The sequence below is a fragment of the Candidatus Hydrogenedentota bacterium genome, from assembly GCA_013359265.1.
In the GTDB taxonomy this organism is placed as follows: Bacteria; Hydrogenedentota; Hydrogenedentia; order Hydrogenedentales; family SLHB01; genus JABWCD01.
Genome location: JABWCD010000001.1, coordinates 1 through 115,343 on the forward strand (window position 1 = coordinate 1; position 115,343 = coordinate 115,343).

86 protein-coding genes and 1 pseudogene (1 of these 87 running past the window's edge) are annotated in these 115,343 nt (G+C 60.3%); 42 read left to right on the plus strand and 45 right to left on the minus strand.

What is annotated here, in order from left to right; all coding sequences use genetic code 11:
• Window positions 1–146 precede the first annotated feature (146 nt).
• From galK to HUU46_00025, 5 genes are all read left to right on the plus strand, one after another.
• A complete protein-coding gene (gene galK, locus HUU46_00005) occupies window positions 147–1,487 on the plus strand; it encodes a galactokinase (protein ID NUM52001.1) in 1,341 nt (446 codons plus the stop codon).
• Window positions 1,488–1,746: 259 nt separating this feature from the next.
• Window positions 1,747–2,757, plus strand: a complete 1,011-nt coding sequence (locus HUU46_00010) for a tetratricopeptide repeat protein (GenBank protein NUM52002.1) — start codon at window positions 1,747–1,749, stop codon at window positions 2,755–2,757.
• A gap of 49 nt (window positions 2,758–2,806) precedes the next feature.
• On the plus strand, window positions 2,807–3,535 hold the full coding sequence (locus tag HUU46_00015; GenBank protein NUM52003.1) for a metallophosphoesterase family protein: 729 nt from the start codon (window positions 2,807–2,809) through the stop codon (window positions 3,533–3,535).
• On the plus strand, window positions 3,535–4,596 hold the full coding sequence (locus HUU46_00020) for a deoxyguanosinetriphosphate triphosphohydrolase (protein NUM52004.1): 1,062 nt from the start codon (window positions 3,535–3,537) through the stop codon (window positions 4,594–4,596). Before HUU46_00015 ends, HUU46_00020 begins: the two co-directional genes overlap by 1 nt.
• Window positions 4,584–5,273 carry a purine-nucleoside phosphorylase gene (locus HUU46_00025; GenBank protein NUM52005.1) on the plus strand — a complete coding sequence of 230 codons (690 nt, stop codon included), beginning with the start codon at window positions 4,584–4,586 and terminating at the stop codon, window positions 5,271–5,273. Before HUU46_00020 ends, HUU46_00025 begins: the two co-directional genes overlap by 13 nt.
• Window positions 5,274–5,500: 227 nt before the next feature.
• On the opposite strand, the gene amrA is transcribed toward HUU46_00025, so the two are convergent.
• Together amrA and amrB are read right to left on the minus strand one after the other, a co-directional pair.
• Window positions 5,501–6,124 (minus strand): AmmeMemoRadiSam system protein A, encoded by a 624-nt coding sequence (amrA, locus tag HUU46_00030; protein NUM52006.1) that lies wholly within the window; start codon window positions 6,122–6,124, stop codon window positions 5,501–5,503.
• Window positions 6,099–7,229 (minus strand): AmmeMemoRadiSam system protein B, encoded by a 1,131-nt coding sequence (amrB, locus tag HUU46_00035; GenBank protein NUM52007.1) that lies wholly within the window; start codon window positions 7,227–7,229, stop codon window positions 6,099–6,101. The genes amrA and amrB overlap by 26 nt, the downstream gene beginning before the upstream one ends.
• A gap of 1,152 nt (window positions 7,230–8,381) precedes the next feature.
• On the opposite strand from amrB, the gene HUU46_00040 reads away from it, so the two are divergent.
• Window positions 8,382–8,852: a hypothetical protein gene (locus tag HUU46_00040; protein NUM52008.1), complete on the plus strand. Its 471-nt coding sequence runs from the start codon at window positions 8,382–8,384 to the stop codon at window positions 8,850–8,852.
• Window positions 8,853–9,145: 293 nt separating this feature from the next.
• Here HUU46_00040 and HUU46_00045 read toward each other — a convergent pair whose 3' ends face one another.
• The 9 genes from HUU46_00045 to HUU46_00085 all read right to left on the minus strand — a co-directional run bounded on the left by HUU46_00045 (window position 9,146) and on the right by HUU46_00085 (window position 15,668).
• Window positions 9,146–9,526, minus strand: a complete 381-nt coding sequence (locus tag HUU46_00045; protein NUM52009.1) for a putative zinc-binding protein — start codon at window positions 9,524–9,526, stop codon at window positions 9,146–9,148.
• Between the two features lie 64 nt (window positions 9,527–9,590).
• On the minus strand, window positions 9,591–10,670 hold the full coding sequence (gene arsB / locus HUU46_00050) for an ACR3 family arsenite efflux transporter (GenBank protein ID NUM52010.1): 1,080 nt from the start codon (window positions 10,668–10,670) through the stop codon (window positions 9,591–9,593).
• Window position 10,671: 1 nt separating this feature from the next.
• On the minus strand, window positions 10,672–11,133 hold the full coding sequence (locus HUU46_00055; protein NUM52011.1) for an arsenate reductase ArsC: 462 nt from the start codon (window positions 11,131–11,133) through the stop codon (window positions 10,672–10,674).
• A complete protein-coding gene (locus tag HUU46_00060; protein NUM52012.1) occupies window positions 11,126–11,500 on the minus strand; it encodes a helix-turn-helix transcriptional regulator in 375 nt (124 codons plus the stop codon). The genes HUU46_00055 and HUU46_00060 overlap by 8 nt, the downstream gene beginning before the upstream one ends.
• Before the next feature lie 506 nt (window positions 11,501–12,006).
• Window positions 12,007–12,864, minus strand: a complete 858-nt coding sequence (locus tag HUU46_00065; protein NUM52013.1) for a ThuA domain-containing protein — start codon at window positions 12,862–12,864, stop codon at window positions 12,007–12,009.
• Window positions 12,865–13,094: 230 nt separating this feature from the next.
• Complete coding sequence (rpsT, locus tag HUU46_00070) at window positions 13,095–13,358, minus strand: 30S ribosomal protein S20 (GenBank protein ID NUM52014.1); 264 nt, start codon at window positions 13,356–13,358, stop codon at window positions 13,095–13,097.
• 87 nt (window positions 13,359–13,445) lie between these two features.
• The gene (gene nrdR, locus HUU46_00075) at window positions 13,446–13,895 is read right to left on the minus strand and encodes a transcriptional repressor NrdR (GenBank protein ID NUM52015.1); all 450 of its coding nucleotides are present in this window, start codon (window positions 13,893–13,895) and stop codon (window positions 13,446–13,448) included.
• Between the two features lie 110 nt (window positions 13,896–14,005).
• On the minus strand, window positions 14,006–14,551 hold the full coding sequence (rsmD, locus tag HUU46_00080) for a 16S rRNA (guanine(966)-N(2))-methyltransferase RsmD (protein NUM52016.1): 546 nt from the start codon (window positions 14,549–14,551) through the stop codon (window positions 14,006–14,008).
• Between the two features lie 40 nt (window positions 14,552–14,591).
• On the minus strand, window positions 14,592–15,668 hold the full coding sequence (locus HUU46_00085; protein NUM52017.1) for a dihydrodipicolinate synthase family protein: 1,077 nt from the start codon (window positions 15,666–15,668) through the stop codon (window positions 14,592–14,594).
• A 96-nt stretch (window positions 15,669–15,764) separates the two neighbouring features.
• Between HUU46_00085 and HUU46_00090 the strand changes: the two genes are divergently transcribed.
• From HUU46_00090 to HUU46_00115, 6 genes are all read left to right on the plus strand, one after another.
• Complete coding sequence (locus HUU46_00090) at window positions 15,765–16,661, plus strand: alpha/beta hydrolase (protein NUM52018.1); 897 nt, start codon at window positions 15,765–15,767, stop codon at window positions 16,659–16,661.
• 282 nt (window positions 16,662–16,943) lie between these two features.
• Entirely contained in the window at window positions 16,944–19,691 is a 2,748-nt protein-coding gene (locus HUU46_00095) for a bifunctional YncE family protein/alkaline phosphatase family protein (protein ID NUM52019.1), read from the plus strand.
• 248 nt (window positions 19,692–19,939) lie between these two features.
• Window positions 19,940–23,884: an efflux RND transporter permease subunit gene (locus tag HUU46_00100; GenBank protein NUM52020.1), complete on the plus strand. Its 3,945-nt coding sequence runs from the start codon at window positions 19,940–19,942 to the stop codon at window positions 23,882–23,884.
• Window positions 23,881–25,875 carry an efflux RND transporter periplasmic adaptor subunit gene (locus HUU46_00105; GenBank protein NUM52021.1) on the plus strand — a complete coding sequence of 665 codons (1,995 nt, stop codon included), beginning with the start codon at window positions 23,881–23,883 and terminating at the stop codon, window positions 25,873–25,875. The genes HUU46_00100 and HUU46_00105 overlap by 4 nt, the downstream gene beginning before the upstream one ends.
• Before the next feature lie 56 nt (window positions 25,876–25,931).
• Window positions 25,932–26,429, plus strand: a complete 498-nt coding sequence (locus HUU46_00110) for a hypothetical protein (GenBank protein NUM52022.1) — start codon at window positions 25,932–25,934, stop codon at window positions 26,427–26,429.
• The gene (locus HUU46_00115) at window positions 26,417–26,614 is read left to right on the plus strand and encodes a hypothetical protein (protein NUM52023.1); all 198 of its coding nucleotides are present in this window, start codon (window positions 26,417–26,419) and stop codon (window positions 26,612–26,614) included. The genes HUU46_00110 and HUU46_00115 overlap by 13 nt, the downstream gene beginning before the upstream one ends.
• A 98-nt stretch (window positions 26,615–26,712) precedes the next feature.
• Here HUU46_00115 and HUU46_00120 read toward each other — a convergent pair whose 3' ends face one another.
• Genes HUU46_00120 through HUU46_00130 form a run of 3 tightly spaced genes read right to left on the minus strand, consistent with a single transcriptional unit; the run spans window position 26,713 to window position 29,493 of the window.
• Complete coding sequence (locus HUU46_00120; protein ID NUM52024.1) at window positions 26,713–27,921, minus strand: VCBS repeat-containing protein; 1,209 nt, start codon at window positions 27,919–27,921, stop codon at window positions 26,713–26,715.
• 10 nt (window positions 27,922–27,931) lie between these two features.
• Window positions 27,932–28,603 (minus strand): endonuclease III domain-containing protein, encoded by a 672-nt coding sequence (locus HUU46_00125; GenBank protein NUM52025.1) that lies wholly within the window; start codon window positions 28,601–28,603, stop codon window positions 27,932–27,934.
• A complete protein-coding gene (locus HUU46_00130; protein ID NUM52026.1) occupies window positions 28,603–29,493 on the minus strand; it encodes an SAM-dependent chlorinase/fluorinase in 891 nt (296 codons plus the stop codon). The genes HUU46_00125 and HUU46_00130 overlap by 1 nt, the downstream gene beginning before the upstream one ends.
• A 920-nt stretch (window positions 29,494–30,413) precedes the next feature.
• Between HUU46_00130 and HUU46_00135 the strand changes: the two genes are divergently transcribed.
• Window positions 30,414–31,994 carry an NAD(P)/FAD-dependent oxidoreductase gene (locus HUU46_00135; protein NUM52027.1) on the plus strand — a complete coding sequence of 527 codons (1,581 nt, stop codon included), beginning with the start codon at window positions 30,414–30,416 and terminating at the stop codon, window positions 31,992–31,994.
• Between the two features lie 236 nt (window positions 31,995–32,230).
• Here the strand turns inward: HUU46_00135 and acs are convergent, their stop codons facing one another.
• The 3 genes from acs to HUU46_00150 form a co-directional block, all read right to left on the minus strand.
• The gene (acs, locus tag HUU46_00140; GenBank protein ID NUM52028.1) at window positions 32,231–34,192 is read right to left on the minus strand and encodes an acetate--CoA ligase; all 1,962 of its coding nucleotides are present in this window, start codon (window positions 34,190–34,192) and stop codon (window positions 32,231–32,233) included.
• A 272-nt stretch (window positions 34,193–34,464) separates the two neighbouring features.
• Entirely contained in the window at window positions 34,465–35,880 is a 1,416-nt protein-coding gene (locus tag HUU46_00145) for a HAMP domain-containing histidine kinase (protein NUM52029.1), read from the minus strand.
• The gene (locus tag HUU46_00150; GenBank protein NUM52030.1) at window positions 35,858–36,532 is read right to left on the minus strand and encodes a response regulator transcription factor; all 675 of its coding nucleotides are present in this window, start codon (window positions 36,530–36,532) and stop codon (window positions 35,858–35,860) included. The genes HUU46_00145 and HUU46_00150 overlap by 23 nt, the downstream gene beginning before the upstream one ends.
• Before the next feature lie 312 nt (window positions 36,533–36,844).
• Here HUU46_00150 and HUU46_00155 point away from each other — a divergent pair, with 312 nt between their 5' ends.
• Window positions 36,845–39,184: a carboxypeptidase regulatory-like domain-containing protein gene (locus tag HUU46_00155; GenBank protein ID NUM52031.1), complete on the plus strand. Its 2,340-nt coding sequence runs from the start codon at window positions 36,845–36,847 to the stop codon at window positions 39,182–39,184.
• A 410-nt stretch (window positions 39,185–39,594) separates the two neighbouring features.
• Complete coding sequence (locus HUU46_00160) at window positions 39,595–42,558, plus strand: hypothetical protein (GenBank protein NUM52032.1); 2,964 nt, start codon at window positions 39,595–39,597, stop codon at window positions 42,556–42,558.
• A gap of 6 nt (window positions 42,559–42,564) precedes the next feature.
• On the opposite strand, the gene phoU is transcribed toward HUU46_00160, so the two are convergent.
• From phoU to HUU46_00190, 6 genes are read right to left on the minus strand one after another with little or no spacing between them, the layout of a single operon-like run.
• Window positions 42,565–43,251, minus strand: coding sequence for a phosphate signaling complex protein PhoU (phoU, locus tag HUU46_00165; GenBank protein NUM52033.1), 687 nt, complete (start codon window positions 43,249–43,251; stop codon window positions 42,565–42,567).
• 34 nt (window positions 43,252–43,285) lie between these two features.
• Window positions 43,286–44,053, minus strand: coding sequence for a phosphate ABC transporter ATP-binding protein (gene pstB, locus HUU46_00170; GenBank protein NUM52034.1), 768 nt, complete (start codon window positions 44,051–44,053; stop codon window positions 43,286–43,288).
• Entirely contained in the window at window positions 44,050–44,823 is a 774-nt protein-coding gene (locus HUU46_00175) for a phosphate ABC transporter ATP-binding protein (GenBank protein NUM52035.1), read from the minus strand. Before HUU46_00175 ends, pstB begins: the two co-directional genes overlap by 4 nt.
• Window positions 44,820–45,659 carry a phosphate ABC transporter permease PstA gene (gene pstA, locus HUU46_00180; GenBank protein ID NUM52036.1) on the minus strand — a complete coding sequence of 280 codons (840 nt, stop codon included), beginning with the start codon at window positions 45,657–45,659 and terminating at the stop codon, window positions 44,820–44,822. Before pstA ends, HUU46_00175 begins: the two co-directional genes overlap by 4 nt.
• The gene (pstC, locus tag HUU46_00185; GenBank protein NUM52037.1) at window positions 45,656–46,513 is read right to left on the minus strand and encodes a phosphate ABC transporter permease subunit PstC; all 858 of its coding nucleotides are present in this window, start codon (window positions 46,511–46,513) and stop codon (window positions 45,656–45,658) included. Before pstC ends, pstA begins: the two co-directional genes overlap by 4 nt.
• Window positions 46,510–47,322 (minus strand): phosphate ABC transporter substrate-binding protein, encoded by an 813-nt coding sequence (locus HUU46_00190; GenBank protein NUM52038.1) that lies wholly within the window; start codon window positions 47,320–47,322, stop codon window positions 46,510–46,512. The genes pstC and HUU46_00190 overlap by 4 nt, the downstream gene beginning before the upstream one ends.
• Before the next feature lie 471 nt (window positions 47,323–47,793).
• On the opposite strand from HUU46_00190, the gene HUU46_00195 reads away from it, so the two are divergent.
• From HUU46_00195 to HUU46_00215, 5 genes are all read left to right on the plus strand, one after another.
• Complete coding sequence (locus HUU46_00195) at window positions 47,794–48,942, plus strand: NAD(P)/FAD-dependent oxidoreductase (protein NUM52039.1); 1,149 nt, start codon at window positions 47,794–47,796, stop codon at window positions 48,940–48,942.
• Window positions 48,935–49,954, plus strand: coding sequence for an aromatic ring-hydroxylating dioxygenase subunit alpha (locus HUU46_00200; protein ID NUM52040.1), 1,020 nt, complete (start codon window positions 48,935–48,937; stop codon window positions 49,952–49,954). The genes HUU46_00195 and HUU46_00200 overlap by 8 nt, the downstream gene beginning before the upstream one ends.
• Before the next feature lie 63 nt (window positions 49,955–50,017).
• A complete protein-coding gene (locus HUU46_00205) occupies window positions 50,018–50,500 on the plus strand; it encodes a type 1 glutamine amidotransferase (protein ID NUM52041.1) in 483 nt (160 codons plus the stop codon).
• Window positions 50,497–51,117: a TenA family protein gene (locus HUU46_00210; protein NUM52042.1), complete on the plus strand. Its 621-nt coding sequence runs from the start codon at window positions 50,497–50,499 to the stop codon at window positions 51,115–51,117. The genes HUU46_00205 and HUU46_00210 overlap by 4 nt, the downstream gene beginning before the upstream one ends.
• A gap of 151 nt (window positions 51,118–51,268) precedes the next feature.
• Complete coding sequence (locus HUU46_00215) at window positions 51,269–54,484, plus strand: PQQ-binding-like beta-propeller repeat protein (GenBank protein ID NUM52043.1); 3,216 nt, start codon at window positions 51,269–51,271, stop codon at window positions 54,482–54,484.
• A gap of 96 nt (window positions 54,485–54,580) precedes the next feature.
• On the opposite strand, the gene HUU46_00220 is transcribed toward HUU46_00215, so the two are convergent.
• The 4 genes from HUU46_00220 to HUU46_00235 all read right to left on the minus strand — a co-directional run bounded on the left by HUU46_00220 (window position 54,581) and on the right by HUU46_00235 (window position 60,185).
• Entirely contained in the window at window positions 54,581–55,573 is a 993-nt protein-coding gene (locus HUU46_00220; protein ID NUM52044.1) for an ROK family protein, read from the minus strand.
• Between the two features lie 13 nt (window positions 55,574–55,586).
• Window positions 55,587–57,023 (minus strand): DUF1501 domain-containing protein, encoded by a 1,437-nt coding sequence (locus HUU46_00225; protein ID NUM52045.1) that lies wholly within the window; start codon window positions 57,021–57,023, stop codon window positions 55,587–55,589.
• A 375-nt stretch (window positions 57,024–57,398) separates the two neighbouring features.
• On the minus strand, window positions 57,399–57,731 hold the full coding sequence (locus tag HUU46_00230; protein ID NUM52046.1) for a hypothetical protein: 333 nt from the start codon (window positions 57,729–57,731) through the stop codon (window positions 57,399–57,401).
• Between the two features lie 21 nt (window positions 57,732–57,752).
• A complete protein-coding gene (locus tag HUU46_00235; GenBank protein ID NUM52047.1) occupies window positions 57,753–60,185 on the minus strand; it encodes a DUF1553 domain-containing protein in 2,433 nt (810 codons plus the stop codon).
• A gap of 117 nt (window positions 60,186–60,302) precedes the next feature.
• Here HUU46_00235 and HUU46_00240 point away from each other — a divergent pair, with 117 nt between their 5' ends.
• From HUU46_00240 to HUU46_00255, 4 genes are all read left to right on the plus strand, one after another.
• Window positions 60,303–60,554 carry a hypothetical protein gene (locus HUU46_00240; GenBank protein ID NUM52048.1) on the plus strand — a complete coding sequence of 84 codons (252 nt, stop codon included), beginning with the start codon at window positions 60,303–60,305 and terminating at the stop codon, window positions 60,552–60,554.
• Window positions 60,555–60,801: 247 nt separating this feature from the next.
• A complete protein-coding gene (locus tag HUU46_00245; protein ID NUM52049.1) occupies window positions 60,802–62,103 on the plus strand; it encodes a pyridoxal phosphate-dependent aminotransferase in 1,302 nt (433 codons plus the stop codon).
• A gap of 250 nt (window positions 62,104–62,353) precedes the next feature.
• A complete protein-coding gene (locus HUU46_00250; GenBank protein NUM52050.1) occupies window positions 62,354–63,025 on the plus strand; it encodes a hypothetical protein in 672 nt (223 codons plus the stop codon).
• On the plus strand, window positions 63,025–64,677 hold the full coding sequence (locus HUU46_00255; protein NUM52051.1) for a flotillin family protein: 1,653 nt from the start codon (window positions 63,025–63,027) through the stop codon (window positions 64,675–64,677). Before HUU46_00250 ends, HUU46_00255 begins: the two co-directional genes overlap by 1 nt.
• A 137-nt stretch (window positions 64,678–64,814) precedes the next feature.
• Here HUU46_00255 and HUU46_00260 read toward each other — a convergent pair whose 3' ends face one another.
• Window positions 64,815–65,312, minus strand: a complete 498-nt coding sequence (locus HUU46_00260) for a nucleoside deaminase (protein NUM52052.1) — start codon at window positions 65,310–65,312, stop codon at window positions 64,815–64,817.
• Window positions 65,313–65,428: 116 nt separating this feature from the next.
• On the opposite strand from HUU46_00260, the gene HUU46_00265 reads away from it, so the two are divergent.
• Window positions 65,429–66,166, plus strand: a complete 738-nt coding sequence (locus tag HUU46_00265; GenBank protein ID NUM52053.1) for a DUF1080 domain-containing protein — start codon at window positions 65,429–65,431, stop codon at window positions 66,164–66,166.
• A 112-nt stretch (window positions 66,167–66,278) separates the two neighbouring features.
• Here HUU46_00265 and HUU46_00270 read toward each other — a convergent pair whose 3' ends face one another.
• Complete coding sequence (locus tag HUU46_00270; GenBank protein ID NUM52054.1) at window positions 66,279–66,806, minus strand: DUF1559 domain-containing protein; 528 nt, start codon at window positions 66,804–66,806, stop codon at window positions 66,279–66,281.
• Window positions 66,807–67,021: 215 nt separating this feature from the next.
• The gene (locus HUU46_00275; GenBank protein ID NUM52055.1) at window positions 67,022–67,936 is read right to left on the minus strand and encodes an alpha/beta hydrolase; all 915 of its coding nucleotides are present in this window, start codon (window positions 67,934–67,936) and stop codon (window positions 67,022–67,024) included.
• Between the two features lie 224 nt (window positions 67,937–68,160).
• On the opposite strand from HUU46_00275, the gene HUU46_00280 reads away from it, so the two are divergent.
• The 4 genes from HUU46_00280 to HUU46_00295 all read left to right on the plus strand — a co-directional run bounded on the left by HUU46_00280 (window position 68,161) and on the right by HUU46_00295 (window position 71,408).
• Window positions 68,161–68,991: an RNA polymerase sigma factor RpoD/SigA gene (locus HUU46_00280; protein ID NUM52056.1), complete on the plus strand. Its 831-nt coding sequence runs from the start codon at window positions 68,161–68,163 to the stop codon at window positions 68,989–68,991.
• 126 nt (window positions 68,992–69,117) lie between these two features.
• Window positions 69,118–69,639 carry an adenine phosphoribosyltransferase gene (locus tag HUU46_00285; protein NUM52057.1) on the plus strand — a complete coding sequence of 174 codons (522 nt, stop codon included), beginning with the start codon at window positions 69,118–69,120 and terminating at the stop codon, window positions 69,637–69,639.
• A 12-nt stretch (window positions 69,640–69,651) separates the two neighbouring features.
• Window positions 69,652–70,479 (plus strand): HAD hydrolase-like protein, encoded by an 828-nt coding sequence (locus HUU46_00290; GenBank protein NUM52058.1) that lies wholly within the window; start codon window positions 69,652–69,654, stop codon window positions 70,477–70,479.
• 509 nt (window positions 70,480–70,988) lie between these two features.
• Window positions 70,989–71,408 carry a VOC family protein gene (locus tag HUU46_00295; protein NUM52059.1) on the plus strand — a complete coding sequence of 140 codons (420 nt, stop codon included), beginning with the start codon at window positions 70,989–70,991 and terminating at the stop codon, window positions 71,406–71,408.
• 73 nt (window positions 71,409–71,481) lie between these two features.
• Here HUU46_00295 and HUU46_00300 read toward each other — a convergent pair whose 3' ends face one another.
• From HUU46_00300 to HUU46_00315, 4 genes are all read right to left on the minus strand, one after another.
• A complete protein-coding gene (locus HUU46_00300) occupies window positions 71,482–72,219 on the minus strand; it encodes a 4'-phosphopantetheinyl transferase superfamily protein (protein NUM52060.1) in 738 nt (245 codons plus the stop codon).
• Window positions 72,220–72,379: 160 nt separating this feature from the next.
• Window positions 72,380–73,276, minus strand: coding sequence for an alpha/beta fold hydrolase (locus HUU46_00305; protein NUM52061.1), 897 nt, complete (start codon window positions 73,274–73,276; stop codon window positions 72,380–72,382).
• A 12-nt stretch (window positions 73,277–73,288) separates the two neighbouring features.
• Window positions 73,289–80,050 (minus strand): SDR family NAD(P)-dependent oxidoreductase, encoded by a 6,762-nt coding sequence (locus tag HUU46_00310; protein NUM52062.1) that lies wholly within the window; start codon window positions 80,048–80,050, stop codon window positions 73,289–73,291.
• 21 nt (window positions 80,051–80,071) lie between these two features.
• A complete protein-coding gene (locus tag HUU46_00315; protein ID NUM52063.1) occupies window positions 80,072–81,874 on the minus strand; it encodes a fatty acyl-AMP ligase in 1,803 nt (600 codons plus the stop codon).
• Between the two features lie 279 nt (window positions 81,875–82,153).
• Here HUU46_00315 and HUU46_00320 point away from each other — a divergent pair, with 279 nt between their 5' ends.
• Entirely contained in the window at window positions 82,154–82,936 is a 783-nt protein-coding gene (locus HUU46_00320) for a PhzF family phenazine biosynthesis protein (protein NUM52064.1), read from the plus strand.
• Window positions 82,937–82,963: 27 nt separating this feature from the next.
• Here HUU46_00320 and HUU46_00325 read toward each other — a convergent pair whose 3' ends face one another.
• The 3 genes from HUU46_00325 to HUU46_00335 all read right to left on the minus strand — a co-directional run bounded on the left by HUU46_00325 (window position 82,964) and on the right by HUU46_00335 (window position 85,088).
• Window positions 82,964–83,623, minus strand: coding sequence for an NAD(P)H-hydrate epimerase (locus HUU46_00325; GenBank protein ID NUM52065.1), 660 nt, complete (start codon window positions 83,621–83,623; stop codon window positions 82,964–82,966).
• Between the two features lie 2 nt (window positions 83,624–83,625).
• On the minus strand, window positions 83,626–84,777 hold the full coding sequence (locus tag HUU46_00330; protein NUM52066.1) for a YncE family protein: 1,152 nt from the start codon (window positions 84,775–84,777) through the stop codon (window positions 83,626–83,628).
• 128 nt (window positions 84,778–84,905) lie between these two features.
• A complete protein-coding gene (locus HUU46_00335) occupies window positions 84,906–85,088 on the minus strand; it encodes a hypothetical protein (GenBank protein NUM52067.1) in 183 nt (60 codons plus the stop codon).
• A 192-nt stretch (window positions 85,089–85,280) separates the two neighbouring features.
• Here HUU46_00335 and HUU46_00340 point away from each other — a divergent pair, with 192 nt between their 5' ends.
• Window positions 85,281–86,312, plus strand: a complete 1,032-nt coding sequence (locus HUU46_00340; protein ID NUM52068.1) for a fatty acid desaturase — start codon at window positions 85,281–85,283, stop codon at window positions 86,310–86,312.
• A gap of 22 nt (window positions 86,313–86,334) precedes the next feature.
• Here HUU46_00340 and HUU46_00345 read toward each other — a convergent pair whose 3' ends face one another.
• On the minus strand, window positions 86,335–86,532 hold the full coding sequence (locus HUU46_00345) for a hypothetical protein (GenBank protein ID NUM52069.1): 198 nt from the start codon (window positions 86,530–86,532) through the stop codon (window positions 86,335–86,337).
• Window positions 86,533–86,722: 190 nt separating this feature from the next.
• On the opposite strand from HUU46_00345, the gene HUU46_00350 reads away from it, so the two are divergent.
• Both HUU46_00350 and HUU46_00355 read left to right on the plus strand, forming a co-directional pair.
• On the plus strand, window positions 86,723–90,208 hold the full coding sequence (locus tag HUU46_00350; GenBank protein NUM52070.1) for an alpha-amylase: 3,486 nt from the start codon (window positions 86,723–86,725) through the stop codon (window positions 90,206–90,208).
• Window positions 90,209–90,211: 3 nt separating this feature from the next.
• On the plus strand, window positions 90,212–91,171 hold the full coding sequence (locus HUU46_00355; protein NUM52071.1) for an amidohydrolase family protein: 960 nt from the start codon (window positions 90,212–90,214) through the stop codon (window positions 91,169–91,171).
• A 37-nt stretch (window positions 91,172–91,208) separates the two neighbouring features.
• Here the strand turns inward: HUU46_00355 and HUU46_00360 are convergent, their stop codons facing one another.
• The 4 genes from HUU46_00360 to HUU46_00375 all read right to left on the minus strand — a co-directional run bounded on the left by HUU46_00360 (window position 91,209) and on the right by HUU46_00375 (window position 95,585).
• Window positions 91,209–91,913 carry an HAD-IA family hydrolase gene (locus tag HUU46_00360; protein NUM52072.1) on the minus strand — a complete coding sequence of 235 codons (705 nt, stop codon included), beginning with the start codon at window positions 91,911–91,913 and terminating at the stop codon, window positions 91,209–91,211.
• Window positions 91,914–92,160: 247 nt separating this feature from the next.
• Window positions 92,161–93,525 carry a phosphomannomutase/phosphoglucomutase gene (locus HUU46_00365; GenBank protein NUM52073.1) on the minus strand — a complete coding sequence of 455 codons (1,365 nt, stop codon included), beginning with the start codon at window positions 93,523–93,525 and terminating at the stop codon, window positions 92,161–92,163.
• Window positions 93,526–93,700: 175 nt separating this feature from the next.
• A complete protein-coding gene (locus tag HUU46_00370) occupies window positions 93,701–95,047 on the minus strand; it encodes an ammonium transporter (protein ID NUM52074.1) in 1,347 nt (448 codons plus the stop codon).
• 196 nt (window positions 95,048–95,243) lie between these two features.
• Entirely contained in the window at window positions 95,244–95,585 is a 342-nt protein-coding gene (locus HUU46_00375) for a P-II family nitrogen regulator (protein ID NUM52075.1), read from the minus strand.
• Window positions 95,586–96,042: 457 nt separating this feature from the next.
• Here HUU46_00375 and HUU46_00380 point away from each other — a divergent pair, with 457 nt between their 5' ends.
• The 6 genes and pseudogenes from HUU46_00380 (at window position 96,043) to HUU46_00405 (ending at window position 105,412) form a co-directional block, all read left to right on the plus strand.
• On the plus strand, window positions 96,043–96,663 hold the full coding sequence (locus HUU46_00380; GenBank protein ID NUM52076.1) for a hypothetical protein: 621 nt from the start codon (window positions 96,043–96,045) through the stop codon (window positions 96,661–96,663).
• 1 nt (window position 96,664) lies between these two features.
• On the plus strand, window positions 96,665–98,098 hold the full coding sequence (locus tag HUU46_00385; GenBank protein ID NUM52077.1) for a hypothetical protein: 1,434 nt from the start codon (window positions 96,665–96,667) through the stop codon (window positions 98,096–98,098).
• Between the two features lie 372 nt (window positions 98,099–98,470).
• Entirely contained in the window at window positions 98,471–100,237 is a 1,767-nt protein-coding gene (locus tag HUU46_00390) for a polysaccharide deacetylase family protein (GenBank protein NUM52078.1), read from the plus strand.
• 685 nt (window positions 100,238–100,922) lie between these two features.
• Window positions 100,923–101,246: pseudogene (locus HUU46_00395) on the plus strand (DUF1559 domain-containing protein).
• Window positions 101,247–102,155: 909 nt separating this feature from the next.
• Complete coding sequence (locus HUU46_00400) at window positions 102,156–102,602, plus strand: ankyrin repeat domain-containing protein (GenBank protein ID NUM52079.1); 447 nt, start codon at window positions 102,156–102,158, stop codon at window positions 102,600–102,602.
• Between the two features lie 395 nt (window positions 102,603–102,997).
• Window positions 102,998–105,412 carry a hypothetical protein gene (locus tag HUU46_00405; GenBank protein NUM52080.1) on the plus strand — a complete coding sequence of 805 codons (2,415 nt, stop codon included), beginning with the start codon at window positions 102,998–103,000 and terminating at the stop codon, window positions 105,410–105,412.
• Between the two features lie 214 nt (window positions 105,413–105,626).
• On the opposite strand, the gene HUU46_00410 is transcribed toward HUU46_00405, so the two are convergent.
• Both HUU46_00410 and HUU46_00415 read right to left on the minus strand, forming a co-directional pair.
• Window positions 105,627–106,127 carry a four helix bundle protein gene (locus HUU46_00410; GenBank protein ID NUM52081.1) on the minus strand — a complete coding sequence of 167 codons (501 nt, stop codon included), beginning with the start codon at window positions 106,125–106,127 and terminating at the stop codon, window positions 105,627–105,629.
• Between the two features lie 449 nt (window positions 106,128–106,576).
• Complete coding sequence (locus HUU46_00415; protein NUM52082.1) at window positions 106,577–108,028, minus strand: DUF1501 domain-containing protein; 1,452 nt, start codon at window positions 108,026–108,028, stop codon at window positions 106,577–106,579.
• Window positions 108,029–108,213: 185 nt separating this feature from the next.
• On the opposite strand from HUU46_00415, the gene HUU46_00420 reads away from it, so the two are divergent.
• On the plus strand, window positions 108,214–108,906 hold the full coding sequence (locus HUU46_00420; protein ID NUM52083.1) for a PEP-CTERM sorting domain-containing protein: 693 nt from the start codon (window positions 108,214–108,216) through the stop codon (window positions 108,904–108,906).
• 261 nt (window positions 108,907–109,167) lie between these two features.
• Here HUU46_00420 and HUU46_00425 read toward each other — a convergent pair whose 3' ends face one another.
• Window positions 109,168–112,680 carry a DUF1553 domain-containing protein gene (locus tag HUU46_00425; GenBank protein NUM52084.1) on the minus strand — a complete coding sequence of 1,171 codons (3,513 nt, stop codon included), beginning with the start codon at window positions 112,678–112,680 and terminating at the stop codon, window positions 109,168–109,170.
• 358 nt (window positions 112,681–113,038) lie between these two features.
• Here HUU46_00425 and HUU46_00430 point away from each other — a divergent pair, with 358 nt between their 5' ends.
• Together HUU46_00430 and HUU46_00435 are read left to right on the plus strand one after the other, a co-directional pair.
• Window positions 113,039–114,364, plus strand: coding sequence for a hypothetical protein (locus HUU46_00430; protein NUM52085.1), 1,326 nt, complete (start codon window positions 113,039–113,041; stop codon window positions 114,362–114,364).
• Window positions 114,361–115,343 carry the beginning of an efflux RND transporter permease subunit gene (locus HUU46_00435; protein ID NUM52086.1) on the plus strand. It continues 2,221 nt past the right edge of the window, so 983 of the gene's 3,204 nt are visible here — the first part of the coding sequence; the start codon lies at window positions 114,361–114,363; its stop codon lies beyond the right edge, outside the window. The genes HUU46_00430 and HUU46_00435 overlap by 4 nt, the downstream gene beginning before the upstream one ends.

Sequence of the window (115,343 nt, forward strand, 5' to 3'; positions counted from 1 at the left end):
CGCGGGTAAGGAAAATTATATCCAGACAATGACACTCGAGCTACCCAGGGACGCAAATCTCCACTTTGCTCTTGACTTTTCTCATCATGGATGTCCCTAAATTAATGGAGGGTATTTCAATCGAATCGCCTGGAAATTCGGGCCTTTTGCGCGCGTTCGCTCGCGAATTTGAATCCCGCTCGGCCGGGGTCATTTGTAGAGCGCCGGGGCGAGTCAATCTGCTCGGGGAACATGTTGACTACAATGGGCTCCCCGTGTTGCCGATGACCATAGACCGCGCCATCGCTGTTGTTGCGGGAGTGCGTCAAGACAGTCGTGTGCGGATACGAAATACTGACGCATCGTTTGCCCCGGACGAATTCGTGAACGGACCCGATTTGACGCCGTCGCCGCAGGGTTCGTGGATCAACTACTGCAAGGCCGCCATTGATGGCGTCAATCGCCATTACAGGCCGGATACGTTTCCGGGGCTGGACCTTCTCTATTCGGGGACGATTCCCGCGGCCTCCGGGTTGTCGTCGTCGTCGGCGCTCGTCGTTGCAACTGCCCTGGCGTATCTGCACGCCCTCGGTATTCCGATCGATACCGAGGCGAAGCGCATCGAACTGGCCGCAATGCTCGCGCACGCGGAACGGTATGTGGGCGTGCATGGAGGCGGCATGGATCAGGCGATTATTCTGCTCGGCGCCGCGGAGTGTGCGTGCAAGATTGACTTCTTTCCCTTGCGCGTCGAGCGCGTGCCCGTGTTCGACGATCACACGTTCGTCATCTGCAATTCGCTGGTGACGGCTGACAAGTCCGGCTCGGCAATTCACCGGTACAACGAAGGCCCGCTTTCGTGCCGTCTCATTCGCGCGCTTGTCGAGAAGCACGCGAAGCTAACGTACGATGACGAGATCGAGATTGAACACCTCGGCGACCTGTGGTTCGGCCCGCTGTGCCTGACGAACGTGGAAGTCGAGGCCTTGTTTCGCGACGCATTCCCACGGCCCCGAACGACGCTGGCGCAGGCCGCAACCGTACTCGACCTTGGGGAGCCGGAAATCAGGCGGCGCTGGCTCGGCGACCTGCCTGAACCCGATGGCGGTTTCCCGTTACAGGCTCGCGCGCGGCACCAATTGACGGAGATGGCCCGAGTGGAACAGGGCCGCGACTGCCTCCTCGCGTCGGATGCGGTGTTGTTCGGTTCGCTTATGGACGACTCGCACCAAAGCTGCGCGGACGACTTTGGAGTCAGTTCGCCCCAGTTGGACAAACTGGTGGAGATCGCGCGCGCGGCGGGAAGCATTGGATCGCGCCTGACGGGCGCCGGTTTCGGCGGTTGTACGGTGAACCTGGTCGAGACCGGCCAACTCGATCATTTTGTCCAATATGTTTCGCGCGCCTATTACGAGGACTACCTCGGCCGCGGACGGCGTGACGCGTTCGCGAACGACGCAATCATCGTTGCGCATCCGGTGCCGGCCGCGGGTTACGAGGACTTGTAAAGGAATGGATTATGACCTAGAATGCAAGTGGTTACGGCGCATACATTTCCCGTGAGAAATGTCGGATGGGGTTTGCCGTGAGCGCCGTAAAAGTAGTGATTTTTCAACGGGTTAAGCAGATTTCACGTTTTGACAGGATTCGCTATGCGTGGTACCGTTGATTTGCGGACAGCTCGGACGGGTACGTCTCATCGCTGTCCTTTTTCGTTGACGGGTACTGCAGCGCCTGAGCGGTCTTGTCCACGGGAAGGAGCGGGCCGTGCCTAAGTTCGCGTACAAAGCGATTGACAGTGCGGGCGTAGAACAATCCGGAATTCTCGAAGCGGCGACTGAGGCGGACGCCGTCAACGAGGTGGGACGCAGGGGACTTTTCCCTACCGATGTGCGCCCGGCAAATGTAACCGACGATCTCCGCGTTCGATGGCAGGAGCAACAACAACGACACAAAGAGTTGGAAACGAGGCGCGCGGAACAGCAGCGCAAACGGCAAACGCGCCAGCGGCTTGTTGTGCGATATAAGGACGGCCGGACGGAGTACGGCGTCTGTTTCGCGCTGAATCCGAAGGATTCCGGCTTTCACCTGGACAAGGTCGACAAGAACGGAATCACAAGCGGCAACACAATCCAAATCCGGTATTCGGAATTGAAGGCGGTCTTTTACGTTAAGAGTTTCGACGGGAAATACGACAAGAACCAGCGATATCGCGAGTGGGCCCCGGAAGGCAGCGAACTGGTAATCGAGTTTGCCGACGGCGAGATACTGCGCGGCCATTGCATGCAGCATTACGACCCCGACGACACGCGGTTCTACATTGTCCCGAAGGACCCGGCGACGAACAATATCTGCGCGCTCATAGAACGTTCGGCGACCACGCGCATTATGACGCCGGAAGAATACGAGGCGTCGCGGACGGAACGGCACGAAGCGCGAAAGGCGGCGGAGAAGACCGAGCTAACGCAGGAAGAGACGATGGGCGATTTCTACTTCGAGACGCGGAACTATGCCGCCGCACTCGAACAGTACGGGGTAGCCCAGAAGAAACATCCGGATTCGCGCCGGTTGCGCCGCAAGATCATGGCGTCGCAATTCAATATCGGCGTCAGTTTTATCAAGAGGCGCGATTACGCGCACGCGTTGGAATGCATGCAGAAAGTGCTGCAGATGGACCCGACGAACGAACACGCGAAAAAGAAAGTGCAACAGCTCCGTAAGATCGTCGAGCGCCCCGACAAAGCGCCCGTGCCGAAGACGGTCGAGCAGGATTTCTAGCTGCAAAAGGAATTGGCCCGGCACGGCCGCGCCATGGGTTATGTGACGAATGCAGATTGCCATCATTGCCGATCTTCACGCGAACCTCGAGGCGACCCTCGCGGTGTTCAAGGAGATCGACAAGCGTAAACCGGACAAGATTGTCTGTCTCGGGGACCTGACGGGGTACAACGCGAACCCGAACGAAGTCGTCGACATCATTCGCGAGCGCGAGATTCCGTGCATCATGGGCAACCACGACGCGGCCGTCTGCGGCATCGAGGATCCGTGGTTCTTCCGCGCGGCCGCCAAGCAGGTCATCGAGTGGCAGGTCGACGAGATTCGCGACGACAACCGCCGGTGGCTTGCGATGTGCCCCGAACAGGTCGTGTTTCGATCGACGTGCCTGGGCGTGCACGGCTCGCCGAGCAGCCGGGACGATTACATCATCGACTGGCTCGATGCGATGCGCCAACTCGAATATCTCAATGGCCGTGACGTCACCATTTGCTTCTTCGGTCACAGCCATCGTCCCTCGTTCTTCAGCGAGAAGGGCAATACGACGGTGTCGAATTCCAACATTCGGCAGTTCCAGCCCGCAAACCGATACTTCGTGAATCCCGGGGCCGTGGGCCAGCCGCGCGACCGCGATCCGCGCGCGGCATTTGGCATATTCGACACCGAAAAGATGACATTCGAGTTTTGTCGCACCGAGTACGATATCGACACATGCCAGCGCAAGATCATGGCGGCGGGGCTGCCGCTGGAGCTTGCACGCCGGCTCGCCGTAGGGAAGTAATGGCCCACCTCCCCCAGCCCATCGCGCCGCCCGGCGCGAAAACCGTGCGCGAACTGCTCGAGGACCGCGAACGCGCCGTGCTGAGTCCGCACGCGACGCTCGCGTGCGCTTCGCGTGGCCGGGTCCACGAGGAAACCGAGCACGATTATCGGACCGCATTCCAACGCGATCGCGACCGTATCCTGCATACAAAGGCGTTTCGCCGGCTGAAACAGAAAACCCAAGTGTTCATTGCGCCCAAGGGCGACCACTATCGCACGCGGCTTACGCACACGCTCGAGGTGGCGCAGATCGCGCGTACGGTGGCGCGGGCGCTGTTCCTCAACGAAGACCTTACTGAGGCGATTGCGCTTGGCCATGACTTGGGCCACACGCCATTTGGTCACGCGGGCGAGGCGGTGTTGGGCGAGGTGTACGCGGACGGGTTCCGCCACTACGAACAGAGCCTGCGGGTTGTTGACAAACTCGAGACGCGACGCTCCGGGCACGGCTTGAACCTCACGCACGAAGTGCGTGAGGGGATTCTGAACCATTCCATCGGTAAGAGCATCCTGCTCGGCAGGCCCAGCGCGGCAGCCACTACGCCGGAGGCGACGGTCGTCAGCGTGTCGGACGCGATTGCGTATATAAACCACGACATCGACGACGCGCTGCGCTGCGGGCTGATTGCTTTGGGCGATCTTCCAAAGGACGCCATCGGCCTGCTCGGATCCTCATCGTCGCAACGGATCGACCGAATGGTCGTGGCGCTCATCGAGGGCAGCGGCGAGGGGCGCGTTCGCATGCGGGAGGACGTGCGTCAGGCAACCGTCGAGTTGCGATCGTATCTGTATTCGAACCTGTATCCATGCGAGGCCATCAATCGCGAAATCCGCAAGGCGAAGAAGCTCCTGAAGGAACTGTATTTCCGATTGTTGGAGCAGCCGACAAAGGAAAGCGCCGCGGGCGATCCGAACGACAGCGTCGAGCGGCGCACGGTGGATTTTATCGCCGGGATGACCGATCCGTACGCGCTCGAACTATACAGCAAACTTTTCTTTCCAGAGTCATGGCCGGCGTAATCGGTATCGTTTCGGGTTCGGGACTTGATCTTCGGGGACTCCTCAGCCGCACGACTGGGGAGTTCTCGTTTCAGGAGGAACTTGGATTCGATATCGACGCGCTGGAAGGACACGACCGCAAGTTCATACGGGGAACAAGCGGCGCGCACGAAATAATCCTGCAGTGCGGACGGCTGCACTTCTACGAGGGATATACGTTCGAAGAAGTCGTGAGCACAGTCGACATCTTAAACGCGTTCGGCGCGCAAACGATTCTCTTTACGAATGTCGGCGGCGGATTGCGGCCCACCACGAAGCCGGGGGACATCGTTGCCATCAACGAGGTGCGAACCTGGCCGTTCACGCGGTGGGAAAACCAGCCGGAGGTGCTGACGCCGGACTTCGTCGTGCCCGGGTGCGACCGCACGGGGGTTTATTACTGGATGCACGGCCCCTCGTACGAAACGCCGGCGGAAATCCGCGCGCTGCAAATCATGGGAGGCGACGTGGTCGGAATGAGCACGGCGCCGGAGATCGCGCGGTGCAAGCAACTCAGCGTGCGGTGCGCGGCGGTTTCGGTGATCACCAACAATTGCTGCACGCCGCAGGTGCTTACGCACGACGACGTGGTCCGCGTGGCGGAATCGGCGTCGGGACGTTTGGTCGACATGCTGCTAAATGCCATTCACGCGATTTAGCGCAATGCGAGGAATTGTGTATCCGCGGGCGCGGACATTAGTCGGTCTGGTGACCAAATGCTCGATTGCGATTGCGAGTCATCCTGAAGCTTGGCGTTCGCCAAGCGAACAGAAATTCATGGGCGGAATGGACTGGATAGACGAGATGGACGGCAGTTAGGACGAACGCCGACAATCAATTACGATTACGAGCACGAAGATCCAGCAAGCTAATATCGCGAGTTGCTTCAGTCCGTCGCACCGTCCGCGTCGTTTTCCGAAAAGACCTGCGCCGAAAATCGGTAGAGTGTTGCTTCCGGGTTTTCCCAGGAGCGGTCGGGATACCCCGCTTTCATGCAGACCGCTTTCAAGAACTGCTCCACGTTCCATCCGCGTTCCGTGGCAACCTGCGGCAAGAGCAGTCCGCCGCGGAAAGGCGGCATCGCGATATAGAGTCCATCACGGCCGATCACAATCTCGCGCAGATCGTGCACCCGTCTGAACGGCGTGTCCGGCGAATCGCCCGGGGTAAGCGCGGATACCTCGACGGTAATCGAGCTCAATTCGCCGGGTTGGACGGGTTCGAAGCGCGGGTCATTGGAGGATGCGTTGACGGCGTTTTCGGATACGGCGCGCGCGAGCGGCTCTTTGTTCTGCGTATAGCCGATGCACCCGCGCAGGTCGCCGTGCGCGTGCAGGGTAACGAAAGCGCCGTGTTTTTCGCGGAGGGCGGGGGTCAGGCCGTACTCTTCGATATCGATGCGCCGGCGGTGGCGGACCCACGCGTCAAGCGAATCGCGCGCGACGCGCAACAGCGTTAGCTCTTCGCCACGCGTGAGAAAATGCTCACTCCGATCCAGGTTGTGCGTCATTGGGAGGTGTAGCCTCCGCGGGTGTCGGTCCAGATGCTTGATCCTGCGGCGCGGGCCCAACGGGCGCTGCTTCCGCCGCGCGCGCGGCGTCGCGGACGCCGTCGGTGATGCGAATCGGCTCGGGCCGCGTCGAGCGTTCGCGCATACCGTCGATAAAAACGATGGATGCGTAGCTGACGGAGGCGCGCGGATTGCCGGTCATGCGCGCGGTCAGATCGTAATCGACCATAACGCCGGCAGACGTCGACGGCATAAGGCGCATCAGTACGCAGAGGGCTTCCGGTCCGGAAATCGTATTTTGCGTGTCCTTTAGATATGCCTGAAATCCGCGCACACGACGCTCTTCGATCAGGCGGATGGCGGCTTGATCGAGCGCGGAGATGCCCTCGACGATGCCGGTCGTGAACTGTGGAGTGAAATTATTGGAGGCGCCGTATCGCGTGAAATCGGAACATGCGACGACCAGCGTGTGCTCGTCGACAATTTCGCGCAACGTATTCACGATGGAGTTCAACGCGGGTTCATCGAACTCGCCAGTAACTTTCTTCAATGTGCCCACGACGATTGGCACGAGTTGGAACTCGCCAAGTTGCACCTGGAGGAATGGCAAGATAACTTCGATTGCGGGTTCCTTTTCGTGGAGCGCCGTCCTGCCCACCCGCGGGTCCGAATAGGCTTGCTCGCGGTAGACCAAGCCGCGAATTGCGATCAGTCCGTTCACGCAAATGCGGCGCACTGCGGGTCCGTCGAGTTCGACGTCGCCCAGCGGCGTGCGGTAATAGCGCAGCGAAGGAACGGAGCAGCCGCGAAATTCCGAATGCAGGGCCGGGGCCAGCACGATCACGCGCTTGTACTGTCCGGGCTGGATGTACTTGAACGCGCTCGCCATGATGCTGCCCGCGGCGCGGTAGGAAGAGTGCGGGACGACGCATCCCACCACGGGGCCGGGCACGGGGATGGTTTCGGCCTCGGTAATGTACTGCGAAACCGCGGCCCGCAATTGATCCGCGCCCGCGGGATAATACAGACCCGCCGCAATAGGTTGCCGGACGCGCGCCATCTCCCCCGCTCCCGCGATCAGAATCGGGAAGGAAGCACAAAGCATTGCGATAAACCCCATGCGGTTCATGGCGTCATGATAAACGCGGCACAGGCACAACGCGACATTTGTTTTCGTTCCGACGGAGCCGCTCGCCCGACACGGGCAGGCGGACGTGCCGCGCAAGCGTCCGCCCCTACACTACTGCCCAACGTGTTGCACTCCGGAGAGCAGGCGTGACGGCGCCGCATAGCCGCAGTCAAAGGGATTCAGAAGGGATTAGGGGATAGGGTTCAGGGTTCAGTTGAGCCGGGAATCGGGAATCAGTTTTCGGGTCTGGCGTACAGGCTCCTCGTCCTTGCGCGCTGCATCGGCGTTTGTCGGTTGCGGGTAATTCTGTTGACGATCGGGGTCTGCACGACCCATTTCTCTTTCCTCTTCGCGAATCACGAGGGGGTGCACACCTTCTCTTGACGATTCAAGGGGTGGGTGGAGCCGGGCCGCGTTCGATGCGGATGCCGGTTCCATGAGTGCCTCCGATTCCATAGCGCCATCGGGGAGTTGCGGCGCGGTGGCTCGTGGGTTTAGGCCGGGCTGGGTGAGCAATACCCCCCGGCTCGATGATCTCCGTGCTCGCCGCTTCGCCGGGCCACGGAGCTGTGGTCAACACGGTCCCTCCATCTTTCGGCCTACGCTGTTGCACCTGTCGTATGAACGCGCTTGCGAAACGACCTCTGTTTAGTTGACAAACTGAAACGCGCAGTGCGAAAAGCCGGGAGGTCGCGTTTGGAATCTGCTTTGGGAAACGAGGGGTTTTGATGGAAAGTCGCAGATTCGTTGTCGATCAAGCTTATAGAGAATGTTCAGCCACAGACTCCTCGTATTGGGTAGATGAGGACGATGCGACGATCAAGGACGCGGAGTGGAGCGCGACAGGAGAGCTTTCTGTTTTTCGTGGTCATCGTCCGGCCGGGCGTCGCCTGGAATGCCGCGCTCGCGGGACGCCGGGAGCCCAGTCCATTGTGGTGGAACTCCCAATTTTGTCGCTGGGGACGGTGAGTGGCCAAGCTGACCGTGTTCGGTGTACGCGTGCTTGAGTGGTCTAATTCGTGGTCCCTAAAATTAGGGCGTTGACAATATACCTATCAGTAGGTATATTCGATATGCAAGGTTGACTCGAGCGGAACTATACGGGTATCCGGCAACGGGAGGACTGCGATGCGCATCGAATTCTCGGAGACGTTTAGTGTGCCGGTGGAGGAGGCGTTTTCGTATTTCCCGACGCCGCCGGACTGGGTGCGTTTGTTTGGGTTTGCGGCCGAGGTGGAGCACCGCGGGGATGGATGGTACTCGGTGCCGCTGAAGCGGTTTCCCATTCCGTTGACGGCGCGTGTTGACGAGACTATTCCGAATCGGAGGGTGCATTGGGTGTTTCGCGGGTTCTGGCGGGGGGAAGGGGAAGTGAACTTTTCTCCGACCGCGGATGGAGTGACGATTTCCGGATTTGAGGAAATTCGCGTGCCGTGGATGCTCGGGATTGGGCCGTGGGTGGAGCGCAACTATTTGCAGCGACCGTTCGAACGGTTGTGGGAATCGGGGTGGAGGCGGTTGCGGAGGCGCGGAGATGCGAACGCGGAGCACGCTTCGACCGATGCATCATTGAAACTGGCGGGCGACCAAAGGACCTAAACGACCAAAAGGACACAGGGCGGCATAGCCGCAAGCAAAGGGCTTCCTCCATCAATCTCAAATTTGAAATCTCAGACAACAACACGCTGAAGCCAAGGAGCTTGCACGATAGGTGCAGAACCTTTTAGAGCCTCGAACATTAATGCCGAAACCCCTTCGGGGTACATTCTCTAACGGGGGTGGTTGGTACCCAGGGTACCGAAGCGGTGATAGTCCCCCGTGCAGTCCCCGTGCAGTCTCCCGTGGGACGATTGCGAATACACATCCACAGTCACACAATCGCGGTGATTGCCTTAGCGCGCGGCGAGTATTTCGGCTGCGCAGGCGGCAACACGGTCCACCGCTTCGTTTGTTACGGGTGACTTTCCCTTTTCGAATCCGAGATCGGAGAGGCGCACGTGATCGGCATCTGGGAACCCCGCGAGTTCGAGGCATTTTTTGACGCAGTCCAGTTCGCACCCGTCGATTGCGAGAACCCTTTCAGCGGACTGTGTGCGCTCGATGATGGGCGGGACCCTTCCCCCCACTCCGGCAAGGCAGAACATTTTTCCGTGGCCGTCGCGGGTGAGTTTTCGCGCGGCCTGATCGGCGATGGCGCCTACGTCGGCGGCGCCGGAACAGGCGAAGATGAGTTTCGCCGCGGCGTTGTTTGCGCATGCGTTTGTGTTGTTCATGACATTGCTCCTTCTTGTTCGATTTGGGGAGAGCCACCTGGCCGGTGACATCCCCTCGGTCCTCTTATGCTGCTTCGGAGACCGGTGCATCCCCCTTTCCTTGGGCAAAGTAGCGGCGTTGAAACCAGAACGCCACGTTGACGAGCGCGATTAGGGCCGGAACTTCGACGAGCGGTCCGATGACGGCTGCGAATGCGGCCCCGGAGTCAATGCCGAATACGGCAACGGCCACGGCGATGGCCAGTTCAAAGTTGTTCGATGCGGCGGTGAAGGACAGTGTGGCGGACTTCTCGTAGTCCGCGCCGATCTTGCGCCCCATCGAGAAGCTCACGAGGAACATGAGCACGAAGTAGATGAGGAGTGGGACGGCAATGCGGAGCACATCGAGCGGGATACGGACAATCAGATTTCCTTTGAGGCTAAACATAACGACGATGGTGAACAGCAACGCGATGAGCGTCATCGGACTGATTGCGGGAATGAATACACGGTGGTACCACTCCTTTCCGCGCACGGCGACGAGCACGGCACGCGTCGCGATACCCGCTAGAAACGGTATGCCGAGGTAGATGAAAACGCTCTTTGCGATTTGGGCCATCGTAACTTCGACGGTCATGCCTTGGAGGCCGATCAGGGGCGGAAGCACGGTGATGAAGAACCACGCGTACACGCTGTAAAAGAGCACCTGAAACACGCTGTTGAATGCGACGAGTCCTGCACAGTATTCGGTATCGCCCTTGGCGAGCTCGTTCCAGACGATGACCATCGCGATGCAACGGGCGAGTCCGATCATGATCAAGCCGACCATGTACTCCGGGTAGCCGCGCAGGAAGACGACGGCCAATACGAACATGAGGATGGGGCCAATCACCCAATTTTGGATCAGCGAAAGGCCGAGGACGCGGACGTTTCGGAACACGTCGCCGAGTTCTTCGTAGCGGACCTTGGCGAGTGGCGGGTACATCATGAGAATGAGGCCGATTGCGATCGGCACGTTGGTTGTGCCCGCCTGGAACCGGTTGATCACACCTTCCACGCCTGGGACAAGGTATCCCAGCGCGACACCGGCCGCCATCGCCGCGAATATCCACACGGTGAGATAGCGATCGAGAAACGAGAGTTGTCTTGAGGTGTGCGCGGACATTTTACTCCCCCGAGTTTGACGCAGCGGCGAACGACTCCGGCAAGGATTCGACGAACCGGCGGATTTCGTCGCGCACACGGCGGTAATGCCCGAGCGCCTCTAGTTCGGACTGCGCTGTGGCGGCGAGCCGCGGTGGATCATCGAATGGAACGTGGTAGCGGCGGGTCTGGCCGGGAAAGACCGGACACGCTTCGTTCGCGTTATCGCAGACGGTCACGACCCAGTCGAAAGCTATTCCGTTCAGATCGTCGAGTGTCTTCGAATACTGGCGCGAGATGTCAACGCCCGCCTCTTTCATCACGGCGACCGCCAGCGGATTCAGGCCGTGCTTTTTCGTTCCGGCCGAATATGCGTCGATTTCGTCTGGCCTGAGATGGCGCGCCCAGCCTTCGGCCATTTGGCTGCGGCACGAGTTGCCCGTGCAGAGAAAAAGGACCTTGAGTTTGTGGCGGGTGCTACTCATTGGCGGCCTTCTTGCGCCGAGGCCGTTTCGGCGGGGTGGCGCCGCACGCCGCGTTGGCGACAAGGCGGCCGCACAACTCGGGTTTGCCGCGGCAGCAGTCTTCGGTCAGGAATTGCAGGAGTGCGCGCATGCCCTCGACGTGGACAGAATAGATGAGCGACCGTCCGTCGCGCCGGCAACGGACCATTCCGGCGCGTGCGAGGTGTGCGAGGTGGAACGAGAGGGTTGGCGCGGGAACGCCGAGGGCGTCGGCGATTTCCCCCGCTGTCAGGCCGTCGGGCCCGGTGCGGACGAGGGTCCGGTAGATGCGCAGGCGGGTTTCCTGCGCGAGGCTCGAGAGGGCATCCAGTGCATTTTTTATTTTCATGTTTCTAAAAATATCAAATTATTTGTATTGTGTCAAGATCGACGGGGGGGCGTTGGGGATGGAGCAGTCGTCATGCGCCTGGTGGAGCGCCGGGGGACCATGAAGAGTCAAAGCGGAGCTTTTCAAACGGCGTTCGAAGACGAGCCGCCGTTGGAGCGCGTTACGAAGTGGAAACTTCGTAACGAGTAAGATTATTGGCATAGTGTCAAGATCGACGGGGGCGTTGGGGGTGGAGCAGTCGTCATGCCCCGTGGTGGCGCGTCGGGGAACCATGAAGAGTCAAAGCGGAGCTTTTCAAGAGCGCGTTACGAAGTGGAAACTTCGTAACGAGTAAATTGGCCTGGTGTCAACATAGTGGGGCGTTGGGGATGGAGTAGTCGTTATGCGCCTGGTGGAGCGCCGGGGGACCATGGCGAGTCAAAGCGGAGCTTTTCAAGAGCGCGTTACGAAGTGGAAACTTCGTAACGAGTAACGCTTCGTAACGAGAAGAAACGGGTGTGGTTGCGCTATCGCGCGGGTGGACCGTAGCCGCCGGCGGGCTTGCCGGCGTTGTCGAGTTTGCCGCAGGCCCAGAGCACGCCACGGGTGACGAGGTCGAGGTAGCGTTCGTCGGCGACGGTCTCATTGTTGTGGGCGAGCGTGGTGGAGAACACGCGGGCTTTTTTGTCGCCGTATTCGCTGGTCCAGACGATTGCGGCTTCGGTGTAGTTAGGTTTGTCGTTGGGCTCTTGCGAACCGCGGGCCAAAACGTGTGTGCCGTCGCGGACGACGACGTTGTTGTAGAGTTCTTCCTTGATGGTGGTCCAATCCGTGAGGCCCATTGTGACGGGGTGCGACTTGTCGGAGTAGACGACGGCAATGGGTTTCTGCGGGCCGTGGCCGGAGGATTGGACGCCGAGGTAGTCGAACCAGAGCGATTCGCCGGTGCCGGGATCGACGGGGACTTTCACGTCGGGCGCGGTGCGGTAGCTGTGCATGGCGCAGTGGAGGTTTACTGCGGGAATTCCCGCGCGGTGCGGTGCAAGCACGCATTCGACGACGGCCGTGTCTTTAATGTCGGCGGCGCATTCGTCGTGAATGACGACGTCGAACCCGTCGGCGTATTTCGCGTTGCCGTAGATTTCGAGGGGCGGCGCGGTTGATTTGTCCGGCGAGTACACGACTTCGACCTGAATGTTGGCGCGGTCTTCGATTCCGGTCTTGAGCAAGTCCTTCTGCGTCGCGTAGTCGTGACAACATCCGCCGAGGATTAGGAGCGCGCGAATCGGGGCCTTTTCTTCGGCGCGCGCGGGATGCAGCGTCCCGATAATGAAAATCGCGGCGAACACGGCCACGGCGATGTGAATGCGGGTGCGATACGGCATGAGGCACGCTCCTTCCGATAACTTGGCGCGGAAATCGTTGGCGGGATTATGCAGCATCGGGCGCGCGGAGCGCGAACCGAATGCCCGTGCAAGAACTCCGGGTGAAGGAGTTGAGGCGAAGAAATGCGGCGATACCTCGCCTTACTCCAAGTTGCTTCGCGCGAATACGCTAAAGTAAGGCCGGTCCACCGTATGGCGGACCGGCCCATTGTTTCTAGAGCGAAACGAACTTAGGCGAGCGCGGCGGCGCGGCGCTGAAGCGTGGACTTCTTGCGCGCGGCGGCGTTCTTGTGGAGGACGCCCTTGGCGGCGGCGCGGTCGATCTCGGACAACGCCTTCACCAGCGTCTTCTTGACGCCTTCCTTGTCCTTCGCGTCAAGCGCGGTGGCGGCGTCCTTGACGTGGGTTTTCATTTTCGACCGGATCGCGACGTTGCGCTTGCGGTTGCGCTCGTTGGTAATGTCGCGCGCTTTGGCCGTCTTGGTATTCGGCATGACAGAAAAACTCCCTGAAAGCTATCTAGGAAAGACAGTACTGTAACAAAGGGACCAGCGAGAATGCAATTTGCGCGGGTACCCCGGCTAGGTCAGCAGGGTCTTGAGTTCGTTCATGAACTCGTTGAGGTCTTTGAACTGGCGGTAGACGCTGGCGAAGCGGACGTAGGCGACTTCGTCGAGCGATTTGAGGCGTTCCATGACGGCGAGGCCGATGTTGTCGGTGGAGACTTCGTGTTCGCTGGAATTGAACAAAGCGCGTTCCACGTCATCAATTAACGACTCGACCTGTTCGAGGCTGACGGGGCGCTTTTCGACGGCCTTGAGGATACCACTCTTGATCTTCCAGCGGTCGAAGGGTTCGCGGCGGCCGTCCTTCTTGATCACCATCTGTGCCACTTCTTCGATGCGCTCATACGTGGTGTAGCGTCGTGTGCACTTCAGGCACTCGCGGCGGCGCCGGATCGAGTCGCCCTCTTTCGAGGAGCGCGAATCGACTACTTTACTTTCGAGGAACGCACAAAAAGGGCAACGCATGTGACCTCGTTTCTACCCTTGGTGCGACCGACCACAAGAGGAATTCGGCAGCATCCAATCGACACCCATATATTGTGTCGGCGAAATGCTATCAGATACCAAATACAGCGTCAAGCGAAAAAGGTTATGCCGACCCGGCCGTATTGGGATATTCGCTGGCGGGTGAGAGTCCCTATGGATGGTGGTAGTTGCAGGTGGGATTCGTGCTCGATCAGCAGGAGGCCATCTGGCATAAGCAATTGGTTTTCAACTATTTGCAAGATAAGCTGTGCGTAGCCGGTTCCGGCGAATGGAGGGTCGCAGTATACGATGCCGAAGGGGGATTCGGTTGACGCGATAGCCCCAAGTGACTGCGGCAGTGTCAACTGATAACTTCGCGCCTTGTGTGTGAGTTTCGTGTGGAACAGATTTTTTCCGATGATGTCTATTGCTTGGGCGTCGCTATCGACGAAAGCACAGTAGGCGGCGCCCCTACTCAGGGCTTCGATTCCGTTTGCGCCGGAGCCGGCGAAGAGATCGAGGAATCGGACGCCGTCCAGTTTCGTGTGAAGGATACTGAACACGGCTTCGCGAACGCGGTCGAGCGTTGGGCGCGCTGCGCTTCGGGGCGTGGCGAGTTTGTGCCCACGCGCGGTCCCGGCGATTACGCGGAGCATGGCGTTGCGCTTTCGGGGAGGTGGGCGCGGGAGCAATGCGTTACGCCGACAACCATTCGTCGAGATGCTTTGCCACGAACGCGTCGTCGTTGAGGTGAGGGTAGTCTCGGTACACGCGATCGATTTCCGCTTTCTGTCCGGGCGACAGCGTTTCGTTTGGGTCGAGGCAGCGGCGGCTTCGCAGGAGCCCCTGCCGCACGAGTACGTCGTGGATGCCGGCGATGCATCCGGCGTAGTTGTTGGCGGCGTCAAAGAATGCGGCGTTCGAGTCGGTGACTTCGACGCCGCGCGTGAGGAGTTCGGCGGGCACGTCTCCCCCACGCTTGACGACGCGATGGCACTCTTGGAGGAGGTGTACGGCCTGGCGCGTCCAGCACGCCCAGTGTCCAAGAAGACCGCCGACGATTCGGAGCCGGACGAATTCGCCGTTTACGCGCACCCGATACGACGTGAGCAGGTCCGGGACGATGTTGTCATCATTTCCGGTGTATAGCGCGATATCGCCGGCGCGGCCGGACTCCGCGACGCCGCGCAGCACGTCGAAGGTCTGGTACCGATTAAAGGGCGCGATTTTGATCGCGACGACGTTTTCGATCGCGGCGAAGCGCCGCCAGAAATCGACGGGGAGGATTCTTCCGCCGACGGCGGGTTGCAGGTAGAACCCCATGATCGGAACTTCTTTGGCGACGGCCTTGCAGTGAAGGATGAGCTTGGCCACGGGCTCGCGTGCGAGCGCGGACAGGCTGAGCAATCCGACGTCGTATCCGGTATCGCGGAGAAACGCGGCCTCCCGTACGGCCTGCGGCGTACGCCCGCATATCCCGCCGACTTTCACGATGGGCCGGTCGTCGGCGTCCGAGCATGCATCGACGACGCGGCCGGCGAGTTGGAGGACCGGCTTGAACAGACCATATTTGGGCTGGCGAATGGCGAACTGGGTGGTGTGCACGCCGACGGCCACACCACCGGCGCCAGCGCTGCAATAGTAGCGCGTGAGCGCGGCCTGGCGGCGTTCGTCGAATTTTCCGGTGGAGGTAAGCGCGAGCGGGTGCGCGGGAATAACGACCCCTGCGCGCAGGGCGTCGCGAATCTCTTTCGGTGGCTGAGGATACGACATGGGCGGATTGTAGCGAACGCAATGCCAATTTGAAACCGCGGAACAAGCTTGGGACACTGCGTGTTGCATGAGAAAGCTAAAGGCGAGGCAATTTGTATGAACGTTAGGTCGAACACTATCTATTTCGCAGTGATGCTGTCAGGTTTGCTGGCTTTGGTGGCGACGGCACAAGAGCGCGCGAACGGGCCGACCGTGACGCGAGACATTCAGTATGCGACGCGCGCGGATTCGCCGCCACGTTTGACGCAACTGGACGTATACTCACCCGGCGGCGACGGGCCGCACCCGGTGCTTGTATTCATTCATGGCGGGTCATGGGTGTTTGGCGACAAGCGCCAGATCGGCGGCAAGGCGGATGCGTTTGTCGCTGCGGGTTACGTGTTTGTCAGCATCAACTACCGGTTGTCGCCCGCGGTACAGCACCCGGCGCACGCGCAGGATTGCGGCGCGGCGGTGGCGTGGGTGCACGAGAACATCGCGAACTACGGCGGCGATCCGAAGCGAATTTACGTGATGGGCCATTCGGCGGGCGCGCACCTTGCGGCGCTTGTATCAACGGACGAGTCGTACTTGAAGGCAGGGGGGTGTTCGCTCGGCGCGATTCGCGGAACGATCGTGCTGGATGGGGGCGGATACGACATTCCTTCGATGGTGAACGGCGGTGAACCGCTCGCCCGTGGCCGTTATCAGCGCGCGTTCGGGAAGGACGAGGCGGTTTGGAGGAATGCATCGCCCATTTCGCACGTCGCGAAGGACAAGCAGATCCCGCCGTTCCTGCTCGTGCACGCGGGTGAGCGCGTGGCTTCGCTGCGGCAGGCGGACGGCCTGGGCGCCAAGCTGCGGGAAGCGGGCGTGAAGGCGGAGTTGTTCCACGCCGAGAACAAAAACCACATGACATTGAACAAGGACATCGGCGCGACGGAGGACGCGACGACACGCGCCATCCTCGCATTCCTCGAAGCGAATGGGGCGAAGACGCCGGGGGCGAAGTGATACGGCAGTGGTTCAGAGTCTTTATTGCTCTGTTGAAATCTCCGCGGCAGTTCGCATCGCGGAGGTAGTGACGGGATTGAAAGGACCAATAGGACGAATAGGACCAATAGGACACACGCGAAGTGGAGAACGCGCGGTGGTTGACGACTTCTGAGACACGGATTTCAACAGCGCGTTAGAGACCCATAATCAGGATGGTCCCGACGCGGAGTGCGCTTTGAACCGGCGCTGATTGCCGGTTATGGTTAGGTGAATCGACTAACCTGACGAGGCAGTATTCCGATGTTGCGACTCATCTTTTTCACACTTGCCTGGTTCCTTCCATTGACTGCCGGCGCGGACGAACGGGAGCTCATGCGCGCGCCTTCGGGCGAGCGGTATGTCGAGCTCGACGTGAATGGCACGACCATTCTTCCCAATGGCCGATTCATCACGCCGAAGGGCCCGATGATTCGCGTACAGCCGCACCCCTATGGGTTGACGATGAGCGGCGACGGGCGATGGGTCGTGGCGGCGTGCAGCGACGGGCCGCAGCTTTCGTTTCTGGATATGTCCGCGCCGGACGGGCCGAAGCACTATCAGGCGCTGGAAACGCCCGATGACAAACGCGATGTGCTGGCGGCGTGTTTCATGGGGCTCGCTGTGGACCCGTCGAACAAATCGGTCTACGTCGCGGGCGGCAGCGATTGGAGCGTGATGGCGTTTGAGCTGGCGACGCAACGGCGCCTGTTCCGCATCGACTGCGCGCACGAAGAGAAGGACGGCAATTTCGAGCACGGGTATCTCGGAGATCTGCGTCTGACTTCGGACGGTGCGACGATTTACGCAGTAGACCAGTCGAACTTTCGCATGCTGGTCATCGACGTGAATTCACAGAAGGTGGTGCGTTCGATCACGGTGGGGCGCTATCCGTTTGGCATCACGTTGTCGCCCGACGAGCGGCGCGCATACATTGCGAACGTTGGCATCTACGAGTATTCGCACATCGTGGACAAGGACGGAAAGCGCGCCAAAATGCATTTCCCGCCGTATGGCGTGCCGTCGAAGGAAGCCGAGGAAGGCGTCGAGGTGGACGGCCTTGTGGCGCCGGCGCTGGGCGATCCGAACGATATCCGCGGCATGAGTGTGTGGACGGTCGACATCCGCCGCCGGGGCAAAGAGAAAGTCATCGGTAAGGTGAAGACGGGCCATCTCGTCGGGGAGGAGTTGGAAGAGTTTCCGGCGGTTGGCGGGAGCAGTCCGAATTCGATCGCGGCGACGGACAAATTCGTATATGTGTCGAACGGCAGCAATGACAGCATCAGCGTGATACGTACCGACGGGAAGAAGCGCGAGCACGACATTGACCTGAGACTCGATCCGCGCGTGGATCACTTGCGCGGAATGATTCCGTTCGGCGTGGCGCTGTCGCCGGACAAGCAGACGTTGTACGTTGCGGACGCGGGTATCAATGCGATCGGGGTGATTCGATTGAGCGATCACAAGGTGATCGGGCACATACCGACGGCCTGGTTCCCGAGCAAGCTGGCGGTGACGCCCGACGGGGGCCGGCTCGTCGTTGCGTGCGCGAAGGGGATCGGTTCGGGGCCGAACGCAGGACCGGGACACAATCCGAACGATCCGACGGGTATCGGCGCGCTGATGCGCGGGTACGTGAACGTGATCGATCTGCCGACGTCGCAAGAGCAACTTGACGCGATGACACAGCAGGTCGTCGCGAACAACGTGACATTCTATGCGAGAAGCAAAGATACACGGCAGAACGGGTTTCCTGTCCCGCCCTACAACGGCGCGTGGCCCAGCCCGATTAAGTACGTTATCTATGTGACGAAAGAAAACCGCACGTATGACGAGGTATTCGGGGTGTTGCCGGGCGGACGCGGCGACGCGGAGTGGTGCCGCCTGGGCAAGCCGATCGACGTGTCGAACAAGGACAATTCCCGCACGGTCAAGAATGTGGTGCTGATGCCGAACCACATTGCACTTGCGCAGCGGTTCGCAATCAACGACAACTTCTACTGTGATTCAGATCATTCGGTGGACGGGCACCGTTGGCTGGTGGGGACGTATCCGAACGAGTTCATGGAAGCGCGCATCGGCGAAGACGCGCGCGGCGAAGGACCGGGGAATCTATCGTTTATCGGATCTTCGGGCGCGATTTACCCGGAGGACTACAACGAGGCGGGATCGATCTGGGAGCACTTCGAGCGCGGCAACGTTCGGTTCCGCAACTTTGGGTTGGGGTTTGAATTCTGGCCGGGCGACGAGGAGCAGGAGTACCACGACACGGGCATTCGGCTGCCGATTAACTATCCGATGCCGAAGGCGCTATTTGAGAATACATCGCGGGAATTTGCGACGTACAACACGAACATACCGGATCAATTCAGGCTCGACCGGTTCGAAGCGGAGTTCAAGGAGAAGTGGTTGTCGGGCAAGGAGCCGTTCCCGCAGGTGATCACGATGATGCTGCCGAACGATCACGGCGCAGGCGAACGGCCCGCGGACGGTTATCCGTTCTGGGGATCGTACATGAGCGACAACGACCTTGCGCTGGGGCGACTGGTCGAGTTGATTAGCCACAGTCCGTTCTGGAAGGAGTGCGCGATTTTTGTGACCGAGGACGACGCGCAAGGCTATCGCGATACCGTCGACGCGCACCGGTCCGTGTGCATGGTTATCAGCCCGTACGCGAAGAAGGGCCACATTTCGCACACGCACTCGAGCATGTCGAGCATACTGAAGACGCAGTTCGCGATTCTCGGCCTGCCATCGTTGAACCAGTACGATGGTTTCGCGAGCGATCTTTCGGACATGTTTACGATGACCGCCGACAACGCCGAGCCGTACAAGGCGTTGCCGGTCAATCAGGAGATATTCGACCCGCAGAAAGCGCTCGATCCGTTCGACGCGAATTTCAACTGGAAAGCGGCTGCGGAATTTGTGCCCGTAGACCATCAGAAGTATCTCGACACGGATCCCTACGGTCACTCGGGCGCGCCGGGGCACGCGCCGCGCGAGTCCGAATAGCACGGTGCGGGCGGCATGCGCCCGTGTCAGGCAGAGCGCGGGGGGTGTGCGCCGCGGGGTGGCGGTGCGATCAGATACTGATTTGGGGTGTACCAGAAGCTGTTCGGGCAGCGCAGTATTGATGCGATATTTGCAGCGGTATATCCTTGACCCACAACGGTCTAGCGCATTGATTCCTTCTGGCATAGCACTTGCGGATACGCTAATCCGTTGACCGAAGCTACAGCCCTGGGCCGGAGCGTGAGCGCGTGATAGAAAGCATCATCGAGTTTTCGTGCCGAAACAAGGCGATCGTCATTATCGGCTGGCTGGCGGTAGCGGGCTACGGCATTTACATTACGGTCAACACGCCGGTTGACGCCATCCCCGATCTCTCCGAGAACCAGGTCATTGTTTTCACCGATTGGATGGGCCGCAGCCCGAAAGAGATTGAAGACCAGATCACGTATCCGCTTTCCGTGAACCTGCAGGGGCTGGCCGGGGTCAAGGCGGTGCGGTCTTCGTCCGAATTCAATTTCTCGATGATCAATATCATCTTCGACGACTCGGTGGACTTTTACTTCGCGCGCACGCGGGTGTTGGAACGGTTGGCGCTCGCAAACACATTTCTACCGCAGGGGGTCATCCCTTACCTTGCGCCGGACGCCACCGCGCTCGGGCAGATATTCTGGTACACGGTGGAGGGGGACAATCAGGATCTCGGCACGCTGCGCGCGATCCAGGACTGGTACGTGCGTTACCAGCTAAACGCCGTGCCGGGCGTTGCGCAGGTCAGCAGCGTCGGCGGAATGCCACAGGAATATCAGGTGGACATTACGCCGGAGCGTTTGCGCGCGTACAACGTGACGCTCGGCCAGATTTACTCCGCCATCGAGAAGAGCAACAGTGCGGTGGGCGGACGCGTCGTACAGAAGGGCAATGCGGAGTATCTCATTCGAGGGGTCGGCTGGATCGAGTCGATTGAAGACATACGCAACACCGTCGTAACCGTCCGCAATAGTGTTCCCGTCCTCGTCAGCGACGTGGCGACCGTCCAAATGGGACCCGAATTCAGGCGCAGCGTCCTCGAAAAAGACGGGCATGAGGTCGTGGGCGGCGTCGTCATGATGCGGTACGGCGAGAATCCCCTCGAAGTCACCAGGGCCATCAAGGACAAGATCCGGCAACTGCAAACCGGCATGCCTGCCGGTGTTTCGATTGTCCCCTTCTACGACCGCACGCAGCTAATCGAAGGGGCCATTCATACCGTGACGCGCATATTGGAGCACGAAATAGTCATCGCCGCGGTGGCGATCCTTCTGATCCTCGTGCACGTCCGCAGCGTGTTCGTCGTCATTATCACGTTGCCGTTGTCCATTCTGGTTGCATTCATACTCATGAGCTGGTTCGGCATTTCGTCGAACATCATGTCCCTCTCGGGCATCGCGATCTCGATCGGTATCCTCGTGGACCAGGCCATCGTGATGCTCGAGAACGCCACGCACCGGCTTACGGAACAGTTTGGCGACAAGCCCATTCGCGGAGACACCACGGAAATCGTCGTCGGCGCGATGCGTCAGGTCGGCCGGCCAATCTTTTTCTCCGTTGTCATCATGGTGATCTCGTTTTTGCCCGTGTTCGCGCTTTCCGGCCAGGAAGGCAAGCTGTTCCACCCCCTCGCATTCACGAAGACTTTCGCGCTGATCGGCACGGCCATTATCTCTGTCACGCTCGTTCCCGCGTTAATCCCCATGCTTATACGGGGACGACTCTCGCGCGAGGACGACAATTGGCTCATCCGCAGCGTTATCGAGATGTACCGGCCGGTGCTCGGATTCCTGATGGAAAAACCCAAGACGGTCGTCTGGCTCTTTGTTCTGCTTCTGGCGTTTGGCTTCTACACTGCGCGCCATCTCGGCCGTGAGTTCATGCCACCGCTCGACGAAGGAAGCATTCTGGACATGCCGATCACCGTGCCGCGCGCATCTGTAACGGAAGTTGGCGACGATCTCAAAGCGCGGGACGCGCTGCTCCGCGCCGTCCCCGAAGTGTCCCTTGTCGTCGGAAAAGCGGGCCGCGCGGATACGCCGACCGATCCGTCGCCGCTCGATATGGTGGAAACCGTTGTCAACCTCCACCCCCGCGATCATTGGATCAAGCGGAAGATACGGCTGGACGACGCGTTCGACGAAAGCGACCGGTTGCTCGCTTCGCTCGAGTCCGCCCAGACGATCGAGCGCTTCGCCAACGAGGAGGAACGCAAGACATTTCTTAACAGTACAGCCGTCGGCGCTCTCGATCGGTTCGACACCGAGATGCGAACGGCGCTGATGGGCCGGTTGCTCGAATACCAAAACGAGCTTGGCGACGAGTCGATCCGGTTCGTGCTGGACGACGTCTTCGGCCAGATCGATCGCCACAAGGCGTGGGGCAACGGGGCGGGGAACGAAGCGCGGGAGCATCTGCTCCACGAAATGCGCGAACGATTCCGTCCCCAGTTCGCGCGACAAGCCGAGTTGCTCGACGTCGAACAGCTCATTAATGCGTCCCTGCAATCGCTGGAACGATCCAAATCAATCACTCAAACGCCGACCCAAATACTCGCGCCAAAAGATACGGCCCTCGCGTCCGTCGCCGAGGGTCTTCGGGAATCGTTCGGGATCATGCGCGACGATTTCTACAAGTCCACCTATGCCGCGCTCATCGAGCACCGCTACGAACACACAACGGAATGGGCGAAACTGACAAACCGGACGATCTTCGATCCCGCCATGCTGACGTTCGCGAAATCACTTCTCGCGGAACTCGAATACCAGGCGGGCATGCAAAACCGCTGGCACGCCGCCGACCATCCGCACGGAGTTGATCCCAACTCGCTCGCGGGTGAAATCGGGGACCGTATCTTCCTGTGGGTCAAATCGAAGACCGATTTGATCCAGGAACTGGACAAACACGTGCGACAAATTGGATGGGCCAATATCTGGACGCAGCCCATCATCAATCGTGTCGACATGCTGGCCACCGGCGTACGCACGCAGCTTGCCGTCAAGGTTTTCGGGCACACCCAACAGGAAATCCAGGAAGTGTCCAACAAGGTCGCTGACGTGTTGCGCAGCATCGAGGGCGCCGTCGACGTGGTCGCCGACCAGACCGTCGGCAAGGGCTACATCGAAATTCACATCGACCGCGTCAAGGCCGCCCGTTACGGGCTCAACGTCGGCGACATTCAAGACACCGTCGAGGTGGCCCTCGGCGGAAAGCCAATCACCACTACTGTCGAAGGCCGCGAACGCTTCCCCGTCCGTCTGCGCTACGCGCGGGACTACAGGGATGACGAAGAAGCCGTTCAAAACATCCTGATCTCGCGCGGGGGAATGGAAGGTCCCGGCGAAGCAAGAGAAGAGGTCATGCAACTGCCGTCCGTGCGCCTGATAGACGTTGCCGACGTCAGCGTAGTCGAAGGGCCCGTGATGATTAAGAGCGAGAACGGACTGCTGCGCGCGTACGTGCAACTCAACGTGCGCGACCGGGACATCGTCGGGTTCGTCGAAGAGGCGCAACGGGAAGTCTCGAGCCGGGTATCGTTGCCCGAAGGCATGTACCTCGAATGGACCGGCCAATTCGAGCACCAGGTGCGCGCAAAACGAACGCTGCGTATCGTCTTCCCCGCGGTGCTCCTGCTGATCTTCGTTATTCTCTATATGACCTACCGCGACTTCGTCCACGCCTCCCTCATGATGATGGCGGTGCCGGGCGCGCTCGCCGGTGGCGTAATCTTTCAGACGCTGTTCGGCTACAATTTCAGCGTCGCGGTATGGGTCGGCTACATTGCCTGCTTCGGCATGGCGACCGAGACCGGCATCATCATGCTCGTCTACCTGCGCGCCGCGATCGAGGAACGCGGCGGGCTCGTTGCCCTGAAATCCGTCGAAGAATTGAAGAACGCGGTCATGACCGGTGCGGTGCACCGCTTGCGCCCGAAGTTCCTCACCGAGGCGACTGCCATCGTCGGGTTGGCGCCTATGCTCTGGGCGAGCGGCGTCGGCGCCGAAGTCATCGCGCCTATGGCTGCGCCCGTCCTCGGCGGCCTGCTGGTCGCCGACGAAGTCATTGACATTTTCCTCCCGGTCTTGTTCTACCACGTAGAGAAGCGCCGCTGGCTGAAGCTACAGCGCAACCAACCACCGGCAGTGGCGCAAGGAGTCGAGTCATGAGCGAGCAAGCCATCAAAAAGCCAAGCCTCGTCAAGCGCGTATTCTTCTTCATCCGGTTTCTCGAGATACGCCTGCGTTTCATCGCAATCCTTGTAGTAACGGCATTGCTCGTCGGGTATTGGGACCACATCGAGAACTACTACGAACGGTGGCAGCGTCACCGCGTTTCCGGAGGCGCAGCGGATCAGGGTACGAAAACCCAAAGCGAATTCGAATACTACTGCGGCATGCATCCCTTCGTCGTTCGCGATACGCCCGGCAAATGCCCGATCTGCGGAATGGACCTCGTCCAGCGCAAACGCGGCGCGCCGTCCACGTTGCCCGAAGGCGTCTTCGCCCGCGTACAGGTGTCGCCGGATCGAATCATGCAGGCGGGCGTGAGCGTCGAACCGGTACTCTATCGCATGCTAACACGCACGGTCCGGTCTTATGGTGTTGTCGAACCCGCTGAGACGCGCGTCGCCGAAGTCATTGCGCGATTTCCGGGGCGTGTGGACGAACTCATGGTCAACGCCACCGGCCTTCCCATTAAGAAGGGCGAACCCCTCGCGCGCATCTACAGCCCGCGGTTCTTGGACGGTGTTCAGGAATATGCCCGGGCGCTTGCCGACCAACGGCGCATCGACGACAACCCGAACGCCAACCCGATTGAAAAACAACGCGCCGGCAACCTCGTCGATGCCGCGCGTAAGCGCCTGAGTTTGGCGGGCTTTACCGACAGCCAGCTCGAGGAGATTGCGAAGTCAAGCGCGGGGACGACCTCGGTGACGCTGTATTCGCCGGTCACCGGGACCATCATGAAAAAGAACACCGTCGTAGGCCAGACGGTCGAGGAAGGCACGTCGCTCTATAGCATCGCGGACCTGTCGACGCTGTGGGTACAGGTGCAGGTCATCGAGTCCGAGATTGGCGCGGTCCATGCCGGGATGCCCGTCGAGGTAACGAGCGTAGCGTGGCCGGGCGAGGTTTTTTACGGCACGGTGGATTTTTTCTATCCCGAGGTGGATCCCGGAAGCCGGTCATTGAAGGTGCGCGTTGCGATCGCGAACCGTGACGGCAAACTGAAGCCGGGAATGTACGTGAATGCCGTGATACGGTCCCCGATGGGCCGGTACGGCTCCCTCGAGGAAATGAAGATCGAAGAAGCGGCAAAATCCGCCACGGCCGCAAAAGTAACCCTCCCGACGCAAGAAGCTGCGCAAGCCGCACAGTTTCTGGCCGGCCTGCCGGATGGCGCGACGTATTACACGTGTCCCATGGACCCGCAGGTCACGTCCGACAAGGAAGGCGACTGCCCGATCTGCAACATGAAGCTGGTCGAACGCCACAAAGGACACTCCGAACTTCCATCGAAAGAGAGCGACGCCGAGGTAGCGCTGCCCACGCAAACACCCGAGGACGCGGCAAAGTATCTCGCGACACTTCCCGAGAACGCCGAATACTTCACCTGCCCGATGGACCCGGAAATCGTTTCGGACAAAGCGGGAACCTGTCCCAAGTGCAACATGGACCTCGAAAAACGAACGAAGACCGGCGCTGCTGCGGCTGGCGGTGAAACGGACCCACTCGCAGGGTCCTTCGATCAGTGGGCCGAAGGGTTCACCTGCCCCATGCACCTCGATTCGTTAAGCGAAGAGGGCGGCATCTGCACGGACTGCGGGTGCGGCATGCCGAAAAGCCAATGGCGCATCGAACGCGTGCTGTCCGTGCCCGAAAGCGCCGTTATCGACACGGGCAACCGCCGCATGGTGTACGTTGAAACGTCTCCGGGACTCTACGACGCCCGCGGCGTTGTCCTTGGCCCGCGAACGGGCGCGCATTATCCCGTGCTCGACGGACTCGTGCTCGGCGAACGAATCGTCGCGCGCGGCGCGTTCCTCGTCGACGCCGAAGCGCGGCTGAATCCCGCTGCATCCGGGATGTCGCAATCGACAAAGACCGAATCAGCCCCCGCAGCCACCAGCCAGGAACATGCGGGCCATGCGCACTAGAGTTCGAGCGGTTCGATTGTTCCGCCACTCGGATCGGTGTTAGCCTATCGCCATATATGGACAAAACGCTTGTGGTGCTGAACGAATTGGTCACCGAAGGGGTCATGGACCGCTACGCCATTGGCGGCGCGATGGCCGCGACCTTCTATGCCGAGCCCGTATCCACCTTTGACCTCGATATTTTCGTCTCGCTTCCGTCAACGTCCGGCGGCTTGATTACGTTGGCCCCGCTCTACGACGCGCTGCGCGCCCGGGGATATCTCGAGTCCGGGGAATTCGTGGCGATAGAAGGCGTGCCCGTCCAGTTCATTCCTCCCTACAACGACCTCGTCCATGAAGCCCTGCAATGCGCACATGACACCTCATACAACTCGGTTCCCACACGCGTATTGGGTGCGGAATTCCTGATCGCGATCGCCCTACAAACGGGACGAGAGAAAGACCGGCAACGTGTCGCATTGCTGAAGTCGCAAGCGCATTTGAACATGGCGTCACTACACGAAATCGTTTTGAGACATGCTCTCTCCGAGAGATGGAACGAATGGACCCGCTAGATCCCGAAATCGAAAAACTATTCGCCGCAAAAGAGCGGCGCCGCAAACAACTTGCCGCCCTGCCCTACCCGGAAAAAGTCCGCATCGTCGTGCAAATGCAGAAAATGATCGCCCCGATCCTCAAAGCGCGCGGCATTGACGTCCACGTGTGGGATATCGGCGACTCGAAACCACCGCAGTCCTGAAAAGAATTTGCTTTCCTTTTGGTCCTTTTCGTGTTTCAGGTCCCTTACAATCGACGGTCTCCTTCGACCTATTGCTTCGCCAGCCTCCCCGCCCGCCGTCACCACTGCAACATATTCTCGTACCAAGCCACATTGTGCGTCGCCGTCCCAATCGCAACGATGTCCTGCCTACCATCCTGGTTAATATCGGCAATGACCAATCCCGCCGCGCCCATGCCCCCCTTATCGAGCACGCATATCTCCCATTCGGCGCTTTCCGCAGCAAACTGATAGATGCGCAGCGCCATTTCGCCGCCGCGCCCACCCGCAACAATTTCGTCGTTCCCATCGCCGTCAACGTCAAGGCATCCCAGCGCGTGACCGTCCTTCAACGCGCTGTCGATAACCACGCGCTCCTCCCCCATCGTCGCCGGCGTGCCGATTTCGTAAACTACGACTTCGTTGCCGTGCCAGGGCTCGATCGTCGCGACAAAGCGCATCTCTTGGGACGAAACGACGCCAAGGGCGACTTCGCTCGAACCCTTGCCTGGCGCAGTACCCTCGTGCCCTTTGGCGACGCGAACCGGTTTTGGCGGGAGATTGATATTGGAGCCAAAATCGAATAGATGAACTCCCGCCGCGCTCGCGGTGAGCACTTCGTGCACAAAATCGCTGTCCCACTGCACAACACACATGCCGTGCGCCAACTCGAGAGTTCGATCGTTAATCACGATCGACCTCCAGGGACTTACGGCGGCCGGACTGCCTTCGACGACAAACGCGGAGAACGATACGGGGCCGACGAAGTCGGGCGGCGTCGCGCCGACACCGACGATCGGAAGGTCCAAGAGCGCGTATTTGTCTTGCTCCAGTCTTAGCCAGCGAACACGGTGCGAGGTTGGTATTTGTCGAATGGCGTGTATCTTCCACTCAGCAATTTGTGCCGGACTATCAGGGCATTCCAACCACGCCACCTTTCCGCCACTTTGCGAGTCCTCAAGATTGAACTCGTAGGCGAGCGCAAGGTCCGGGTCGCCGTCTCCGTCGATGTCGTGCGGAGCGACATCGATATTCCGCTCGGTCTTCGTGGTAATGGTATGGCGTTCCCACGTTGGGTTCTTGTACCAGACCAACTGCGAAGGCGTGGTTGAGAGCGCGATGATGTCGGGCTTGCCGTCGGAATCGATGTCCGCGACGCTGACCTGGTAACCGCCCATGAACTCGTTGTCGACGACGTGCTTCGCGAACGCGCCGGGTTGGACGGCTCTTGCGGTAAGCGACACTATCGCCAGCGCCAGCAGACCGATTGAATTTAAGTAACGAGGCATGGGAAATCCCCTATAGAAGCGGTTGACCACGCTTGAGCATCGGGGCGAGCGGACACGACTCGCACTTGGGCGTGCGCCGGCAGAAATCCTTCCCTGCGTAGACAATCACGCCGTGATATTCCTTGAACATGTGGAGATCGGAATCCAGATTGCGTTCGAACCGGGCGCGCAGGTCCTCATAGCCGATACTACTTGAAACGAGTCCGTGGCGGCTGAGTATCCGGCACGTGTATGCATCCACGACGAACACGGGTTTGTCACAGGCATAGAGCAGAATATCGTCGGCGGTTTCCGGGCCGATGCCCGCAATACCGAGGAGTTCGCGGCGCAATTCTTCCAATGGCCGCCGCGCCATCCGAGACATGCTTCCGCCGTAGTGCATGACGAGGTGCCGGCAGAAGCTGCGAAGCCGCGACGACTTCACACGAAAGTAGCCGGACGGGCGCAACAGATCGTGCAAGAGGGCGTCGTCGCAATCGAGTATCGCCTTTGGCGACAGCTTGCGCGCGCGCTTGAGGTTGGCGATCGCTTTTTCGACGTTGGTCCACGCGGTGTTCTGCGTGAGGATGGCGCCGACGGCAATCTCGAAAGGCGTGTCCCCCGGCCACCAATGCGTCGGCCCGAAGTGGGCCGTGAGCCGTTCGTACATTTCTTCCAGCGCACGCCGAACACCGCGGGGCATTACTTGGCCTTGCTGACGGTGACCTTGGCGCCGAAGCCTTCTTTGATTGCGTCGGCCAGGCTACCCTTGTTGATTGCGAACTCGACGAAACCGGAACTCTGCACGACGACCAATCGTTCGCCTTCGGGCACCTCGGCGTAGGTGCGCTTGAATGGCGCCGTCCACTGAGACGCGCCAAGCGAAACGTTGACCGAATCGCCGAGCGCAATACCGAGCGACTGAAGGTCAGCCGACGTGATATTCGAGACGATGTTGCCGTAGGGGTCGGTGCGCATCACGGTCCCGCTGGCGGCCCCGTTTGCCACTGCACTTCGTTTGAGGTCCAGTTTTGTGATGGTCTGCAACGCGGGACCCGCTTCTTCGACTGGAACCCCGCTCGCCAAGGAAGCGCCAACCGGCCCGTATATGTCGCGCCCGTGAAATACCGTTGACGTGGTTTCCGCGCGCCACAACTGCTTGTTTGTAAGTTCTCGGACCTGCTTGATGCCAAACTTTTCCGCAGCGAGCGTCATCAGCCCATTGTCAGGTCCGACAAAACAGTAGCCGTTTTTCGATTCTACGACGATTGACTTGCGCTCCGTTCCCACGCCGGGATCGACGATGGTGACGAATACCGTGCCCTTCGGATACTCGCCCGCGGCCTCGACCAGGAGGTAGGCGCCGGCAACGATGTCGAACGGTGGCACATCGTTGGTGATGCTGTCGATCCTGGCCCCCATGAACTTCGAATAGATCGCGCCCTTGATGATACCCATGTAAATTGAATCGGTGCCATAGTCCGTCATGAGGACAACAAGCCCGTTTGGACGGAACTGTTCCTCTCCTTGGACTACAACGGCGGGCTGGGTGAGGACCAACGCGATGAGCGCCGCGCCAACAAGCGTTCGCATAGTGGATTCTCCGACGAGGGATTTTCAGGCGCACGAGGATAGTATGGCCGCGCATAAATGGCAACTGCATGTCGCGCGACAGGGCGTTTGGGCTGGCAGGGCGGCATCATCGAAAAAGTTTAGCGGCCGGGGCGGACGGCATAACCTAAGCCTGGTATGCAGAAGGTTTATCGCACTGCCATCCACCCACCGGCCGCTAAAGTCGACACCGCCCGCACGAGCGGCGAAATCAACGGTCGCGGGGGTCTGTAAGTCGCCCGGTATAGCCACAGGCGGCTACGAGATTCTTCCTCCCCCTTCCCATTATACCCCGGATACTGGAATCCGTGTCTGAAGCTGCGGCAACCGCTTCGGATTGTATTCGACCGCGCCTCCCCCGATTGCGTGGCGATTCCGCGGCGCACGCATTGACGCACGTGTAATGAATGCCTAAATCCGGCGTTTGGTTGCCTATCGACGATTCTTGGGAATTGCGAATGGACAGGATTCCCAAACGGGGACATAGATTTCGGACGGGGCGCAAACAATCCAGGGCGAGGCTTTTCACCCTCGAACCCGCCACGTCGCGCGGATGCAAGAAGCTCGTTGGCCGCGCGGTCAGTCCCTTTGCAGGGTCTGCCGTGGCATTGGTTGTCGCGGTGATGGTGTTGGCAATGGGTCTGGACGAAAGCATGAAACGTGCTCACTGTACAGGACCTACGCTTTGGGGACGTCTGCCCGGTGGCGTGTTGTGGTAGTTTTTGCGTTTTATTGCTTGAGTCAAGTAATTTCCACTGCCCGCATTGGAGCAGGAGCACGAAATAGAAGGTGTGCTCAAACTTGAGTTGCAGTAAAGTGCGTCGACGCGGTCGAATTGTCATGCGTGCTCGTGTCGGCGCATAGTAGAGTTTTCGCCTGGAGAGGCGTGAACGAGGTGCATCATGTCGTTGACAAAGCCCGGCTGGCTCTTGTGGCGGCCGAAGAAGCAACCGCTCGACCGGCATTGGGACGTCATTACAATTGGTTCCGGGCTTGGCGCGCTAATGGCGGCGGCCAAGCTGGCCAAGGAAGGGCTGCGCTGCCTGGTCATCGAGCAGCACTACGTTGCGGGCGGTTACGCGCACCATTTCCCGCGTAAGAAGCAGGGCGCCCTCTACCTGTTCGATGTTGCACTCCATCAGACTGGGCGATTGAAAGCCGGACAAGAGATGTACGAGTGGTTCAGGGACGTCGGCATCATTGACCGGATCGAAGTGGTCGACAACGAGATTGTCTACCGCGCGGTGTATCCGGAGCATGGCTTGGACATTTGCATTCCCGCGGACGCGGATGCGTATCGCGCGCTGTTGAAGCGCCATTTTCCGGCGGAATCGGACGGCATCGACAGGTTCTTCGAGATCATGTTCGCAATTCCGACGGAATTGCCGCTGCTGCGGAAAGCGGGCAAGGACCCTTCGATTAATCCGTTCGACGCCGCGCCGCATGCGATGCGGTATATGTCGGGTACGCTTAAAGACGTGTTTGACGACATGGTACGAGACCCGTTGTTGCGCGCGCTGCTGGCGCAGCTTTGGAGTTACCTTGGGCTGCCTCCCGGGGAGGTGTCCGCAATCTACTTTGCGCTGATGTGGCGCAGCATGCACACCGGCGTACACTATATTCGCGGCGGCGGGCAAGCGTTGAGCAATGCGCTGTGCGAAGTCATCGAAGAGCGCGGGGGTGCGGTGAAGTTGCGTACGATGGTCGACAAGATCATTGTGCGCGACGGACGCGCCGCGGGCGTCCGCACGGCGAGTGGCGAAGAATACTTTGCCGACACGGTCATTTCGAATGCATCGACCATCGCTACGTTTGGCCATCTGCTCGATCCGCAGCACGTGCCAAACAGCGTGCGCACGCAGATTGGCGCGCTGCCCGTGAGCACGTCGATCATCCAGGCGTATGTCGCGATCAGCGGCGACGCGGCAGAGATGGGCTTGCGGGAACATGAGATATTCCTCAACCGTACCGTCGATCAGGACGCGGAATGGAAGCGCGTGCAGGCGGGCGAGTTTCGCGGACTGAGCTGTCTCCTTGCGAACCACGGCGCGGTCAACCGCGACGCGTGCCCGCCGGGCAAGTCTGTATTGGAGGCGGCGATTCTCGCGAACGGGGAATTCTGGATCGGCTTGCCGAAGGACGAATACGACGCCAAGAAGGCTGCGGTCACCGAATACCTGATCGATCAAATTGCATCGTACATCCCCGATGTGCGTGACCGCATCGAGGTGATTGAGGTTGGGACGCCGAAGACGATGTACGAGTATTCGCTGAATCCGAACGGGGCGGTGTACGGCCATTCGTGCGATGCGCAGAACCACACGGTGTTCCGCCCGGAACAGCGCACGTGCGTGCCGGGGCTGTACCTGGCGGGCGCGTGGACGTTTCCCGGCGCGGGGTTCGGCGGCGCGCTGACGTCGGGTTACGTGTGCGCGGGGCTGGTGATCAAGGACAGAGCAGCGTCAATAGCCGCACTCGCTTGAGCGCCGGTAGGGCAGCGCCGCCGTCAGGTTGCCAGTGGTTTGCGTCGTTTGAATTTGGCGGTCCCAGTCACGTGGAATACCTCCCGGCGCGGAGACCGGGCTGCCTATTTGCCCGAAGGATCAGGCACCGTGTTTAGCTCCGCAAGGCCTGCGCAAAAGGCGGTGCCAATCCCGCGTAACGCCCGGCGCGGAGACCGGGCGCGACAAACGTCAACAAAATCGATTGACGGGAGCCACTAGCCTTCCTGATCCTCCCGCAGTTTTGCGAGTACCGTAAAGTCTTCGAGCGTCGTGGTGTCGCCGGTGGTGTCGCGGCCGGCGGCGATGTCACGCAGGAGGCGGCGCATGATTTTTCCGGAGCGCGTCTTGGGGAGCGCGTCGGTGAATCGGATGATGTCCGGTTTGGCGATCGCGCCGATTTCCTTGGCGACGTGTTCGCGGAGCGTGTCTTTGTCTTTCTCTTGCGGGGCCGTGCCGACGGGTACGGATACGAAGGCGCAGATGCCCTGTCCTTTCACTTCGTGGGGGTAACCGACCACAGCGGCTTCCGCGACCATGGAATGCGACACAAGCGCGGACTCGATTTCCATGGTGCCCAATCGGTGGCCGGAGACGTTGATCACGTCATCAATGCGCCCGATGATCATGTAGTAGCCGTTTTTGTCCTGATACGCGCCATCGCCGGTGAAGTACCAGTTTTGCTTCTTGTACTTCGACCAATAGACTTCCTGGTAGCGCTCGTCATCGCCGTAGAGCGTGCGGAGCATAGCGGGCCACGGCTTCTGCACGACGAGGAGTCCGCTGTGCGAATGGTCCACTTCTTTTCCGTCTTCGTCGACAATCGCGGGTTTGACGCCGAAAACAGGCAGGCCCGCGGACCCGGGCTTGGTGGACATTGCGCCCGGCATGGTTGTAATCATGATCATGCCTGTTTCGGTTTGCCACCACGTATCGACGATTGGGCATCTGCCGCGTCCGATATGCGTGTGGTACCACATCCACGCTTCCGGATTGATCGGTTCGCCGACCGTGCCGAGCAGGCGCAAGCTGCCGAGATCGTTGCGCGCGGGCCAACCGTCACCCCATCGCGAGAATGCGCGGATCGCCGTTGGCGCGGTGTAAAACACATTGACGTGGTACCGCTCGATGATCTGCCAGAACCGGTCGGGCGTCGGAAAATTCGGGGCGCCTTCGTACATGACGCTCGTCGCGCCGTTCGCAAGGATGCCGTAGATGATGTAGCTGTGTCCTGTCACCCAGCCGATATCGGCGGTGCACCAGTACGTGTCTTCTTCACGGAGATCGAACACATACTTGGAGGTCAGGTACGTTCCGACCAAGTACCCACCGGTCGTGTGCAGGATTCCTTTTGGTTTGCCAGTCGATCCGGACGTGTAGAGGATGTAGAGGGGGTGTTCGGCATCGAGCGGTTCGGCGGGGCACACGTCGCTCGCGTTTTCCATCGCTTCGTGCCACCAGATGTCGCGGCCATGAACCATTTGCACGGGTGTGTGCGTGCGCTGCGCTACGACCACGCGCCGAACCGAGGGGCATTTCGCAAGCGCCTCGTCCACGGCCTTCTTCAGTTCGACCACTGCGCCGCGGCGATAGCCTCCGTCCGCGGTGATGACCATGGTCGCGCCTGCGTCGTTGATTCGATCGACCAATGACGCGGAGGAGAATCCGCCGAAGATAATCGAGTGCGGCGCGCCGATCCGCGCGCAGGCGAGCATGGCGATGGCGAGTTCGGGGATCATGGGCATATAGATAGCCACACGGTCGCCCTTCGTCACACCCAGCGCTTTCAACACGTTCGCGAATTTCGAGACCTGCCGGTGCAATTCGCGGTAGGTCAGGATGCTGCGCTGGCCGTACGGTTCGCCTTCCCAGATGATCGCCGCTTTGTTCTTGCGCCACGTGGCGAGGTGCCGGTCGAGGCAGTTGTACGAGACGTTGGTTTCGCCGCCTTCGAACCATTTGTAAAACGGGGGACGATCGTCGTTCAGCACGCGGTCCCACTTTTTGAACCAATGCAATTCTTCGGCTGCTTTGGCCCAGAACACGTCCGGCTTCTCGATCGACTCGCGGTACATCACGTCGTATTCTTCGCGAGACTTGACCCGCGCGAGCTTCGAGAATTCTTCGCTCGGCTCGAAACGTCGCGCCTCGTGCAAGACGTGTTCAATTTGCGTGCTCACGATGAACCACCCTTTCCCTGCGTTGTGCCCGCGCCACGCACAACTCGACTGCCCGGAATCTGACCAAAATGAGTTGCCTCCGCCCAGCGAGGGACATGGGATTGTTCCATGTTTATTGGGCCAAGTCAATGTGTACACCACGAATAGGTCCGGGCGCGACGGCAACCGCGGCCCGCCACGGAGGAGAGCCTGCGCTTCGCCATGCGTCGCGTACGAAGGGTACTGGGCGAAGGTCGCCAGATCGTCGGTCACGTCCCTACGACGACCTCGCGTTATACGCTCTCGGTGACCTGCGGCTGAGGCAAGGTCACGGTAAAGGTCGAACCTTGGCCCTTCACACTCTCGACCCGAACAGTTCCGCCGTGCAGCCGTACTATCGCGTCGGTCAAACTTAGCCCAAGGCCGTGGCCCGTCCCGCCTCGACTTTTGTCCGCGCGGTAGAACCGCGTGAATACGTGGGCGAGTTCGTCCTCGGCGATGCCGGTTCCCGTGTCCTGAATTTCAACGACAACGGCAGCGGGATCGCAGCGAGTTCGCAGTTCGATTCGGCCGCCGCCTTCCGTATATTTCACAGCGTTGTCTATGAGGTTCGCGAACGCACGCCGCAACCGATTCGGATCGCCACGCACGACTGCGTCCGGCCCGGACACGAGCGACAGGTCGACGCGTTTTTCGTCCGCGGCCATCTCGAAAAGCTCGACCAATTCGCGCAGCAGTTCATCAACGTCGACACGAGATTCCGGCAACGTCACGATGCCGGTGTTCAATTCGGACAGGTCCATAATCGTATCGAGCAAGCCGAGCAGTTCCGTGGCATTCTCGGTTACGGCGACGGCGAGTGACTCCTGTTCCTCGGAGAGCGGACGCGTCGCGAGCAGACGCCCGGCCGCCAGTTGGATGCGGGTGAGGGCGGACCTCAGATCGTGCGCGATGCTGTCGTTCATTTCGCGCAGTTCCCGAACGAACGATTGAATCCTGTCCAGCATTGCGTTGAATGCGCTCGCCAACCGGTCGAGTTCGGCGTCGTCCGAAGCCAACGAGACCCGGTCATCGAAATTGCCGCTTGCGATGTTTTGCGCGGTGCGTGTCATCAGATCGAGCGGCCGCAATACGCGTTTTGCGGCGATCCAGCCCATGGCGCATGACGCGACCAATCCAACGGTTACGACCACCAGGAAGACGCGGCGGAGATCATAGAGCGGCTGCAACTCATGCTGCTGCCGAAGCGCCGCCTGCAACACCATGCCGGATGCCATTTGGAAATACATCACGCGCACAGGCGCGCCGTCGCGCGGCAACGTGGTTGTTTCGAAGTAGGGAGCGTCTAAAGGGCCCGTTGCACGTGCGGGGTCGAAGGCAAGGCCTTCCCACATGGCGGTGTCGGATTCCGCCAGGTGCTCTCCCGTTCGGTTGGCGATGCGGTAAAAGACCAGCCCGGTCCCCTCGGCGTTTGCCATCCCGGATACGGCGCTCTGTACATTCTCATGGCCCTGCAGCGCGATGAGCGATTCGAGTTCAGCCGCTTCGTGGCGGAGCCGATCGTCCAGGCGTTGGTGGATCGTCGACGACAGGCTCACGTAGACGATGGCGAATGACGCAAGGAAGCAGCTTCCGGTGATAAACGCCGCACCGGCCGCCAAACGGAGCGCGAGAGTGGATTTCCGATCATTCCCCCGCTTCGAGAACATACCCGAATCCTCGAATGGTCCGGACGCACGATTTTGCGCCGGCAGTGTCGAGCTTTTCTCTGAGGCGGCAGATGCGCGTTTCGACGACGTTTGTCGACGGGTCGAAGTCATAGCCCCAGACGTGGTGGAGAATGGACGTCTTGGAGACGACTTTGCCCGCGTTGCGCATGAGGTATTCGAGCAATGCGAATTCGCGCGCGTGCAACACGATCTCGGTCCCGTCGCGCTCGACGCGCCGGCGAACCAAGTCCATTCGCAATGGGCCCACGGCAAGCTGCGTAGGTTGCATGTCCATGCCACGGCGGAGAATTGCCTGTATGCGCGCGAGCAGTTCGCCGAAATCGAATGGCTTGACGAGGTAATCGTCACCGCCGGCTTGCAGTCCGCGGATTCGCTCGTCGACGCTCCGTCGTGCGCTCAGGATAAGGATGGGTGTTTTTACGCCTTGCGCCCGGGCCTGTTCGATCATGCTCAGCCCGTCCAACTTGGGCAGCATCACGTCGGCGATTGCGAGATCGAAGTCCCCGTTCGTCAGTTCGTGAAAACCATCTTCGCCGTTCGTGGCGTGGGTGACGGCATACCCCGCCTCGACCAGCCCCTTTGACACGAACGATGCGAGCCTCGTGTCGTCCTCGACAAGCAGAATATTCACTGCCTTTTGCCTCCCCCAAGTCCAATCATTGCATGCCGGAATCGTGGTGGCAAACGACGAAAGCGGCAACCGGCTGCAGGCCGCCAAGATTGCCCAACTGTAATCTTCGTGCAATATGGCCGCAATGAGGTACCTGCCATATTGGTTCTGACCGTACTGGGGCCCGCTCGGGGGAGCGGGCGCACCTCAGGAGAGGGGTTTGGGGGAGACATTAACCGCGTTTTCGGAAGACTTCCGGGATCGCGGGGTCGCCGCTCGGTCCAACTTCGCCCACGCCACCTTTCCGGAAACAAGTACATCAGAAGGAGGAGTATGAGTACCAGGGGGATTCTTTGGGTAACCGTCGCAATACCGGTCTGCCTTGCGCTGCTGCTTTCCGGGTGTCCCACCGACACGAACACGCCGCCTCCCGTCCAGCAAATTGTGAAAGGGACGATTAAAGGCGTCGTGATAGACAGCGATACAGGCGATCCGATCAACGGGGCGTCGGTCGTCACCGCCCCGGAGACGTCGCAGGAGTCGACGGGGTCGAAAGGGAAGTTTAGGTTCGAAGAGCTTCCGATTGGCGTTTATCAGGTCATGGTGACCGCAACGGGGTACTTGCCACAGGAGGTTTCCGGGGTATCCGTTACGGCAGGGCAAACGGTGGAAGTCGAAGTGCAGATGGACTTACCACCCGTCACAACGGCGAGTGTTTCGGGAATGGTCATGAAACACGATTCGCCGTCGGACGCTCCACTCGCCGGGGCAACGGTGGCCCTTGTCGACGCAATGGCGCTGGCGAGCTCGGGCGGCAAAACGCCGCTTGAAACGCTTGCGGCTGCCAGCCCGTACACGGCCGTCACCGACGTTAACGGGGAATACACTATTGACGGTGTAGCCCCGAGTTCGTACTTCGTTCATGCGGCGCCGGCGGTTGCCGACCAGGAGACCATTTTGCCCGGCGGCGACCGCTCGCGCGAATCGTTCGATGTCGAATTGGACGCAAAACTGAGCGTCAACATCGTGCTCTCCCAACAACCGTCAGCGGCGGCGACATATGTCGGATCGGGAACCTGTCTGTTCTGCCACGACGGCACTGCGGCGACCGATGTGAGCGGGTACAAGAAAACGCTCCACGCCCTCGTGTACCGCGTGCCGGACCAGACGAGCTCGATTCAGGACCTGAGCGATTTGCCGAACGCGAATGCCGCGCACGCCTACTTCAAAGACGGCAACAGCCGCGACAACACAGGGGCCGGGGACGAGTACGGGCTACGGATCAATTCCACGGACTTCCCGCTGTTCACCGCGACCAACGCCGCCGACCGCTACAACATCTGGCTCGGTTATGAGAGTGCCGGCGGAAAGTACTTCATGCAGATGTCGAATACCGCCGACACGATCATGTCAGCGAAGTACTATGTTGAATTTACGTGGGGCGGGATGGGCATTTACAAGGAGCGGTGGGTTACACGCGCGAAGGCGGACAGCACGTACGACGCGGACCCGGCGGGCGGGGATTCGTCCTACTACATCCTTCCCGTGCAATACGACGAGAAGTTGCAGGCGGGAGCGGAGCCATTCCATCCGTACAACTACACGAATTGGGGACCGCCCACCGTGGACGGCGGACCGGCGCGCGCGCCTGCGAAGAACAAGTCCTTCGACTTGAATTGCGCGGGGTGCCATTTCACGGGCAATACGCTTGTGCGCGACGTGAACGGTCTCTATCACGCGGACGCGCTAAACGCGAGCAGTTCGGCCGGAATTATCGACTTCGATGGCGACGGTCACAAGGACGAAATGGTGATCGGGTGCGAAGGGTGTCACGGCCCCGGGTCGGAACACGTCCAGGCGGGCCTGCCGCCGCGGGTCGTATTGTCGCGCTACTTATCAGCGGAGCGTGACGCCATGCTGTGCGGGCGTTGCCATACGCGGGGCGCCGGCAAGGCAACCTTCACGGGGACGACGGACCATCCCGAGTATCCGGCCGCGGGTACTGACACGATATCGTTCCCGAGACCAGGAATCGGGTACGAGGAGTTTGTTGGTACGTATCACACAGACAATCCCGGCATATTCGCTGACGATGTAGGGCATTCGAGGCAGCACCACCAGCAGTTCGTGGACATGCAGAAATCCAAGCATTACAAGAACCAGTACCTGCTTGTCGGGTGCAGCGAGTGCCACGAACTTCACAACCGCGACATTGGCCCAAGTCTTTCCGCGCGGGACGACAATAATCAGTTGTGCCTGAGTTGTCATTCGCTGTACGACTTCGGTTTACAGCCGGGTTACACGATTGGTCAGGAAGCCGATGCAGTTTCCGACCATATGATCGAATTCGCCGGGATGGCCTCGGGGTACGACCCGCAAAATCTTTCGGGATTTGCCAGCGAGACGGCAGACGGCGGGCCGGGCAAGTGCAGTTCGTGCCACATGCCTAAGACGGCGGCAAGCCAATCGCGGTGGATTCACGAGACGGTGAACTCGCAAGGACAACCAGCGGGTGGTCGTATTCGCGGCGATGTTGCGTCGCACGTGTTCGATGTCGTTACGCCGGCGGAAAGCCAGGCGTTGTACAACAGCGTGACGACGAACCGGCAGTTGGCCAATAGCTGCAGTGCCTGCCACAACTCGATAACCGACGATCTCGATTACGCTTACTAGTTGGCGACCGGTAGGCGTTCATCGATTGTTCGGCATGGGCGGCGCGCGTAAAAGTGCGCTGCCCATGTTTCTTTGGGCGGGAAGGTTTGACGGGAAACCTATCCATCACATGCAGCATATTGTGCGGCATTGGCGTGAAAGCCTTGACGCCGTCGTGACACACGCGTAGGATGAAGCAGTGGTTCGTTGCACCGCGAAATCGCTGTAATGAACCGTCTCGGGGGAGCCGAAGCGAAGCAGTACACTCCGCCCTGAAGGGCCGCTCTATCCGTGACATCCCCTACGCGCGTTCTTGCGCGCATATGCTTAACCCGCACCTCGGCGCGCCGCACGCCAGAGTCCCGTGCTTCCGATCGATCGAAACACCCACGTGCGCGTGGCTCGCCGCACTTAGAAAGGGGTGTGTAGCCATGCGTTGGACATGTCTGAGCGTAATCCTCACCACTGCATTGCCTTCAATCGCGTTTTCCTCAGTGTGGTACGTGGACCAAGCGTGCACGTCGCCCACCGAGGACGGTCTGTCGTGGGCGACGGCGTTTACCGACATCGAGCCTGCGATCGACACGGCAACGAAGGGGGACGAGATTTGGGTGGCCAAAGGGGTCTATGGCGAAGTGCACAACGATCCGGGCGGCGCGCTGGTGCTTAAGGAGGGCGTGAGTCTTTACGGTGGATTCTATGGAACGGAGACCTCGCGCGATCAGCGGAATTGGGCGCTTCACGAGACTGTCGTTGACGGCAGTACATCTCGAGGCGGTTTGCAGGCGTACCACGTGATTTGGGCCGCAGATGCGCTCGTAGTGGACGGGTTCACGATAACCGGCGGATTCGCCAATGTCATGGAGAACCCGAACATCTGGGGCGGCGGTTTCGCAGCGGCGAATCCGACGGGCGGAACAGTTCCGTGGACGGGAATCACGGTTGCGCACTGCACATTTCGCTACAACGAGGGGTGTGGCGGGTCCGCGATCTATGCCTACTACGTACCACTGACCATTGAGGACTGCGTGTTCCACAACAACGGAAATTCGGACACCACGTGGATGGGCGGCGCTGTCATGACGTTTGGGGCACCCGTCGCGATTCGACGCAGCGAGTTTCGCGACAATGGCCGCAATTACCTGACGGGTGGCGCGCTCTATATAGACACGGGCGCATATGAGATTTCGCGATGCCGATTCGTGGGAAACGTTGGAGGGTTCGGAGGCGCAATCGATATCGATACGAACCCGGGTGGCACAATATCGAATTGCCTTTTCTACGGGAATCTCGGGGGAACCTGGGGCGCGGAAGGCGGTGGAATCTGCATTGACCACAATTCGACCGCCGCGGTGACCAACTGCACGTTTTACGGAAACCAGGCGACCGATGGGGGCGCGCTATGCACCCGTAACGGTTCCAGCGCGACCGTAACAAACTGTATTGCGTGGAACAACGTCAGCACCCACGAGTTCGGTGGAACGAACCTCACCTTGAAGTATTGCGACATCGAAGACATGCCGGCAGCAGGGACGAATTTTTCGCTCGATCCGGAGTTCTACGATGCACCAAGGCAGGATTTTCGCCTTCGGACATCGTCGCCGTGCCGAAACGCCGGCACGGGCATTGGCGCGCCGAGTGACGATTTGAACGGGGTGGCACGACCCAAAGAAGGCGCGGTGGACATGGGCGCGATCGAAATGCCCGAAACGTTTTTTGTAAGCAAATCGACCGGAAAACCTGCGGCGGCCGGGCGATCCTGGGCGACGGCGTACGCAACCATACAGGAAGGTGTTGATGCCGTTGCAGCGCTCGGCGGAGGCGAGATTTGGGTGGCGCAAGGTGTGTACAACGAACCGCGAACATCCGCACGCGGTGCGGTGATGTTGTGGGACGACGTTGGTTTGCTCGGCGGGTTCGCCGGCACTGAAACGACTCCGCTTGGGCGAGATTGGCTAACACATGCAACGGTCATTGACGGATCGACGGCGTTGAGCGGAGCGCCAGCGTTCAATGTGGTCTGGGCCGGCAACCGAACGAATCTCGACGGAGTTGCGGTTACAGGGGGATATGCTTCGTCGGTCCCATACGAACTGGGCGGAGGCGTGTTCGTACAGGGATCCTCGGTCCGCTTGGCCAACTGCACCATCGAATACAATGCGGCCAATACGTTTGGCGGTGGAGCTTGTGTGTTCGTCGGCGCGGACGCGACGTTTGAGAATTGCACGTTTCGCCACAATACGGCTGGCGGCGAAGGCGGCGGATGCGATCTCGAATCGGGCGCATCGGGACGATTCGTCAGTTGCCGTTTCGAGAACAATTCAAGCAACATCGGCGGAGGGGTGAATGGTTTCTTGCCCAACTTGATTCGACTCGAGCGCTGCCGATTCATCGAGAACCAAGGTGCGACGGGCGGCGGCGCGGTCTGTGTCCGCGGCGGGAGCAGCCAGTCCCAGAATTGTGAGTTCAGCGGGAACACGGGCATTTTGGGGAGTGCGTACTACCTGTGGGATATCAATCACCAACTGGAGCAGGTAACCTGTATTGGCAGCCCGGCATCGACCCACCCGCTCATCGTGATCGACGGCGTGCGATCGTGCGATATCCGCAATTCGATTTTCTGGTTGGACGGGCCGTCGGCAATCCAGGTCATCGGAGGATCGGCGCCGACGGTGACATATTCGGACGTCAAAGGCTTGAGCCCCCTCGGCGACACCAATATTGACGCCGATCCGCAGTTCATAGAGACGCCAGACGGGGTGTTATTGCGAACGGGTTCACCCTGCATTGATACGGCGGCAACGTTGCCGCACGTCCCGGCTGACCTGCGGGGCGTCGCGCGTCCGCAGCACGGCGCGTACGACATGGGTGCGTACGAGATGCGGCCCTATACGCTGCACGTCGGCACACGTGGAAGCGGAACGACCATTCCTCCAGCCGGTGACCATACGATTTTTGAACAGGATGCCGCGGTCCTGCAGGCCAATCCCGACCCGGGTTGGTATTGGTCAAAATGGGAAGGCGACGCAGCCTCTCTGGGGAACGGCGCGTCGATCGTCGTGGACAGCGACAAATCGGTGGTCGCGGTCTTCAAACAGTGCAAGCTTACCGTGAAATGGCCGGATGGCGGCGAATCTCTCGACGCCGGTGAAAAGTACGCGGTCAAGTGGAAGTGCCAAGGCGACACAGGAGACGCGGTGCGAATCGAGTTGGAGCGCAAAGGTTCGGTCGTCGCCGCGCTTCAATTGGACACGCCGAACGATGGTTCGCAGAAGTGCCGCATCCCGAGCAGCACGCCCGCAGCAGACGGTTACCGGATACGGGTAACGTCCACGACGAATAGCAACTATACGGACACGAGCAATAGCGGTTTTCGGATCGAAGCCTCGCGGTAATACGCGCTACGCGCCAGCCGGAGGAATGCTCTGCAATTCGTTCGCGTGGTGGCGGATGATGCGTCCTTCGACGAGATAGATGACGTCCTCCGCGATGTTGGAGGCGTGGTCCGCGATGCGCTCGATGTATCGCGAAACACCGAGCAGATGTATATAGCTGTACGCCGCTTCCGGTTGTTCGCGGATGCAGCGTTCGGTGCTCACGTACATATCTCGATTGATGGCATCGACCTCGTCGTCCGCGGCGATGACGGCGTTCGCGGCGGCGACGTCGAGATTTACAAGCGCGTCGAGACTCTTGTGCAGCATGGTCTGAGCTTTCTGCGCCATTCCGGGAAAGTCATATGGAATATCTACGCGCGGCACGGTCGACAAGAAGAGCGTGCGCTCGGAAATATTCACGGTTGCGTCGCCGATGCGCTCCAATTCGGTGTTGATTTTGAGTACGGCGATGATAAAGCGCAGGTCGTGCGCCACGGGCTGGTGCAACGCCAGGATTTTTTGGCAGTCTTCCTCGATATCGACTTCCATCTGATCAATTACGGTGTCCGCGTCGATGACCGATCGTGCGACGGCCGTATCGCGGTCGGCGAACGCATGGATGGCGCGGTACACGGCCTCTTCCACCAGCGTGCCGAGGTCGAGAATTCTCTTTTTCAGTTTGTCGATTTCGTTTTGGAGATGCCTGGACATTTCGTGTTCTCTCTAGCAGTTGCGGATCCGTGCGCTAACCGTAGCGGCCGGAGACGTAGTCTTCCGTGCGTTTGTCCTTTGGGTTTTCGAATATGTCAACGGTCGGCCCGAACTCGACCATGTCGCCAAGCAACATGAAGGCCGTTTCGGTAGCGACGCGCGCGGCTTGCTGCATGTTGTGCGTAACGATTACAATCGTATACCTTTCGCAGAGGTTCCACATGAGTTCTTCGATGTGGCCCGTCGCGATAGGATCTAACGCGGAACAGGGCTCGTCCATGAGCAAAACTTCCGGCTTTACCGCGACGACGCGCGAGATGCATAGGCGTTGCTGCTGCTCCGGCGAGAGCGAAAGCGCGGCGCTGGACAGCTTGTCTTTGACGTCGTCCCACAGGCCCGTGGCGCGCAGGCTCTTTTCAACAATTTCGTCCATTTCCGGGCCGCGTGCCATCCCGTGAACGCGCAAACCATAGGCGACGTTTTCTTCGACCGTTAACGGAAATGGGTTGGGCCGTTGGAACACCATCCCGACGCGCCGCCGCAGGCCCGCCAAATCGACCCCCGGCCCGTGGATATCCGACCCGTCCAGCAGGATTTTGCCATCGATACGCACACCTTTGATGAGGTCGTTCATCCGGTTCAGGCAGCGCAGCAGCGTTGACTTGCCGCATCCCGACGGCCCGATGATTGCAGTCGTCATTTTCGGTTTGATTCGAAGGCTCACCTTGTTCAGGGCCTTGAACTTTCCGTAGAACAGGTCCAAGTCCTCGGTCTGAATCTTGTGTTCGTTGGGGCTATTCATCCGAATCGTCCGGTGAGGTACTCGTCGGTGCGCGGGTTCTCCGGCTTGGTGAATACCTGTTCGGTAGGCCCGGTCTCGATGAGCTCCCCCATGAGAAAGAAGGCGATCCGGTCGGACGCCCGGCTGGCCTGTTTTGTGTTATTGGTGACCAAAATGATGGTATGCCGCGCGGCGAGTTCTGCAAGCGCATCTTCGATTTTGGCGGTCGAAATGGGGTCGAGTCCAGAACACGGTTCGTCGAGAATCAGCACGTCCGGGTTCAGCGCGAGGACACGCGCAAGACACAACCGCTGTTGTTGCCCTCCGGAGAGATTTGTTGCGGGTTCCTGGAGGCGGTCCTTGACCTCGTCCCAAATTACCGCGGATTTGAGGGAGGATTCCACGCGTTCGTCAAGCGTCGTCTTGTCGTTGATGCCGGCCAGACGCAATCCAAAAACGAGATTCTCGTAGACGGAGCGCGGTAACGGCACGGGCACCGCGTAGACCATGCCGACGCGCCGGCGCAAGGCAGCGACGTCGACATCCGGGCTGTAAATGTCCCGTCCGTCGAGCAGCACAGTTCCGGAGAACGAGAATTCGTAGACGAGGTCGTTCAGCCGGTTGATGCAACGCAGGAAGGACGTCTTGCCGCTGTTTGCCGGCCCAATAATCGCCAGTCGCTGGTTGGGAAAGATGTCGAGATTGAGCTTCCGAAGCACTTCCTTTCCGGAGTACCGGACCGTCAGATCGCGAATCTGGATTTTGGGATTGACCGCGGCGGCGTCCGTCATTGCAGGCTCCGCGAGAAGCGATTCAATAACCAGTATGCAACCGCGTTAAGGAGCAGTATCGAAATGATGAGCACGGACGCGGTCGCGTAGGCGTTGTCCATCGAGATACCTTCGCGAGACAGGATGTAGAAGTGCAGCGCGAGCGTGCGCGACGAGTCGAACATCGAACCGGGCAGGTGCAAAGCCGACCCGGCGGTCAACATGACGGCGGCAGTCTCGCTGATGCTGCGCCCGACGGAGAGGACGATTCCGGTGCAGATGCCCGGCGTCGCCGACGGCAGGACCACGCGAGTGACCATCTGCCAGCGGGTGCTGCCAAGGCCATAACTGACTTCACGGTAGGAGTACGGCACGGCGCGAATTGCTTCCTCGGCCGTACGAATGATTGTGGGCAGCACCATCAATGCCAGCGTCAGCGCACCGGAAATCACGCTCAAGCCCATGCCGAGCGTGATGGTGAAAAACACAAAACCGAACAGGCCAAAGATGATCGAGGGAATGCCGGCGAGACAGTCCGCGCCGAAGCGGATAATCGACGTCAACCGGCTTTCGCGCGTGTACTCGGTGAGATAGATTGCAGTGGCGACACCCACGGGCGCGGCGATAATCACCGCCAACCCCGCCACATAGACGGTCCCGACGATCATCGGGAAGATGCCGCCCATCCGCCCCATCCGCCGTGGAGACTGCAGAAGGAATTCCAGGGTAATGTGGGGCACGCCATGTGCGAGAATGTACGCGATGATGAACAACAACACGCTGACCGTAGTGCCGGCGAGCAACCACATGATGCCGACGGCCACGCGTTGCGCAGCGGTCGGAGACATGACCCTCATCGGCCACCACCGCGAACGCCGCGCTTGGCAATGAGCAACGCGGCGGTATTCAGAATCATGATGATTATGAACAGCGTGACCGCCGTGGCAAACAACGCGTCCCGGTGTTTTCCGGAAGCGTACCCCATTTCGAGCGCAATGTTGCTGGTGAGTGTGCGCACGGCGTCGAGTGGACCGTGCGGGATTTCGAGCGTGTTGCCGGCGACCATGATGACGGCCATCGTTTCGCCGACGGCGCGTCCCATACCCAAAATAATCGCGGCGACGATTCCGGAACGCGCCGCCTTCAGCAGGACCATGTAGGTGGACTGCCACTCTGTAGCGCCGAGTGCAATCGAACCTTCCCAATACGATCGGGGCACGGCCTTGATTGCATCCACGGAGATGCTGGTAACCGTTGGCAGGACCATCACGCCGAGCACAATCGATGCGGCAAGCACGGACAACCCCGGCCCGCCCAGATGCGTGCGAATCAGCGGCGCAATGGTTACGACGCCGATGAACCCGTAAACGACCGAGGGAATTCCGGCCAGGAGTTCGATAAGCGGCTTTAGAATTGCGGCGATTTCGCGGGGGCAAAATTGCGTCAACACAATGGCAAGGCCAAGTCCAAACACGGTGCCGATGATCATGGCGCCGGCAGTGACCGCCAGCGAGCCGACGATCATGGACAGGATGCCGAAGCTTCCGTTCTTTGGGTCCCAATCGAGCGAGAGAAAGAACCCACGCGCACCTGATTCGATTATGAGGGGCAGGCCCGATTTGAAGATGAATACTGTAATCAACGCGAGCCCGGACACCGCCGAGAACGCCACGATCATCAGCGCAGCCGCTATGAGTTTGTCCTGTCTCATTTCGCTCGCACGAGGCCTTCCGACTCGAGAGTGCGTTGCCCTTCAGGTGAAAGCACGTAATCCATAAACCGCTGTGCTTCGGGTCGAAGCGTCCCTTCCGTGATGAACAAGAACGGCCGGGCAAGCTTGTATTGGTCAGCAATTACGTTTTCGCCCGTCGGCTCGACGCCGTCCACTTTTATTGCTTTCAGCTCCGAGCCGACCAGGCCCAGTGACATGTAACCGATCGCGGCGGGATCGCCCTTGACCAGCTCTTTCACCGCTCCGTTCGATTCCTGCGTCAGCGCGGCGCGCGAGATTCGCTCTTTCCCCATGACGAGGTGCGTGAAGCTCTCGCGCGTGCCCGACCCTTCCTCACGCGTAATTGGCCGGACGGGTCCGTCTTCTCCGCCGACATCCTTCCAACTGCGAATTGAACCGCTGAATAGCGCGCGCAACTGGTCCGTTGTCAGTTCGGTCACTGGATTGCCCGGGTTGACCACGATTGCCAGGCCGTCCCGGGCGATTGTCGTGCCGGAGAACTGCTTTTCTTCGTCCTCGGTTAGCGAGCGCGAACACATGCCGATGTCGGCGAGTTGATTCGCAACTGCCTGGAGTCCCGCCGTGGAGCCGCCGCCTTGCACCTCGACGTTTTCTTCAGCGTGTGCGGCCATGTATTCCTCTGCGAGGAATTCGGCGAAGGGCTGGACCGACGTGGAACCGACAACGTTCACCGCGCGCTCATGTTTTCCGCCGCACCCCAGTGCGAGAAAGCACAGTGCGACGGTCAAACAGAGTGACGATATCCACTCCGCTAACGATTTCGACATGGTTCCCCGCGCGCCAGAATCCGGGACATCGGGTACGGACACCCCGGCCCTACTTCCCTCTCGTGATTAGCCGATAGGGTATCATTCAACGACCGTGAAGTCCAAAAGAATGCCGCCCCGAACAATCGTTGGATGGTGAAGTGCACACCCTATTCCCGCGGTAAACGGAAGCCGGATTCGCTCCTCTATCGCGTTCCAAGCAACGGAGAAAAAGTTGGGATATCGGGTTGGTCGAAACTCCAACGGGGATCATCCCACGAGTTTGCACCCGGCGTTTCCGATGGTTCTCCATGAAGGGCTTCTCGGAGCCGCATCAGGAACTCGAGACCTGGTGCGTGAGCGGTACGGTTTCCAGCATGCATCGGCGGGCAGCCGACGTCGTTTCGCTTCGTTGCGATTCGGGGATCTATCTCGTAGACTGACACCTCTCTACCTGAGGCGCACCGCGATGTCTGGGAGCTGTGGAGTCAGGTGCAGCACGATAGCGGCACAATTATTGTTGGAGCTGGTCCATCCGGTCTGGCGATGGCGGCGTGCCTCAAGCGCGCCGACGTGCCGTTCGAATTGATCGAACGCGCGGAGCACGTGGGATCGGCTTGGCGGTCGCATTACGAACGGCTGCACCTGCATACGGTCAAGAAACACTCGAACCTGCCGTACTTTTCGTTCCCGGCCGGCGTCGAGAAGTACCCGTCGCGCCAGGACGTAGTCGACTATCTCGATGCGTATATGCGCCATTTTGACATTGAGCCGCGCTTGGGCGAAGAAGTCATATCTATCCGGCGAGATAACGGCGCCTGGCAAACGACGACGACGCGCCGCGCGTACACATCGCAGCGGGTGGTGATCGCGACAGGGTACAACCGAAGGCCGGTGATACCCACGTGGCCCGGCGAAGAGTCGTTTCAGGGCGCCATCATACACAGCGCGGAGTACCGCAACGGAGAACCGTACCGCGGCAAACGCGTGCTCGTGGTCGGGATTGGCAACACGGGTGGCGAGATCGCAATCGATCTCTGCGAATATGGCGCTGCGCCGGTGCATATCAGCGTGCGCGGTCCCATCAACGTCATCCCGCGCGACTACCTTGGTACGCCCGCGCAAGTGTCCGGGATCATGTTGAGCAAACTCCCGCGCGCGGTGCGGTACCCACTGAGCAAAGCGATCGCACGCGTTGCGACGGGAGACCTTTCGCGGTACGGGATTCGTTGGCCGGAGTTTGGGCCCATCGAGAGCGTCGAACGGTTTGGCCGCGTCGCCCTTATCGATATCGGCACCATCGATTTGATCAAGCGCGGCGAGATCACGGTCGTGCCGGGCATAAAGCGTTTCACCGAGCGCGGAGTTGCGTTCATGGATGGCGCTACCCACGAGTACGACGCGGTGATCCTTGCGACGGGATACAAACCGCGCATCGAAGATTTTCTCCAAGATGCGCATGACGTAACCGACGAAGCCGGATACCCCGTTCCGCCGGCTGGCGAGTCCAAATGGCCGGGCCTGTACTTTCTCGGCTTCGTAAATCCTCCGACCGGATTGCTGCGGCAGATCGCCATCGATGCGCAGCGTATCGCCGCCGAGATTGCGTACACGGCGACCCGGAGTCACGCTCATGCGTAATATGGAACATTGGCATCCGGTTGCCCTGTCGGCCGAGTTGGGTACGAAACCGATCGGGGTCCGGCTGAACGGCGAAGAGATCGCATTGTTTCGCACTGTGCGCGGCGAAATCGGCGCATTGCAGGATCAGTGCCCGCACCGCCGCATGCGGCTCAGTTGCGGCGCGGTTAGGGGGGACCGGCTCGAGTGCCCGTATCATGGCTGGACATTTGACTGCTCGGGTGCGGGCGAAAGCCCCGGCACGCCAAAACTGCACGCGCAGGCGAAACACTACGAGGTTCGCGAGCAGTACGGCGCCGTTTGGATTCGGCGCGCGGGCGGGGAAACAGCGTTTCCTGAATTCGAGGTCGCGGGATACCACCCGGCGTGCGTACTGCGGCACGTCGCGAGTGCGCCGCTTGAGGTGGTGCTCGACAACTTCACCGAAATCGAGCACACACCGACGACGCACGCGCTCCTGGGCTATGAACTCGCCCACATGCCGGAAGTGACGACGGCGGTCGAGTCCACCGAGGATTCGGTGTACGTCTTCAATCGCGGCCCGCAGAAGCGTATCCCGCTCTATTTTCGCGCGCTCCTGGGAGTCCGCGAGGGCGACATGTTTGTGGACGAATGGACGACACGCTTTTCGCCTGTGTATTCGGTGTACGATCAGTGGTGGTCAGACCCGAAGACCGGTAAGGAGCGGCGCGACCGCTTACGCATCTATGTGTTTTTCAATCCGATCGGTCCGGAAGAAACGGGGCTTGTCACATTTGCGTTCTTGAAATCTCGGCTTTGGAGTGGCGGCGCGGTGCGCGCCATCGTTGGGCCAGTGCTGCGCAAACTGGTTGACATGGAGGTGGGTCTCGATGTGCAGATGCTTTCGAGGCTCGCGGACAAAACGCCGGGAATCGAGGGGATGCGTCTGAGCCGTTTCGACAAGGTGCTGGGATTGAACCGGAAGCGCATCGCCACAGTGTATCGAGGCGAGCGCGACGAGACCATCGATACGCCTGCGCTGCCGCATTAGCCGATACAAGACGGGAGTTATGGATTGTCTGCGAAGAGTTTGGCAGTAGTCCTTGCCGAGAACATGTACGAGAACCTGGAATTGCATTATCCGCGGCTTCGCCTCATCGAGGCGGGCTATGAGGTGAAGGTTGTCGGGCCCAAGAAAGGCGAGACCTATGGGTCGAAGGAGGGATATCCTGCGGTAACGGATGCGGCATTCGGGGACATCGACCCGAAACAGGTGAAGATACTGGTGGTGCCGGGCGGTTTTGCGCCGGACAAATTGCGGCGGTATCCGGAGTGCAATCGATTTGTCGCCGACGCGTGGGCCGCGGGCGCGGTCGTTGGCGCGATCTGCCACGCGGGCTGGGTCCCCATCAGCGCCAAGATAGTGCGAGGAGTGCGGATGACGAGCGTGAACGCAATCAAGGACGACCTCGAAAACGCCGGAGCAATTTGGGTTGATGAGCCGTGCGTCGTCGATGGTCGTTTCGTCTCGGCGCAAATACCGAAGGACCTGCCCGCGTTCATGGAAGCGGTCCTTCGTGTGGCGGAGGCGAAATGATTGCGCAAATGCTTTGGCAATCGAACGGCGACCTTGCGAAGTCGTGCCTCGATCATCCCTTTGTGCTGGGATTGGCGGACGGCTCGTTGCCGCCGCAGCGGTTCGCGCGGTACATGGAACAGGACGCGTATTTTCTCGATGCGTTCGCGCGGGCGTATGCGATGGCGCTGGCCAAGAGCCCGGATCGCGAAGGGTTCTTCGCGTTCAAGGATTTGTTGGACGGTGTGCTTGATGAACTTCAACTGCACGAAGAGTTGGCTGCGCGGCACAATCTGAACCTCGAACCGGAGCCGTCGCCCGCTACGGTTTCGTATACGGATTTCCTGTTGCGCGTTGCGGCAATGGCGCCGGTGGGAGAGATCGTTGCGGCGATGACACCGTGCATGCGGCTGTACGCGTGGCTGGGACAAGAACTGGCGGAGAAGTTGTCAAAGACGAGCCCGTACCGAGATTGGGTGATGACGTACAGCAGCCCGGAGTTCGAAGGGCTTGCGACTCGGCTCGAGGACTTATTGGACAAGTACGGTAAAGGGCTCGACAAGGTCCCCGCGAATTACCGTCGCGCGATGGAGTTGGAGTTCGCTTTTTTCGATGAGGCGTGGCATTTGAATGTGTAGAGACGCTGGCGGGGCATCTCGGAATCGATACGTCCAATGGGTCCCTTGGGTCCTATGGGTAACTTTGTTTTCCGGTATTTCTGGCGCAGGTGCTATTACCGTTGAGCCGTTGTGGACCGCCGAGACCCACTCGATCATGGAAGGTCCGCCGATGACCGTCGATTTGGATGGCGACGGCGACGCGGAGATCGTGACGGCGGCCTACGAGGAGCTGATCGCGATTGACGGCGATGGCAAGGAACGTTGGCGTTTCGACGCCCGCGGGCGATACCAGACGTGCCCCGCAATTTGGGAACGCGATGGCGCTCCCCCACTCCTTTTCGCCGGCGACAATACGGGTCAATTCACGTGCCTGGACGGCGGGGGAAAGGTCATCTGGCAAGTCGATACGAAACCGATCTTTTGCGCGGCGCCGGCAATCGGGGATCTCGATGGCGATGGCACGATGGAAGTCGTGCAGGGCGACAAGTCGGGCATGGTGCACGCGTTCAATGCGCTGACCGGCAAAGTAGTGTGGCAAACGCAAATCGAGGGGGAATGTTCGAGCCCGGCGCTGGCGGATTTGGACGGCGACGGCAAACGTAACGTTGTGATTGCGACGGGCGCAGGCAAGGTGTTCGCGCTTGATGCCGCCGGCGCAGTGCTGTGGACGTACGCCATGGATGGAACGACACCAGATTGGGCTACATGCTCGCCAATCGTTTTTAAGGTCGGCGACGGTAAACGTCGTATCGCCTGCTCATCGGGTAATGAGACTGTCCATTGCATCGATGCGAAAGGCAAACAAGTTTGGTCACGAACGACGCGCGGCGCCGTCGCGTCGACGTTGTCGGCGGGCGATATCGACGATGATGGTTGGACCGACCTGTTCGCAGTGACCCAGTTGGGTGTTGTGTACCGATTTGACGAAGATGGGAGGACACGCTGGCAAATCGACTCGCAGGGGCGTTCGCTCGCGCCAGGTGCGCTTGTCGACATCGATGGAGACGAAAAACTCGAATACGTGTTGTGCACGCAAAACGGCAATCTGATCGTGATCGATAACAACGGAGACGTCGCGTTTTCCTATCAGTTCAAACACCGCACGATAAACGTGACGCCTGCATTTGGCGAGATAGCGCCGGAGCGCGAGGGAATTGAATTTGTCGTTACGGGGGGCGAATCCGGACGCGTGATTTGCTTCGGCGCCCCCGCGCGCGTGGGCACGCGCAGCCAGTGGCGAAGCTATCGCGGCGATTCGCGGCTTGTCGCGGCATGGCTTCCGGAAGAGCAGGATGCTGTTGCCAGCATCGCGCCCGTGGATTTGGACGCGGACGGACTGGTCTGCGGCGACGTAGTTCGTTGTCGTGTCATGAACCATCAGCCGGAACGAAGCGATCTTTTCGCGGAAGTAGCCATCGAGGACCCCGCCGGCGAGATTCGAAGCGCGCTCGGGCGCGTCGACGGTGCGCAAACGGTCGTCGAACTGCCTGTTTCGATACGCCAGGCAGGAACGTACGCGCTGAAGTGGCGCGTCAAGGACGGCAACGGATTTGTGCTTGCGTGCGGCGAACAGAAAACGGATATCACGCCATTCAAGAATGACCGATCCCTCCTGGAGATGACGTTGCTTCAATTGCGTGCGGCTGTAGGCGGCGCGCGGCCTGCGGATGACGACGGCAGTTTTCGCGCGGCGTTGCACTCGGAGACGAAGGAAATTCTTAGGGTTGCGGTCCCCTTACAGACGCGGTGGGGCCGCACGAATTCGCTTGCGCAAGAGGATTGGCAGGACCTCGAACGTGACACGGCGGAATTGAACGCGCGATGCCGGCGCGCCGCCAAATTCGCAGATATGGTAGATATGGGTTTGATGAAAAGTTTTAAGGCAGGGCTGGTTCCTTTTCAGGAATCGGATGGGGACAGCCGCGATCTTGGAAAACGCGTTCCGCAATTGGTGTTCCTCCCGTATCCGATAAAGCGTCGCTGCGTGGTTGGGGAGCACGAGCCGGTTTCGATCAAATTGTTCAACGCGTCGAATGAAGCGCTTCGTCCATCCATAAAGGTTACTTCAGCGTCGGCGGGGATTCGGACTCAAGTGCTCGCCCCGAAAGAGGCGCCCACGAATCTCGGCGGCACGGCCTGGGACGCGCTCGTGCCAAGTGGCGATGCGCAGTTGGAGATTCCCCCTCTCGAGTCGCGCGAGATTTGGCTTGATATCGATGCAACAGAGGCAAAACCAGGAGAGCACAGAATAGACGTTTCCGCCCAGACAGAATCCGGCAATACAGAAGTAAACGTTTTTCTGGATATTTTGCCGTTTGCCATGGCGGGTTACGATCAAATGCGCATGTGCGCCTGGGCGAAGTATGACGAGCACGCCGTGAGGGACCTTCTGGCGCACGGGAACACGGTATTCATCGGGAACCTGCCGCCCGCAACGGTGACGGACGGAACATCTCCCGGCATTGTGTGCGACTATGGCCCGCTGAACGGGTTTCTCGCACCGCTGAAGGGACACGACGTGTACCTGCTGTTTCACGGCATTCCGCAGTTGGGCGTGCCGATGGAAAGCGACGAATATGTGCCGCGTTTTGCGGAGTACATGAAGTTGGTGCTCGCGCATTTGGCGGCGAATGGGTTCGATGAGGAGCACGTTGCGTTGTATCCGTACGACGAGCCGGGCGGCAACGGTTGGAACGTCGTGAAACAGTACACGGCGTTCGCGCAGCAGGCGTTGAAGGCGCTGCCAACCCTGAGATTCTACGTCAACGGAGGGGCGGACCTTCCGAAGTTCGAGGAAATGGCGGAGTACGCGGGAATTTGGAGTCCGGGCATCTACATGCTGCCGGAGCGGTCGCCGGAGATGGAACTGCTGCGAAAAACCGGCAAGCCGTTGTGGTCGTACGACTGCGCATACCTGTTTTCGCGGCCGATCGGCGCAAACACGAAGACGGTCAACGTCGTCGCACAATATCGATTGTCGGCGATCATCGCAATGAACTACGGCGCGACGGGAATCGGCTGGTGGTGCTACAACCACGGGCCGTCGATGTGGGACCCGATACCGTTCGAGTATCCGCTCGTGTATACGAACGAGGACGGCACGGTGACGACATCGCGGCGGTGGGAAGCGGTGCGCGAGGGAGTGGAGGACGCGCGGATATTGATTGCGCTACGGGAAAGGCTGGGCGATGATTCCGTGAGTGGCGAGGCGAAAGAGAAAATCCGGCACTTATTGGAGAAAACCGTTCCGGAACTGTCGAAGCAAACGATGGAATATGCGCGATTGGGTGTCGCGCGGTATGTGATTGATGAGACGCATAACGACGAGTTGGTGGAGCGGCTGCGGGCGGAGATGATGAATTGTGTGGCGGCGGTGGGGAGATGAGGACGGAAGTCGTGAGTGCTCTTTCGTGCTCGTACTCGTAGTTGATCGTACCGGCTGTGCGATCGCTGGACTACACCAAGATCGAATCGGAGCTTTTCAAGAGTGCGTTCCCAAGCCGGAGCTTGGGAACGAGGATTCGCTTGGTGCGAGGAGCAGGCAACCTACCAATACGACGTCTTCGCCGAGGGCGCAGGGGACAATTTCGTATTTGCCGCGAAAAGCGCCGAAGCAGAGGGTTGCTACATGGCCGCGAATTGGATTCAGTAGCACGTCGCCGAGGAGGCTGACGCCGCCGCCGATAGCGATGCGTTCAGGATGAATGAGCGTGATGACATTTGAGAGCGCCACGCCGATGCCTTGCGCAATATCGTTCAGTTCATTCCGCGCGAATGGGTCGCCGGCGCGCGCGGCCTCCCCGAGGATGGCGCAAGTGATGCGCTGAGGATCGCCATCGCAAAGGCGATGGAGCGGCGATCCGGGCGCGAGTCGCGCGGAAGCGCGAACGCGTTTCTCGATGGACCAACCACTGCAGAGGTTCTCAAGTTTGTTGAAGCCGCCGGGTGTGAAGTTCGTCCAATCGGGAATGTAGGTGTGGCCGATTTCCGCGGCGCCGAACCCTTGGCCGTCGTGGAGCATGCCGTTTATAACGAAGCCACCGCCGATGCCGCTGCCGATGTTCATGTAGCAGAAGGTACGCGTGCCCTTGCCCGCGCCGCACACGTACTCGCCCCAGCACGAGACGCTGGAGTCGTTGCCGACGAAGACGGGTACGCCGAAGCGCGATTCGAAGTATTGCTTGAGCGGGTAGTCGCTCCAGCCGCCAACCTGGTGCGAAACGAGCGCTTTGCCCGTTGCAGTTTCGATCGGTCCACCGAAACCAACGCCAATACCGCTGACGCGAGCACCCCGCGATTGCGCTTCATTAAGCAGCTTTGGAACCGATTCGTCAAACCACGAGAGTATCGCTTGCGCGCCTTCGGATGCAGGCGCGGCGCCGCGTTCGCGAGTGATAATTTTACCGTCGTGTGTGCCGAGGGCAGCCTGGAGCTTTGTGCCGCCAATTTCGAGGGCGAGTACTAGATTTGACATCAGGATAGTCTGGTTACGCGATGATCTTGTGCAGCACCTTGCCCGACACGTCCGTTAGCCGGAAGTTTCGGCCGTTGTGGACGTAGGTGAGTTCTTCGTGGTCGATGCCGCAGAGTGCGAGGATTGTGGCGTGAAGGTCGGGGACGGAGACGGGATCGACGGCGGCTTTGTAGCCGACTTCGTCGGTCTCGCCGTAGCTGGTACCGCCCTTGACGCCGCCGCCGGCCATCCACATGAGGAAGCCGTCGGGATTGTGGTCGCGGCCGATGCCGTTTTGCGAGACCGGCAGGCGGCCGAATTCCCCGCCCCAGACGACGAGCGTGGAATCGAGCAAGCCGCGGCGCTTGAGATCGGTAAGCAAGCCCGCGATGGGCACGTCGGTCTCCGCGCAGTGCATGTCGTGGTTTTCGACTAGGCCGTTGTGCGCGTCCCAACTGTCCTGCTGGTGGCCGCCGCCGCTGTAAACCTGCACGAATCGCACACCGCGCTCGACGAGCCGGCGCGCGACGAGGAGTTGGCTGCCGAAGTATTTCGTCTTGTCCTGATCGAGACCGTAAAGTTTTTTTGTCTCGTCGTTTTCCTTCGTAATATCGACGGACTCGGGGGCGGCGCTTTGCATGCGGTATGCAAGTTCGAAGCTTTCGATACGCGCAGCGAGATCCGCCTCGTGCGGATGTTCCTCGTAGTGCGCTTGATTAAGCTGTCCGAGCAGATCAAGTTGCGCGCGCTGTTGTTCATCGTTCATGCCGCGCTGCTTTTCAAGGTTTATGATCGGCGAACCGCTGTTGCGCAATGGTGTCGCTTGAAACGAGCTCGGCAGAAATCCCGAGCCCCAGTTCTGCGGACCGCCGATGGGGCCTCCGCGGGGATCGTACATGACGACATATCCCGGCAAGTTCTGGTTCTCGGTTCCGAGGCCATACGTTAGCCAGGAGCCAATGCTCGGGAATCCCACGCGAATGTACCCGGTGTTCATCTGGAACAGCGCGGGCGCGTGGTTGTTGCTGTCGGCATAGCAGGATTTGATGAACGCGATGTTGTCCACGCACTGCGCGAGCGCGGGGTATTTTTCGCTCACCCACGCGCCGGATTGACCATACTGTTTGAACGCGTAGGGGCTTCTCATTAGCGGCCCGGGATTCGGGCTGAAGGGTTTGAGTTCGCCTTTCCAGTCGAGTTTTTTGCCGTCGAACTTGTCAAGATCCGGTTTGTAGTCGAAGAGGTCGAAGGCGCTGGGACCGCCGTACATGAACAGGAATATGACCGATTTCGCCTTTGGCGCGAACTGCGCGTTCTTCGCCGCAAAGGGCGACGCGGCGTTTGCCGATTGCAGTAAACCGCCGAGACCCAGCATACCGAAGCCGAGGCCGGTGCGTTTGAGGAAGTCGCGGCGGGTAGTAAAGGTCTGGCTGCGGCCAAAGTCGCAGTGCGTGCAGGTTGGGTTGGTCATGATACTTCAATTCCAGAATTAGCCACGAAAGAACACAAAGAGCGCAAAGAAATCGCGCGAAAGGACTCAGAGAACCTAAGACGGCCTCGGCCCGAAACGAAATTATGTGAAGGGTTCAGCAGATCGGGTATCGGGTTTCGGGTATCGGGTTTCGGGAACACAGCGAGCGAAGTAGGAATCTCAGAATCTGAAATTTGAGACCTCAAAGAATTGGAGACGCTGAACTTGCGATCTCGTCTCATTCGTTGCAGATGGATACAGAATTTCCTTTGCGCATTTACGAGAATCGACGCGAAAAGAATAGTCGCACTGAGACGAGTATTAGTTCTAAGACGCGCGCGTACGTCCTTAAAGTTGTTGAAGCACGAAGAGAAATCAGATGTCTTCATCGCTTTCTGCCCAGTATTTTGCAGATCTCTTCGTATCTCTTTCTACATCGCGCGCATGTGGCAATTGTATACCATGATGCACGAGTACATCCTCGTAATGCAGCAGGGCCGATTCTAATAGTTCCGCCAACCGCAAAGCTGTCAGAAAAGTTTCGTCGTCAACCTTTCCTTCCAAACGTTCAATAAGCTCGATACTTAATGCGACGTTAATAGATAACGAATCACCTTGAATGACCACACCTGGGAACTTTCTTTCCGGCATTCTAATGACGCATGCATTCGTCGCGTGAGAATAGACTTCGATCTGCTCTTTGATCATCTGATCCATCCCGGCAAGAGTTCAGTCGACATACACGAACTCGTTCAGGCTCAGGATTACCTGGGCGAAGTCGACGAGAGCGGATTGGACGACGTCCTTGTCCTTTAGCGCGTAGTAGTTTGTCTTGGTTTCGTCGGCTTCCTGCTTGATGTGTCGCTGCACCTGCTTTTCGAGAAAACCGAGGGAGAGCGCCAGTTCGTGATCGGTTGGCGGGCGGTTGAGTGCAAACGCGAATGCGCGGCGGACCCAGCCTTCGCGGTTATCGCCGGCTTCTGCGCGCAGGCGATCGGCAAAGAATCTGGCCTGATCGCTGCTGAACGCGCTGTTCATCATCGAGAGCGATTGCGTGGGCGTGACGGTTGCGAGGCGGCGTCCGCAACTGACGACGGTATCCGGCGCGTCGAAGGATTCGATCATCGGCATGCGCGCGGAACGGCGTACGAAGATGTAGATGCTGCGCCGCCACGTGTCCGGGCCATCTTTCGCGTCGAGCGGCCACTTGGGCGTAGAGCCGGTGGCCACGGCGTCGGGCGGCATGAACGGAAACACGCCCGGCCCGTACATGCGCGGATTGAGGCAATTCGTAATCGCGAGGGTCGCGTCCCGAATGATTTCCGCTTCGAGGCGTTTGGGGTTTTGCCGCCACAGCAGCCGATTGTCCGGATCGATTGCGGCGGCCGTCTCGTCATATTCGGAGGACTGTTGATACACGGCGCTCATGAGGATGAGTTTGTGAATGTGTTTCAGGCTCCACCCGTTCTGCACCAATTCCGCCGCGAGCCAATCGAGTAGTTCCGGGTGCGAGGGCCGGTCGCCCTGGCGGCCAAAGTCGTTCGGCGTGCGCACAATGCCGTGGCCAAAATAGTGATTCCATACCCTGTTCACGATCACGCGTGCGGTCAGGCGGCCCGCACCGCGGTCGACATCTGTCAGCCATTCGGCGAGCGCCGCGCGGCGAAAGGTGGTTTTCGCATCGGCGGTGCGCAGTGTCGCGGGCGCAAATCGATCATCTTCCGAACCCGGCAGGACCGAGAGGAACCCCAGCGCCACCTTCTCCTGTTTCGCATCCGGATTGCCGCGCGCGAGGAAGTAGCTGTCCGCAGGCTCCGGTTTCGCGTCGGTAAGCGCGAGGGCAAGCGGCGGCGAGACCGGCTTTTCGATCTCGATAGCGGCAATCGATGCGAGCGCGGCATCGGCCTTTGCGATGGACTCGGCGTCGAGCTGTGTGCGGATTTCCTCGTCCGGGACTTTTAACGCTTCCGCGTGTTTCGCGAGGAGTTTCTTTTGGCTTTCGTTCGTGTCGTCCTTCGCCAGTTTCAATAGCGACTTCTCGTCGTCGGTGGCCCGGAGGGCGTCGATCCTTGCGATGCGCAGTTGGTCGCGGACCGGCGAATAGATTGCCTGAAGCGCGGCATGCGCCTCCGCGTTCCTCCCCTCCCACTCCGCCACCTTCACGCGGTACGCATCCGCCTCCGCACGCGGCGCCATCAACGCTTCGTAGCGTTTCGTCGAGGTGAACGCAGAGAGCATGCGGTAGTAGTCGTGCGAGGAGATCGGATCGTACTTGTGATCGTGGCAGCGGGCGCAGGCGACGGTCATACCGAGGAACGCGACGCTCGTAGTCGAGAGCATGTCGTCCCATTCGTCGTACTTGTTCAGTTCGAGTTCCTGGTTCGAAACCGTGGGGCCGCTCGTGCAGAACCCGGTGGCCGCAAGCGCGAGCGGATTCTCCGGCGCGCACTCGTCGCCGGCGAGTTGCCACTTAACGAAGGTGTCGAAGGGCAGGTCGTCGTTGAAGGCACGGATGACGAAATCGCGGTAGTGGTAGGCATTGGGCCGTTCGATATCGAACTCATACCCGTCGCTGTCGGCGTAGCGGGCGACGTCAAGCCAGTGGCGTCCCCAGCGTTCGCCGAAGTGCGGGCTGGCGAGCAAGTGGTCCACCAACTTTTCGTAGGCCTCTGGCGACGGATCTCGCTCGAATGCTTCGATTTCCTCCGGTGACGGTGGGAGGCCGATGAGATCGTAATAGAGACGGCGAACGAGTTTGCCTGGCGAGACCTGTGGCGATGGGGCGATGCCTTTCGCTTCGAGCGCCGCGCCGATGAATGTGTCGATCAGCGTCGTTGACCAAGAGGAATTGCGCATGGCCGGTGGATCGACTCGTTTCAGCGGCTGGAACGACCAGAACGCGCGGTCCTCATCGGTCACTTTCCGATGCGGGATTTTGGGATTCTTGGCCGGCGAGACGGCTTTATCAATCGAATCGAGGCGTCGAAGCAGCGACTCGCGCTGCGCCTGCACTTCGGTTACGGACGCCCGCAGCCTCTCAAGCTGCGCCGAGGGGTCCTCCGCGGCGGAAATCGGGTAGGTGAGCGTTAGAACGGCGACCGCCAGCGGTGCAACGAGGCACCGGCGCGATCGTCCCCCAAACCCTGTAACCAAGCCAGCCATGGGACTAGAGTAAACATGTAGACACGATGGCGCAACTGCGCGTTGTTTCAGGGGTTGCGGGCAGATACCATATGGGCTGCACGACTCCATTGGCGCCTGCGGGTGAAGGACGACTCGATGAGCAGCAAATCTTCGGGGGAGAAATCGGCGAATCCGGACAATCCGTACAACATCGATTTTGCGCGGGAGCGCCGGTTGAAAAAGACGTTTCAACTGCTTATCGGCGGCGCGTTTGTCGTCGCGCTTATCCTTCTGGTCGTCGCATATGCGATGGATACACTACTCCGAGAGAACGTGGACGGCGGCGCTCCGGTAACCCCATACAGCACACCCGCGCAGGCGACCGATCGGCAGGTTGCGCCAAAGTAAGCTGGTTACGGCCGCGAGGTGGAGTATTCGATGCGAAGACCTGCTGAGACTTTTGATTTTCCGGGGACCGTACCATAAACTTTTCGGTTCGTTCGACAATGCGCATGCCATCAAGTATGCGTAGTAGGCGGGCGAAGACAGGTAAACCGGGTTAAATCGAAGAGTCGATTACGATTACGAGCACGATTACGAGCACGAGCACGGAAGGAACGGCGCGTGACACGGGATGTGTTCGCCAGGAAGGGCAATGCGTCGAAATATTGTACACATGGGGGCGGGCAGCCTCAGTTACGAAATCCGCGAGATTGTGCTCGTGGCGCGGCAGATTCGCGAGATGGGCCAGACAATCACGTGGGAGAACATCGGCGATCCCGTGCAGAAGGGCGAGATCGTTCCCGACTGGATTCGGGATATCGTGCGGGAGTTGGTTGACGATCCGAAGTCGTGGGCATACTGCGACACGGCGGGCGTGCCGGAAACACGCGAGTTCCTGGCGGGGAACGTGAACAAGCGGCCGGGCGGGCTGAAGATTACTACAGACGATATCCTCTTCTTCAACGGTCTGGGCGACGCCGTCGCGAAGGTGTACGGGTTCCTGCGGCGCGAGGCGCGCATTTTAGGCCCGTCGCCCGCGTACAGCACACACTCGTCCGCGGAGGCGGCGCATTCGGGGTACAACCACGTTACGTACAATCTCGACCCGTTCAACGGGTGGCAACCCGACGTGGACGATATCCGCAACAAGGTGAAGTACAACGATTCGATTGCGGGCATTTTGCTGCTGACGCCGGACAATCCGACCGGGGCGGTGTATCCGCGGGACGTATTGGAGGAGATTGCGGAGATCGCGCGGCAGAACAAGATTTTTTTGATCACGGACGAAATCTACGCGCACATCGTTTATAACGGCAACGAGCGGTGCCATTTGAGCGAATGGATCGGCGACGTGCCGGGGTTGGCCATGCGCGGCATCAGCAAGGAGTACCCGTGGCCGGGATCGCGGTGCGGCTGGCTCGAGGTATTGAACCGCGACAAGGACGAGAACTTCGCCACGTATGTGAATAGCCTGCTCGCGGCCAAACGCCTGGAGGTTTCCTCGACGACCCTGCCGCAGATGTCTATCCCTAAAGTGATGGGTGACCCGCGGTACAAGGCACACCTGGACCGGCGCGAGGACATGTTCGACAGGCGCGCGGAACAGGCAGTGCGCGCGTTCGACGGATGCGACGAAGTGATCGTGAACAAGCCGGGCGGCGCGTTCTACTTTACGGTGATGTTCAAGCCCGGCGTGCTCAACGACACACAGACGCTCAAAATCGAGAACAAGCAAATCCGCGAGAAGATCGAACTCTTGGTCAAGAACGTGGCGCCGGACAAACGGTTTGTCTACTACCTCATGGGCGCAACGGGAATCGTTGTGGTGCCGCTGACGGGGTTCCAATGCGCGCACGACGGTTTCCGGATGACGCTGCTCGAAACCGACGACACGAAACGCGCCTGGATTTTCAAGACGCTGCGCGCGGCGATTGAGGAATACGTGAGTTCATAAGATATAGGATCCAAGAGTTGTCTGATAGGGGCGGCAATGCCGCCCTTTGCTCTTTATGCGGAAGAAATCGAGGGGGAACAATTGGTTCGTGGCGCTGCAGATGCCGGCGAAATCGCGAGAATCTGCACGATTACGAGTGCGGGCGCGAAGGCAAGTACGGGTGAAGTCATGCGGATTCTGCGCGTTGGGAAAGTGCGCATGCGCTGTTGTATTCTTGGATAGGTGCGAATACGGATAAACCCCGGCAGCCGTGCGGAGGTCAGGCACGGACCAATTGGCGCTCGAATGGAGCGCTACGGAGGCTGCGGAGTTGGACACGGTCTATTTGCTGATGGGGGCGGTAGGATCGACCGTACTCATTCTTCAGTTCGCATTCACCCTCTTCGGCTTCGGCCACCACGAACTCGACTCCAGCGGCCTTGACGCGGGCGGCGTGGACGTCGACCACGGCGTCGATGATGGACACGGCCACGGCGCGGACCACGGCGACGGTTCCGTCGTGTTCAAGATGCTGAGCTTTCGCGCGCTGGTCGCGGCGGTCACGTTTTTCGGGTGGAGCGGGCGTGCTGCGACGGAAAGCGGACTCAGTACGATGCGCGCGTTCAGCGTCGCCTTCGGCGCGGGCCTGCTCGCGATGTACGTTGTGGCGTGGCTGTTGCATCTCCTCACGAAACTGAATGCCGAAGGCAACGTCCAGATTGCGCAGGCCGTCGGAGCGAATGGCACGGTCTATCTCTCCATTCCCGGCAATCGCGAAGGCATCGGGAAGGTTCATGTCAACGTTCAGCAACGCACGATGGAGTACAGCGCCGTCACGGCGGACGAAAAGCTCCCCACAGGAATGCCGATCGTCGTCGTGGGCGTGGTGGATAACGAAACGTTGGAAGTGCGGCCCGCGCCGCGCATGGAGGTCGTCGAGTAATGGGACCCATCTCGTTCTTTGCGATTGTCGGATCGGTACTGGTCGTGCTCAGTTCGTTCGTGCTGCTGATGGCGAAGCGGTACAAGCGGTGCCCGAGCAACCGCGTACTGGTGATTTACGGTAAGGTCGGCAGCGGCGAAACGGCGAAGTGCATCCACGGCGGCGCGGCGTTTGTGTGGCCGCTGATCAACGACTACGCGTTTCTAAGTCTCGAACCCATCCAAATCGAAATTCCGCTGAAGGACGCGCTGTCGGCGGAGAACATTCGCGTCAACGTGCCAAGCGTGTTTACAGTCGCGATTGGCACGCAGAAAGAGTTTATGCAGAACGCGGCCATCCGCTTGCTCGGTCTGAACATTATGCAGATCAAGAAACAGGCGGAAGACATCATCTTCGGTCAGATGCGGCAGGTAATCGCGTCGATGGGTATCGAGGAGATCAACAAGGACCGCGAAAAGTTTCTCCATAGCATTCAGACGTCGCTCGAACCCGAACTGCGCAAGATCGGTCTCGTGTTGATCAACGTGAACATCACGGACATTACCGACGAGTCGGGTTATATCGAGGCCATCGGGCAGAAGGCAGCGTCGCAGGCGGTGCAGCAGGCCCGCGGCGACGTGGCGGACCAGGTAAAGCTGGGCGAGGTGCGCGTGGCGCAGGCGGACCGGGACAAGCAGATTCAGGTCGCGGACGCGGGTAAGTTACGCAACATCGGTATTCGCGAGGCGCAGCGCGAACAGGCGGTTCGCGTGGCGGAGTTGGACAAAGAGCAGCAGACCGGCGAGCAGACGGCGGCGTTCCAGCGCGAGTCGCTGGTCAAGGAAGCGGAGCGCCAGAAGCGTATCGCCGTGGCGGAGGCTGAAGCGCACGCGGTGAAGGGCGAAAAGGACGCCGAGCGCGCGAAGCGCATCGCGGTCGCGGAGGCGAATGCCGTCGCCATCACTGGCGAGAATACGGCACAGGAAAAGGTCGCGCTGTCGAACGCCGAACTGCAGGTAAAGCAGGCGGAAGCGTATCAGATTGCCGAGACGCGCCGGCGTCAGGCCGAGGCGGCCGTGCTCGAGGCGCAAAACGTCGCGATGGCGAAGGCGGCGCTGGCGGAGGCCGAGCGCGTCGAGGCGGAACGCCGCGCGCAGCTCGAAGCGCCCGCCAAGGCACAAAAGGCGCAGACCATCGTCGAGGCGGAGGCCTTGGCAGAGCGCATCCGTATTCAGGCGCAAGGCGAGGCGGCGGCAATCTACGCGAAGCTGGAGGCCGAGGCCAAAGGCCAATACGAAATTCTCGCGAAGAAAGGCGAAGGCTTGCAGCGCATCGTCGAAGCGTGCGGCGGACCGAACCAGGCGTTCCAGATGCTGATGCTCGAACACCTAGACAATCTCGCCGATTCCGCGGCGAAAGCGATCTCCAACATCAAGTTCGACAAAGTGATTGTTTGGGAAGGCGGCGGAAACGGTTCGGGGTCGAATACGGCGAACTTCATTCAGGGCATGGCGCGGACGCTACCGCCGATGCTGCAAGTCATGCGCGACATCGGCGGAGTCGAATTGCCGGAGTCACTGATCAAATTGAGCGGCGAGAGTACCGACAGAAAGAAAGCCGAAGCTGCACCGGCCGCGGAAGAGAAGAAAACGCCCGCGCCTCCGAAGGCATAATCGAAGCCACCTGCGACACGCCCGACTTGAGATTGCCGACGGGGCATTTCGGGTGGGGCGAGGCTCCGTCCGAGCCGATCAGACTGAGTGCATAGGCGGCTCGGACAGAGCCTCGCCCCACCCGTTCGTACCGCGTTTCAGTTGTTTCGCCCGTTCTGATCGTCGATGCCCAGCGGCGCTTGCCCGCGGATGCGGCGGAAGAAGTTGGTGAGCAGCGCGCCGCATTCGTCGGCGCAGAGGCCGGGCGCGACTATAGGCTGGTGGTTGAAGCGACGGTCTGCGAGCAAGTTCATGAGCGTGCCGCACGCGCCGGCCTTCGGGTCGTACGCGCCGAAATATACTTCCGCGACGCGCGCGAGGATAATCGCGCCGGCGCACATCGGGCAGGGCTCGAGCGTGACGAAGAGTTTGGTGTCTTCGAGCCGCCAACTGCCGAGGTGGTTCGCGGCCTGGGTTATCGCGAGGACCTCGGCGTGCGCGGTGGGGTCCTGCAACCGCTCGCGTTGGTTGTGCGCCTTGCCGATGATCTCGCCGTTGTGAATGATCACGCAGCCGATGGGCACCTCGCCCTCTTCCTCCGCGCGCATCGCCTCGCGAATGGCGTATTGCATGTACCGTGAGTTGTCGTCCAGCATGCGGGGGATTGTGCGAAGCGCGCCCGGCCAAGTCAAACTGGATTGTGCGGAAGAGCGATGATTGCGATGCGCCGGTGTAGTCGGCCATGCTCTTCGGAGCTTAGGGAGTTCCCACCATGAACAATGTTCCTCGCATGACGCGTACACGAGTCGCATTGCGTGTAGTCCTCCTTACAGGATGCGCATTCGCGTTGGGATGTGTGTCCCGCCCATATCTTGTCGGCCTGTTTGACCGCGAACCCGTTCCGGCGGGGACGCCCACATCGCGGCCCGAGGGCACGGGTTGGATCGATCTGCTGGACGAGGAGCATGCGGCGCTGTGGAAAAACGTGGGCGACGACATGGACATTTTTAAGGTGCAGGATGGTGTGCTGCACATTTTCGGGCGGACGGTGTATCCGTTGCGGTATGTGACGTATACGGGCGAGACGTTTGGCGATTTCGACCTGCATCTCGAGTATAAGGTTGCGCGGCGGGCAAACAGTGGCGTGTTCCTGCGTACGCAGCCGAACGATCCCGTGAACCGCGGGTTCGAGGTGCAAGTGTTGGACGACTTCGGAAAGCGCCCGACGAAGAACAGTTGCGGCGCGATTTACGATGTGGTCACGCCCATGTTCAACATGTCGCGACCCGCGGGCGAGTGGAATTCGTTTGATATTTCGGTGAAGGGGAAGAAGGTTGTCGTCGTAATGAACGGCTGGACGATCATCGATACGGACTTGAGCAAGATGACGACGCCGCTGGGGAAGTTTCCGATAGCCTACAACGATCTGCCGTTGGTGGGAAACGTCGCGCTACAGGACCACGGCGGCGAGGTGTGGTATCGGAATGTGATGGTACGGCCGGCGGTGTGATGGTTCGAATTGTTGGGTGCGTGTGCACGACTAAATTGGGTCAATTGGGTCCGATCCAAAGCGGAGCTTTTCAAGAGCGCGTTCCCGAGTCGGAGCTTGTGAACGAGGATGGTTAAGGCCCACGCTCAGCCGCCGGAGTGATGGCTCCGGAACGCCGGAATTCCACATGACCATCGGCGAAGAGACAATTCATGCCACGAGGGATATGTGCATCCTCGTGTTTCTCTTGAATAACAATGACGTCTTTGTTTCCCTCGTCAGCGCCAGTTATCACGATCTCGTACGACGTCCACGAATCGATAGAGTTTAGATCGCCGACGACGTCGGTAGACGACGGGCATACAAAGACCGACGGATTCGAGAGGTATTTGGGGTAGAGTTCGCTAAGGTTTTGCGGCAGTTGGTTGTTATGGTCGCCCGCGAACATCTTGCACGAGATTCCGATTTGTTTGAGGTTGTTTTGGCACGATGCGCGGCGGGCGGCTTCACGGGCGCGGGCGAGGGCTGGCAGCAAGATTGCCGCGAGGATTGGGATGAGCAGCGGCACTACGATGGCCACCGCGATGAGCAAACCCGGCGTTGAACTGGAACTCTTCACGCGCGGCGGCTGGAAATGAGGGATTGGCGGCGGCTCGGACATGGCACTTCACCTCGCTCGTTGTGGCAGCAGTGTAACCCACTCGAAAGGCACTGCGGGAAAGCATATCACGCCCACTGTAGCGCTTCAATGGTCATCCTACGTTGTCGTTAATGCACTGAGGCGTGCCGCCGCGTCAGTCAGCCAAGTCGGTTCGCCTCGGAGAACTGCCCGCCACCGCACTCCGCAAAGGCGAACTTTCATATCGGGTTCTGCAATTAGTTTGTGTCGCGCGTCAGCCAGAATTTGAGGGTCCTCGAAACCAAGTCCGGGGCGTCGTGGTGGACCCAGTGGTCGGCGTTAGGGACGGTGACGAGGGTGAGGTCGCTGCCGAGCCATTCCCAAGTGTCGTTGAGGGCCTTGTAGCCGAGGGCCTTGTCTTTGAGGCCGTGGAACATGAGGACAGGGACGTTGATTCTAACGACCGGGGACTCGTCCTGCGTGTAGGGTTCGTGCGGGTAGTTGACGCGGTAGTACGCGAGCATGGCGGAAAAGTCGGATTTCTTGAACGCATCGATGTAGCGCGCGGCGATTTCGGGGTCGCCTTTGGCGACGAAGCCGGCAAGGCTTTCGGCATCGATGGTTTGTTCGGCGCCGGGCTGCTGGAAGCCGCGGGCATAGGCGCTGTTTTTCTGTTGTTCGGGGTTGGTGGCGAGTTCGCGGGTGAAGCCGCGGGGGTGGGGCAGATTGCAGATGACGAGGCGCTCGACCATATTCGGCATGTGCATGGCGAACTGCCACGCGATGGCGCCGCCCCAGTCGTGCCCGACAACGATCGCTTTTTCCACACCTTGCGCTTTAATCACCGCCGCGACGTCGCCGAGCAGGTGCGGAACGGCGTAGTTCTCGTCGCCCGATGGATTGTCGCTCAAGTTGTATCCGCGGAGGTCCATCGCGACGCATTTGAACTGGCCCGAGAGCGCGGCCATCTGGTGTCGCCACGAATACCAGAAGTCGGGGAAGCCGTGGACCATGACGACAACAGGGCCTTCGCCGAGCGCGGCGTAGTGAATCTTCACCCCGTTGTTGTCGGCGTAGCCGTGCTGTACCTGATCGAAGATGTCCGCGGGCGGTTCCGCGGACGCGATCGCGATCGCCGCGAAGCAACAAACAAGGGCCGTAAGTACGCGCATTGGAAAAACCTCCATAGAGCTGATGCAGTCCAATCGAGCGGGCATGATATCCGTTTCGTCCCGCCCCGCAAAAGGGCCAATCCTTGAACGATTCCGGCGAAGGCGGCTAGAATGCGGCGCAAACGGAACTGTGCGGCAGCCGTTTCGGGGCCGGCGCATCTGCAAGGCGCGCGCGGGAATTTGGTGCGTGTGGCGCCGCAGTTACGGGAACCCTAGGAGAGCGGATGTCGGACCTTCGTGAGAGCGGGCTGAGCACGTACCTCGCCGAAATCTCGCGCATACCGCTGTTATCGTCCGCGGAAGAAATCCGCCTCGCCCAACTCGCGCAGAAGCACGACGGCGAAGCGCGCCGCAAGCTTATCGTATCGAACCTGCGGCTTGTCGTGAGCATCGCGAAAAAGTATTTGTACTTCGGCTTGCCGTTGCAGGACTTGATCGAGGAGGGCAACATCGGCCTGATGAAGGCGGTCGATCGGTACGACCCGACGCGCGGATGCAAGTTCTCGACGTATGCGACGTGGTGGATTCGGCAGGCAATCACGCGCGCGCTCTCAAACTACGGGCGCACGGTGCGCATTCCGGTGTACGTGACCGACAACGTGTCGCGCTACAAGAAGACAGCCGAAGAACTGTACATCAAATCCGGCAAACGCCCCGAACCGGAAGAAGTGGCCGAGGCGATGGGAATCAAGAAGGCCGAGGCGCTCAAGCTGCAGGCGTTCGTCGAAGACGTCTCCCCGCTGGACAACATGGAATCGACGAGTGACGACGAAGGGCGTGGGATACCGGAGAGCATCGAACCGCGGCGAATCGACGAGGCGATCGCGCAGATCGAACTCGATCAGCAACTCGACGAGATCATGAAGCAGCTCTCGCCGCGCGAGCAGAATATCGTGAAGTACCGCTATGGTCTTGTGGATGGGCACGCGCACACGTTGGAGCAGACGGGGCGCTATTTCAATCTCACGCGCGAGCGCATCCGGCAGATTGAGAACGATGTAATGAAGCGGCTGCGGAAGTTTGTCGCGGAACGGCAGGACGATTTTAGTCCGTAGATGATTTCGCGCGGGACCGACATCCCCCTAAATCCCCCTTCAAAGGGGGACTGAATACGAATGAGAAGAAATTGGCTCAATACAGAAGTTCCTTCGGATCTACTTGAGAAAGGGAAGTCGTTCGAAATGGATCTTGCTTCGCTGATTCGGAATGTGCCGGACTTTCCGGTGCCGGGCATTCAGTTCAAAGACATCACAACGCTGCTGCTGCATCCCGCGGCGTTCCGGTTCATTATCGACGGGTGGAAGGCGCGATACGCGAACAAGAACCTCTCGGCGATCGTCGGCGCGGATGCGCGGGGGTTTGTGTTCGGCGGCGCGCTGGCGTACGCGATGGGGCTCCCGCTTGTGCTTGCGCGCAAGAAGGGCAAGCTGCCCGCGGACACCATCGAGGAAGAATACGCACTGGAATACGGCACGGCGACACTCGAGATTCATCGCGATGCGCTGAAGAAGGGCGACCGAGCGGTGTTGGTGGACGATTTGTTGGCGACCGGCGGCACCATGCGCGCCATCGCAAACATGGTCGAAGACCTCGGCGCGGAGATTGTCGAGATAGCGTTTGTGGTGGAGCTGCCGCCGCTCAAGGGGCGCCTGAAGCTGGAACCGCATCCGGTGCATTCGCTGGTGGAATTCATGGTGGACTAGAAAGAGGAATCAATGCAGTCGTTGGTAAGTAAGGACATTCAGATTATTCGCGATACGGAGCGCGGCCGGTTCAAGTACGCGCTGTTCGATTTTGACGGCACTGTCAGCCTGTTGCGTGAGGGATGGCAACAGGTCATGGGGCCGCTCATGGTGGAGATGATTTGCGGAGACGCGACGCCCACTCCGGAAATCGAGAAAGCATGCGCGGACTATATCGACGAATCGACGGGGATCAATACCATCCTCCAGATGGAACACCTCGTGAAAATGGTGCGCGAGTACGGTCTGGTGCCGGAGGACAAGATTCTCGACGCGCACGGGTACAAGGCCATCTACAACGAGCGATTGATGGTGCGCGTGCGCGAACGCATCGAGCAGTTGCGCGCGGGCACGCTGCCGCTCGAACAGGTCACGGTGCGCGGATCGATCGAATTCGTGAAGGCGCTCGCATCGCGCGGGTTGCAGATGTACATCTTTAGCGGCACCGATCGCGACGACGTGCGCAATGAGTCGTCGCTTGTCGGGGTGGCGCCGTACTTCGCGGAAATCTGGGGCGCACTGCGCACCTACGCCGAAAGCAACAAGGAGATGATCATCAAACAGATCATCGCCAACCACGATCTACACGGAACGGAGGTACTCGTCGTCGGCGACGGGCCGGTCGAAATCCGCCTCGCGCACGAGCACGGCTGCGTTTCGGTGGGTGTGTGTTCGGACGAATTGCGTGGCCACGGCTGGAGCGAGGAGAAGCGCGAGCGACTAACGAAGGCCGGGGCGGATATTCTCATACCCGACTTCGGCGAGAATGAGGCGTTGTTGGAGTATTTGTTCCCGGGGTAAATCGTCGATGCCAGCAAGAACTACAGGCGTTTACGGACGGCGTGATTTAATCTCGGCGGGAATTCTGGGTGCGGTCCTCGTCTTACCGCCGTTAGCATGTATACAGATAGCCAGGTGGCGCCCGCGACAGTTCTATAAGCGATATCACCTACTTGAAATCGGCATGACCGAGGCGAGGATCGCCGAAATCTTTGATAGGGCGCCGGATCAAGTGTGCGGACTGGGCAGCAACCGCATCGTATATTACCGCAGAGGCGCCATTGGTGATACGCGCCCGAGCCCAGGCTTCTTGACCATTTCCAACATGACGGAAATTCCGTCGCATTTCGGGTGCGCGCAACTCTTGTTCGACACTCACGGGCGCCTGAGCGCATATACTGTCGTTCGAGAAGAGGTCTCGGTGACCACGCGAGAAGGCAAGTTTAGGGGAGATAACATCAGGCAACTTGATGTGACACTATTTGAAAGGCTTCGCTTGCCCGTGAAGGAATGACTTGCACTTGAAGAAAATGAAAGCCACGCGCATCCTCGAAACCTGCCTTTACGTCAACGATCTCGACGCGGCCGAGCGGTTTTACCGCGACGTGATGGGGTTGGACTTCTACGCGAAGCAGGAAGGGCGGCACGTCTTCTTCCGATGCGGGACAACGATGTTTTTGTTGTTCGATCCGGAGGGGACGAGCGACCCGACGCAGCCGCTTGGTGGGCATGGGTGCCGGGGGCCGGGGCATGCCGCGTTTGAGATTGGCGACGACGAAGTGAACGCGTGGCGGGATTACCTGACGTCGTGCGGTGTGCCCATCGATTCGGAGATAGACTGGCCGAGCGGCGGCCATTCGCTGTATTTCCGCGATCCGGCAGGGAACATTCTGGAGGTCGCTACGCGATCGACGTGGGACTGGCCGGAGAAAGAGCGCTGTAGCGAATAGCAAAATGGGGAAAAAGCAACACGTTTGTGGCGGCTTGGTCGGAGCCTCGCCCCACCCAGTGTAGCGGCTCTATTCACGGTTGGTTCGTGGTACACCAATCGAATGTGGAAAGTACTGGTGACGCCAACTCGACGGTGATCGCCGCGGCGTAGTCATCGCCGACGTCGAGGTCGCGGACACACCACGCGTCCGTTTCGCCCGGTCTCGCATGCACAAGGACGCGGAGCCTGTCGTTATCGTCTTCCGCGATCGAAAACGCGTTCAGCGGATAGGACAACCCTTCGCCATGCGCCTTGATGAACGACTCTTTCCGCGTCCATTGTTGAGTAAATGCGCGGACGCGATCGGCGTCGCGCACGGCGCGAAGGAGCGCCGATTCGGATTCCGTGAAAAACCGGTCCGCGATGCGCTGGCCGTCGAAGTCGGGGCGGCACCGCTCGACGTCGATGCCGATGCGCGCGGCGCGCGCAAACGCGATCAGTACGATGTCGCCGGAGTGCGCGAGGTTGAAGCGCAAATCGCTTCCGTGCGCCGCTGCGAGGTCCGGCTTGCCATGCGATGTGTATGTGAGCTGGACGCCGGCCGGCGGGATGTTCAGGTACATGCCGAGCAGTTCTCTCAGGACACCGCGCGCGGCGACGTAGTTGTCGCGGCCCCGCTCGAAATGGAAACGCGCGGCGCGGTCGCGTTCGTCGGGCGCGAGCGAATTAATGAAACGGGTAATCGCGCTGTGTGACGCATCAGACGATGCTTTCCACACGTGCACGTCATCCGATTCGAGCTGGGGATCGGCTGGTGGCGACTTCCACATGGAATGAAGCTACCGCATCGCGCGCGAAAATGCGAGTGTCAAACGCCAGCTTTGCTGGGAGCCAAAACGTCGGCGCTGGTCCTGTCACCCCCTTTCGCCGCGCACCACATTGTCCCGATAGAGGAATCCGGCCTTTCGGCGTTGTCAATCGAAAATCGCGCTAACCGCCTGCGAGGCGCGCTTCGGCAAGCTCGATAGCGTCGCGCAGGCTCTCCCCCACGACTTCGATCGCGGGTTGCAACATCAGCGTAACGTGGTTGCCGGGGGTGTCGTAGACTTTGAGGCCCTCGAGCGCGACGCCGCCCCAGCCCATTGCGGGGTCAGGATCGTGCAGTCCGAGCGAGGCGCTGTCACTGGCTTTGATGAGCGCGCCGTGGGCGTGAATGGGTTGTGGTTTGTACTTCCGGAGAACGGTCATGTTTGCGACGAGCACGCGCAGGCTGCGGAAGAGGCCCGGCGGCTGCAAGTCGAGGTGCGGGCGACGCTCAATCACGTCGGCGATTGGCGCACGCCCGAGCAGACGCATACATACGCGCATAAACGGCGCGAGCACGGAGCCGTGCTTAATGCGGTCGCCAAACATGACGTAGAACCCGTCGCGGAAGTACGGGCCGGTGTGGCTGAACACGGCGATGATTATTTTCGGTATTACGTAGAGCCGCTGGATCGGCGTCAGGTTTGCGATCGGCGATTCGCGGCCCGGCCCATTCACGCGCATATCGAGCACGATGAGTTCGACTCTATCGCCGGTCTTCTCGAGTTGATGTGCCATCTCGAGCGCAACCATCGCACCGAAGGACCAGCCGCCGATAATGTACGGACCTGCGGGCTGGTGCGCCTTCAGTGCGGCAACATCGGCGCGCGCAAGGTCTTCGACCGTGCGAAACACGGGCGTTTCCGGGTTCAGGCTGGGGTCTTGGATCGCGTAAAACGGCCGGTCTTCGTCCCAATACTCGAGCACATGGTAGCAGGGGAAGACGACGCCGCTGGCGGGCGCGCACAGGTAGAACGGGCGCTTTGAACCGGTGGGGTGCAGAGCAAACAGATGCGGGACCATGCGGAGGCGGGTCTACGCTTCTTCGTCCGGCGCGGGGCCGCCGCGCTCCGCGATCGCTTTGTCCATTCCTTCGCGCAGCACTTTCGCAACGTGCTCGACATATGGCGGGTTCATCAGCACGGCATGGTTGCCCGGAACTTCGACAATATCGATTCCGCCTTCGGCCAGGTCGCCCCAGCCAAGCGTCCAGTCTTCGTGCAACTTGTGCATGATGGACTGGTCTTCGGCGCGCAGGAGCGTGATGCGGCCACGATAGGGCTGCAGCTTGTACGCAAGCAAAGCCTTCAAATTGGCCTTCAGCACGCGGACGGTCCGCCGCGTCTTCGGTTGCTTTATCAATAGCACGCGATTGTTGCGCGTGGCAATCTGCGCCATGTCCGCCTTTTTCACGAGCGTGTGGCGAATGACATCCGCGAACGCGAACGAGAAGTATTCCCACAACGACGGCTCGTCGGCGGATTTTTTCCGGTTCTTCAGTTTTGACGGAAGGATGATGTAGATGAAATCGCGCGCGTAGGGCGGCCAGTGGCCCACGACTTTCACCGACATTTTCAACTGGCCCCACAGGTATCTCAGCCATTCGCCCGCGGTGCGCGCGCGATGCTTCTCGATGCGCGCCTCGGTGTCGATGATGCCGAGGAAGGCCACGTCTTCGCCTGCGGCGATGAGCTGCTGCGCCGTCTCGAATGCGACGGCGCCACCGAATGACCAGCCGCCGATGTAGTACGGGCCACTGGGCTGGATGCTGCGGATCGCCTTTACCTGTTCGGCGCAGAGCAACTCCATCGTGGGCAGCGGATCGATCGCGGGGTTGAGCGCGGGGTCCTGCAAGCCGTAGATGGGCTGGTTTTCGCCCATGTAGCGCGGCAGGTGGAAGTACATGAACGTCATGCCGCCTGCCGGCGCGCAACAGAAGAACGGAGGGCGGTCGCCCTTGGGCTGAATCGCAACGACGTGCGGCACCGTCGCTGACAGACCGACCTCGGCATTCACGGAACCGGGCACTTCGACGGGCAGCGGGTACTCGAGTTCCGCGGCGACGCGGCGCGCGAACCCGCCGAGTTTGCGCGGCAGCCGCGTGCGTTTCCATACGTCGCCCAGCGATGCGTCAATGCCATCGTGTTTCTTAAAGTTCGGATCGCCGATGTGCATGGACGTCGCGTGGACGCCATCAGTCATGCGGTCGCCTTCGTAGGGCGTAAGCACCGCCGGATCAAAGGGAATGCCGAGAAACGCGCACATCGCCTTCATCGATTCCTCGGGCTTCGCGACGATGTCCTCGTACTTCACAACGTATTTGCGATCGGAATCGATATTCTCCAGGAAGTCGGAGATGTTTGCGTTATGGGCGGTCCACACGTCCTCTCCCGCGGCCATGGGGTCGGCCTCACCGTCCATCATGAGGCGATCGAAGCGGTTGCGGATGAAGGACTCGATCACCGAATACGGATGGCGCACGAGATGGATGTATTTCGCGCCGTCGAAGATGCGTTCGGCGTGATCGAGAATGTCGGCGCCCTCGCCGTACGAGGGCGATTTATCCACGAGCAGCCTGGGCGCGACGAGTTCCTGCATGTCGGCGTAGACCTTCTCGACGGGCACATCGTTTCTAACGTACTCGTCGACGTGCGCCTTAGCCTGTTCGGCGGTGAATCCGCGCAGCTCCATCCAAGCGCGCGGCAGGCCTTCCCCAAGGAACGAGGTGCCAAGGCCGTTATGCCATTCGCGCATCGTGTTGTACTGGAGCAGGTGAAACTCCGGCGGGCTGAACAATTGCGGGTGCCCGGCGAGCATGACGCGAAGCAGTGTCGAGCCCGAACGCGGCGCGGACAGGAGAAACACCGCCGGCTTGTTCTTGACTGCCGGGCCAATGCGCCGCAGGCGCGGACGCAACCGCGCCGCTGTGGACCGCGCCGTAGTCTGCGCGGGCTGCGCGTCGGCACGGTGATCAAGCTGCGCGACTTCGTGAACGAGGTAAGGCGCGAGATCGGCGATTGTTGGCCGATCGAAGAGCTCCTTCGGGAACAGGCGCACGCCGAGATCGCGTTCGATGCTGTTCACGATTTCCATCATCATGATCGAGTCCACGCCCAACTCGCCGAAGTTGCGGTCGATCGCGATAGAGTCTTCGTTCCGACTGAGCACCTGCGCGACCTGGCGACGAAGATACGCCTCGATCGCTTCGACGTCATTTGCCGCGGGTTTTGCCGGCGCCTTCGGCGCCGCGGCAGCGGGCGATTTCGCGTGACCGTTTATCAGTTCGGAGAACATCGGCGATTCCGCAAACATTGGAATGCGGTTTCCAATCCGGTCCCAGTCGGCGTGCAACACGCCGATGTGCGACTCCCCGCTGGACATAAGCGAATCGAGCACGGCGATGCCTTCGCTAGGCTGCAGGCTGTCAATGCCTTGCGCGGCCCAGCGGTGGACCAATTGTGTGCGCGCGGCCATGCCCGTTTCGGCCCACGGGCCCCAATTGATGCACAGGGCCGGCTGACCGTGGGCCCGGCGATGGTGCGCCAACGCATCCATGAAAGCGTTGCCCGCCGCGTAGTTTGCCTGGCCGGGCGCGCCCATGACGGCGGCGACCGACGAGAACAGCACGAAGAAATCGAGCCGGTTCGCCGCGCCGTTTCCGTTGGCGTCGAAGTGGCGATGCAGCAGCATCGTGCCGTCCACCTTGGGCCGCATCACGGCCGTGAGCGAATCCATGCTCAGATTGGTGACGGCATGATCGTCAATCACGCCCGCCGCGTGCACGACTCCGCGAATCGGCGGGAGGCCGCTCCGATCATACGCGGCGAGGAAATCGCGGACCTGCATTTCGTCCGTCACATCGACGGACGCGCAGCGCACCTCCACACCGTCAGCCTCGAGGGCCACGACGGTGTCGATCCGCTCGCGTATCGCGGTGTCCGATACCGTGTTCCATTCTTCGCGCGGAGGCAATGGCGTACGGCCAAACAGCACGACGTGCTTCGCGCCGCGCCCGCCCAGCCACTTTGCGACGTGCAGGCCGAGGCCGCCAAGACCACCGGTAACGACGTAGGTCGCATCGGGCCGGCATTGAATCGCAGCGCCCTTCCCATTACCCGTTGTGCCATTATTCTTCGCGAGCCGGGCGGCAAATCGCCGGCCCGAGCGGAAACCGATCTGGTCCTCGCCATCGGGTGCGTCAAGCTCGCGCAATAGCAAATCGGCGGACGAATCGCCGGCATGCGGGTCGAGATCGACGAGTCCGCCCCACAGGCGCGCGTGTTCGAGCGCGACACTGCGGCCGAATCCCCACAACGGGGCTTGCGCCGCCGCGACACCGCCGTTCAACGCCTCGATGCTTTGCGCGCCGCGCGTGACGCACCAGAGCAGACGTTGCGAACGGCTCGCGAAATGCCCATCACGCTCTCCGGACTCGGAAATCGATTGGACGAGGTGGAGCATTGCGCCGCACCCAAGCGCATGCGCATGGTGCAACGATTGCAGCGTTGCGTCGTCAATATTGGGCGCATCGAGCGACCAGAGGTGAACGATGCGATCGCATGTACGGCCAATTTCGTTCCAAAGCCGATCAAAATCGGCGCCATTCATTGGATCGAGGGAAATGTCGTCCGCGGCGGCGGCCTCATAGGAGTCCGCTGCCCGCACAATAATCGCGGACCCACCGCGCGCACGCACGCGTTGCGCCAACGCGTCCCCCGCTCCGGACTTATCGGCAAGAATCAACCAACGCGAGGGCATTGCGCCGGGCTGGGTGGCGTTGTTCTTCTGAATCCACTTGACCTGATACAGCCAATCGCTTACGCGACTCGCACTGACTGTTTGCGCAGAAGCCGCCGTTGGCGCGGGCGCTTTGCGTGTCGTCGCCGAATTATCGAGCCAGTGGCGCTGCTTCGCGAACGGATAGGTCGGCAGTGAAATGCGCGAACGCACGTACGGTGCGTCGAATCCTTTCCAATCGATCTTCGCCCCGGCGACATACAGCGACTGCAGCGAACGCAGGATGACTTGCCAGTCGTCTTGTCCCTTCGCAAGCGACGGAAGCCAAACCGCGGCATCCTTCGCCACGCAGCGGGCGCCCATGCCGGACAACGTGGCCTGCGGGCCCACTTCGAGAAACGTGTTGAATCCGAGTCCTGTAATTGACTTTATGCCGTCCAGGAACTGCACGGCTTCGCGCAGGTGATTGCGCCAATAGTTCGCAGTGAATGCGTTCGCGTCGTCCGGCACGCCGCCGTAGAGATTCGAGACGACAGGTATCTGCGGCGATTTGAACGCGATCGTGGAAGCGAATTGCTCGAACGCGTCCAACATCGGGTCCATAAGTGGAGAATGAAACGCGTGCGAGACGTTCAGTTTGATCGATTTCACGCCGCGCTCTTTGAATTCGGCAAGCAGCGCATCCACTTCTTGTTCCGGACCGGAGACAACTGTATTTGCGGGGCCGTTGATGCCCGCGATCGCGACTACGCCAGTGCGCGAGACAAGTCCCGCCGCGACTGTATCGCGATCGGTGAGGACCGCGGCCATCGTGCCGCCGGGTGGCATCGACCCCATGAGACGGGCCCGCTCGGCGATAAGGTTGAGGCCATCCTCGAACGAGAACACGCCTGCTACGCACGCCGCGACGTATTCGCCGACGCTGTGCCCCATCACGATCGAGGGCGTGATGCCCCACGACTTCCACAGTCCCGCGAGCGCGTATTCAATCGCAAACAGCGCGGGCTGTGTGTATGCGGTTTCGTCAAGCGGCGTCGCAGAGCCTTCTTCGGGATATATTGCCTTCAAGAGAGGGACTTCGAGCCTCGGGCGCAACACTTCGTCGCACTCGTTCATGACACGGCGAAACACGGGACTGGCTTCGTAGAGTCCGCGGCCCATTTGGGGGAACTGCGCGCCCTGCCCAGTGAAGAGGAACGCGAGTCGCGTTTCCGTATTTGGTTTCGCCTCGCCAACGACGGCGGACTTAGCAGAGCCATTCTCGGCGAATTCGCGTAAGGTGTTTACAGCTTCGCCGGTAGTACCTGCAATGATTGCAACTCGTTTTGCGAGGTGTGCGCGGCCCGTATTCGCCGAATAGCAGAAATCGGCCAAAGGCGCCGAATCGATCGCATCCGCATACCGTCCCGCGAGCGTCGTCAATGCGTCGTCGGTCTGCGCGGACAGCGCGAGTGCGTGCAGTGGGCGCTCAGCCTGCGACTCGGGCTTTGGCGCGGTTGCAGGCGGCGCTTCGAGAACGACGTGCGCATTCGCTCCGCCGAAACCGAACGAACTCACACCGGCAACGCGCTTGCGCTTCGACGTTTCCCACTGCTCCGTCTGCGTCGCGATGCGCAGGGGCGTGCCTTCTATTTCGATAAGGGGGTTGATCTGCTTTAGGTGGAGGTGGGCCGGAATCGTACCACGTTCCAACACCAAGGCCGTTTTGATTAGACCGGCAATACCGGCGGCCGCCTCGAGATGTCCAATGTTCGTTTTGACCGAGCCAAGCACGCAAGGCTCGTTTGCCGCGCGTTCGGGCAGCAGGACCGCTTTCAGCGCATCCACCTCGATTGGGTCACCCAGCGATGTGCCGGTGCCGTGCGCCTCGACATAGCCGACGTCGCGATGCGAGACGCCCGCATCGGCGAGTGCGCGCCGGATAACGTCCTGTTGCGCGAGTTGGTTTGGCGCCGTAATTCCATTGCTGCGGCCATCGTGATTCACCGCGGAGCCGCGAATGACCGCATGGATCGCGTCGCCATCGGCAATCGCCTCGGACAACCGTTTTAGCACGACGACGCCGCAGCCTTCGCCGCGCACATAACCGTCGGCGGATGCGTCGAACGTCTTGCACAGTCCATCCGGCGCCATCATGCGCGCATGCGAAAACACCATATTCACTTCGGGCGAGAGAATCACGTTGACGCCGCCTGCGAGTGCGAGCGAGCTTTCACCCTTACGCAGGCTTGTCACGGCTTGATGCACCGCGACGAGGGACGACGAGCACGCGGTATCGACGGCGATGCTCGGCCCGCGCAAGTCAAGGAAATAGGAAATGCGGTTTGGCGCGAGGCTGTGCGCGTTGCCGGTGCCTGCGTACGCATCGACGCGGTTGGCGTCGCCGAGTTGCAGACTCGAGTAGTCACTCGAACTGATGCCGACGAATACGCCTGTTTGCGATCCCGCGAGCGACGTTGGTGGCACGCCCGCGTCCTCGAGCGCTTCCCACGCGGTCTCCATGAGCAGGCGCTGCTGCGGGTCCATGCGCGCGGCCTCGCGCGGCGATATGCCGAAGAAATCGGCGTCGAACGTATCGACACGATCGAGGAACCCGCCGCGGCGCGTGTACATTTTCCCCGGCGCGCCGGGGTTTGCATCGAAATAGTCGTCGATCTTCCAGCGGTCAGCGGGCACTTCCGAGATTGCGTCTGTGCCATTCGTCAACAAGGACCAGAACGCGTTTACTGAAGCGGCGCCGGGCGCACGGATTCCCATGCCGATAATGGCGACGGGTTCATTCGACACGCCAACGGCCGGAGGTGCGTCAAGAGCAGCCGCCTGATTCTCGCCCGCAAGATGCGCGGCAAGTTGCGCAATGGACGGATACTCCCACAGGAGCGTCGGCGACAGCTTCTTGCCGAGCCAATCTTCGAGATCGCCGGAAATCGTCACGGCGTCGCGCGACGCCATCCCGAGATCGTCGAACGCTGCCGACGGTTTGATCGCACTGCGGTCGACCCCCAACTCTGCGGCGACGTGCTCGATGAGCCACGCCTGTATAGCTTCCTTACTCGGCAATCGCATCTTCCTGTCGCACACTTACCCGATGGCGACGACGTCCAGCGTGCCGTCGAGGAAGCCCCGCTTGCACGCCTGGCGCTGCAGTTTGCCGCTGCTCGTCTTGGTAATCGAGCGCGGCGTTATCACACACACTTTGTGCACGCGCAAGTCGTGGTCGCGCGCGACAGCCTTTCGCACGGCGGCGAACACCGGCGCGGCGCCCTCGGCGTCCACAATGCCGCCAGCCTCCGCGACAACGACGACGTTTTCGGCGCCATTTTCGTCCACCGGGAACGAAATGACACAACCGGGACGAATCGCCGCGTGCGCTTTTTCGACGGTCTCCTCGATGTCCTGCGGGTAGTGGTTCGCACCATCCACAATAATGACGTCCTTAATTCGGCCGGTAACGTAAACGTTGCCATTGTGGATGAAGCCAAGATCGCCCGTGCGCAGGAACGGTCCTTCACTCGTATCGGAAAGGCGCGCGTTGAACACGCGTTCGGTTTCACGTTCGTTGTTATAGTAGCCCTTCGCGACGGTAGGCCCACTGACCCAAATTTCGCCGACGGTACCGGGCTTGCACTGAATCCCGGTCTCCGAATCAACGATAATCGTGCGCGTCTGCAGGTGCGACGCGCCGCTGGAAACCAACGTCCGCGATCCGGGCGCGCCGCGCTCCATGACTACGACACGGTGCTTGATCAACTCGGCTGAGGAAACGGTCAGCACATCGGTCTCGAGGTCCGGCCGCGTTCCGCTGACTTTCAGCGTCGCCTCGGCAAGACCGTAGCCGGATTTGAAGATGCTCCACGAGACGCCGCATTCCCGGAAAGCCTCGACGAACCGTTCCAGCGTTTCGATGCGGATCGGTTCCGAACCGTTCGCGGCCGCCACCCAGCATGACAGATCGAGCGACGCCTTCTGCTCCGGCGTGACCTTTCGCGCGCACAAGTCGTACGCGAAGTTGGGCCCCACGCTCCACGTTGCGCGGTATTTCGATATCGCCTGCAGCCACCGCGCGGGATGCTGAAGGAAATCGAGCGGCGACATGACATAGCAGGGCAGCTTGCGGTAGATCGGAAGCAACAACCCAAAGATCAGACCCATGTCGTGGTACGCAGGCAGCCAGGTGACTTGGCTCGCTTCCGGTTGTTCGGAGTGCCAGTAGTAGGACATGTCCCACAGGTTGTAGAGCAAGTTTCCGTGCGTGACCATGACGCCCTTCGGGTCCGACGTCGAGCCTGAAGTGTACTGAAGAAACGCCACCGCATCAGTGGTCGAGACGGGACCATGCCAATTCGCGGCTTCGGAATCTTGCACGGTATCCACGGCGATCCAATCGAACTTCGCGAAATCCGCATCCTGCTGCGCCATCATTTCGACGAGCGGCAGCACCATCGACGTGGTTAGCGCGACGTGCGTGTTCGCATCGTTTGCAATCACTTTGAGGCGCGGCAAACTGCGATTCAACCGGCTTGGGTCCGGTGGATACACCGGAACGGCAACGACCCCCGCGTAGAGACAGCCGAGAAAAGTCGCGATGTAATCGAGCCCCGGCGGAAAAATCAGTAACGCGCGATCGCCGGGAGAACAATGATTCCGCAAGTGCGCGGCGATTGCGCGCGCACGAATATCGAGTTCCTCGTAGGTCAGTCGCGCGCCTTCGGTCTCACCGTCGTCCAGGTATTGGTAGGCCATACAGGAGGGGTCGCTCTCAGCGCGCGCTCGGACAAACTCGTCGACCGTCTTGGCATGTATGGGAATGCCGGCCGCCAACGCGCGCCGTTCCACATCGTCACTCTGCGCGGCCCATGCGGCGACCGCGGATGATTTCGTCATCGCAGAATTCTCCAGACCCTAATATGGAATCGCCCGGTGCGGAACATGCGCTCGGCAAACCCCACACGCAGACTTTGACCACGCGACAATGAGGGCGGTTGCACGGCGTCCACACGTCCTGTGGGCGCGCCGCTTCGACCCTGCCACCCCTAACCTCGCACCGCGTATGCGGTTACGTAATACGTTGACAACAGCTTACCACGTTCCTCTTAGGAACGCAAAACCCGGATGTGCATGTTCCCGTAATTGACGGGATTCTGGAGCGACTGGAGGTGTGACGTGCGGCTTCCCATTTACCAGATAGACGCATTTACCGGACAGGTATTCGGCGGAAACCCGGCGGCGGTCTGCCCACTGGAGCGGTGGCTTCCCGCAGAGCAAATGCAGGCCATCGCCGCGGAGAACAACCTGGCGGAGACCGCCTACTTCGTCAAGGAAGGCGAGGCATTCAGGCTTCGATGGTTTACTCCGACGGTCGAAGTAGACTTGTGTGGACACGCCACGCTCGCAGCAGCGTATGTGCTTTTCGAGTGCCTTGGCTACTCCGGCGACAGAGTAACGTTTCAATCGCAGAGCGGCCCACTTACCGTTGTTCAACGAGGCGCGTTGCTGGAAATGGATTTCCCCAGCCGGCCGCCGGAACAGTGTGCCGTTCACCCCGAACTCGTCCCCGCGCTGGGTAAGGACCCAGTATCGGTTACTGCGTCGCGCGATTACCTTTGCGTGTTCGAGTCCGCGGAGGAGGTGCTTGCCCTCAACCCGGACTTCACCCGGTTGAAACAGATCGATCGCTTCGCCGTCATCGCCACCGCGCCGGGAACCGATTGCGATTTCGTCTCCCGTTTCTTTGCCCCAGCACAAGGCGTCGACGAAGACCCCGTAACCGGATCGGCGCACTGCACGCTCGTACCGTACTGGTCAAAGCGCCTCGGCAAGCGATCGCTTCATGCGCGGCAAGTTTCCCGCCGGGGCGGCGAACTCTTCTGCGAGGACAGGGATGATCGCGTGGCGATTGCGGGAAACGCAGTCCTGTATATGCGGGGTGAGATTGAGATCGCGTAGGTTGGCTCGCGCGTAGCCCTACCCAGATTATTCGGCTGGACCACACACCGCCGGGATGCCGATATCGGCGACAACCACCCTGCCGAGGTAAGTCCGCGCGTTCGGATTGGTGAAGCCGCACTTTTGAAACTGAAACGTGACCGTTACGTCCGCTCGGATGCAATTGCCACAGACCTCGCCCGTATCGGCGTTTAGGCCGGAGGGTAAATCGACCGCGATCGTGCGCACGCCGGGCCACGCATCGATGGCGGCGCGGATGGGGCCTCTGACCTCACCCTGAGTTCCAGTGCCAAGCAGCGCGTCCACGAGCACCGCGCAGTCGGAGAGTTCGCGAACGGCGTCTGCTGCTTGGTCCTCGGTTTGCGCGACGCGAATCGCCCCCCCGAGGTTTTGGTAAACGCGCAGGTACGCCGCCGCGTCGCCTACGATCACCGCGGGATCGGCTATTAGAACGACCCGCGTTTCGAGGCCGGCCAGGAGCGCAAACCGCGCGACCACGAATCCATCGCCGCCGTTGTTGCCCTTGCCGCAGACCACGCCGACCGGGCCACGTTCAATCTCGCGGAACACCGCGGCGCCCGCGTTATTCATCAGCACTGCACCGGGAATGCCAATCTCTTCTATGCACCTGCGATCAATTTCGCGCATTTCCGCCGCGGTTACATAGCGGACGACTCTTTCGTCCACATTCATTTTGCGACCGGGCGTTCGGCAGTCCGCAGCGACGACGGCATACCAGGGACGTCAATACGGACTTTGGAATCGCGGACTGTTTCGCCGTCAACGTCGTACACCCACAGTTTTCGCACGGGGTGGCAGCCGACAACGATATGTTTGCCGTCTTGTGTGAACGCGACACCTTCGGGTATTGGGCCGGTGGCGAGTATCTGGACTACTTCAAATGTCTTGCCGCGCCGCGCAAGGATGATCAGCTTACCGCCGTCCTCGTGAAACGGCTCGCCCTTCGGAAGGTTGCTGCCGCCAATGAGTACAGCGGCTATCAGCGTGCCGTCCGGGCTGACCTCGAGGGACTCCGGCCCCCCGCCAATCGGGATGTAGTCGGTCGTCCGCGGCGGCTCCTGCGTCAGGTCAACGACGGTAATCGCGTCTGTATCCGGGATTCCCTGGCCCGAACCCGCGGTGACTCCGAGCGTGCCGTCCGGCGTGATAGCGACGCGGTACGGCTTTCCGCAGGTGGACAGCTTTCGCTTGTCCGAGGTCACCATACCCTCGTGGAGGTGAAGCATCGCCAGATATCCGCCATTGCACACACTTGCGAGGGCCAACTTGCCGTCAGGACTAATCGCGACGTCCGCGACGTTGTCCTCCGGTTTACACAACTCGATGGTTTGCCTCAGGGTGACGGTTTTGCCCTCGATACTGAGCAGTGAAACGGTTCCTCCCGCACGATTGGCGACAAGGGCAAAACGGCCATCGCGAGTAATGGACAGGCCGGACGGCTGCTTTCCGCCCTCGATCTCCTGGATGACAGACGGCGGATCCGACTGCAAATCAAGCACATAGATGCGGCTGGCGGGCACGTATTTCGATGTGTCGGCAGGGTCCTGCTGAATCGAGTCCGCGACCAGCGCTATGGATTCGTCCGGCGCGACGGCGACATTTGACGGGGGCCCGATGACGCTGTTGCTGACCCCGGTCACATGACGCACCGAAGGGGGAAAAGACGCGAAATCGAGAATGGAAATCGAGTCGGGCGGCGCGCCGGGAATGAATTTTGGGGTGCCCTTGGTCAGGTCCACCTTGTTTTCGTTTCCGGAGATCATCAACTGACCGTGGGCGCACGTAAGGCACGCCAACGCCGCGAACAGGACCGTCTTCATACACCTCTCCCCTGCGCTGTTTGGACATGGCACGTCGCCAATGCGCGATAATAGCGCATTGACCGCCACTGAAACAGCTTTGGTTCAGGTGGTTTGAAAGACGCTGGCGAACTGGGCGCGAAGGACTACTACTTGCCGCAGGTGGGCACCGGGTCCATTTTCCCGGTGCGTTCGCACAGGCTTACCCATTCCTCATCGGACATGGTGTCGTAGGCATCGGATTCCAGCGCGAGCCAGCACAATTCCTGCTCGCGAAGCATCGCGTTTGCGTCGTGCCCGCTCTTCTCGGGCTGTGAGGGTTGCTTGACCATAGAACCGATACTATAGCAAAAAAGGAAGCGCGGAGCAACGGTCGCGTTGGACGAACAAGTTTCCGTACATTTTCGCACTCGCCTCACTTTCGGGCCTGCCGAACGTGGCGCGTGACTTTCCGTGCCCACTCCTGTATCCTACGCCCGCACTGTAACGATACGACCAAAATACCCGCTCGGACACCACAATATATGACCGAATCCATCCCCCCCCAAGACCCCGAAAGTTCACTCCGTAGCCAATGGAAAGCGCTGGTCGCACGTTACCACCGGCCAAGCCACGGCAGAAGCATCTGGCAACTCGCCAACACCATCGTTCCGTATGCACTGGGCCTTGGCCTTATGTATTGGAGCCTGAACATCTCGTACCTCCTGACGCTCGTCTTGGCCGTACCGACGGCTGGGCTGCTTGTGCGCATTTTCATAATTTCGCACGACTGCGGGCACGGCGCGTACTTCCGGTCGCGCCGCGCAAACGATATCGTGGGCGGTATTACGTCGTTTCTGTGCCTCACCCCCTACCACTATTGGAAGCACGAGCACGCCGTTCACCATGCCTGTGCGGGCAATCTGGATGAGCGAGGCCGGGGCGACATTTGGACGATGACGGTGAAGGAATACGCCGCGGCATCCCGCATCAAGCGGCTCGCATACCGCCTGTACCGCAATCCCATCATTTTGTTTGGAATCGGCGCGTTCTCGGTATTCATGTTCGAGTACCGGGTGCCGCCCAAGAACGGGACCGCCCGCGACAGAAGAAGCGTTTGGCGCACGAACGCGGGCTTGGCCGCCGTCCTCGTGCTGGCGCATTTCACGATCGGCCTGAAGGCGCTGGCGCTGATACACATGCCGGTGCTCTTACTGGCGGCGGGCGCCGGCGCATGGCTGTTCTATGTGCAGCACCAATTCGAGGACGTTTACTGGGCGCGGGACAACGAGTGGGACTACGTCGCGGCGTGCATGCAGGGCAGTTCCTACTACAGGCTGCCGCGCGTGTTGCAGTGGTTTACGGGGAACATCGGCTTTCACCACATCCATCATTTAAGCGCGAAGATTCCAAACTACTTCCTTGAGAAATGCCACAAAGAAAACCCGATTATGCAGCGGGTGCACCAATTGTCGTTGTGGTCGAGCCTGCGGTGCATGCGCTTTCGCCTCTGGGACGAGGAAAAGAGACAACTCATCACCTTCGCACAGTACCGGAGGTATGACCGCGCCGCCTGAAGGCGGGTCCCGCGCCCGGTTCCTACTTGCGGCCCGAAGGTTTGTGGAACGAGAGCGGGGCTTTGCGCGCCGCGGGGATACGCCCCGCTTTAACCGAGGGGCCGTGCGGCTTTTTCAACAACTCGTCGCCGTGGCGGTCGTTTGCCCACGGAACGTTGTGGGCCGGCTTTACAGTGGAATCGCGTGAAGCAAGTTTCGCGGCGGCCTTTGCTAGCATCATGGCAGGTGCCTTTCGTTGAAATCGTTTCCAACGTCGGCGCTGATGGCTACATGCCGAGAGCGTCTACCCGCATTATACCACGCGCGTATGCTTTCGACCTCGTATCTCCTGTAAACTGACCACGTAGCGTGGCCGAGTGGGGCGAGTCAGCAGCCGCGCAGGACCCCCAACAGACCTTTAGATTGCGGTAATGGAATATCAACGAAGCACCTATTTCCCCTTCGGGTTCGCCCTGCGCGGCGACGTGTGGCGCCGCTACAACGTAGGCGAACTTGCCGGTACCGGCGAACAGGACAACAAACCGATCGATACGCGATCGGTGCGGCTCTTCGCGCAGCGCGTCAACGACGACCACGGCGCCCACGCCGAGTCCGCTCCTCCTCTCGGCGCGGGACAACTGCTCACGCTCGGCGTTCTGACGGAAATCCTCCGCTACCTCATCGACTATTATTGCGTCCGGCAAGTCCCGGGCGCGATGCAGTCCGCGTTCGCCTTCACGAAGTCCCGCGAAGGCGGACCCGTCGTGGACGAGCCGCCACCCGTGTTTGTCGAAGAATTCCCTCCGCAACGCGTGCAGTTGGGCAACGTTCGGCCGGCTGAGTTCTTGGCGTCGACGGAAGAGGACCGCCCCGCACGAGAATTGACCGCGCGGGAAATGGTCTTGCTCAGTTTGTCGATGTCGAACCCCGCCATGCGCGCCTTCTTTCCATTGTTTGCCGACGACTCGTTGCGCGCCCGCGCGCCGTATGTGCCGCTCGTGGTGAACATCGAGCAGTTCTTCAACGGTCAGCCCGAGCTCGATCTCCTGGGCGAGCCGCTTTTCGAATGCTTGCGCGCACCCATGCGCGCCGCGCCCGATTCGCTCGAAGGCCAACTCGACTTCATCCGCAAGAAATGGGGCCACATCCTTCCATCGGGCCTCGTCGATCGGCTGTTGAAAATTCAGGACATCCTCGGCGAGGAATACAAGCATCGTGGCGGCTTCGTTCCCGGCGGCATGGTCGAGGTCATGCGCTTTGGCGCGCGTCCGGGCGAAGGCGCGGACGTCTATCCCGAGTTCGAGCGCTTTTCCGCGGACGCGGACTGGATGTCGAACGTCGTCATGATCGCCAAGAGCGCGTACGTGTGGCTCGACCAGTTGTCGAAGAAATACAAGCGGCACATTCACCGGCTCGATCAGATTCCGGAGGAAGAACTCGATCGATTGGCGCGATGGGGTTTCAACGGGTTGTGGTTGATTGGTCTGTGGGAACGCTCCGAAGCGTCGGCGACCATCAAGCGAATCATGGGCAATCCGGACGCAGTGTCGTCGGCGTACTCGCTATTCGATTATGACATCGCGCACGACCTCGGCGGGGAGGAAGCCTACGCGAATTTGCGCGAACGCGCGCGCGCGCGCGGCATTCGACTGGCGAGCGATATGGTGCCGAATCACATGGGCATGTTCTCGCGGTGGGTGATCGAGCATCCGCATTGGTTCATTCAGTTGCCCCACCCGCCATACCCGAATTACTCGTTCAACGGCCCAAACCTGTCGCACGATCCGCGCGTAGGACTGTATATCGAAGACGGATACTGGACGCATCGCGACGCGGCGGTCGTGTTCAAGCGCGTCGACCATCACACCGGCGAAACGCGCTACATCTACCACGGCAACGATGGCACGAGTATGCCGTGGAACGATACGGCGCAACTGAACTATCTGATGCCGGAAGTGCGCGAAGCGGTGATCCAGACGATCCTGCACGTCGCAAGGAAGTTCCCAATCATCCGGTTCGATGCGGCGATGACGCTTGCCAAGAAACATTTTCAGCGCCTGTGGTACCCGAAGCTGGGCGACGCCGGCGCGATTCCGTCACGCGCCGAGCATGGCATGAGCCGCCACGAGTTCGATCGCGCGATGCCGGAGGAATTCTGGCGCGAAGTCGTCGACCGCGTGGCGCGCGAGGTTCCGGATACGCTGCTCCTCGCCGAAGCGTTTTGGCTCATGGAGGGCTACTTCGTCCGCACGCTGGGCATGCACCGCGTGTACAACAGCGCGTTCATGAACATGCTGAAAATGGAGCAAAACGCAAATTACCGCGCGACTGTGCGAAACGTGCTCGAGTTCAGTCCCGAAATTCTCAAACGGTTCGTGAATTTCATGAACAATCCGGACGAACGCACTGCTGTCGAGCAATTTGGCAAGGGCGACAAGTACATCGGGTGCTGCCTGCTGATGATCACGATGCCGGGCCTGCCGATGTTCGGGCACGGCCAAATCGAGGGCTACACCGAAAAATACGGCATGGAATACCGCCGCGCGTACTGGGACGAACACGTGGACGAAGACCTCGTCCGCCGGCACGAACGCGAACTTTTTCCGCTCATGCATAAGCGATACCTATTCAGCGGGGTCGAGCACTTCGCCTTCTATGATTTCCACACGCCGCACGGACACGTGGACGAGAACGTGTTCGCGTACTCGAACCGTGCCGGCGGCGAGCGATCGCTGATCTTTTACAACAACGCCTACAGCACGACAGCGGGATGGATCAAGCAATCGACCGGGCTCAACACCGGCCGGGGCGACGAGGGCCGAATTATCTCGAAGTCGCTCTCCGAATCTCTTGGGCTGCGCCGGGAAGATAATCTTTACTATGCGTTTCGCGATCACCGGGACGGGCTCGAGTACATTCGGCACTCGAAGCAACTCTGCGACGAGGGCATGTTTGTGAACCTGCACGGATATCAATGGCACGCGTTCATCGATTGGCGCGAAATTGTCGATACCGACGGTTCCTGGGGCGACCTCGCGTGGCATCTCGAAGGCCGCGGTGTCGGAGACCTTGGGTACGAGCGACGCGCACGTGAACTCGCCCCTGTGCTGAACTCGTTCAACGCGTACTTCAACGACGGTCAATTGAAATCGTTGTTGGCTACGGCAGCGCCGGATACGGCCGAGACGCAACGCGCCGGCGCAATGCGCCGGCCCTTGGAGGATTTTCTGCGCGAACTCGGCGCGCGAACTCGCATCCACGATGATGCCGGCGAACTGCTCATGCCTTCGGTACATAGCATTCAATATTGGCGCCGCCAGATTGCTGAACACCGGAAACACGCCGGCGCCGGCGAGGAAACGACTGTCGACGTTACGCGCTGGGTCCTCCCGATGGCGTATGCGCTGCTGAAACCCGTAAGTGTTGCGGTCGCGCGCGGCGGCGATTTGCACGACGGCGCAGCCTGGCTTGATTCGTGGCTTGTTTCCCGAAACGTCTTGTCGACCTTGGCCGAAGTATTGGGAGACCAATGGAAAGGCGAGTTGGCCTTCCGCGCATTGCGCGTGGCGCTGCGTTTCGCCGAACATGGACTCCACCGCGTGGACGCGCCGCCGGCGCTGCTGTCGCAATTCCAGCACATGCTCGATGATCCCGATGCGCAACAGTTTCTTATGTTCAACGAGCACGAGGGCGTTGTCTACTTCAATCGTGAACAACTGGAGGATTTGCTTCGCGCATTCGGCGACGTTCGCGCACCCGCGTTCGAGCGGATTCACCATGCCGAAGCCCGGGGTGTCGCGCTGGAAGAGGAACGCGCTGCGCGGCAGGCCCTTCTCGATGCGGCCGCGTTCGGTGGCTATCGCGTTGAGCGGCTGCGGGAGTTCATCGACGAGCAGATTGAAGACGGCGAGGTTTGAAAGATGAAACGACGTGATTTCGTTCGTCGCGTAAGCCTGCTCGGACTTCTTGGCGCACTCGGGCCTCGTCACTCGGCAGGCGCGGCGGAGACGTCCAATGCGGGCAAAAAGCCTCGCCGCTACGTTGACGTTCACACCCACATCACGCAACGGTTTGGCGAGAAGCCGCCCTTGTCGGCAAGCGAACTCGTACGGTGGATGGACTCCGCGGAGATTGAAATCGCATTTGTTCTGCCGCTGGTCAATCCGGAGTCGTGGGACCACTTGATATCCGTCGAGTACGTGCTGCGCGAGACCGAACCGTACCGCGATCGGTTGGTGCCATCGTGCTGCATCGACCCGCGCGCGAACTACCTCAATTCGCTCGAGGCGAAGGTGAAACATCTGAAGCGGTACATCGACGCGGGCGTGAAGGGGTACGGCGAACACAAATGCGGCGTGAACATCGATGATCCACGCAACATCGAAGTGTTCGCGGCGGCGGCAGAGTTGAGGCTGCCCATCCTGTTCCATCTCGACAACGTACGGAATATGGACAGGCCGGGATTGCCGGGCTTGGCAAAAGTGCTCGAAGCCGTGCCGAACGGCATCTTCATCGGCCACGCGAACGGCTGGTGGGCAAGCATCTCCGGCGATGCGACGCAACAGGATTTTGGCGCCTACCCGAACCGCAAGACAACTCCGGGCGGCGCGATAGACGCGTTAATGGATCGATTTCCGAACATATACGGGGACTTGAGCGCGGGCAGCGGATCGAACGCGATCTTGCGCGACGTCGAGTTCGGAAAAGAGTTTCTTGTGAGGCGCGCAGACAGGCTCATGTTCGGGACGGACTATCTGATGCCGGGTCAACACGTGCCGCAATTGAGCATGTATCGGGAGATTGAGCTGCCCGTGGAAGCGCAGGAAAAAATATTCCGGAGAAACGCCGAACGGCTGTTCGGAATCTCACTGAACAATTAGCCGCGAGAGCACCCAACGAGTGCAAAGAAAGTATCGATCATCCAACACGATCGATCACCTCCGTGAGCGACTGAATCGTCGTTCCATCGGAATCACCGGCACCCTTCCGATCGATATGTAGACCCCGAAGGCCCGCGTTTTGAGCAGCGCGCACATCGTCGTCGAGGGAATCACCAATGTGGAGGACTTCGTGCGTGAGCAAGCCAAGGCGTGCGACGGCCTGTAGAAAGATTTCCGGAGACGGCTTGCTCACGCCCGCTTCAGCGGACGTAAGGATGAACTGAAAACGGTTGGCGACTCCCATCGCGTGCATTAATCGCGGGAGGCGCGAGTCCCAATTCGACACGATGGCAATGGGGATGCCGCGGTCGCGCAACGCGTCGAGAGCCGGCATAACGTCACCGTACAGTCGCCAAACCTCGGGTTCTTCAAACCGCAGGTAGAGCGATTCGAAGAAAGTCTCAAAACCATCGCCGAACGAATCCAGACCCACGGCGTCGTCGAATACCCGCTCTACCAGCTTCCGCCACCATTCGCGCTCGATTGCCTCGGACGTGTGGAACGGAGACGTGCCGTCCGCGTAGGGGCGAAGTTCCCGCCACACCTTGCGGAACACGGCGCTAAGCGATTCGGTTGCTGCGCTCACCCCGAAGCGTTCGGCTTCCCGCGCATATATTTCGCCGACGGATGGATACACGTGCAGAAGTGTGCCCGCAGCGTCAAAGAAAACGGCTCGAACCATCGTCCGACTATACCACGGAAGATCGGGAACCGCACCAGGCAATACGTGTGGCCGAATGGGCCTCGTTGACTTCGCCGACGGCTACGCAAGCCATGTTGGCGCTGCGTCCTGTACGGGACGCGACTGCATTCGCCCGTGCGGACAGATTGTTGGGGGGTTAATCCGGCACGCAGCACATACGGTCCGAATGCCAGCTTCTCCGTGATGGAAGAATCGGACATCCCACAGCGTACATGCGGCCGCCTTTTTATCCGTTTAGCTCCTTGATCTTGTCTTCGATTAACTTGCGAATCTCCGCGAGACGCTCCGGGTTCTCCGCTTCGCACCGCATAACGAGAACCGGCGACGTGTTTGACGCGCGCACGAGGCCCCAGCCGTCGTCAAACTCGATGCGCGCGCCGTCGATGGTATTCACGTTCAACTTCAGTTCGTTTTTGAAGTAGTGGGTCGCCGCTTTCACGATGTCGAACTTTTTCGCCTCCGTCGTTTCGATCCGCACCTCGGGCGTGTTGTACATCTTGGGCACGTTTGCAAAATGTTCGGATAACGGTTTCTTGCTCGCGGCGACGATCTCCAGCAGGCGCGCCCCCGCGTAAATCGCGTCGTCGAAGCCGTACCAGCGGTGCTTGAAAAACATGTGCCCGCTCATTTCGCCGGCGAGCTGCGACTTGTGCTTCTTCATCGCCGCCTTGATGAGCGAATGCCCCGTCTTCCACATCACCGGCTTCCCGCCGTGCTTCGCAATGTCCGCGTACAACGTGCGCGAACTTTTCACCTCCCCGATAATCGTCGCCTTCGGTTTCGCCTTCAGCACGGCGCGCGCGAACAGGATCAGCAACTGGTCGCCAAAAATCACATTGCCCGTCTCGTCCACCGCCCCGATTCGGTCGGTGTCGCCGTCGTACGCGATGCCCAGGTCGGCCTTGGCGCTCCGGACCTTCGCGATGAGGTCCTTGAGGTTCTCCGGGACCGTCGGGTCGGGATGATGGTTCGGGAACGTCCCGTCCACGTCGCAATACAGTGGAATGACTTTGCAGCCCAGTTGCTTGTACAACGGCACGCCGACCGGGCCGCCCGTGCCGTTGCCGCCATCTAGCACCACCTTCAGTTTGCGCTTGAGCTTGATATCGCCCGCGACGCGCTTCAGATATTTCGGCACAATGTCCATCCGCGTGATCGTCACCGGGCCGCCCTTGCCCCGCGGAAACTTCCCCGCCTGGGCGATCTTCATCAACTTCTGGATGTCATGACCGTGAATGGTCGACTCTCCGACGGCCACCTTCATTCCGTTGTATTCTTTCGGGTTGTGGCTCGCCGTGATCATCACACCGCCGTCTACCGGCAGTGTGAACAGTCCGAAGTACAACAACCCCGTCGGCACTTCGCCGATATCGATTACGTTGACCCCGCACGACGTAATGCCCTCGATCAGCGCGTTCGCGTACGCTTTCGACGTGACGCGCCCGTCACGCCCCACCACCAGGCATTTCTTCTTCAGCTTGCCCTTCATGAATGCGCAGACCGCCCTGCCAACCGTTTCGTACGTCGTCTCGTCGAGGTCTTTGCCTGCGATGCCGCGAATGTCGTACTCGCGGAAAATATGCGGATGGATTTGCATTGAAAACTCCCTGAAAACGTGCTTTGGACCCCAAACAACGGCGAAAGCGTAGCAAGCATCGCGCGGTTGCCGCAACGTATGCGGCATCCCAAGAAACGCGCGCGGCGCGAGAGCGATACTGACCTCTCGCGCCGCGCGGGTCTATTGCGACGGCAAACGTGTTGCCAGGTTAGGTCAGGTTGTAGCCCGCCTCGTTGTGACCCGTCGTATCGAGACCTTCGGTCTCCGCCGCCTCGTCCACGCGCAGACCAACAATGAGATCAACGACCTTGTACAGGATGGCGGACACGATACCGCAATATAGGATCGTCACAGCGCATGTAATGGCCTGTGTCGTCATCTGCGGCCCAAAGCCCGGGTACGCCGCGTACGTCCCGCCCAACGCCGGGTTCGCGAACACGCCGGTCAGCATCGCGCCGACAAGTCCGCCAACACCGTGGACACCGAACGCATCGAGCGAGTCGTCGTATCCAAGCGCCTTCTTCACACTAGTGGCAGCGATAAAGCACACCACCGAGACTATGACGCCGATTGCGAGCGCGCCAATGGGGCCCGCGGTTCCGGATGCAGGTGTGATTGCGACAAGGCCGGCGACGGCGCCGGTGATTGCGCCCAACGCGCTCGGCTTGCCGTGCTTGATCCATTCAATCACCATCCAGGTAAAGGCCGCCGTTGCCGCGCAGATGTGCGTAACAAGCATCGCCATGCCCGCCGTGCCGTTCGCAGCCACCGCGCTGCCGGCATTGAACCCGAACCACCCAACCCACAGCATGCCGGCGCCGGTCACCGCCATCGTCATGTTGTGCGGCATCATCGGGGTCGTCGGATATCCCCTGCGTTTGCCGACCATAAGCGCGCCCACAAGTGCCGCGATTCCCGCGTTAATGTGAACGACAGTACCACCGGCGAAATCAAGCGCGCCCATGTCGAAGAACCACGCCCCCGCGCCGCCCCACACCATGTGGGCAATCGGGCTATACACGAAGACCGACCACAGGCAGCAGAACAGCAGCACCGCGGAAAACTTCATGCGCTCGGCGAAAGCGCCGATGATCAGTGCGGGCGTAATGATTGCAAACGTGCTCTGGAACGCGATGAACACGGTCTCCGGAATGGTGAGCGTCAAGGAATCGACCCCCACACCCTTCAAGAAAAGCTTGCCGAAGCCGCCAACATACTTGTTCATCGAGCCTGTCGTATCGAATGCGATCGAGTACCCAACGATCACCCAAAGCACCGTGATTGCAGCCGTAATCGCGAAACACTGCATCAGGATCGACAACACGTTCTTCGACCGCACCAGGCCGCCGTAGAACAGCGACAGCCCCGGAATCGTCATGAACAACACCAGCGCCATCGAGGTCAACATCCACGCCGTGTCACCGCTATTCAGTTCCGGCGCCGGTGCCGGTGCGGCCGCCTCTTCCGTAGCCACCTCGTCTGCCGGAGCCGCATCCGTGGCGGCGGCGTCCGCTGGCGGGTCCTGCGCAAGCGCGGGCAACGCCACAAAGGTCATCATCATCAGAAGGACCGCGACGAGCAGGCCCCCCGTTAATGTCGTCCCCAGTTTCAACCCAAACAATCGCATTTCGTGTCTCCTTAAACATGCCCGCTGATCGCGCCACCCGCGTTCAGGGCTCCCGTTACCGGCGGCACCGCGTCACCACCCGGGACCGCCGCCTTTCGTTCAGTTCCTACGCACCCGACAGGACCTAGCTCACGACCACGTCGCCCGACTCGCCCGTACGGATTCGCACCGCCTCGTCGATCGTCGACACAAATATCTTTCCGTCGCCAATCTTGCCGGTCGTCGCCGCCTTCGCAATCGTGTCCACGACCTGCTTGGCCTTTTCGTCCGGCACCACAATCTCCAACTTCACTTTCGGCAGGAACTCCACGACGTATTCCGCGCCGCGGTACAGTTCCTTATGGCCTTTCTGGCGGCCGAAGCCCTTCACTTCGGTCACCGTCAACCCTTGGACGCCAATCCCTCCAAGGGCCTCCTTCACTTCATCCAGCTTGAACGGTTTGATAATCGCCTCTACCTTTCGCACGGCAAAGCTCTCCACTTCGTAAGTTGCGGGTTTGCCCGAGTATCGTCCCTAGTGGAAACGCCCGGAATGTCGTGCACGACATGTTTGACGCCCGGTACAGCAACGGCTGTGCCAATGTGAAAAATGAGTTAGGCCATCAGGACTCCGCGCCGTTGTCTAAGTTCCTGTATTTAGTAGCCTTTCGAGCTTTGACAAATTCCTCAACGTAAACGTAGATACCGTTGCTCACCATGACGAAACTGTAGCTGCACATCGCAGACCCTACATTCACGTATGATTTTCTATCCCGCACGACTTGTGGCCCTCGCGACCGAACACCCATCTGCGAGCGGAGTCAACCAACGCCAATCCATGTCCATAAAACATGCCTATTGACTTGGACGACTACTTTATGTATTCTTCACCTGTTGAACGTGATATCGATTGTCATGTAACGCGGTGAAGTAGACTGCAACCAGTGATTGCTCTGACGGTGGGAAGAACAGCCAAATCGCCCAGGGGGAACGAAACCCTCAGCGCCCTGCTCGGCTCCGGCGCACGCGCCGAAGTGTTGCGCCTGTTCCTCATCGATCCCATGCGGGACTACTACCAGCGCCAGATCGAAGCGGCCACGGGGCTTCCTATCCGCGCCGTGCAACGCGAACTCGAGCGCCTCGCTAAGATCCGCCTTCTCTACCGGCGCAACGAAGGCAATCGCACCTACTACCAGGTCGATACGCAGTTCCCCCTGTTTCACGATCTGCGCAGCCTCTTTCTCCGCGCCGGCGGGCCGCTCGACCGGGTCCGCGGCGACGCCGCCATCGACCCCACCGTCATCCTGCTGATCCACAGCGAGAAGGAAAACCGGCTGCTGATGGTGTACACGGGCCGTCGCGCGCCCGAGATCGGCGCAACGGAATTGCTGCCAATGGACGCGCTGACGCGCGACGAATTCATGCTCGGACTGGCTGGTGAAGACCCCCGCATCGACGAGTTTCTGCGCACCGGCGTGGACCTGCTCGGCCGGCGGGAGGACGTCATTTGGCGGCGCATCGAAGCCGCCGGTTACGACGTCCCGAAAGGAAAGGGTGTGGCATAGCATGCGAAGTGCGATTGACATCCAGCGCCTGTGCGAGTCGTGGTGGGAACGTCTTGCCGATTCCACCCGCGACGACCAGCACCGCTTTGCGGAGAAGTTCCTGGCCCTGCTCGGTTGGACCGACCACGACCAGGTCGAACCCGCCGCGGTGCCCGGCCTGCCCAGCACGGCGGCCTACGTCATCCGTCTGAAGTCGCACGCCCCGCTTGTCACCTACTTCACGTTGCCGGGCATGCTCGAACCACCCGCCGCCGTCGTCAAGCGCGGGCTCGACTTCTGCGAAACCACCCGCACCCTCGTGGACACCAACCGCTTCTTCAACGCCGGGTACGCCTTCGTCACCGATTTGTTCCGTTCGTATCTCTACGACGCGCGGACCGACGAACTCCTTCTTTACGCCGACGCGCCCGCGCAGTTTACGCAGGAGTTTGGCGACGTCCTGGGCAAGGACCGCGTCGAGGCGGGTTCGCTCGACGAAGTCCGCCGCCAACCCCGCAGCTACACCGCGCGCCAACTGCGCGAATGGATTCAGCGCTGGTCCGAAACCTTGTGCGTGGACTGGCGCGCGCCCGAGGAAATCGCGTGGCTCGCGCTCGACCGTCTCGTCGCGCTGCGCTACATCTGCGAGCGCGATCTCGCGAAAAAACCCGGCTGGCAGCACGTGCAGGACTTCGAGCGCCTCATGACGCTCGCGATCAACGGCCGTTCCGAGGGCATCGGCCGCCAACTCATCGGTCTATTCACCGACGTGCACCAGGCCTGGGGCGCCGACCTGTTTGCGCCGCAGCCGCCGCTCGAAGCCACCTTCGAACAGGACGGCCTCGCCGGCCCGCTCCTGCGCGAACTGGCCCTGCTCTCGAAGGCGAAGTTCTCGATCCCCACCGTCCTCGAAAGCTTCAACTACGGCGACGCCACGGAAAAGGCGCGCGTCCGCATGATCCCCGAGGTGAACGAGGACCGCCAGATGTACCTCGCGCAGCGCACCGCCGCGAACGTGGACGCGACGCAGATCGAACTCGACGTCGCGGACGAAGGCTATCGCGCGATCGCGCACTGGCTCGACCAACTGATCGACACGTTCGAGCGCCTCCACGTCGAATACGAAACCGCCCCGAACGTCAAACCCGCCGCGAACGAAGACATGGACCTCTTCGGCTGGTCCGAACGCGACTCGCTCGTGCCGCTCGCGTTCACGGACACCGTCCACCACGCCGCGGAGCACTGCGTCACGATCTACTGCTCGTCCCCGCGCCAGTACCGCACCGCGCGATTGATTCTGTATCTGCACCTCGTCGAACGGTTCACCAAGTCCAGCGCGCGCTTCCACGGCTTCCCCAGCTTAGAAACCGTGTTCAAGCGCCGTCCGAACGTACTCGAAACCGATCGCCGCAGAATCTTCCAGCCCCAACGCGAAAGCGAGTGGGAAGTTATCTAATCCCGATGCACACCGGAGTAGCAGTACCGTGCTCGTACTCGTAGTTCTTCGCGTATTCCTCGTCAGCTTTCTCGCCTTGATCGAAGCTCCCGCACGCCCGTAATTCGGGCCGTGGATAGCATCCCGCAAAAGGAGCTCGGCCTTCTATACAATCTCGTGCTCATGCTCATCCTCGTGCTCGTGCTCGTGCTCGTGCTCGTAATCGTAATCGTAATCGATTCAGTTCGAGTGTCGAGCCACGAGTACGATGACGACTCACGAGCACGAGCACGTTTTCCTCGTTATCTCTGCTTTGCTCCTCCCACCACGCGGTTGCACTTCCTCCCCATCAAGATCACAATACCCCCATTCACATCGGGGGGAACACCGGCCATGCGCGCAATTCGTTTCTCGATTCTTCTCGGCTTCGCCGCCGCTGTCTCCGCCGTCGCGGTAGAATCCATCCCGGACAAGACCGTCGTCCTAACCTTCGACGATGCCGTAAAGTCGCACCGCACGTTCGTAGGCCCGCTGCTGAAGGAATACGGGTTCGGCGCGAGCTTCTTCGTGACCGCCCTCTGGATGTCGGACACCGAAAACTTCATGAACTGGCAGGACATCGCCGAACTGCACCAGATGGGCTTCGAGATTGGCAACCACAGTTGGAGTCACTCGAACTTCGGCAACCCGAAATACGCCGCTCAACTCGAAGGCCAAATCTTCCTCGTCGAACAGGAACTCGCGAAGGCCGGCGTCCCCAAGCCCACGAGCTTCGCGTGGTGCGGCAACACGTTCTCGCCCGAAGGCGTTGACGTGCTGAAGAAATGCGGCTACACGCTCGCCCGGCGCGGCATGCAACCCGAGATCCCCTACGGCCAGATCAAGCCCGGCCCGATGTATGCACCCGCGAACTACGACCCGCTGCTCATCCCGTCCGCGGGCGACGCGTATCCAAGCTGGACGCTCGACGACTTCAAGCGCGTCGTCGACCGCGCGAAAGACGGCACAATCGCCGTTGTCCAGTTCCACGGCGTGCCCGACATCGCGCACCCCTGGGTCCACACCCCGCCCGAACGGTTCCGCGAATACATGGACTACCTCAAGCAAAACGGTTTCAACGTGATTGCGATGCGCGGCCTCGCGCGCTACATCGACCCGGAACAACCGGCGAAAGACGCCATGACCATGGTCCGTTACACCTCCCAGCCCGTCGACCTCCCCGCCGAAGTCCACGCCACCCGCGCGAACCCCGCGTTCTGGTTCAACGTTATGAAAGCGCACAACTACACCGAAGAGGAGCTCGCTTCGGTGTTCGGCTGGCCCGTCAAAACGTTGCAGGCGCGCGCGCCGAAATTCGCGGACGTGCCGCCTGCATGGCCGCCCGCCGGCAAGAAACCCCGCATCGTCGTCCTCCCCTATCCGGGCGGACGCCACCCCCGCATCGGGTTCCTCGACGGCGCGGTCAGCCCGCTGCGCGGCTCGAAAGTCAGCATCTTCGCCCCGTGGCAGGACGGCGATCGGGAATCGACAGGAGCGCGGGCGCCCGGACCTCGGACCGATCCGAACTACGTCGTGCTCGATATTCCCGAGGCCATCTTCAGCAACCTCGGGCTGACGTTCCTTGCGCACACCCACGTGCAAAGCATGTGGGACAAGCAACACCAGCCCATCGAAAACAACGACTGGGAACTGCTTCCCAACGGCGATCTCGAAAACGAATGGACCTTGCCCAACAACATAAAGTTCGGCGCGCGCGTCATGCCCAAGGAGGACGCCGTCGATCTCGAACTCTGGCTCGAGAACGGCTCCGGACAACCGCTAACGGGCCTCCGCACCCAAATCTGCGCCATGCTCAAGGGCATGCCCGGCTTCAACGCACAAACGAAAGACAATAAACGGTTCGACGGAAGCGTCGCGTCTACCAGGATGGACAGCGGGGAACGCGAAATCCTGATCGCGTTCGACCGCTGCGGCCGCGTCTGGGGCAATGAAAAATGCCCCTGCATGCACTCCGACCCTGTCCTACCCGACGCCGCCCCCGGCCAACGCGTCAGCGTCAAGGGACGCCTCTGGTTCCTCGACGCGATCGCGAATCGTGACAAGGAAGTCCGCCGCGCCCAAAGAGAATTCGCCGCGCTCGAACGCCCACCGGTGAAGTAAAGCTCTCGTTCTCAACTGGAAAGTCGGGAACGAGGAGGGTACTGGAAAGTTGAGAACGAGGAGGGAACACAAGGAGGAAAAGCCCCCGCGGCGGCGTTCCCTGTGGCGAGTGCGGGACACACTTATCTATTTATGGACGCCATTGGAGAAAGTGCGCGGGCGCGCGAATGTCGCCGAAAATCCCGCACTTCGCGGGCGGCCACCGGCGCGGCCGAATGCCCCCGGCGCGCGGCGGGATTCAATGGTCCATCCAAAACACGCAGCGAAAATACATTATACATAACCAATTCAAAATGAATATCTTACATATATCACACAACCCAATACGTTCGGGTACTTCCGCGAATCCGCGTACCTGGTCCGGGGGAAGCGGAAAGTCGCTGAAGGATCGTTTTCTGCGAAATCAAAAAAAAGTCTTGCCAACGATCTGAAAAAGGATTAACGTTTTTGTGGGCAAGTTCGGGTACACGCAAGCCGGGGTCGGCAACGTCATGTCGGTTTGCGTGCAGGTGAAGGAGGGCGCGCAGGGCAAAACACACACCGTTCAGTACGCTGAGTGTTCCGTATCATTGCATTTTTCGATTCATGACTACTTGTAATGGGTTCAAAAGGCGATATTGGGGTCGCCGCTCGGTGAAAAAACCGGTGTGCAGACAAAGCACACTTCTCGATGGGGAGAAAGTAGATGAGAGGAAGAGTACGAGGCTTTACGCTGATCGAACTGCTCGTCGTCATCGCGATCATCGCGATTCTCGCGGCAATCCTCCTGCCGGCGCTGGCGCGCGCGCGCGAGGCGGCCCGCCGGGCATCGTGCCAGAACAACCTCAAGCAGTTGGGGATTGTCCACAAGATGTTCGCGAACGAAGCGTCAGAAAATCGTTGGCCGCAGAACGGTATCGACCACACGAATACCGGCTTCAACGCGACCAAGCGCATGAATGCCTACCACATGTGGAAGGACATCATTCCCGAGTACCTGTCGGACATCAAAGTCCTGACCTGCCCGTCGCAGGGTCGCCAGGGCTTGTATGCCGCGACGGAGCTCAACAATGCCCGCAACCTGAACGCGGGTTGCGATCCGTCGATCGTCACGTATGCCACGACGAACAACGAACGCGACAATCCCTGCTTCGGCAAGACAGGCGTGACCGCGGCGGACATCGCCACCTATGGCGTCACCGGTTCGCCGCCGGCGCGCTGGTTCAATGGCTGCGACGTTCTCCCGGATCGCTGCCAGGTGCAGCCGCACACCGACCTGGTGAAGACGGGATACAATGACGTCCGCGCGTACCGTTACTTCGGGTGGGCCATCAATCCCGACTGGATGACGAACCTCGAAGACTACTGGTACGTCGGCATGCTGTACGCGAAGAATAGCTTGAGCGTCGGCGTAGAGGTTACCGGTGGTACCACCGGCACCAACATCACGCCCGCCGTTTGGTCAAACCGCAACAACGACCGCACGTACAACTTGCCGTCCGGTAAGGTGGCATTTGTAGGCCGTCTCCGCGAAGGGCTCGAGCGGTTCTTCATTACCGACATCAATAACCCGGGCGGCAGCGCGGCGGCACAGTCCAACATCCTCGTGATGGCGGACGAGGCCCGCGCGTACAATGGTTCGGGTCAGGTGTTCGGCGGTTTGGACGGCTCTGGCCGCTTCAACCATGTCCCGGGCGGCGTGAACGCCCTGTACATGGATGGTCACGTGGAATGGCTCAAGTATGTCACGCCGGGTGGTCGCACTTGGCACGTCAACGAGTTCGCATACAAGCGTCCGGCTGGCGTTACCGCGACCCCGGACTTTCCGTAGGCCGAGTAGTGCTGACCCGATACCAACGCGTGTAGCGTAGTATGAAGTGTGCGCGGAGCGCCGGAGTACTTCTGTACTCCGGCCTCCGCATGTCTAAGGAGATGCGTCATGAGGGGCTTGATTCTGGGTACTGCCTTTTGCTTTCTATTCGTGGCAATGCTTTCTGGCTGTTCAGGCGGGAGCACACCCCTGCAAGAGGAGCAGCGTGACATTTCAGGGATGGCGCCTATACAGGTCCTTTGTGCCGCCGCTTATGAGGGACAGTTAGACGAAGTGAAGAACCTCCTCGCCGCCGATCCGTCACTCATCAACGCGAAAGGCGAACTCGGCCGCACAGCACTCCATGCTGCGGCCGGCGGCGGGCAATCGGGCATCGTAGACTATCTGTTGTCGCAAGGTGCCGATCCCACGATTACCGACGAAGACGGCAATTCGCCCGCGAGCGCAGCGCTCGAATTCGCCCATACGGGAATAGCCAAGACCCTGCGCGAGGCGGAAGTAAAGGCGCTGGAAGCGGGCGGCGCCGCTGCACCGGCCGCGCCACCCGCACAGTAGGTTTCCCAGCAACCGCGGTATCGCCTTCACGGTACGACGGCGCAGCAAGAGAACGCAGCCGCCGACACCGGCATAGTGCGCTGCATTCTCGTCCCGTCGTTGCATTCGCTGCATTCTCGTTACCAACTTTCCAGTTGGTAACGCGCTCTTGAAAAGCTCCGCTTTGCACTGCGCGCACTCCGGCTGCGGCAACGTGGCAAGACGGAGCGAAGCAGAGCTTCGCAAGAGCGCGTTCCCAACTGGAAAGTTGGGAACGAGTTAAAACTGGAAGGTTGGGAACGAGTTAAAAAGTCGGGAACGAGGAATCAACGAAAGTTGGGAACGAGTTAACGAGGAGATCGAAAGGTTGGGAGCGAGGAATCAACGAGGGCATCGAGTTAACTGAGGGGACCATCATGCTGGTGCGAAGTGTGTACGGTGTAGTTTTGGGCCTGTTGGTGGTGGTTTTCGCGGCCGGGGCGCAGCCGTTTGAACTCACGAAGGCCGTCGTCGTGCGCGGGAGCGACGATCCCGTTGTCGCGAAGAGCGCAACGATGCTCGTCGAGGAGATCGCGCGGATCAGCGGCGTCACGCTAATCGAGAAGCCGGGCAAACCGGACGGTTCCGCGATCGTCGTCGTCCTTGAAAAGGACCTGGCAGGCGTATCCGGCAAACTCCCCAGCGGTCTCACCGTGCCCGCCAAAGCCGAGGGCTACGCGCTGTGGACCGCCGGCGATCAGGTTTGGATCGTCGGCCATGACCCGCGCGGGGCGCTCTTCGGCGTCGGCCATCTGTTGCGCAAGCTCGAACTGCGCGACGGCTCCGTCACGCTTCCCGCACCGCTAAAGGTATCCACCGCGCCCGTCGATCGCATCCGCGGCCATCAACTGGGCTACCGCAACGCGAACAACACGTGGGACGCGTGGGACGAGAAGCAGTTCGATCAATACATCCGCGACCTCATCGTTTTCGGTATGAACGCGGTCGAGCTTATCCCCGATTTCGACGAAACGCCGAAGGAGAGTCCGGTCATGAAGATGACCGCGACGGAAATGAACGAGAAGCTGTGCCACATTATCCATTCCTACGGAATCGACGTCTGGGCGTGGCACGCGCTGAAGGGGGACGTCGCCGACGCGGCCCTCGCGGAGACGGAACTGGCGCGCAGCCGCGAGGTGTTCAAGCAGTTGCCCGTGCTCGATGCGCTGTTCATTCCCGGCGGCGATCCGGGCGATACGCTGCCCAAACACCTGATGCCGTTCCTCGAGAAGCTGGTCGCCATCCTGCACGAGGTGCACCCGAAGTGCGAGTTCTGGCTTTCGACGCAGGGCTTCGAGGACGAGGACAGCGAGTTCTTCTTCAACTATCTCGCGACCCAAAAGCCAAAATGGTTCACGGGGGTCATCTTCGGTCCCTGGGCCAAGATGAACTTGAAAGAGATTCGCGAACGCACGCCGAAGGAGTACCGCGTGCGCTCGTATCCGGACATCACGCACACCGTGCGCTGCCAGTATCCCGTGCCGCGTTGGGACCGCGCGTTCGCGCACACGCTGGGCCGCGAACCCGCAAACCCGCGGCCCTTCGCGCAGACCCACATCCACAACGGCGAACTCGACGACAGCGAAGGGTTTGTCACCTACTCCGACGGCGTGAACGACGACGTGAACAAAGTCATCTGGACTTCCGTGGGCTGGGACCCGAAGGCCGATATCACCGAAGTGCTCGAGGACTATGGCCGCTATTTCATCGGCGCGGATTTCGCCGAGCAAACCGCCAAGGGTCTTATCGGCCAGGAAGACAATTGGAAGGGCGCGCTGGCGGAGAATGCGTCCGTGGATAAGACCCTCGCGCTGTGGCAGGACGTCGAGAAACGTTCGACCGAAAAGGCGCTGAAAGAAAACTGGCGCCTGCAGCAGTGCCTCATCCGCGCGTATTACGACGCGTACCAGAAGGCGCGGCTCGTCGTGGAAACGGACGCGGAGAAGAAGGCCTACTCGGAACTCGCGAAAGCGCCGCAGGTGGGCGCGGACAAGGCAATGCAGGCGGCGATCGCGGCGTTGGCCGCGCCGGACAAATCGCCCGCCACGCCGGAACTGAAGCAACGCGTCGAAAAACTCGGCGACGAACTGTTCCACAGCATCGGCATGCAGTTGCACGTCGAGAAGTACAAGGCCAGCGGCGCCGAGCGCGGCGCGATTCTCGAAGGGTTGGACCGCCCCCTGAACGACCGTTACTGGTTGCAGGGCCACTTCCTCGAAATTTTCCACGAAAAAGACGAGAAGGTGAAGTTAGATCGAATCAGCAAGGTGATCAATTGGGAGACGCCCGCACCCGGCGCGCTGTACGACGATCTCGGCAACGGGCGCAAGGAACCGCATCTCGTAATCGCGAACAAGTGGGAAGACGATCCCGGATACGTCTTCACCGCGCAGGACGAGTTCCAGCGCGATCCGCGCGTGCCGCAGGACCCCGGCCAACTCGAACCGAAGGCCGACGCGCCGCCCGCGGGCACGATTCCCCCGCGTCTGTCGTGGCTGGATCAGGCGCAGACCCTCTTCCGCGCAGACCTGCAAATGAAGTACGAGAAGCTAGACCCGTCGAAGACGTACACGCTGCGCGCCGTCTACACCGGCCGCTTCCGCGCCACGATGACGTGCACCGCGGACGACAAGTATGAAGTACACGGACCGGTCAAGTTCAGCGACCCGCCCGAGGTGGTCGAATTCCCAATCCCCGCCGAGGCAACCAAGGACGGCACGCTCGAACTGCGCTGGAAGAAGGTAGAAGGGCGCGGCCCGCAAGTCGCGGAGGTGTGGTTGATACCGAATTAGAGCGGTTCAAGAATGTATGCAGATACAGGCGCGCGAATTACTCATAGCGTGCTCGTGAGTCGTCATCATAGTCGCACTCGATACTCGAAAAGATCGAGTACGATGACGAGCAGGAGCACGCGGCACAGCCGACCGTGAAACGCTCCAGCCCGCCGCAATCGCTGCGGCGGGAGATGTGCGCAATGCAATCTGGCTGCTTTGTCCGCTGTCAGCCTTATTCCCCGCCTTCTCTCGCCTTACGGGCGCGAGCGACCATTTCGTCAATTTGCTTTACAAACGCCGCCGCGTTGTTCGCGCGGTCGAATGCTTGCCGCGAGCGTTCGGTCAAATGCCGTTGCCCCTTGATGTCGGAGTTTTGCAAGTGGTCCGCCCATCCGCGGATTTGCTTCGCGCAGTTTTCGGTAATCAATTTCAAATTTGAGATTTCAGATTTGAGATGTTCGGCGGACGCGTCCCGCTCGACGAAATGGAGCATCGAGCGGACCTCGCCGGCTGAGCCGCGGGCGATATAGAGGAATGTGAGGAGTTCTGCCGTTGATCCTCTTTCGAATCCCTCAGCAATGTTATTCGAAATGGATAGCGCGGCGCGGCGGAGTTGGCTCAATAGATCGCCCGGTTGCGAAAAATAGCGGTCACGTGTGAGTGCATACGTCAACGACGCAACATCCATCGCCGCTTTCCACACGGGCAGGTCTTCGAAACGTTCGTATTTCATTGCAGCATCGTCCCCTGTCTCGCATATGAAATTTTGGATGTAAAGTTTCGAGTTTGGTACTTGGATTTTGAAATTTCAAATTTGAAATTGCGGACATACGACGAACCAGCGCAAATTAAGAAGTATCGTAGCCGGTATGTTCCGTAGGTTTCGGTACAAATCGAGTGTACGATTACGGTTACGATTCGCCGCGGCGAACGATTACGAGCACGAAAACGCGCTTGCGTAATATCGCAAATTGCTCTATCCGAGTGCTCTCATGGCAGAATGTCCTCGATATCTCGATCCAGCAAATTAACGAGAGCAACACCGTTACGCGGTCCCAAATTCGATACGAGTATCAACAATGACGGTTTACGCTTGGGATTTCAGATTTGAAATTTCAAATTTGAGATTCTTCAATAAGCGTGCCCCGTAGCAAAGTTGAAGTAAGACTGACACCGCGTGCGCTACGCGATCAACTCGTGCACGACGTTGCCGTGCACGTCCGTCAAGCGGAAATCGCGGCCGGCGGAGCGGAAGGTGAATTTCTCGTGGTCGAAGCCGAGCAGGTGCAGCATCGTTGCGTGGAGGTCGTGAACGTGTACGGGGCTTTCGACGGCCTTGAACCCGAACTCGTCCGTCGCGCCGTGGATGTGTCCGCCGCGCACGCCGCCGCCGGCGAGCCACGCGGTGAACCCGTACGGGTTGTGGTCGCGCCCGTTGATTTTGCCCGCGTTTAGTCCGGGCGTGGGCAACTCGACGGTTGGCGTGCGGCCGAACTCGCCGGAACACATCACAAGCGTGTCTTCCAGTAGCCCGCGTTGCTTGAGGTCCTTCAGCAGCGCGGCTATTCCCTGGTCGCAGTCGGCCGCCAGTTTGCGGTGTTGCGATTCGAGGTCGTCGTGGCTGTCCCACGGCTGGCCCGCGCCGTGCCAGACCTGGACAAAGCGCACGCCGCGCTCGATCAGGCGCCGCGCAATCAGCAGTTGCCGCGACTGCGTCTTCTCGCCGTACATCTCGCGGATGTACCGCGGCTCGCGCGACACGTCGAACGCGTCCGTCGCGTCGAGTTGCATGCGATAGGCCAATTCGTACGACTGTATCCGCGCCTCGATCTCCGCGTCTTCCGATCGTGCGCGCGCATGGCGTTCGTTCAATGCGTACAGCAATTCGAGTTGGCTGCGTTGCGCGCGCGCTCCGGTGTACTCGTTCTTGATGAACTCGATCAGTTTGTCGACGTCGGTGTGTTGCGTGTCGACGTACGTGCCCTGATATATCCCCGGCAGGAAACCCGCCTGCCAGTTCTGGGATTCCTGGATCGGATACCCGCGCGGGCACATCACGATGAATCCCGGCAGGTTCTGGTTTTCCGTGCCGAGCCCGTAGGTCACCCACGATCCCACGCTCGGCCGGATCAGCCGGGCTTCGCCGCAGTTCATCAGCAGCAGGGACGGCTCGTGGTTCGGTACGTCCGCGTGCATCGACCGCACGATGCACATGTCGTCCACGCATTCCGCCGTCTTCGCGAATATCTCGCTGACCGGGATGCCGCTCTGCCCGTACTGCTTAAATGTGTATGGAGATGGCAGGGCCGCGCCCGTCTTGCGTTCCGTGCGCAGGTTTTCCATTGGAAGCATCTGCCCGGCGTACTTTTCGAGCGCGGGCTTGGGGTCAAACGAGTCGACATGCGAGCAGCCGCCGTTCAGGAAAATGTGGATGACCCGCTTCGCGCGCCCGGCGAACTGCGGCTGCTTCACCGCCATCGAACCGGCGGCGCCGCCCTCCGCGTGGGCCCCCAGCATCGCCGTAAGTCCCAACGCACCAAGGCCAAGCCCCGTCCGGCGCAGGAAATCGCGCCGCGAGAGGACGTAGTCGTCCGCGGTCACGTCATGATGGTCGGTTTGACTGAAACTCGTCATGCCCAAACGCTCGCCCTGCATGCTGGGTGTGATTGTGCAACGTTCTTGGCAAAAGGTCAACAGGGGCGGCAGGAAAACCCTTGACAAAATTGTAACGATTCGCTATTCTTTGAGTAAGGTGCAATGGTCTCTGGTGCGTTTCTGATTCTCGTGCAAGGTGTGATTTCTTAGGTGAGGGTGTAGCCATGAGTATTCAGTTCGGTAGAGGAGCATGTCTTCTCGCATGTCTCCTGATCTCGCCGGCCGCGTTCGCGGACGTCATTTACGACAATGGCGGGCCCGACGCAACAACGGGCGGTACGGACAGCACGGTCTTCGACAGCCTCAATCCCGACTTCACCGCGTTCGACGATTTTGTGCTCGACGAAGGTAACACGACGCTTACCGACGTGCATTGGTGGGGCAATTATTACACCTACTTCTCCGAGCAACTCGACGACGACTTTCAGTTGTATATCTACGCCGATTTGAACGGCGCGCCGGACCTGGATACGGGCGCGCTTTTCACGATCGACGGTTCGAGCGCGTCGCGCATGGATTCGGGCCTGGATGTGGGAGGCGACACCGAGGCGCCGGTATTCGCGTACGACCTGTACTTCGATCCGATCGAGTTGGACGCGAACGTCACGTACTGGCTCGCGATCACGAACGGGTTCCACTGGCGCTGGCAGACCTCGCTTGAAGACGGCTCGTCGTATCAGGTGAGCGGCAACAACTTCCCCGGCGATATCGCGAACTGGAAAGACCAGCTCAATGTCCGCGAATACGACCTGGCTTTCAATCTGACCGGCGGCATCGTGCCGGAGCCTTCGACGGTTGTGCTCATCGGGGCGGGCATTGCGGCAATTTTCGTGCGGCAGCGCATTCGCCGCGCGTAGATTTTTCAGAACATGGGTTTCGGAGGGCGGGTCTTGATACCCGCCCCTTTTCTTTTTGCAAATCGCGAGCCCGATTGAACGGGGCTAGAGCGACTCAAGCTTGTGCACACTGTCTTTTCCGTGCTCTTGCTCGTGAGTCGTCATCGTACTCGCACTCGATATTCGAAAAGATCGAGTACGATGACCAGCAGGATCCTCCTTCGCCCGATCGGCTTCGGAGGACAAGTCACGAGCACGCCGCGTAGCCGACCTTGAAACGCTCTAATCGACGAACGCGAACTCGTTCGACGCGAGCAGAACCTGCGCCAATCGCTCCCACGGGTCCAGCGCCGGCGGGGGCGGCCCCGTAAAGTCCACGTCCGCGCGCCATTCGTTCTTGGCGTTCTGATCCGCGTCGTCCGTATACCGCACAATCGGAGCCCACCCGAACGAATCGAAGCTGTCGGTCGGGCCTGGAGAAATGACGAAGTCAATCGCGTCACCCTTCGCAACCTCGATCGCGGACGCAACGGTCTCGACATTCGCGGACTTTACCGGCGCGGTCCACGCGATTCCCTTGCGCGCCGTCACGATGTAACCAATCACGCCGTCGCCTTGCCCGTCCTCGGCGCCGTGCTTCAACGTCCCTTCAACGGCGACCACGCCGCCACGCGGCGCGATCCATCGGCGAATCGCGGCCTGCTCAATCCCCTTACCGGGATGACCGCCCCCGGCGCCAAGGCTGAGATAATTCGTATCAGGATTGGGAATCGACTCGCCCGCGCGCCATTGACCTTCGGCGAAACGCGGGAACGGCGTAAACGTCACTCGGCCGGCCGCGTCGTCCACCGCGCCGTATCCGTATTGCCACGCCGAGGGTTCGACCGCGGCAAACGTCGTCTGATCGGCGATAAATCGGTCCACCATTGCGCATTCGCCGGCGTCCGGTTCGCGGTTGTACACAATGCGGTACAGCATCTTCGCGCGTTCCGCCGCGCCTTCCGCGCTTGCGACCTCGGGCCGCGCCGCAAGCTTGCGCGCCTGTTCGATGACGAACGGTCCGTTCAGCATGAACAGGGCCTGCTGCGGGACCGTCGTGCGGAACCGGCGCGGGCTGTGCGTGTCCGGGTTCGCGAAATCGAACGTGCGAAACATCCCGGGCAAGTTCTGGCGCTCGATGAAGCTGTACACGGTGCGGCGGGTCGTGAACGGCGGATCGACGATATCGACGGACGGGCCGCCCATCGCGAGATCGAGTGTCCCGGAGGCCGCGAGAATCGAATCGCGCAACGCCTCGAAATCCAAACGTTGCCGGTTCTGCTTCCACAACAGTCGATTGTCCGGGTCTTTCACGCGTGCGTCTGCGTTGTCGGCGCTGATTTGCCGGTAGGTGTTCGACATGACGATCAGCTTGTGCAGTTTTTTTGTCGACCACCCGTCCGCGATGAACCGCGCGGCGAGGTAATCCAACAGCGCCGCGTGCACGGGCTTGTCCGTGCGCACGCCGAAATCGCTCGGCGTGTCGACGATGCCGCGATCGAAATGCTCCGTCCACACGCGGTTCACCCACACACGCGCCGTCAGCGGATTGTCCGCGCTTGCGATCGCGTTCGCCAATTCGAGGCGCCCGCTTCCTTTCTCGAAGGGTTTCGGTTCGTGTTCGCTCAGCACGGCGAGGAACTGGCGCGGCACGGCGTCGCCCTTGTTGCCGGGGTTCCCGCGCACGAGGATGTGCGGATCGAATGGCTTGTCGGCGTCCACCAAGGCCATTGCGCGATCGGGCCGGCCCTCGTGCGCCGCTTCGACGCGCGCAATCGCGTTGCGTTTGTCGCGCACGCGGTTCTGCGTCGGAACGTCGTACATCGACAGCAAATCGCCCTCGGAAACGTTCGCGGGGCTGTCCGCGCCATACAGGACGTTTCGAAGTTCTTCGTCGTTTGCGTCAGTCAACGACGTTGACAATGTCATTCCGAGCAGCGCCTCGCCGACGAGCAGATTCATCCACTGCGAATCGACGCCGCGCAGCACGTTCGCGTACCGCTGCGCGACCTCCGCCATGGATTTTGGCGCGTCTCCGCCAAATGCCGCGGCGATGCGCGGGTTCAGGGGCTTTTCGGCGTTCTTGTTCTCGGCAAACTGTGCGGCAAGCGGTGCGGACTGTTCTGCGAACCCATCCGCCGGCAACGCCGCAAACTGCGCCCACGGCCCGAAAATACTATCGTGAGCTTCCGACTTCTTCTTCAGGAAGTCGCGCCAACGCCCCACCAACTGCCACCGCAACTCGCGGTCGCGCGCAATCGTCTTGAACGCGCCCTCGTCCGTGATGTCTTTCGCGTCATGCGCGGCGAGCAAATACGCTTCGACCTTCTCTCGCGCATGGGTCAACAACGTCACGTGCAGTTCTTTTACCAATGCGCGTTCCGCGTCTTTGGCCTCCTTCAGCTTGGCGAGAAAGTCCTGATACTTTGGATTGTTTGGATCGGGCTCCTTGATTAATGGAAGCTCCGGGGGCTCGACCGAACTGCGGAACACGCCGTAAAGCGCATAGTAGTCCGCCATCGTCACCGGGTCATACTTGTGATCGTGACACCGCGCGCACGTAACCGTCAGCCCCATCAACCCGCGCGTCACCACGTCGATGCGATCATCGGTAATGTCGTTGATGTTTCCGAGGAAATGCCGGTTCAGCGTGAGAAACCCCATCGCCGCCAACGGGCGCTTGTCGTCGCCGATTTCCAACTGATCGGCCGCGAGTTGCTGCTTCACAAAGGTGTCGAACGGCAAGTCTTCGTTGAATGCCCGGATCACATAGTCTCGGTAGGTGTACGAGAAGGGAATGTTGCGTTCCTGCTGAAACACGTACCCGCGCGTGTCCGCATACCGCGCCACATCCAGCCAGTATCGGCCCCAACGTTCGCCGTAACGCGGCGACGCCAGCAGCCGATCCACAACTTTTTCGTACGCATCGGACGCGCCGTCGTTCTCGAACGCGTCGATTTCCTCGCGCGATGGCGGCAGTCCCGTCAGATCGTAGGTAAGCCTTCGAATCAGCGTGAACTTGTCGGCGGGCGGCGACGGCTCCAGCCCCTGCGCTTCGAGCGCCACCCGTACAAAGGCATCTATCGGATTGGCCACCCACGACGTGTCCCGTGGCGCCGGCACCGGCGGACTCGCAATTGGCTGGAATGCCCAGTGGTCTGTGCGCGCGTGCTCGATGCGTTGATCCATGATTGAGAGGTTCGGCGCGCCACCGGCCGGCCACGGCGCGCCCATCGCCACCCAATGCCGCAGATTCTCGATGACATCGTCGGGAAGCTTGCCCGAAGGCGGCATTTTCAGTTCGCCTTCGTACCCGATTGCATTCAATAAATGGCCCGTTTCCACGTCGCCGGACACGACTGCGGGGCCACGCTCTCCCCCTCTCAGGATCGCCTCGCGCGAATCGAGCCGCAGCCCGGCTTTCTGTTTCTCCGGACCGTGGCATTCAAAGCAATTCTGGACAAGCACCGGCCGAATCTTCGCCTCGAAGAACTCAATCGTCTCCGCGGAGTGGTTCTGCGCGCCTTCGGGTCTCAACGCCTGAAGCAGTCCAGCCCACGGGTTGTTCTTGTCGAAGGCTTGGCCGCCGAGCCGCTGTGTCAGCCCCTCGAGGACCGTCGCATCCGATTGCAGCGTACGGACGGCCTCGAGCAACTGAGTGACGTCCGCCAGCGGGTCGTCCGCGCGAGCGCCGGTCAGGGCCAGCGCGGCGCAGAGTAGGACTACTGCACGGCGAAGTGCGCCGCCGGTCTGCATGAAACGCGTCACCATAGGTCTGCAATCTAGCAGCGTTCCAACATTCGCGCAACATGCCTTTTATCTGCCACCGGGTCGATTCGACGGCGCACCACGCGTACTTGCCTGGGACCCGTGCCGGGGCCCGCCTCGAATAAACGATTGCCGCCACTTTTTCATCCAACAGACCAGAGTACGGTGGGGTAGGCCAACACCTTTTGACGGCCGCGCTTCGCCCGCCGGGCATAACGCATTGGTTTATATATGCTTGTGAGATTTGCGCGGCTTGGCATATTTGTTGCCCGTGCATGGCAGCAAACCGATCAGCGTCTGGATGAGTCGGGATCAAGTATCTCGTGTCGGGGAGGTCACACACGTCGTGCGCCGAAAAGCTTTTCTACCGTTCGCTGTCGGGACGACAATCTTGGCACTCGGGATTGTCTCGCTCCTTGCGCTCATTCTCCTGCGCAAGCCACCCGCCGAGGCCGCGCCCACTGACCGCGAAAAGCCAATCCAGGTGGAAGCCGTTGCCGTGCAGCCGAAGGATGTGCCCGTCACCATCACGGGCTGGGGCGAAGCCAAGGCCCTCAACGTTGTCAAGATTGGCCCTGAGGTCTCGGGCCGTGTTACCGAAATCCATCCCAACCTGCTCGTCGGTGGCATAGTCCCGAAGGGAGAAGCGCTTTTCGTCATTGAGCGCGACCCCTATGTCGCGCGGTCCGACGAAGCCCGCGCGCACGTAGCGCAACTCGAAGGCACGCTGGCTCGGTTGAAAAAAGAATGGGAGAACGAAAAGGCGCGTGTGGCCGCGATGGTTCGCTCCCGCGACCTGGCGAAGGCGCAATTCGAGCGCCTGAAGGAACTCATGACCGACGAGGTTGGAACGCAAACCAACGTTGACGAAGCTGAACGCAATTACGTCACGGCCAAGGACCAAACCGACCAACTTGAGCACGACCTCGCGCTGTTCCCGCTCCGCATCGGCGAGACGGAAAGCATGCTCGAATCGGCCAAAGCGCAATTCGCCGTCGCCGAACTCGACCTTAAAAGGACCCGTGTGGAGGCGCCATTCGACGCGCGCGTGACCGATGTCTCCCTAAAGAAAGACCAGGTGGCGCAGGCAGGCGTGGCGGTTGTGACGATCGCCGACGACTCGCTGCTCGAGCTAAGCGTGCCGCTCAAGAGCGCCGACGCGCGTCAGTGGTTGCGGTTCGATGGCACGGATTCGGCCCCAGGCGGCGCGTGGTTCTCGAATCTCGATCGGGTGGATTGTTTGGTCAGGTGGACGGAGCGGCCAGACGTGCACTGTTGGAAGGGGCGCGTCGAGCGTGTCGAGTCCTACGACGACCAAACGCGCATGTTGACCGTCGTCGTGCGCGTATCCGGCGCCGACGCAAAGGCCGGCGCCGAGGGATTGCCCCTCGTCGAGGGCATGTTCTGCCAGGTCGAGATTCCGGGCAAGACCATGCAGCAGGTATATGAAATCCCGGCGCACGCGCTCAGCAGTTTCGAAAACACCATATACGCGGCGGTAGACAACCGCTTGAAGACGGTCCCCGTTGAGGTCGCACGGCTGGACAAGAACTCGGTATTCGTATCGGGTGGCCTAAGTCCCGGCCAACTCGTAATTACCACGCGGCTAGTCAACCCACTGGAGAATTCCCTGCTGGCAATTCAATCCGGTGAATCCGCGCAACGGCCATGAAAGACATCATTCGATCCATCGTCGCGAACAACGTCTTCGCGAACGTTGTCATGGTCATCATCCTCGTGGTGGGGACCATCGCCGCGTTTACGATGGTTCGCGAGAGCATGCCGGAGTTCGAACTCGGCCTCATTGCGATCGAAGTCCCCTTCCCCGGCGCCGACCCCGAGGAAGTCGAGGAAGGCATTTGTCACCGAATCGAGGCGGCCATCGATGGCCTCGAAGGCGTCAAGGACTACAACACGACCGCTTGGGAAGGGTTTGCGTCCGTCGAAGTTTGGGCCGAACAAGGCTACGACATCGAAAAACTGAAGGACTCCGTGCGCAACGCCGTCGATTCGATCTCGACGTTTCCCGCGCGCGCCGAGAAACCGCAAATCTATGAAGTGCGCGACGAGGATGAAACGATTCATCTGGCCTTGTGGGGGAGTCTGCCGGAACGCCAACTAAAGGAATGGGCCGAGACGGTGCGCGATGACTTGCAGCGCCTTCCGCACATTTCGCGAGTCGAGGTCTACGGCGCGCGGCGATACGAAATCAACATCGAAGTTTCGAAGGAGAGGCTATGGGAATACGGCCTCACCCTCGACAACGTGACCGAGGCCGTTTATCGCGGCAGCCTGAACCTACCTGCGGGCACTATTCGCACCGAGGGCGAGGAAATCCGAATACGCACCATCGGCCGCAAGTACAACGGCCGCGACTTCGCCGCGGTCGTCATTAAGTCCTCGCCCAGCGGCGACATTATCACGCTTGGCGACGTTGCGGACATTCGCGACACGTTTACCGAGAACCCGTCGTATTCGAACTTCAACGATCACCCATGTGTGCACGTCGCAGTCCTCAAGGCGAAAGGCGAAGATTCGCTCGCGCAGGCCGAACTCACACGCGAATACGCCGCGAACAAGCAAAAGGAACTGCCGGCCGGCCTTAACATCACGCCGTGCTTCGACGACACCGAATTCGTGACCGGCCAAAT

What these genes read in the sequence shown, in the direction of transcription:
- HUU46_00015 (NUM52003.1), top strand. Translation starts at nt 2,807, where the DNA reads ATGCAGATTGCCATCATTGCCGATCTTCACGCGAACCTCGAGGCGACC.
- HUU46_00020 (NUM52004.1), top strand. Translation starts at nt 3,535, where the DNA reads ATGGCCCACCTCCCCCAGCCCATCGCGCCGCCCGGCGCGAAAACCGTG.
- HUU46_00025 (NUM52005.1), top strand. Translation starts at nt 4,584, where the DNA reads ATGGCCGGCGTAATCGGTATCGTTTCGGGTTCGGGACTTGATCTTCGG.
- amrA (NUM52006.1), bottom strand. Translation starts at nt 6,124, where the DNA reads ATGACGCACAACCTGGATCGGAGTGAGCATTTTCTCACGCGTGGCGAA.
- amrB (NUM52007.1), bottom strand. Translation starts at nt 7,229, where the DNA reads ATGCTTTGTGCTTCCTTCCCGATTCTGATCGCGGGAGCGGGGGAGATG.
- HUU46_00040 (NUM52008.1), top strand. Translation starts at nt 8,382, where the DNA reads ATGCGCATCGAATTCTCGGAGACGTTTAGTGTGCCGGTGGAGGAGGCG.
- HUU46_00045 (NUM52009.1), bottom strand. Translation starts at nt 9,526, where the DNA reads ATGAACAACACAAACGCATGCGCAAACAACGCCGCGGCGAAACTCATC.
- arsB (NUM52010.1), bottom strand. Translation starts at nt 10,670, where the DNA reads ATGTCCGCGCACACCTCAAGACAACTCTCGTTTCTCGATCGCTATCTC.
- HUU46_00055 (NUM52011.1), bottom strand. Translation starts at nt 11,133, where the DNA reads ATGAGTAGCACCCGCCACAAACTCAAGGTCCTTTTTCTCTGCACGGGC.
- HUU46_00060 (NUM52012.1), bottom strand. Translation starts at nt 11,500, where the DNA reads ATGAAAATAAAAAATGCACTGGATGCCCTCTCGAGCCTCGCGCAGGAA.
- HUU46_00065 (NUM52013.1), bottom strand. Translation starts at nt 12,864, where the DNA reads ATGCCGTATCGCACCCGCATTCACATCGCCGTGGCCGTGTTCGCCGCG.
- rpsT (NUM52014.1), bottom strand. Translation starts at nt 13,358, where the DNA reads ATGCCGAATACCAAGACGGCCAAAGCGCGCGACATTACCAACGAGCGC.
- nrdR (NUM52015.1), bottom strand. Translation starts at nt 13,895, where the DNA reads ATGCGTTGCCCTTTTTGTGCGTTCCTCGAAAGTAAAGTAGTCGATTCG.
- rsmD (NUM52016.1), bottom strand. Translation starts at nt 14,551, where the DNA reads ATGCTCCGCGTAATCGCCGGGACCGCGCGTGGGCACAAACTCGCCACG.
- HUU46_00085 (NUM52017.1), bottom strand. Translation starts at nt 15,668, where the DNA reads ATGTCGTATCCTCAGCCACCGAAAGAGATTCGCGACGCCCTGCGCGCA.
- HUU46_00090 (NUM52018.1), top strand. Translation starts at nt 15,765, where the DNA reads ATGAACGTTAGGTCGAACACTATCTATTTCGCAGTGATGCTGTCAGGT.
- HUU46_00095 (NUM52019.1), top strand. Translation starts at nt 16,944, where the DNA reads ATGTTGCGACTCATCTTTTTCACACTTGCCTGGTTCCTTCCATTGACT.
- HUU46_00105 (NUM52021.1), top strand. Translation starts at nt 23,881, where the DNA reads ATGAGCGAGCAAGCCATCAAAAAGCCAAGCCTCGTCAAGCGCGTATTC.
- HUU46_00110 (NUM52022.1), top strand. Translation starts at nt 25,932, where the DNA reads ATGGACAAAACGCTTGTGGTGCTGAACGAATTGGTCACCGAAGGGGTC.
- HUU46_00115 (NUM52023.1), top strand. Translation starts at nt 26,417, where the DNA reads ATGGACCCGCTAGATCCCGAAATCGAAAAACTATTCGCCGCAAAAGAG.
- HUU46_00120 (NUM52024.1), bottom strand. Translation starts at nt 27,921, where the DNA reads ATGCCTCGTTACTTAAATTCAATCGGTCTGCTGGCGCTGGCGATAGTG.
- HUU46_00125 (NUM52025.1), bottom strand. Translation starts at nt 28,603, where the DNA reads ATGCCCCGCGGTGTTCGGCGTGCGCTGGAAGAAATGTACGAACGGCTC.
- HUU46_00130 (NUM52026.1), bottom strand. Translation starts at nt 29,493, where the DNA reads ATGCGAACGCTTGTTGGCGCGGCGCTCATCGCGTTGGTCCTCACCCAG.
- HUU46_00135 (NUM52027.1), top strand. Translation starts at nt 30,414, where the DNA reads ATGTCGTTGACAAAGCCCGGCTGGCTCTTGTGGCGGCCGAAGAAGCAA.
- HUU46_00145 (NUM52029.1), bottom strand. Translation starts at nt 35,880, where the DNA reads ATGTTCTCGAAGCGGGGGAATGATCGGAAATCCACTCTCGCGCTCCGT.
- HUU46_00155 (NUM52031.1), top strand. Translation starts at nt 36,845, where the DNA reads ATGAGTACCAGGGGGATTCTTTGGGTAACCGTCGCAATACCGGTCTGC.
- HUU46_00160 (NUM52032.1), top strand. Translation starts at nt 39,595, where the DNA reads ATGCGTTGGACATGTCTGAGCGTAATCCTCACCACTGCATTGCCTTCA.
- phoU (NUM52033.1), bottom strand. Translation starts at nt 43,251, where the DNA reads ATGTCCAGGCATCTCCAAAACGAAATCGACAAACTGAAAAAGAGAATT.
- pstB (NUM52034.1), bottom strand. Translation starts at nt 44,053, where the DNA reads ATGAATAGCCCCAACGAACACAAGATTCAGACCGAGGACTTGGACCTG.
- HUU46_00175 (NUM52035.1), bottom strand. Translation starts at nt 44,823, where the DNA reads ATGACGGACGCCGCCGCGGTCAATCCCAAAATCCAGATTCGCGATCTG.
- pstA (NUM52036.1), bottom strand. Translation starts at nt 45,659, where the DNA reads ATGAGGGTCATGTCTCCGACCGCTGCGCAACGCGTGGCCGTCGGCATC.
- pstC (NUM52037.1), bottom strand. Translation starts at nt 46,513, where the DNA reads ATGAGACAGGACAAACTCATAGCGGCTGCGCTGATGATCGTGGCGTTC.
- HUU46_00190 (NUM52038.1), bottom strand. Translation starts at nt 47,322, where the DNA reads ATGTCGAAATCGTTAGCGGAGTGGATATCGTCACTCTGTTTGACCGTC.
- HUU46_00200 (NUM52040.1), top strand. Translation starts at nt 48,935, where the DNA reads ATGCGTAATATGGAACATTGGCATCCGGTTGCCCTGTCGGCCGAGTTG.
- HUU46_00205 (NUM52041.1), top strand. Translation starts at nt 50,018, where the DNA reads ATGTACGAGAACCTGGAATTGCATTATCCGCGGCTTCGCCTCATCGAG.
- HUU46_00210 (NUM52042.1), top strand. Translation starts at nt 50,497, where the DNA reads ATGATTGCGCAAATGCTTTGGCAATCGAACGGCGACCTTGCGAAGTCG.
- HUU46_00215 (NUM52043.1), top strand. Translation starts at nt 51,269, where the DNA reads ATGACCGTCGATTTGGATGGCGACGGCGACGCGGAGATCGTGACGGCG.
- HUU46_00220 (NUM52044.1), bottom strand. Translation starts at nt 55,573, where the DNA reads ATGTCAAATCTAGTACTCGCCCTCGAAATTGGCGGCACAAAGCTCCAG.
- HUU46_00225 (NUM52045.1), bottom strand. Translation starts at nt 57,023, where the DNA reads ATGACCAACCCAACCTGCACGCACTGCGACTTTGGCCGCAGCCAGACC.
- HUU46_00230 (NUM52046.1), bottom strand. Translation starts at nt 57,731, where the DNA reads ATGATCAAAGAGCAGATCGAAGTCTATTCTCACGCGACGAATGCATGC.
- HUU46_00235 (NUM52047.1), bottom strand. Translation starts at nt 60,185, where the DNA reads ATGGCTGGCTTGGTTACAGGGTTTGGGGGACGATCGCGCCGGTGCCTC.
- HUU46_00240 (NUM52048.1), top strand. Translation starts at nt 60,303, where the DNA reads ATGAGCAGCAAATCTTCGGGGGAGAAATCGGCGAATCCGGACAATCCG.
- HUU46_00245 (NUM52049.1), top strand. Translation starts at nt 60,802, where the DNA reads ATGCGTCGAAATATTGTACACATGGGGGCGGGCAGCCTCAGTTACGAA.
- HUU46_00255 (NUM52051.1), top strand. Translation starts at nt 63,025, where the DNA reads ATGGGACCCATCTCGTTCTTTGCGATTGTCGGATCGGTACTGGTCGTG.
- HUU46_00260 (NUM52052.1), bottom strand. Translation starts at nt 65,312, where the DNA reads ATGCTGGACGACAACTCACGGTACATGCAATACGCCATTCGCGAGGCG.
- HUU46_00265 (NUM52053.1), top strand. Translation starts at nt 65,429, where the DNA reads ATGAACAATGTTCCTCGCATGACGCGTACACGAGTCGCATTGCGTGTA.
- HUU46_00270 (NUM52054.1), bottom strand. Translation starts at nt 66,806, where the DNA reads ATGTCCGAGCCGCCGCCAATCCCTCATTTCCAGCCGCCGCGCGTGAAG.
- HUU46_00275 (NUM52055.1), bottom strand. Translation starts at nt 67,936, where the DNA reads ATGCGCGTACTTACGGCCCTTGTTTGTTGCTTCGCGGCGATCGCGATC.
- HUU46_00280 (NUM52056.1), top strand. Translation starts at nt 68,161, where the DNA reads ATGTCGGACCTTCGTGAGAGCGGGCTGAGCACGTACCTCGCCGAAATC.
- HUU46_00285 (NUM52057.1), top strand. Translation starts at nt 69,118, where the DNA reads ATGGATCTTGCTTCGCTGATTCGGAATGTGCCGGACTTTCCGGTGCCG.
- HUU46_00290 (NUM52058.1), top strand. Translation starts at nt 69,652, where the DNA reads ATGCAGTCGTTGGTAAGTAAGGACATTCAGATTATTCGCGATACGGAG.
- HUU46_00295 (NUM52059.1), top strand. Translation starts at nt 70,989, where the DNA reads ATGAAAGCCACGCGCATCCTCGAAACCTGCCTTTACGTCAACGATCTC.
- HUU46_00300 (NUM52060.1), bottom strand. Translation starts at nt 72,219, where the DNA reads ATGTGGAAGTCGCCACCAGCCGATCCCCAGCTCGAATCGGATGACGTG.
- HUU46_00305 (NUM52061.1), bottom strand. Translation starts at nt 73,276, where the DNA reads ATGGTCCCGCATCTGTTTGCTCTGCACCCCACCGGTTCAAAGCGCCCG.
- HUU46_00315 (NUM52063.1), bottom strand. Translation starts at nt 81,874, where the DNA reads ATGACGAAATCATCCGCGGTCGCCGCATGGGCCGCGCAGAGTGACGAT.
- HUU46_00330 (NUM52066.1), bottom strand. Translation starts at nt 84,777, where the DNA reads ATGAAGACGGTCCTGTTCGCGGCGTTGGCGTGCCTTACGTGCGCCCAC.
- HUU46_00335 (NUM52067.1), bottom strand. Translation starts at nt 85,088, where the DNA reads ATGGTCAAGCAACCCTCACAGCCCGAGAAGAGCGGGCACGACGCAAAC.
- HUU46_00340 (NUM52068.1), top strand. Translation starts at nt 85,281, where the DNA reads ATGACCGAATCCATCCCCCCCCAAGACCCCGAAAGTTCACTCCGTAGC.
- HUU46_00345 (NUM52069.1), bottom strand. Translation starts at nt 86,532, where the DNA reads ATGATGCTAGCAAAGGCCGCCGCGAAACTTGCTTCACGCGATTCCACT.
- HUU46_00350 (NUM52070.1), top strand. Translation starts at nt 86,723, where the DNA reads ATGGAATATCAACGAAGCACCTATTTCCCCTTCGGGTTCGCCCTGCGC.
- HUU46_00355 (NUM52071.1), top strand. Translation starts at nt 90,212, where the DNA reads ATGAAACGACGTGATTTCGTTCGTCGCGTAAGCCTGCTCGGACTTCTT.
- HUU46_00360 (NUM52072.1), bottom strand. Translation starts at nt 91,913, where the DNA reads ATGGTTCGAGCCGTTTTCTTTGACGCTGCGGGCACACTTCTGCACGTG.
- HUU46_00370 (NUM52074.1), bottom strand. Translation starts at nt 95,047, where the DNA reads ATGACCTTTGTGGCGTTGCCCGCGCTTGCGCAGGACCCGCCAGCGGAC.
- HUU46_00385 (NUM52077.1), top strand. Translation starts at nt 96,665, where the DNA reads ATGCGAAGTGCGATTGACATCCAGCGCCTGTGCGAGTCGTGGTGGGAA.
- HUU46_00390 (NUM52078.1), top strand. Translation starts at nt 98,471, where the DNA reads ATGCGCGCAATTCGTTTCTCGATTCTTCTCGGCTTCGCCGCCGCTGTC.
- HUU46_00400 (NUM52079.1), top strand. Translation starts at nt 102,156, where the DNA reads ATGAGGGGCTTGATTCTGGGTACTGCCTTTTGCTTTCTATTCGTGGCA.
- HUU46_00405 (NUM52080.1), top strand. Translation starts at nt 102,998, where the DNA reads ATGCTGGTGCGAAGTGTGTACGGTGTAGTTTTGGGCCTGTTGGTGGTG.
- HUU46_00410 (NUM52081.1), bottom strand. Translation starts at nt 106,127, where the DNA reads ATGAAATACGAACGTTTCGAAGACCTGCCCGTGTGGAAAGCGGCGATG.
- HUU46_00415 (NUM52082.1), bottom strand. Translation starts at nt 108,028, where the DNA reads ATGACGAGTTTCAGTCAAACCGACCATCATGACGTGACCGCGGACGAC.
- HUU46_00420 (NUM52083.1), top strand. Translation starts at nt 108,214, where the DNA reads ATGAGTATTCAGTTCGGTAGAGGAGCATGTCTTCTCGCATGTCTCCTG.
- HUU46_00425 (NUM52084.1), bottom strand. Translation starts at nt 112,680, where the DNA reads ATGCAGACCGGCGGCGCACTTCGCCGTGCAGTAGTCCTACTCTGCGCC.